We start from the raw sequence: 115,343 nt of genomic DNA, 5'->3' as shown, positions 1-115,343 counted from the left end.
TGCATGAAGAAGGCGGAAGAATTTTCATCCAGCTATGGCATGTAGGCAGAATGTCCCATCCGGACTTTCATGGAGGAAAACTACCCCTCTCTGCCTCTGCGACTAATCCCAACTCCAAGTCATTCACACCGGAAGGATTTAAGGAAACGGTGACTGCCAAAGAGATGTCTTTGGAAGAAATCAAAGAAACCATTCAGGATTTTAAAAACGGTGCAAAAAATGCGATGGAAGCAGGCTTTGACGGTGTGGAAATTCATTCCTCTAATGGGTATCTGCTGCATCAGTTTTTCAACTCCACTTCAAATCATCGGACCGATGCCTACGGGGGAACCATTGAAAACAGAGCCCGAATTTTATTTGAAGTGATCGATGCCATCAAAGAAGTCATGCCGGAAAACCGAATTGGTGTTCGTTTGAATCCTTCCTTGCACGGAGTTTTTGGTATGACCATGAATGAGGAGACTATCCCTACTTTTGATTACATAGTTAACAAACTCAACGGGTACAATTTGGCCTACCTTCATCTTTCGGAGCCTTTCACCGATGTCAGCAAGCTGGAATTTGCGGAGCCGAATATCGCCAAGCGCTATCGCCCGATTTACAAAGGCACTCTGGTAATCAATAGTGCTTTTGACCAGGAAAAAGGCAATCAGATCATCGAAGAAGGATTGGCAGATGCTGTGGCATTTGGCAAACCCTTCATTTCTAATCCGGACTTACCTGAGCGTTTTGCTTCCCATGCTCCTTTGGCAGACTGGGATCAAGACACCTTCTACACTCCCGGAGAAAAAGGATACACAGATTATCCCAAATTGGAACAAGAAAAAGTTGGATAATCACCCAAGCAGAGGTTGCCTAAGCGCAACCTCTTTTTTTTACCTTTAAGCCATGTGTCTAGTAGCTATAGCCTGGAAAGTCCACCCGAACTTTCCTTTACTTATTTCAGCCAACCGGGATGAGTTTTTTGACCGCCCTACGTCTTCCCTTCATCAATGGGAAGAGGGCTGGTATGCTGGCAAAGATTTAAGAGGAGGCGGGACTTGGATGGGGTTTCATCCGAATGGAAAATGGGCCTTATTGACAAATTACAGAGATTTTCCCCAGAAAAATGAAGCTCGCATCAGCCGGGGAAAGCTCGTCACGGATTTTCTTCACTCCCCTCTGTCCCCCGAAAACTACCTGGATCAGGTTTGGGAAAAAAGGGAACTTTTTGATGGATTCAATCTACTCACTGCTGAAGGAGACCGGCTTTATTATGTGAGCAATTATGGGAAAGGACCCCAAGAAATCCTACCGGGAATTCATGGGCTAAGCAACGGGCTAATCAACGACCCTTGGCCAAAGACTGAATTGGCCAAAAAACAGCTCATGGCTGTACTTCCTGACCCAAATCCGGAAATCCTGCTAGATATCCTCAAATCCGAAGAAAAATACCCTTGGGAACTATTACCCGAAACAGGAGTTCCGAAAGAAATGGAAGAAAGCCTTTCGGCACAGCTGATCCGGATGCCTCCAAATTACGGTACGGTCTCTGCTACTGCCGTATTAAGAGACCCAAAGGGCTATACCCAATTGAAAGAACGTCGTTTTGCCTGGGACTTACACCAATTCAGCGAAACAATGGTACAATTCTAACCAAATACCCAATGCAAACTATCAACGACCTGATCATCATCGGAGGAGGACCAATTGGCTTGGCCTGCGGAATAGAGGCCCAAAAAGCAGGATTGAATTACCTGATTCTGGAGAAAGGGGCGCTTTGCAACTCGATCTACAACTATCCGGTGAATATGACTTTTTTCTCCACCTCCGATCGACTCGAGATGGCAGGAATTCCCTTTATGTCGGTGGGGGCAAAACCTACCCGAACAGAGGCCTTGGAATATTATCGCCGGATTTACTTTCATTTTCAGCTGAAAGTCAATCTTTACGAGGGGGTAGAGACTCTGAAAAAAGAAGGATCAAACTTCCACATTTTGACTTCAAAAGGATCCTATCTCACCCGAAAGATCGTTTTGGCCACAGGATTTTATGACCTGCCCAATCTGATGAATGTGCCGGGAGAAGACCTGCCCAAAGTGCTTCACTATTATAAAGAGCCCTGGCCGTTTATTGGTCAAAAAGTACTGGTAGTCGGTGGGGCCAACTCAGCAGTAGATGCAGCTTTAGAATGCTGGAGAAAAGGGGCTGAAGTGAGTATGGTCCTGTTGGGAGATGAGGTAGATGATAATGTGAAATACTGGGTGCGACCGGATATCATGAACCGCATCAAGGAGGGTTCAATCAAAGCCTTTACCAACTCAAAAGTCAAGGAAATAAAGACGGATGAAGTGATCATTTCCACACCTCAAGGGGAGGAAAGGATTGCCAATAATTGGGTACTAGCCATGACCGGTTACAAACCCAACTTTAGCCTTTTGGATCAGTTGGGGGTAGAATTAAGCTTGGATGAAAAGAGGCAGCCCTGCTACGATCAAGCCAATCAGGAGTCCAATGTGCCCGGGGTATATCTGGCAGGGGTAGTTTGCGGAGGCCTGAATACACGGGAGTTTTTTATAGAAAACAGTATCTCACATGCAGAAGCCATTGTAAAGGACATTGTGTACAAAAGCACCTAAACTATTGCAAATAGGATAATTGAAACTTGCAAATTCAATTAATATGTGTAAATTTAATGGAGATCAATTCTAAAGCTATGAGCCAGACTTGGAAGATTCGATTTTCAGACGCAGAGCCTGAAGAAATTGAAGTCGGGAACAGTCCCTACCATTTTTTTCAGAGCTCACCTTCGAGAGTCAGTGATCCCGCAGAATCTTACGGGGCTGTCTTGGATTTCCATGAGACAGGGCGGTTTTTCGATTTCTTGGACTTTACTACTCATGACATTGCCGAGGTAATGGAGATAGATCCAAGCACCCTTTTCCGCTGGAAAAAGGAAGACCGAAAGCTCAGCAGGGCACTTACCAAAAATCTCTTGGAGATAGATCAGATCATTGCCAAAGGGGTAAGGATTTACGGGACTGAAGAGCTTTTTTCCCAGTGGCTTCAGACTCCCAATGCTGGTCTAGGCAATCAAAAACCTGCTTATCTCCTTAAAAACCCCTACCAAATCACCCTTGTAGATCAGGCTTTGGAGGCGATATCCTGGGGTAATATCCTCTGATGAGGTACTTTCGACTGATCGAAAACCTACCCGGGAGAAACTCTCTCGGCTATGGATTGGGACCGGGCCGATGGAATCCTTTTGGTACTCCGATGATTTATGCCTGTTCGGTTTCAGCCTTGAATTTTTTGGAACTGCTCAGTATCAAGGGGCCCATAGTCACTCAAAGCCATTGGAAGCTAGTTCTGATTGAAATTACCGGAAGCATACCTGATCTAGATCCTGAGACTTTGGCTCCCGATTGGAAAAACAGACCCTATCCGAGAAGTACTCAGGAATTCGGAGGAAAATGGGCGAAAAGCATGCTCTCTCTTTCCTTGAAGATTCCTTCTCGCCGTTTGCCTTTAAGCAGCTATCCCGACGAACATAATCTCTTGATCAATCCACTCCATCCTGACTTTTCATCTCGAGTCACGGTCTTCGGGGAATGGGATGTAAGTTTTGAAGTCAATCAGTAGAAACGGAAAAACCGATTGCTTATCGCGTCCGGGTTGGAAAATGGTAAAGTTGGAAGGCTAGGATGTCAAAGGATGGTTAGAGTTCCATAAAATCCCGGAAACCCAAAATCATAGCTCTGGAATCTTTTCCCTAGACAAACCAATTGGAAAAAGAAGTGAGAAAACAGAAGACAAGGGAGCGAAAACGAAAAAGCCCTTCGGTAAGGAAGGGCCTTTTTGGAACCATCAGAAATCTTAGGATTTGATGCTGTAGTTAGGTGCTTCACGGGTGACGCTCACGTCATGCGGGTGCGATTCCTTCACCCCTGCAGCAGTGATTTTCACGAATTTCCCATTTTTCTGTAGGTCCTCGATGGTTTTGGTCCCGCAGTACCCCATTCCAGCCTGCAATCCTCCTACCAACTGATACAACACTTCAGAAACCAGTCCTTTGTAAGGCACACGGCCTACAATACCTTCAGGTACAAGCTTTTTGATATTGTCCTCTGCATCCTGGAAATAGCGGTCTTTAGACCCGGATTCCATGGCTTCCAAAGAACCCATGCCCCGATAGGATTTGAATTTTCTACCTTCAAAAATGATCATCTCTCCGGGAGCTTCTTCGGTGCCGGCAAGCAAGGAACCGATCATTATCGAGCTTCCTCCTGCTGCGACGGCTTTGACCAAATCTCCGGAATAACGAATTCCTCCATCGGCAATGACCGGTACTCCCCGATCTTTGAGTGCTTCCGCGCATTCAAAAACCGCAGAAAGCTGAGGAACCCCCACCCCGGCAATCACCCGTGTAGTACAAATTGAGCCTGGACCTACACCGACTTTGACCGCATCGGCACCTGCGTCCGCCAAGGCAATGGCTGCTTCCGGAGTAGCAATATTGCCCACAATGACTTCAAGATCCGGAAAAGCTGCTTTAATTTTTTTACATGTATCGATTACTCCCTTACTATGTCCATGGGCTGTATCAATAGAAACCACATCTACTCCAGCGCTTCTTAGCGCCTCTACTCGCTCCACGATATCGGCAGTCACTCCGACAGCAGCACCCACTCGAAGCCGGCCATACTCGTCTTTGCAGGCATTGGGCTTATCTTTTCTCTTGAGAATATCTTTATATGTGATCAGCCCGGTCAGCTTATAGTCCTCATCTACGATGGGTAGCTTTTCTATTTTATACTCCTGGAGAATCTCCTCAGCTTGTTCCAAAGAAATCCCAGACTTGGCGGTAATCAGATTTTCACTGGTCATGATCTCCCGAATCAGTCGGTTTGGATCTTTGATGAATCGAAGGTCACGATTGGTGATGATTCCCTTCAGGACTTTGTGCTCATCTACCACTGGAATCCCACCAATATGAAACTCGCGCATGATGGACTCGGCATCTCTCACTCTGGAGTTGATATCCAAGGTAATCGGATCGAGAATCATGCCTGCCTGACTTCTCTTTACCTTTCGGACTTGAGCAGCCTGCTTTTCGATGGACATGTTTTTATGGATAAAACCCAATCCGCCTTCCAAGGCAATGGCAATAGCCAACTCTGCCTCAGTTACGGTATCCATCGCAGCTGAAACGAGGGGGATGTTTAATCGGATTTTTTTTGTTAGCCAGGTGGAAGTATTGGTGTCTCTGGGGAGAACTTCGGAATAACCTGGGACGAGAAGCACATCATCGTAGGTGAGGGCTTCGTAAAGGAACTTCGAGGAGTTTGGATTCATGGCAAATATCGGTTATAGGTAACCCTATTTGCCCGTCAAAGGTACAAACAAAAACCATTGCAGCGCTAGCCAAAAACAAAAATTAATGTGGATTCCCGGCTTTTTATAAAGCTTAAATAAAAGAAGCTTTGGAAAATAGGCCTTTACCCTATTCCCAAACCCTTGCCCAAAAGAGCCAATACCAGAAAAAAAAGACAAAACAGAAAGTAAAGAATTGCTATCCCCAGGATAGGAATTGGTCTTTCCCGGAATACAAACCATCCGATCAGGGGTAAAATTTGTAAGGCATGAATACCCAGAAAGTGAAAAACCCGCAAATCCCCGTAGTTCAAAGCCCAACCCAAAAGAGGAATTCCTTCCTGACCATCGGCTGCGCCAACAGTATGCTGATGTAAGCTCACCATCAGAAACCCTTGATATCCTGCGATCAAAAAAATCAGCAATCCCAGCCTCAAACCCCATAAATAGCCTTGGGGAAGGTGTTTTGCATTCCAAAGCTTGATCAAAACCCAAATCACCACCAACGAATTGGCTGTAATTGCCAACCCCATCAGCCCAAAAAGAGCTCCATCCAATGAGGTATCATTATTGAAATGGGATATTTTTCCCTGAGAGGCCTGATAGGTAATTATGATTAACTCAATCAGCATCAAGGTCCAGGTGAGCCAGGAAATTTTTTCTACCCAGCGAGAATCTTTTACCTCTTCCATAATCCAACCCATAGTCCAAAAATAAATGGCAATAGACAGGAAGAATTTGGCAGGCTTCATCCACACGGACTGACCTAAAAGTTCACGGGGATCAACAAGAGGAAGAAAGAGTAGAAAAGCACCAAGAAGGAGACACAAAGCTCCAGATTTGGCCAAGAGGCCATTTCTCCGACTAAGCTCAGTGTACCAGGTTCTCCACATAAGGTTCCTGAGGAAACTTTCTCATGTAAAAAGCGCGGATAATCACATATAGCAAAAGACCTGTAGGCCCCATCATAAAGGTCAGCAATAGACAGGGAAGCAGGACCCATCGATTGATCGTCCGGCGGTCAGCATCATGACAGATCCACATTCCGACAAAAAGATCAAAGACCAAATAATGAATCCAGCCTGCTAAAACAGCTTCATCGTTGGAAAAAAGGAGCTTGACATTGGCCAGAGAATCAAAACCCCCTTGCGGCTCTTGGCCCAAGCCTTTCAGGATGAAGTATAGATAAATCAAAGCCAAAACGGGGAAGACAAACGAAAACAAGGCCCGATAAACCCATCTTTTTTGGTAAAGGACGAATAAAAAAACCCAACAGATAAAAGCTACTGAGTTGGCAAAAGAAAAAATCAGCTCCAGGTTCATAACTTAAAATTTGATTAAAATTAAAAAATAAAGACCTGAATTATAAAGGAATAGGGGAAATATTTGTGAGAGGAAAAGGAAGTCCGATGCCGGATGTCCGTTGCCCGGTGAGTTGGAAGAGGTGAGTTGGAAAGTGGTAAAGTTGTAAGATTAAAGTTTAGAAGGATATTTGAATCTGTTGCAAATCAAGTTATCCAAAATCGTAAATCGCAAATAAGGGGATATTGTCAGATGGTGGATGCAAAGAACAAATCACTTCCTCTGCAATCGGGCAATGTAAAACCCATCGAATCCGCTTTCTTGAGCCAAGACCTTTTTGTCCTCAATCAGCTCAAAATCTTTTCCTGCTTCACTTTGGAGAAACTGCTTGACCTGCTCTTCATTTTCAGACGGAAGGATGCTACAAGTTGCGTAGACCATCTGTCCTCCACTTTTTAGCATGGAGGGATAGGTCTGAAGAATCTCCTGCTGGGTTTGACGCACTTTTTCTATGGACTCCGGAGAAAGCTTCCATTTGGTGTCCGGGTTTCTTCTCAGGACTCCCAAACCCGAACAAGGCACATCCAAAAGCAGTCGGTCAGCCGATTCCTTAAGTCGCTTGATGGTTTTCGTTCCTTCGATGAGTTTGGGTTCAAAAATAGTCACTCCGTTTCTCCTTGCCCGCAACTTGGCCTGCTGTAGCTTCCACTCTTCCACATCCATAGAAATGACCTTACCCTTGTTTTCCATCAGGGCAGCCAGATGCAGGGACTTCCCCCCTGCTCCGGCGCAGGCATCAACCACCCGCATTCCCGGTTCTACAGCCAAGGCATCGGCTACCAGTTGGGAACTGGCATCCTGAACCTCAAAAAGTCCTTCTTTGAAGGCTGAATTTCTGAAGACATTTTGTCTTTTTTCCAGAATCAATGCATCTGGATATCCCTTGATCATGTAGGTATCTATCCCATCTTCAGCTAGACGATTTCTCAACTTTTCCCTGGAAATCTTCAGGGTATTGACCCGAAGGACCACTTCAGCCTCTTCATTGAGTGCATGGATTTCCGCATCCCATTTCTCTCCGAGCTCCTCTTTCCCCAAGTCTTGGAGCCAATCCGGAATCGACTCCAATAGAGCTGGATTACTTAGCGACTCGTATTTTTCTTTGATTTTTGCGGGATTGAGCTTTTCAAATTCCTCCCAGGGTGGAAGTTCATTTCCCTGCATCAGCCAATAAGTTCCAAACAAATCCCAATACCCCTTGGAAGGACTCAAATAGTTGATCAGCCTCCACCAGCGTACCATCTCATAGGTCGTTTCTGCAATAAACGAGCGGTCTCTTGCCCCCCATTTGGGATTGGACTTGAGCGTTCTCTCGATTACTTTATCTGCATATTGACCTTCTTCAAAAATCGCTTCCAGTGCGGTATGCACTCCCCGGATGGTATTGTTGTGTAACTTCATGACTGAAAATTGTTAGGCAAAGGTACAAGGAAAAATTTTGATGCTGGGGTTTGTGATCTTTTCTCCGAAAAAGCATTTTAACTTTGGCTATGCCTATCTCCTATCTGGACTTTTCCCGTAAACTTGCCGCTCAACTCCAACTCTACCCGGAGTCTGAGGCTCTAAATCTGGTGGATTGGTTATTGGAGTATCATTTTGGATTGAAAAAGGTGGATTTTTTGAAATTCATGGAAGAAAAGGATTTACCGGAAGCCTTTTGGCAGGACTTTGAAAAACTTCAATCCGGCGTGCCAATTCAATACATTCTTGGAAAGGCTCCATTTTACGGAAGGGATTTTTTGGTCACTCCAGATACACTTATCCCTAGAAATGAGACCGAAGAGCTTGTCTACCTGATCAAAAGCCAAAATCCTCAAAGCGGACTGCGGATTCTAGATGTCGGAACCGGAACGGGTTGTATTCCGATTACTCTCTCTTTGGAGATGAAGGCCCCAGAAGTCTATGGGGTGGACATTTCCAAAGAAGCCCTACAAATCGCTGAGAAAAATCGGGACTTGCTTCATGCCAAGGTAAGTTTTTCCCAGATCGACATTCTCAACCAAACGCCTGACCTGAGAGATCTAGACATGATTGTGTCCAATCCGCCTTATGTGCCGCTTTGGGATAAGGAAGAGATGCACCTAAATGTAGTGGATCACGAGCCTCATTTGGCCTTATTTGTGCCGGATTCGGACCCGCTTATTTTTTATCGGGTCATCGGCGAAAAGGGCAAAAACCTGCTCAAAAAAGGGGGGCGTTTATATTTTGAAATCTATGAAAAAGCTGCTGAGGAGATCCAGAGTCTTTTGGAAAAACAAGGATATGACCGAGTAACTATCCATAAAGACCTTAATGGAAAAGACAGGATGCTATCTGCTGTCAAACCTTAAATTCAAAAAAAACTTCGTAGACATGAATAATAAACTAGCTCAGGACTTGGGTCTTCTGCTTGTTCGGCTTCTTACCGGAGGGATGATGCTGACCCACGGCATTCCGAAAATCGGCCGACTGCTTGGAGACGGGCCGGTTCGCTTTGCGGATCCTTTTGGTTTGGGACCCGAAATCAGCCTATCCATGGCTATTTTTGCCGAAGTGATTTGTTCAACACTGATTATTCTGGGTTTCAAAACCCGCTGGGCGACGATTCCATTGATGATTACTATGCTTGTGGCGGCATTTTATGCCCATTGGGATGATCCCTTCGGCAAAAAAGAATTACCTCTCCTTTACTTTGCCGCATTTTTGGGACTTCTGCTTAGCGGGGGAGGAAAATTTTCGTTGGATGGGATAAAAAGAAAATAAAAAAGCCGATCATTTCTGATCGGCTTCGTAGTAGCGGGAACAGGACTATTATAAATCATTGATTTACAGTATCTTATTAACCATGGAGGACAAATAAGGGGACAGACTCATTTTGGCGGAAAAAATTTAAATCCATTTGAATTTATTTTAATCTTGCTCTCAAATTCATTCCAAAACTAAGATTTATGAGGCATTCTAAAGGCTTGAATCTTGGAAGATTTTTTCTTTTTGTTGTTTAGGGCTGAAAACCTAAAGACTTCTGTTGGGCATTTGCCGGAATCAAACAATCTAATTTTGAATGTTCCGTCGGTTAGCCAAATTTCAGGCATTGGAAATTTAACTTATTTGAATTATTTCAAATTTCAATCCTCGAACAATTCGTATGGTACGAGAGGTACGAAGTGTACGAACTGTACGAGTTAAGCATTTTTCTTTTTGCTGTTTAAAGGGCTTTCACTGAGATCTCTAAATCCTAAATTTAACTAGGTGATATTTGAGTTTTTTTTCAGAAATGCATCATTGACTAAAAAAAAGTTCAATAAAGAAATGATTTCTAATTTCAATTAAATTTCAATCATTCCTGAACCTATTCTCCATTAATTTCTCCCGGAAAGAGCCTCCAAAGGTATAGCCAAGTGTCAGCATGACCGCTCTGGTGTCCAACTTAAAGACACGGCTAAAATCAAAGTTGTCGTCCGAAGTAATAAACCCATATTCCTGAGTATCGAAGATATCCGTGACAGTAAGTCCTAGCCTACCTTTACCCTTCCAAATATTCTGCTGGAAGCCCAAGTCAATAAAATACACGGCCACAGATTCTCCTTGAGGAATGGCAGTGGGAGAGGTATAATTCGCAATAAGCTGAAGCTTGCTAGTTGGAGACAGCGAGAAATTATTGATCAACTTTGAGTACCAGCTCGTTTGCTGCACCAACAACTCAACAGTGGACTCATTTTCCTCAATAAGTTGCTCAAATGCGGAGAAACTGAAATTCAAATTCCAAAATGGAAAAGGCGAATAGGTAGCGATTAGTTCTGCACCATAAGTCCTTGCATTTCCAAAATTCATAGGCTGTGTAAAAGCTACTCCATTTTCGTCCAGGGTAGTAAAGGGAAATATGGCGTTATTCCTAATCCGGTAAAAGCTGCTCAGCGATAGCGAAAGCCGACTGATGTTGTAGTCGTAAGTTAGATCCATCGAATGGATTAATTCCGGTTTCAGGTAGGGATTACCTGAGCGCTGATTCAGGGAATCTGTGATATCAGTAAATGGGCTGAGCTGCCCCAATCCGGGACGATTGATCCGTCGGCCGTAGCTCAGTTTTAAGGAATTCTGCTTCGGTGTAAAAAAACTTATGCTGGCGGATGGAAAAAGGTTAAAATAGTCATTTCGGAAATCAGTGGATCCATCGGGGGTCTCCCCTGTATTCCAAACCTGCTCCGCCCTAAGGCCTACATTGTACTTCCATCGTGCTTGCTGTTCGGAGCCGATAAATCCTGAATACTGAGCATAAACAGCATGAATCTGTTCATTGAAAATGAAAATATTGGTATTCAACGAATCAATTACAAACTCACCATTTTCCTGGTTTGCTCTTTCATAATCGGCATTGAGGTATCGGATGATTCCTTTGTATCCGGTTTCTAACAGGCCCTTACTCCCAAGAGGCTGGATGTAATCTCCTCCCAGGTTAAACAGGTTGGTTTTTTGATACAAGTGGGTGCGCTGCAGGAAAATATCACTTTGCGGATCATCTTGTTCAGATAAGTTTTGTGAAGAGATGTCGGTATTTTCCCGGTCGTTTCCGAAGGTGTTGCTAAGGGTAAAGAGGAGCGATTTTTCAGGATCATCAAAACGTTTGGAATACCGTAGGGAAAAATCCAGGGCACGACTCCTCCTGATCTCATTGGAATGTCGGAGGTTTCGTCCAGAAAAATTCCCCTCTGAGGTTTGGGAGTTATTTGTTAAGGTTTCGCTGTTGTCTTCGCCCGGAAAAGCAAATAATGCTTCCATGCTAAGCGAATTTTTCTCGTTGATCTGATGATCCACGGTCACCTTTGCATTTTGGTAGAAAATCAGCCTTTCATCAAACCTTCGTTGAGTGAGGTAATAGTCATCCGCCAATTCATAATTGATCCGGTCCCCTTTTACGCTTCGCGTTCGGGTGGTGTACCAATTATCATAAGCCAGTCCGAAGTTCCACTTATCTGTTTTGTGATTCAGGAGCGTGGAGAAGTTAAGACGATATCGATCTCCGACTCCGGCGCCTACAGCCAATGCACCATTGGTGCCCTCGTCTTCATTTTTTTTCAGAATGATATTGATGACTCCACCCTCGGCGTCTGCATCGTATTTGGCGGAAGGGTTATTGATAATTTCGATCCGATCGATGCTACTGGCCGGAATCCGATCCAGTTGAGCAGATCGATCAACTCCTGTTATTCCTGAGACCCGACCATTAATGAGTGTCAGCGGACTTTTTCCTCTCAGTGTTATTCCTCCATCTGATCCTACCAGTACACCGGGCATATTTCGAAGCAAATCTGCTGCTGTACCACCAATCTGTGTAAGATTATCAGAGGCACTCACCACAAATCCCTCCTCCGTCTTTTGAATCATTTCCCGCATCGCCGTGACTTCTACCCCACTCAACAGCTGGTCATCTTCCTGCATTTGTATTTCCCCCATATCAATCAAAGAACGGGCTGAGGAAAGTGAAAGAGGAAGTTGCTTTTTCACATAACCCACCATTTGGAAATTCAGCGTGTAACTGGCAAACGGCAGGTTGTTCAACGTGAAATTTCCCAGGCTGTCGGTGATTTCACCGCTAACAATCTGAGATGAATCAGATTCCAGAGTCAGATAGACATTGACAAACTCCACGGCAATAGTACCGCTTTTGACTGTTCCACTGATCGTTCCGGTGCTTTGTGCCCATGAAATGAAACATGCGGCATTCGAAAGAAGGATTGTCAGAACCAGGCGCAGATTGGTGTAGGTCAGATTTACTTTCATTGAATCAAATTATCCAATCTTTTTGGCTGCGCTAAATCGCTCAGCCACATTATCCCAATTGATTATCGGGAAAAGGTTGTCAACAAATTCCGCCCGCCTGTTTCTGTATTTGAGGTAGTACGAATGCTCCCAAACATCGATCACCAAAATCGGAATCACTCCCCACTGCGTCAGTTTTTCATGATTTTCGCATTGCAGCACGGTGAGTTTTCCGGTAGAAGGATGATAGCCCAGAATACCCCAACCGTTTCCGTCTACGCCTTTGGAGGTTTTGGAAATGAGTAATTTGAGTTTATCGTAGGATCCAAAGTCTTTTTCGATCTGCTTGATCAATTCACCTTTCGGATCCGATTTCTGGTTGGTGAGATTCGTCCAAAAAATCGTGTGAAGGATATGAGAAGATAAGTGATAGGATAATTTCTTTGTCCAGTAATCCACCGTTTCCACATTGCTTTCATCGAGGGCTTGCTGAATCATCTGCAAATCCTTATTGGCCGCTTTCACCGCATCCCCATGATGGAAAGTGTAGTGCAAATGCAAAGTTTCCTCATCCATGTGGGGCTCCAGGAAATTTTCATTGTAGGGCAAGGATTGGAGCGCAAAATTACCCTGCGTGTCAGTCAGTTTATCCATTCCGCTCTGTTCGAGGCTGGCAGAGAAAACACTGTTTGAGGGAAGAATTGAGGCTCCTCCGATGATGGCTGTTTTCTTGAGAAAATCTTTTCTGTTCATAATAGTAACTTTAACGTGATCCCGATAAGGGCAGCCACTGCAATAATGAGTGGTTCTTGGAGTTTTTTAAACTTAAATAAAATCGCAATAGTGGCCAATGCAATTAGTAACATCGGCAAATCGGTGATTGTTCTTTTACCCAACACCAACACAGCCCCTGCAATAGCACCAATTGCTGCGGCTGTAACACCATCTACAAAGGCTTTGATCGCGGGATTTTTTCCATACTTCTTGAAATACGGAGCCGGAATAACGGTGAAAAGGTAACAGGGAATGAATGTAGCAAGCGCGGCTACACAGGCCCCGGGAACACCTGCGACCAGATAACCGATAAATCCTACCGTGATCACAACCGGGCCCGGTGTAATCATCGCTACCGCTACCGCATCCAGAAACTGCTGTTCATTCAGCCATTCATATTCCTTGACCACACCCCCGTAAAGAAATGGTATGATAGCCAGTCCGCTCCCAAAAACAAAAGCCCCTGCTTTGGTAAAAAACCATGCGATCTCCCAAAGTTTGGATTCTGTTGCTATCGGCTGAAGCTGCACGAGTATCATAGGAAAAACGCCATTGGCACCTGAATTCAGCCATTTTGGGGGAGCTTTGGCAAACCAAACCGCAATACCTGCCGACAGAATTACCCACAAAATTTCCTCTTCGGTAATAAAAGTAGTCACAGCCAATACTATGAATATCGCCCACAACAACCTGTCACTCCCAATGCTCTTCAGGGTAAGTTTGTAACTGCTCATTGAGATGATGCCGATCACCGCAGCGCCAACTCCGTAAAATACAGCCTGCATCCAAGGAAGACCTCCATAGGATACATAGGCAAAGCCGATCGCCAAAACCATCAAAAACGAAGGCAGCACAAAGGCAATTCCAACCAATGTTGCACCCAGCAAACGGTAATGAACGAATCCCAGATAGATTGAAAGCTGTGCTGCGAGTGGTCCGGGTGCAAGTTGGGAAAGCGCAAGTCCTTCTTTGTAATCATCTTCGCTAATCCATTTTTTCTCTACGACCAGATCGCGGTGCATATAGCCAACCAGAGCCACAGGCCCTCCGAATCCCCAGGTACCCAATTTTAAGAAATAGACGATTAGATCCTTTAAAGTGTAAGTGGGCATTTTTAATCAGATTTTAGGTGACCAGGTATGTTTTTCATCCTGTACAAATCTTGCCCAACTGTAGAGTGCGTCATAGATTTTCATACCCAGAGCAAGCTGTTCGTGATCGTCTTTTATGTTGTAGGAAAGTCCAGCGGAAATGGCCCAGAGTCCGGCCGCCTGTGGAGCAAGTTCAAAACTGTCCGTATCAGCCCCGCGGACAATCAATGCAATCTGATGGATGGCACTATCGGAGAGACCATGCCTTTTAATGATGTAATCAAAAGTGCAGAATTTGCCTTCATGAGAATATTCGGCTCCTGGAATATCATAGGGAATGGCATTCATTTCCTGTGCTTTTTCAAAGACTTGTTCTTTGGGGACGTAGATGAATTCAGCTTCGGGGTCCACAAAATTTTTGATCAGCCAGGGACAGGCGATGCGATCTATTTTCGGGCGTTCGCGAGTGATCCATTTCATATCAATTCCTGATTGTGGTATCTTTTTTTCGCAGGTCAAGAGAATGAAACACAAAAAATCGGATCGCATGGGTCATCATATAATCCGTGCCTGAGGCCTCTTGCTGGTAGACGTTCATGTAACCCACCTGAGCATTCAGATGTGAGCTAAATTGATACCCTACCCCGGTAAAAAATCTATTCTGATCAAAGGTATTATAGGTAATTCGATCTCCGAAATTGAGAAACAGCTCATTCGTAACAGCTGCGAAAGGAGTTTTCGCTTTCATCTCAGTCCCTTTCAGCGGGATGAAAAAAGAGAAATTATAACGCACTCTGAAGGTATAGTTGTACCCTTCATTTTTCACGTCATTGAGGATTCGTTCATTAAAGCGTTGCTCTAACCTCAGCCATTGGAGGGTTGAAAGGCCGGTGTATTTCTGGTTCCACCAGATTTGCTGCCATGCCCGATGTTCTGTACGGGTTGTGCTTAATCCCTCAGGAGGAAAATGTTTGGCAAGAACATATCCTGCATTGACCCGCAGGTTGTCTTTGATGAAATAGGTGAGTGCCGGTCGGAACAAAAATTGAAAAGGTCTTCCTACAAAATTGTCTGTCATCCGATAATGCACATCTATCCAAAACCCGAACTTGTCAGTCAGACGGGTCTGATTGAAATACCCAAGCCACAATTGCTCCCGATGATGGAGTTCCTTTTCAGGGATTTGAGGAAAGGCTATCTGAACGAAGTTTAGAATCAAAAAAAGGGTAAATGCCGCTACTTTTCTCATACTCTATTTTTTTAGACAAGAGTACGGATGGCTGGCCAGTCAGTATAGGACAAAATTTACCCGTTTGTACCGATTTTACTTTTTGTCCAAACTTTTTCTGAATTCTGAAGGATTCATACCCGTATTTTTTTTAAAAATTCGGTTGAAGTGGCTTTGATCTGAGAATCCGGTGAGGTATGCGATTTCAGAAAGTGTATGTTTTGGATCATGCAGCAGGACGATTGCTTTTTCTATGCGGAGTTTGCGGATGTAGTCACCAAAAGACAAATCGTCAAAGTACTTGGAAAACTCCCGCGACAAATAACTGGGATGGACATTCAAACTTTCTGAAAGTTCCTTTAAACTCAAGGAGAGATTGGTGTCAATCTGGTCTTGGATTATTTCCTTTAGCTCTTTCGCCCATTCCGGTATTTTGCCGGATTTGTGTTTTAGAAATTTCTTATAAACATCCAGCAACAAATTTTCAATGGGGTTTTGGGTGTGTTTTACATGCTGCAAGTGCTTGGCCCAGCTGTACAGCGCATCATAGATCATCATTCCTTTTTCAAGAAGTACATGATCATCTTTTACATTGTGAGATAAACCTGCGGAAATGGCCCATAGTCCGGAAGACTGGCTGGCAAGATCATGACGATCTGTATCGGCACCGCGAACGATAACTGCCATCACTTTCAAGACAGGATCATCCAACTTATGTTTTTTGATAATGTAGTCGAACGTGCATTCATCGCCATAGTGCGTGTACTCAACTTCAGGCAGGTCAAAAGGAATGGCACCAAGCTCCTTTGATTTTGGAATCACCTCCTCAAATGGGACATAGAAAAACTTTGCCTCCTGGTCTACAAAACGCTTGATCAGCCAAGGACAGGCTATCCTGTCAATCTTGGGGCGCTCACGGGTAATCCATTTCATATCATTTTAATTTTTTCTTTAAGGACCTATGTGGAATCTCGCGGGGTTGATAATCAGACCAGTGTGTGTAGTATCAGACATGCTCAATTTCATTTGATTATAGTTATTTCTCAAAGGCAATTTGAAAATCTCGCATGGATTATCAATATCCCGCTGAGAGACGCTTGAGTCATGCTCGATTTCATCTGATTATATTTTCCTTTTTTAGTACAAGGAGGATTGATGGAAGTGGATTTAAAAAGACCTTTAAACACAATCTGGTACAGTACTTTTTTCAAGTTCCCCAAAATCGAAAAAAGGCGAGGAGATTTCATCGAAAAGATGAAGAAATCTCACTCGCCAAGACAAAAAGGCTTATGCTTGATGGATTTGGTAATCAAGCTTTCTTCCTGTACTAACTCTTATAATTCTCAGTGCGATTTGCCAATTCGTAAACGCAAGGGATCACCACCAGATTTAGAATTGTAGCCGAGATCAATCCTCCCAAAATCACAACGGCCATCGGACTTTGGATTTCATTGCCGGGTTCGTCCCCATTCATTACGAGAGGTATCAATGCCAATCCCGTAGTAAAGGCAGTCATCAGGATCGGATTGAGCCGGTCCAAAGCTCCTATTTTCAAGAGCTCCAAACCCTTGAACCCTTCTTTTCTCAGGTCTTCGTATCGGGAAACCAACAGGATTCCGTTACGGGTAGCGATACCAAACAAACTGATAAAACCAATCGTCGCGGCAATGCTGATGATTCCGGAGGTAAAATACAGGATCAAAATCCCTCCGATCAAAGCCAAAGGCAGGTTGATCAAGACGATGGCTGAAAGCTTGGTGTCCTGAAACTCAAAATACAAGAGCAGGAAAATTACCAAAAGCGCAAGGACAGCAGTCAAAAGAAGCATTTGCGAAGCCTTTGCTTCACTTTCAAACTGCCCGTCATACCCCACCCGATAGCCTTCCGGAAGCTGGATTTGTGTGGCTATCACTTCCTGAATATCATTGACCACGCCTCGGAGGTCACGATTTTGGACATTGGCTGCGATCACGATATGCCGTTGGACATTTTCCCGACTTACTGAATTGGCACTGCTGACAGAAGAGACTGTCGCCAGTTGATTCAGGGGCAATTGTCCTCCTTCAGGAAGTTGGATCAGCGCACGCTGGATCGCATCCATCCCATTTCGGGAATCCTTTTGGTACCGGACTACGAGGTCAAAATAATATTGCCCTTCGTAAATCTCCCCGGCTTTTTCTCCGGCAAAAGCGATATCCACTTGGCTCATCAATTCCCCGACAGTCATCCCATAGGCTGCAAGCAGTTGTCTTTTGGGAGTAATTCGGATTTGAGGAACTTCGATTTGCTGATCTACCGCTACGTCCGCGATGCCGGCTATCGGGCGGATTTGGGTTTCGATGTTTTTACCGATTTCGAAGAGTTTCGGAAGATCATTTCCAAACACTTTGATGGCAATGTTTGCCCGTGTGCCGGAAAGCATGTGGTCAATTCGGTGGGCAATGGGCTGTCCCAGCGTAATGTTGATTCCGGGAACCATGCTCAGTTTGGTTCGAACTTCTTCGAAAAACTCTTCCTTAGTTTTCCCATCCAGCGTGAACGGCACATCAATTTCGGCGGCATTGACACCCTGCGCATGCTCGTCCAATTCGGCACGACCGGTTCTCCGGGTCACTACCTCTACCTCCGGCATTTCCAGAAGCAGGGTCTCGATCATTTTCCCCGCTTTATTGCTTTCCTCCAGTGACATCCCCGGAACTCCGACTGCGGAAATCACCAGTGAGCCTTCGTTGAACTCCGGCAAGAAACTTCTACCCAATTGAGAAAACAGCACCAAACTCAAAATAAAAGCTCCAACGGTCAATCCCAGAATCAATTTTGGGAAGGCAAGCGCTTTTTCAAGGACTTGGGCATAGTGCTTCCGAAGCCATCGCTCTACCTTGGTGCCTTCGGCCTGCTTCAGGAGTACTTTATCATCCTTCAGCAGGAAAGAACACAGGACAGGCGTGAGCGTCACGGCCACAACCAACGAAGTCAAAATCGATGTGACAAAGGCAATCCCAAGCGGCTGAAGCAGTCTTCCTTCCATTCCGCTGAGAAAGAAAAGTGGCACAAACGACACGATGATGATCAGCGTGGCAATGATGATGGAGCTTCTGATTTCCATCGAGGCATCTTTGACGATTTGTAGTATCGGAAGGCGCTCGGCTAAGGGTTTTCGGATGTTTTCCCTCAATCGCTTGAATACGTTTTCCACGTCAATAATTGCATCGTCCACCAAGGCACCAATCGCGATAGCCATCCCGCCTAAGCTCATGGTATTGATCGTGTAGCCCAAGAGTTGAAGAACGATGATCGTCACCAGCAGGGAAATGGGGATAGCTAAGAGCGAAATCAGCGTGGTCCGCCAGTTCATCAAAAAGATAAACAGGACCAAGATCACGAAGAACGCTCCCTCCAGCAAAGTTCGGTTGAGGTTGGAGATGGACGCTTCGATGAAATCAGACTGACGGAAAATATGGCTTTGGATTTCCACTCCTTTCGGTAAAGAGGTTTTCAGATCCTCCACTGCGGAATCCAACCGTTCGGTCAGTTCCAGGGTGTTGACTTCGGGCTGTTTTGAAATGGTCATAATCACTGCCGGTTCTGCATTGAGCGAGCCATCGCCGATTTTATCCGCCGCGCCGATTTTCACTTCAGCAACATCTCCAATTGTGATGGTTTGCCCATTGACTTGTTTCAAAACCGCTTCCTCAAGCTGATCTACCGAATAGGCTCGCCCGTTCCCTTTGATCAGGTATTGGTTGCCATATTCATTCAGAAAACCGCCGGGAGCGTTTTGGTTGCTTTCTTTTACTTTTTCAAAAAGCTCCTCCAATCCGATTCCGTAGTATTTCAGCTTCTCGGGATTGGCCAAAACCTGATACTGCTTGTAGTCTCCTCCGATCACCACCACATTGGCAATTCCCCCAATGGATTTGATCCGTGGACGAATGGTCCAATCTGCCAGGGTTCTCAACTCCATCGGCGAAAGGCTGTCCGAACGAATTCCCAAGAGCATGATTTCCCCCATGATCGAGGATATCGGTGCCATGGTAGGTGTTCCAACTCCCTCCGGTAGCACTTCCTGTACCATCGGAATCCGCTCACTGACGATCTGTCGGGCACGGTAAATGTCTGTTCCCCATTCAAATTCTACCCAAACGATGGAAATCCCTGAAGCAGATGAAGAGCGGATTCTCCGCACATTGGGAGAGCCGTTGAGGGCCGTTTCCAATTGATAAGTGACCAGCTTCTCTACCTCTTCGGATTCCATTCCATGGGCTTCCGTGAGGATAGTCACCGTAGGAGCTGTCAAATCCGGGAACACATCCACATTCATCGTACGGGCCAAATAAAGTCCCAAACCACTCAGTAAAGCCGCCGCCAACAAAACCATCAGGCGGTTTTGCAGGGAGATTGATAAAATCTTGTTTAGCATGACTGAGATGGGTTAATGCGCATGACCATGTGCGGGTGCCTGACCTGACATGGAAGCCATTTTCACCTGGTATGCACCTTGGGTTACGACTACTTCTCCGGATTTCAAACCTGTCAAGACCTCCACTTCAGACCCGTTTTTCTTATCTATTTGGATATTCCTGCGCTCAAAACTTTCTCCTGAAAGCTGCACAATGACCGCATATTGTCCATAATCCTCCAGCAAGGCGGCCACAGGAATTACAGTTCTTAGGATTGGATTTCCCACCGCTAATTGTGCTTCTGTAAAGCTGCCCTCAGGCATTTCCACCCCTTCATTCACCTCGGCAAAAACAGAAAGCAGAGGCTGATCCGATTCCACTTCCTTACCGACAGAAAGGATCTTCCCTCCCTTAGCTTTCAGGCTGGACCAGTTTCCCGGACTTGTTTGATAGAAGACATCCTGAAGCTGCTGAAGTTGTCCGAAATACGCAGGGCTTACTCGCACTTCGAGCAAACTGCTCTTGTGGCTTGTGACCGTAAATAGGGCTGTTCCTTGGCTCACATATGCTCCGTTTTGAGCTTGGATGGATTTGATATACCCATCTATCGGAGAAACGATCTGTTTACCCGAGCCGGTAAATCCACTGCTGAGAGTTTCATAATTGGCTTTGGCAATCAGGTACCGCTGCTCCACCCGCTCAAACTCTGCTTTTGGGGTGATTTTAGCCTCGAACAGTTCCTTTTTTCGTGTATATTCCGACTGAGCCTGCTCAAACTCGGCTTTGGCTTTTTGGATTTCTGTAGTCAGGTTATCCGTGGTCAGACCTTCCCCACTGACAGTCATCAAGACTTGTCCCTTTCGGACGGGGCTTCCTTCTGTAAGCATTCCTTTGGCAAAAGACACCCGGCCATTTGCCGGAGCTACGGAGGTGAGGTAATCCGATGGCGCTACCTTCCAGATTCCGGAAGTCGGAATGACTTCATGGATTTCTTTTTCCACCACGGGTGCTGTCTGAAAGTCCATTCTCCATGCTTGTTCCTTGAGAAAGGAAATTGCATTTGGGCTTTCTACAGCCGCAGGGATAGTTTGAATTGCTTCCTCCACATTGGCAAATACCTGAATCGTCCCAACTTCTATTCGATCTGAATAGGCTGGAGTCTTCAAGTCAAAAACCAACAGGTAGGTTCCTGCTTCTTTGGGCTGCAAAGTTGGAGCAAAAATCCCCGGTGAAGAAGGGCTTTCCACCGTATTTCGGATACCTTTTCCATCTTTGATCAAGCTGACTGTGACAGAGCCCTCTCTCACGGGCTGATGCCGATCCAATACGGTAAAATGTGCAGCAAATCGGCTGGCTTGTCCCACTACCAAAGCAGGGAACTCAACAAAAAGCTCCGTCTGCTCGGTCCATATTGTGTAATTTAGGGAAATGCTTCCCTCCTCACCTTGGCTTTGGGTTTGATCCGCTGTGGGCTGACATGCCAAAACCAAGGGTAATATCATCATCGCATATATCAATCGCATACTTCCTGATTTTTAGTGATCGGTGTGAGTTTCCCCATCTTCATGGGTATGAGTAGCAGTTGTATCGGCTTCTTCTACCTTGAATTCCTCCTGTGGAGTAGCTTCTTGGGTTTGGCCCTCTTCTACATGCTCTCCGTTAGGTCCGTGTTCGTGACCATGTTCTTCAGTTGATTTCTTGCCACAGGCCAGGGCAAGTACTAGTGTTGATGCGATAAGGATTCTTGAAATTTTCATAATGTCGTTGTTTAGAGTGTTTTTAGAGTTGATGTTTGAGTAATGAAGTATGTGATTGATATAATTGATGTTGCATTTCCAGGAAGGTGTCAAATGCCTGTCTGTAAAACTGGATTTCCTGAAAGTATTGAAGAAAGGACAACTCCCCTAATCGGTAAGCCTGAAGAAGCAGTTCTTCTGAATCCAGTGCGGTCAAGGTACCCTGATACTCGGTGAATTTTGTAGTCAGGAGCAAGTAGTTTCTGAATTCCCGATCGAATTGATCCCTAGCCAGATTGATTTTGGACTGGGTGTTTTGAGTCTGGAAATCGACTTGGTATCGTGCGGCTTTCACTTTTCCCCGACTACCCCAAAGCGGAATAGAAACACCTCCGTAGATCCCAGAATAGTAAGAACCCATGACCCCTTGTCGGTTGAATCCTGCTGCCAGGTTGGGTAAAACCTTATTCTTTTCCAACTGAAGGTTTTGCTGGGCAATCAATTCTTCCTGCTGGATTTGAAGGATTTGGGGTTCAGCTTTCAGCTTTTCCACCCAGATGCTGTCCGGATCTGTCAAAGATGCAAAGACCGGATATTCCTTGGGAAAAGCAGTGATAGGCTTTCCGCCGTTGAGGTTCTCTAGCTGGGATTTTAGGTTTTGAAGCTGATTGTCGAGTTGCTGCACGGCAAACTGCTGTTGCAGCCAAGCCACTTTGGCTTTGTTGAGCTCCAGGATGCCCACTTCTTCCTTTTGGAAAAGTTGACTCACTTGGTCGAAAACCGTTTTGGCTTGCTCGGTCCGGAATTTAAAGACCTCCTGCTTTTTGGAAGTCAGAACTATTTCCAGCGCAAGAGCCTGGGCAGAAAGAAGAATCTCCTGCCTGCGGGATTTGTAACCGAGTTCATACTGGTTGATCTGTTGGCTGATCAGACTTTTTCTGGAGCCATAGACAGTCGGGAACTCAAATGACTGCGTAATTTGGTATTCGGTGTAGTCGCCTGAATTATGGTCACCGAAAGGCAGGTAAAAGACTCCTACTTCCGGATTGGGCAAGTTGTTACCGGACCGCAGTTCAAATCTTTTCCCCTCCAAGGAGGTGGAAAGTGCCTGGAGTTCCAAGTTGTTTTGTTCGACTTGTTGTAACAGTTCTTCCATGCTGGTCTGGGAAAATCCCTGCCAGCAAAACAGAAACATACAACCTGCGAACAGGATGTGTTTTAACATGTGATGTTGTTTTTGGCTAAAACATGAAAGAAAAGCGCATGCGTATGCGCCGAAGTGTGAAGGATTCTTCCTTCACCAGTTTAGCCAAGAGCAGGGGGACCCCTTAAGGAATTACAGGTAAAAAATGGGGATTCGAGGCTTGGCCCACGTTGAGTCTTGAGCGACTTGGTCTCTAGTCCCGGAGGGCTGAGTACTTCCGTGAATGACAAAACAGCCACCTCAGCCAACTTCCGTTGATCTTCTTTGATCAGGTCGGATTTTTCGTGGCTTACCGTGATGGTCTGTGGTAAATGGTTGGAGTGGGTGTGGTTTTGAAAAAACAGGTCCACCAGGGACTTTTGCTCCGTATCATCCGCATCGTGGTCACCAGAATGATCATGTGAGTGGCTGGCCTTCGCCCCGTGGTGAGTATGTTCCTCGTGCTCGTGATGAACGTGCGGGAAAGCCGTATGCATCAGCATCATCCAGAGGATGAGTAGCATGGCGTTGGCTTTTATGGAAAGGGCGAGTCTCACGTGGATGTTTAAAGGACCCTAAAGATAGAGAAGAACGAGTACCTATCAAAAACTTTGGCTTTTAAAGGTTTCCTCTCCTCTTGGCATTTTTAATATTTTTTCTTTCTGGTATTACATTTACAGAGAGAATAGCTCCAAACACCAACCGATAGTTCTTTTATCTTTATTTATGACTTTATGCACACGCTGTGTGCACAATTTGGCACTTCACCTTGATGGGGCTTATCTGCTACCAGCATTTTCATTTCACGACAGACTTTCATTTTTGCGACAATAAATTGTCGTTAAAATAGTTTTACGACAAAATAGAATTATAATTGTCGCAAAACAGATTCTGAATCATGAACAAACAGAATGAGCTTGCTGATATTCTACTTGCTTTGAAGTCTTTTCCTAATGGCGCAAGTCTCGAAGAGTTGAATGAATCACTCTCTACTTCTATAGAAAGACGAACCCTGCAGAGAAGATTAAAGAAATTCAAAGAAGACAACCTCATTTATACCGAAGGCGGGTCACATGCTACCCGATATTTTTTTAAGGATACAGCTGCTTCTCAATCCAAGATTGCAACAACCAACGACTCTTCAATGAGTCTGCCTCTTTCACCAGAAGGGAAAGACGTTTGGGCCTTGGTCTCCCGTCCTGAATCGCAAAGAAAACCTGTCGGTTACGAACGGGATTTTTTGGAAAATTACCGTCCCAATATCGACAGCTACCTTAGTAAAGAAGAAAAACAAAAACTGGCAGAATTGGGAAAAACAAGGAATGAAGAACAACCGGCTGGAACATATGCCAGAGAAATTTTGAATCGATTGTTGATCGACCTTTCCTGGAACTCAAGTAGACTGGAAGGCAACACCTATTCCCTGTTGGATACGGAGTTGCTTATCCATAACGGAAAAACCCCTGCGAACAAATCTCCGATGGAAACGCAGATGATTCTCAACCATAAAGAAGCGATCGAGTTTTTAGTGGAATCGTCTGATGAGGTAGGCTTCAATCACTATACTTTTCTCAATCTACATGCTTTACTTTCAAACAACCTGTTGCCTAATCCCGCTGCATCCGGTAGGCTTAGATCATTTGGCGTAGGTATTACCAATTCAGTATTTACTCCTTTAGGTATTCCACAACTAATTGAAGAATCCTTTGACCTAATCCTGGAAAAGGCAAGCCAAATCCAAAATCCATTTGAGCAGGCTTTTTTTGTACTGGTTCAATTGCCCTATCTCCAACCATTTGATGATGTTAATAAACGAGTATCCAGATTGGCTGCCAATATTCCGTTAAACAGACACAACCTTGCTCCACTTTCATTTATGGATGTGCCGGAAGAAAGCTATGTCAAAGGAATGCTTGGCATCTATGAATTAAACCATATCGAATTATTCAAGGATGTTTTTTTGTGGGCCTATGAGCGGTCAGCCTTAAGGTATGCGGCCATTCGCCAATCCCTTGGGGAGCCGGATCCTTTCCGCTTAAAATACCGAGAGGAAATACGAGCGATCATCAGCCAAATCGTAAGCAATGTAATGGCTAAAGAAGCTGCATCGGAAGCAATAAAATTTGAAGTCAAAAAATTACCAGAACCAGATCGATCAAGATTCACCGAGGTAGTAGAAACCGAACTTCTAGGGTTACATGAAGGGAACTTTGTCCGGTATCGAATAAAACCCTCTGAGTTTTCTGCTTGGAAAAAGACATGGGATTCTTAAAATAGGATTTGAAGGCCGCTATAAACCAAACATTTATATAAAAACATCTTTACTTATTTAAACAAAAAACAGAACGACTTTGATTCAAAACCGTAAGTATTAAGATGAATTTCAAAGAATAAGACTATGTGGCCGACAATCAAATTTTTAGGAACTATTTTTATCAGCTTCATCGCCATGATCGGAGCATTGGGTGCCGATAATCCATTCCCGCTTTTCGCAGTCGCTTGGGGGATCTGGATCATTTATCTCCTAAGCTTACGGGCAAAAAGAGAAAAGGAACTAGATAGAGAGCGTCTTATCCGGGATATTTTAGATAAACTCGAGAGGTAAATCTAAACAAATCCATAAGGAGAATTTTTCATCACGGAAAGTCTCAAATATTTATCCCTCTTTCTCTCAATGATCTCAGGCAGTCCTGTAGCTTGATGTCATCTCCCTGATCCAGGAAAGAAATAGCCAACAAACACAATTCCTTCAAGTGTCGCCCAGCTGCCAAGCTCTCGTAGGGTAATTTCAAATGAGTGGCGCAAATCCTCCGTATCTTCATTCGGATCCGCTCTTCCAAGATCACCAACTCTCCTCGAAGCTTCTCCTCTTCTGATGTTAATTTTCTTGACATTTCCTTGTCAACATTTTAAACAGGCGGATTTAGAATTGCAAGAGCAACTTTCTTATTTATGCGAAAAGGCCATAAACGGCTGGAATAAAGAAAATTCTGACTTACTTAAAACTCTTGTCAATTCTCCAGATTCCAGATCCATTTTTCAGCGGCAAGTTTCCAATCTCGAATTTTATCACCGGATTGCGTTCGCCAACAAGTTGATCGATGAAAGAAAAAGAAAATTTCTCCTTCCTCTTTGATAAATCTGTGAGTCAAGAAATACTGTCTAACTTGATTTAGAGTGGGTCTTTTGCGAACTGGGTTTTTCTCTTTTTTTGCTCCATTATTCATGATCTTTTTGATTTAGTGGAGCGATAAACTTCCTTTAAGAATTCCTCTATTATTCAGAAGTACCACCGGAGGTGGTCAATTTTTTTAGAGAAAAAGTCAAAGGGAAAACAAGCAAAAAAAGGGGAATTACTCCTCCCCCTCTTGGTCAATTCCTAGAATGTAGTTTGCTGCTTGGTGGGCCTTTTGGGCTGCATAGATCAGCATTTTGGGGTCATCTTGGAGTGGCTTCAACCATCCTTTGAGGTACGCCAAGGAGTTTTTGAAATTTGCATCTTTGATCCCTGCAAAAGCATTCAAATAACTGGCTCCCATTTCGGCAATCAATTCCTCTTTGGAATATTCCACCGAACCAAAGCCTACCAAAGCGGGTCTTTCAGAAAATCTTCCTAATCTGCTACCGTGGCCGGTAGAGTGAATCATTTCATGAAAAAGAACGGAATAATATTGCTCGTCTCCTTTGAAGGATTCCCTTGCAGGCATGTTGATTAAGTCCCTTGAGGGGCTGTAGTAAGCATCATTTCCCTCGTGAAGAATAGCCGGGCAAGTTTGGAAACCTGAAATAATGGACTCGCAAACTTCAATCGGAGAAAAAACTTTCCCTTCCTCTTCATTGAAAGAAAAATCAATTCCTTCAATTTGATCAACATTGAAAACGGTCCAGATAAATGGGGTGAATTTTCGTCCAAAGATATCTTGGTCCTGTCCATCCTCGTTGGTGGTTTGCCCTTTTACAAACTTGGAGATTTTCCAAAATACCACCTTTGAACCCTTTTCATCCTTCTTGACATTTCCGCCAAGCTGTTTAGCCTGTTTGAAGGTCAGAAAATAAGGTTTCGAGAATTTCTTGTGGATGGTCACCCAAGCAAGCCAAAGTGCATTAAAGCCCAAGTAAGGACGGTTTGAAGCATAATTTTTAGGTGCATTTTGAGGACTCCAAACCTGTTCCCAAGTAAGGTTTTCATTTTCGATTCCGGCAATGATCTCTTTTGTAACGGATTCTGCTAATTCATTGAAATTTTCCCAAGCTTTCATAATAGTGATGTTTTAAGGTTTGTCAAAAAATGCAGTTCGCTGATCCCATGTACCTGAGAGCCGATGCCCTGAAACCCCATGATATCCAAGGATATTAGGAAGTTCGACCCGACATTTAACCCAAGATTTCCCCGCTCATTGGGGTCAGATTTTGGGAAGTGAAGGGCGATATGTAGGCGCGAAGTGACATTTTTTTTAATCCACTGGTATTGAGGTTCTGACCGACATGCAACCCACAGAGGGCGGTTCTGCATAGGGCAAAAGGCTGGGTGAAAAAACTGGGAGGCAGTCCGTAGGAGACCCTGTTTTTTAGCTCAGGGCGAAGCGTACTTTTGACTAGTGCAGGTTCGCACTCAACCTTTGCATTGGCGTGTCATGTCCTCACATACCGAGGCATTGGGCAGGAAAAAATGGAACGGAGAGGTTACCGCTCGGAACGGACAGAAAATCCCCCTGTGAGCGGAAGGAAAATCGAAAAAGGCTTGCCCCCGTAAAGGAGGCTAGGGGCAGTGTTCCCCGAAACGGCCTTTCCGAGTCCTAGGCTTGCCGGGACTTGGGAAAAGGCAAAGTGTAGGGGAACTTTGCCCGTGGGGAGTGAAAGCCCTATTCCAGAGTGAAGAGACGAAAGCTGTCATTTGCAAAATGGTGCTGAAGGATCAAACTAGGGAAGTGGGCGAAACGGGGAAAATTGCTTTGTGCTTGCAACAGTTATTCATTCAACTTAGAAAAGAAGCCTCAAAAAAAAGGACGAAGGGAAAATCCAAAAGTGGAAGGGGAATAAAGCAATATTTATTTTTTTATATAAATATGCTTTTACACTTTTACTTAACCCATTTTTTTATTTTGCTGTATTTTACTTAAGCACAGATCACTATATTACAATAGCTTAATCAGCTAAAGACCTACCTCATGAGAAATAAGGAAAGTAAACCCGAAGACAGCTCAGTGAAGTCTTCCAAAAAAATTAAACCTTATCCAATTCTTGACGAGCAAGAAATAATTCCGTTGACTACCGGCAAGAATAAAATAAGCTACGATAGCGTAAAAAAAGGAACCTATAGATTTCCTTCATCTGCGAAAGAGTAATACCCTTCGCTGGTAACGATAATATGATCCAGTATCGGAAGGTCAAGCAATTTTCCAACCTCGACCAGCCTCCGAGTTAATTTTTCGTCTTGTGCACTGGGCCGGAGATTACCACTGGGATGGTTATGTGCCAAGATAATCGAAGCTGAATTGGCTTTTAGTGCGGCTGCAAAAACCAACTTTGGGTCTACCACTGTGCCGGAAATTCCTCCTCTCGAAATTTCTACTACACCCAGAACTTTATTCCCGCTGTTGAGGAGGATGATTTTAAAGGACTCATAAAACTCAATCGTATCCTCAGCCCATACCTCCTTGAAAATTTGATAAGCACATCGAGAACTGCTCACTTTTGGAGCATTTTGGATGTCAGTATTAGGCTTGTAAACCAATTGGATTTCTGCAACTACGGGAAGAGTTTTTGACGTGATCATGATAAAAAGAGTTAGGAGTTAGAAATTAATTATGGTGCTACTCCTAGCTTTTGAGCGATCAAGGCCAATTGGAAACGGAATAAATGAAGGGTAACGGGCAGGCGGTGTTTATGCCGTAGTCTATTGGGCGCTTCAGAAGTGAAAAGGCTACCTTTCCGCCATGGTTAGTAAAAACTCTGTGTATTGGCTTTTAACTCAAAAGGAGGATTGAGCTATTGTGTTAAGGAATGGACTTCCTAAGTTTCAGCTGAGCAGCGGCAAGTTCAACACCTCCATCTAAGGCCAGTAATTTGTTATCAAATTGGACTGTTTTTGCAGAAGTAAGATATCTTTTATAGATTCAGTTGATTCTGTAAAGCATTACATTTAATTGTTTAGCCTAAAGTATTGCAAGTATAGAACTTGTTTAGAAGAATTAATTTTAGCTCCTCATGTACATTTCCAAAATTTTAATCGAAGGATTTAGAAATTTTCCCAAAAACACAATTGAATTTAACGACGGTGTAAATGTTATTATCGGGCACAACAACGCCGGTAAAACCAGTCTCCTTCGAGCAATTGGACTGATCATCGACCAAAATGCAAGTCGAAGGTTGGAAATTGATGATTTTTCAAAGTCCACGACATTACCAGAACTTCTTTCTTCGCCACCTGCTATTTCAATAAGTATGTTCATCGATCAGTCAGAAGACGAGGATCTAACGGGAGATGACCTAGTGACCGTTGCTGATTGGCTAGTACAACTTCAGGAACCCTATCAGGCGAGATTGACCTATACCTTTTTCCTACCCTCCGAACGGCATGCTGAATATAAAAGTGCACTTGCTGGCTGTGTTGATAAGTCGCAGGCTTGGCAAACGATCAAACATGAGTTCCTAAGGTTTTATGTAAGCAAAATTTATGGAGGAGATCCTTCACTTTCTCTGCCTGCGGATAGCATGAATCTTCAGAAGTTCGATTTTCAGTTTCTCAATGCTATTCGTGATGTTGAAAGAGATATGTTTACTGGGAAAAACTCCATGCTTAGGGATGTACTGGATTTTTTCATTGATTATGACATCAAATCTGCTGATGATTCGTTAAAGAATTCTGCGATAAAGCAGTCTGAAATTAAAGCTCTGAAAAAGGATTTCAGTGTTAAAGCTGAAGGGCTAATCAGCGAACTGCAAGCACGTATGGAAGCAGGAAAAGAACACATTCTTTCCTATGCCACAAAAACAGGCGCTACATTTAATAATGCTGAGCCGGATTTTGACGGCAGCATTTCAGAGGTTGAATTGTATTCGGCGCTGAAACTTATCATTGGATATTCCGCTCTTGACATCAAAATTCCGGCAACCCATAACGGACTTGGTTATAACAATCTAATTTTCATGTCTCTGTTGCTGGCTAAAATGCAAGTTAATGCCGATGGTAATTATCTGGGAAGCAATGCCAAGATATTTCCAGTGCTCGCAATCGAAGAACCCGAAGCACATCTGCACCCTTCGATGCAATATAAATTCCTGAAGTTCCTAAAGGATAACAAAAATCAGCGTAAGGTCCGTCAGATCTTCATAACAACGCATTCTACGCAAATAACTTCTGCGGTTTCACTTGATGAGATTATATGTCTGCACAATGAGAAAGGGATCATTAGTGTAGGCTATCCTGGCAAATCATTTCCGAATACTACTCATGGGAAAACCGCCAAAGCCTATGTTCAGAGGTTTTTAGATGCTACAAGATCTGATATGTTGTTCGCCCAACGGATCATCATGGTAGAGGGTTTGGCAGAGGAGTTGTTGCTTCCAACATTAGCTAGGTGCTATGGAAAGAATTTAGAGGACGATCATATCGCAATCATACCCGTGGGTGGCCGTTTTTTTGACTATTTCCTGTATATGTTTGATTCAACACAACCTAATACCATGCATAAAATGGTTGCTTGTTTGAAAGATCGTGATCCAGAACGCAAAATTAAATCAGGGCGGTCATTTATTTCCTGCTATCCTTTTGAGTACGGCCTTGATCCCGTAAATTATGTTTACCAAGATCACTTAATAGCAAAGAAAACTACCTACGCAAGTCATCCAAACATTCGCTTTTTTGGTCAAGACCATGAAAAAGGAAAAACTTTTGAATATGAGCTTTGCCTTGAAAATATGGATAATGACATATTAATCACAGATTCAATTAAAAACCGGGAGGAATTGAAAGAACTCCTGAAGTTGTATCAAAATGGAGGCTCCATCGATGATATGATCGCAGAAATGCGAACAAGTAATCCCAATTCGGAAATTGGTATTTCGATAAAGGCACAAACTACTTCTGGATGGACTGATCTAGATAAAAAAAAGGCGATAGTTGCCTCAAGATATCTGAATTCTGTAGGAAAGGGAGAAAATGCACTTGAACTGGCCAATGCATTGGAACTTAATCTAACGTTACCAACTATGGCCCCAGTAGGAACTATTGCCGGAGCAACAATTAGCTTGCAAAAGCCCTTTAACGTTCCGCAATACATTAAGGATACTTTTGATTGGATATGCCTGTAATTGCGATTAGCTCAGATGATCTGATTCAGATCGAGCAGCACTTTAAAGTAAGCGCAGGACCTGGAGCAGGCAAGACCCATTGGCTGGTAAACCACATTGCTCATATACTCAGGGAATCCAAACGCCTTGGCTCGTATAGAAAAATCGCTTGTATCACATATACTAATATTGCCGTAGAAACTATATCCAAGCGACTAAACTCAACAGCTGACCGGGTTGAGGTATCCACTATTCACGGATTCATTTATCATAATATTTTGAAGCCTTATTTGTCATTTATCGCTCATGAATACGGTTTTGATATAAGAAAGATGGATGGTCACGATGATCACTTCGTTTCCCGTGCAAAATTGAAAGAATGGATCGATGCCCATCCCAATTTAAGCAAGTTGAAACATCCTTTTACCCGCAATCAATTACTAAGGCTACCTGCTAATCTAGACTCATTAAAGAGCTGGATGCAATCCATACATTATACCTTTAACGGCAGTGATGTGGAAATAGCCGTTGACAATAAAAGGGCATTCCTTGCAGGTGCAAGTTCGGGTATTAATAAAGCCACCATGGACAAATTATCTGTTGATTTGATAGGATATAAGAAGCTTTATTGGGTGAAGGGACGTTTACACCATGACGATGTTTTATTTTTCGGTTATAAATTATTGATTAAGTATCCGTTCATTCTTAAAGTGTTACGGGCTAGATTTCCATATTTCGTTATCGATGAATTTCAGGACACAAGCCCTATTCAAACAGCCATAATCAAGCTTCTTGCTGCTGAAGAAACGATAGTTGGTGTAATTGGAGACAAGGCACAATCTATTTTTAGTTTTCAGGGCGCTTCTCCTGCAGATTTTTCAAGTTTTACACTACCTAATCAAAATAATTATGAAATCAATGATAACCGACGTTCTACTAATAGGATTGTAGATGTTCTTAATACTGTTCGTACAGACATCAGACAGAAGCCCTCCAGAGCCGTTCCGGGTGACAAGCCTTCCATTCTAGTTGGCACTAGAAAAAATGCGTTTGCTCATGTAAAAAGCCAATGTGGGAACGAGCCAATCATTACCCTTTCCCGTGATAATGTTATGGCTAGGTCAATGATGAAAGAATATAACTCGGCAATTCCTGCCAGAAATCTACTATCTGATTTGTTTGATAAGGATAATTCAAAACGTGCAAATACTGTCGTCAGATGTATGAAAGCAGTGGACTTAGGGTTACAGAATCGTTTTAAGGAAGCAATCCGAGAATTAGAGCGTGTTGTGGTAGAACCTAACAGAGAATTGAGAAGGAAAAAAGCCTTCCAGCATCTCTCTATTCTTCTATCCCAATATCAACTATTCAAGAGCGCACCTTTATATGATTTCTATACGCTCATAAAGACACATATTGATCCTGGCCTGACAAAACTAGCTAACGGTAACATTAAAAATTTTTATGAAAACGTATCATTTGACCAAGTAATCCTATTTATAGATACGAATGTTGAAAATCCGGAAAGCAAAACAATACATGCAGCAAAGGGCGATGAATTCAACAATGTCCTCGTTGTGTTTACTAAAGACAAAGAAATAAACTGCTTAATTACTCCAGATCTTACACAAGAGGAGCATCGTGTCAAGTATGTTGCGTTCAGTAGGGCAAAATCACGTCTTTTTATTAGTGTAGAAAACCTAGATAAAGCCACTGCCCATAAGCTTAACCCTCTATTCGAGATCATCAATGTGTAATTTCACTCATTCTTTTGTACCATCCACACTTGACACCTAATTTCATGGGATTTTCACAATAAAAGAAATGACATTCTAAATCTTGAAAAAAGTACTAGTGAACTTATTTTATAATCAATTGGAAGTGATAATTCCAAAAGTGAAATTGTCACTAGCAACAATTAGAAGCTTTTCTTCGAGAGCTTCTTTAAAGGCAAGAGGCGTTTCAACTTTATTCAGAAGGTTTTCAACCTGTAAACTTTCCAATTGATCATGAACACCATCAGAACAGATAAAGATTAAGTCTGTATCTGGTTTAAATGAACTAGAATGGATTTCAGCTTGAGAGTTTTCAAGATTGCCTTGAATAGAGCGAGTAACTACATGTCTAAACTTTGATAGCTGAGTTCCTTCTGTAATTGATCCGCTTTCAATAAGTTTATTTACTAAACTGTGAGGCAGAGATTCAAAGAGTAATTTCTTGTTTCTGAAATGTAGAATTTTAACATCGCCTATCCAGAAATAGATGATGTAAGTTTCTTTAATAATTATTCCACCTATAGTCGCACCCATTCCCATTTGCAATCCATTCTTGCGCTGCCTAATTGCCAGATTAGATTTGTTGATTGCCTTTTGGATGTGATAGGCATCAATAGTTTTGATAGTTGACAAATAAGCCAGAATATTTTCACTAACCAGTTTAGACGCAATTTCCCCATATTCATAACCTCCCATTCCATCTATTACAGAGAAAAGATAGGTACCATCAAAAGAGGTATACTCAAGGATTAGATCCTGATTAGTCTCTCTCTTTCCGGCATGAGATAATGCTATTGAATTCATTTTTGGCCTGTTGCAGTAATAGTTGCTCCACCATGCTTTGTTACTCTAGGGCGTGTGGAAATCTTCATTGGCTTTAATGAAATTCCTTTTTCAGTTGCCTTAGTTGCCCATAAAAAACCTTCCCCTGGTGTGAGGGAACTCATATCAGCAGGAGTCAGAGAAGATAATTGAGTTACCGATTTCTGAATATGCTTCAACCATTGAGGACTGTTGAATTTATGAAGAAGTACAATAGAACTAAGTTCAATAATTTCATTAGGTAGACTTGGTGGATCTTGACTGGCAATCATTATGCTTACTCCTTTGTGTCGCATTTCTCGAATAGCAGTCACGATGTTTCCAGTCAAGTCCTTGTTGTCCATGTATTTGTGTGCCTCATCAAATACAATAAACTTATTGAAATGAGCTCCATTTACATTTTTAACCGCTGAGAAGATGTTAAGCATAATGACGAATAGCCCAAGGGCTTCATCTTTTACGATAAATTCATCACGTAAATCTACTATTATCAATCTCCCAGGCTTCAAGGTGTCTCGCAAAGTAAATTTGTCATCAATGTACTCGCTTGCGAAACTCAACTTCTGCCTTACTAAAGCTTTTTGGGTATTAGAAAGTAATTGAGATTCTTCAACGCTTTGACTTATTCCCTCGATAGATAAATCTCTGCGCAGTTCTTTCATAATGGATTTCAACTGCTTGATGTAAGTTGAGTCATTACCAATTGCTCCAAGTAGGAACATCCAATCCTGCACGTTCAATTCTTTAGAATTGAAAGCTATTGGTTTTACCTCCAGTGAAGGATATTCCGAACGTCTTTCTTCAATTTTGTCCTTAGGGGTAAGGATTATTACATCTTCAACACTTCCAGGTTTAGCGCCGTATCTTTCTTCCAGCTTCCTTAACTCTGCCTCCTTATCATTTGGAAGCTTCATTGACGTGAATTCTGGCTCATAGTCCATACTTTCACTGTAATGAAAGATTACACCTGCCAAAGGGAACGGGAGTTTATTGATCTCGTTAAATTGCTTCAATACCATTTCTGATATTGTTCCTATAGTGTAGCTTTTTCCCCCTCCCTGGACACCAAATAGACTTATTGTATTGGTTTCGCTTAAATCAATGGCGATTTTCTTTCCATTAATGCTTTCTCCCAATATGCCGTACTGATCACTTCCTGAGTTTTTACCTATAAGTATATCGTAATTCGGAGGAATAACATTTTGTTGATCTGAAATTGAGTTAGGTCCAGAATTTTCTGCCTCATCCTGGCTATGAAGTGGATTAAATGGGCTAACCGGAATATCTTCAAGAGCCTCTTCCAAAGAACTATCGATTATTCCATTTTCATCATCTTGATCTACAGCTTCTGTTATTTGTTTGTCTTCTGCCGCCTGACTTTCAGGCTCCTTAGGCTTTAGCTTCTGAATAAAGGGCATTAGCTTGGTATTAAATCCAACTGCTTCACCTAATTCACGGTCTAATTCCAAATCCTCAAGTCTTTTTGTATTTAAATCCGAATCCGGATCAAGAATCTGGTCAATTAAATTACCTCCGAAAGTGAAAAAGGTAAGATCATGATCTATAGATTCCTTGAAGTGTTTCTTTGTTGAAGAGAAATTAAAAATGATTCCAAGCTGCTTGAATGACAGCTTAAAACCTGTATTCAAGGTCTGTAAAAATGAATGATAACTCGCATAAGCATTTTCACTCAGATACTCATACCTATAGGCTCTTTCAATGTAAAAGCTTAATAAAGACTTTAACTCTTTATTCTTAATCTCTCGATCTAAGCGATCAAAAGACAAATAATATTCTGGATCAAAATGAAGACGCAATGCCAACAAAGTGTTTTCAATTTGTTCTCTCATTTTGATTTTCAAATCATCAGATTCAGCCGCCCCAATACTTTTTCGGCATTTTATCTCGATGATGGTAATTTGAACTTCTCTGTTGTCAGGGTTTATTGAAACAAGGAGGTTATCCGCCCGGCTCTTGCTTTCAGTAGGCAAGTTTTCAAAAAGATTATGATGAAGGTCTATCGGAATAAGGAATGATTCTTCAAGCAATCCTTTTTTCTCCAAGACTCTTTTTGTAAAGGCTGATCCAATAACCTCAAATGCTTTATTTTTTGAAGAGTTAAGCTGAAGAACCAGAGAACTGGATACCGCTCTTAAGTCTTCTAATAGGATTTTGACCTTTTTTTTATCTCTTGGATTGTGAATATCAATATTGAATTCTTCAAAGTGTGGTCCCAAAAGTCCTAGGATTTCAGAGGTCGGTCTTGTAGTTAGATAAGATGAGATCCCAGTTACCTCTTCTCCAGGAACATAATCAAGAAGGAAAGGAATTTTCCCATCCTTGGAGGGCTGATCAAATACTTGAGGGCCAAGATTCTTGTCAAATGTTATTACCCAATCTGAGTAATCATGCAAATGGGTTAGCAGAACCTTATCCTTATCATTAAGAGTGAGCTGGGTAGAAGGAATTTTTTCAGTGAACTTAACAGCTAATGCCCCTGCAATGAAGGTTTGTAAATTGGCAAATAAATCAACACCAATATTTCCGGATCCGGAGTAATCAGGCAGTATTTTATTACCCTCAAGGTATCTATTCCACTTGATTTCATTGACTGAGTCGTTTACGGCAATCGTGGGTGACACTATTAATCCATTCAAAAAGAAATTTCTTTCCTTTCTAAAAGGCTCAATTAGTTCAACCGTTACTGGGAATGGACTTATTAGAAAGCTCAAATGAGCAGAAAATTGTGCGGGTGATTTGAGGTAATCCGAGATGCTGTTGATGGAAAACCTCATTTTAGGAAATAACCTGTTTGCAGAGGGTTGGGAAAATGCTTCTGCTTCTTCTGAAATATTAGATTCAGGATTGATTAAGGTCTTGAGTGCTTCTCCATGCTCAATAATTTTATCATCTCCTTTGAATATTCTTACTTCATATTTAATGTTTTGAAAACTATTTTCCTTTTCTAATTCAACCAACGAATCTGCAAATACGCCTGCATCACCAGCATTGAAAAGGTTTATTATTAGCTTATCGGTATATGGGTGCTGAACAAGGTAGTTTTTGAAATGTCTTACAATCAAATTTTGACTTACCTCAGTTTCAACATAGTTTTCTTTTGTGATATTGAATAACTGTCGAAAATAATGTTTCATCTGTCGAGAAACTGAGGTCATTCCGTTTTTTGATTCCTCGGTTAATACATTCAGATAAAGCCCCCATCCATACGCCAGCTCACCAGAATAATGAAAAGCTTTATAAGTACCTGGTTCCACCAACACCAATGGATTATTTTCAGGTGATAGATGCCCTTCAAAGAGATTTGAGAGTCCTTTGAACCATGAGTCTTTATATCCTGAATAGTCATTGGTCTTTTTTTCCCATTCAGTGAATACATCTACTAACTGAACCCACCAAGCTAAGCGAAGTGGATGTAATGGGGAGATTAAAAACGCTTCTGCTGGTTTACCATCAGGCAACTTGGTTTTAACTTTTACTAAATCCAGCAATTGAACTTCGACCATCAAATCCTGAATATGGGATTTTTCATTGGCCCCTATTTCTACCTCTAAAATTTGCTTTTGGAGAAGGGATGTCCATTCACTGATCTTTTTTACATAAATGCGAATTAGGTCAGAGAAATTAAAAATATCTGCTGTTTCCAGAACGCCATCTTCATTTTCATTCGAATGTTTAATTCTTTTGAAAATTTCAGCTCTAAGCTTAAGGATATCCTCGGGCACAATTGAATTAACCTCACTTACTGAAAAGTTGATTTTCTCAAAACCTAGAGCTAAAGAGTTACTTCTTAAGGAAGTTTTTATATACCCAAAATAATCCCTGTTTTTTAAAAAGGTTTCTTCAATGAGTCTAAGCTTAGATGACAGATTAACTTGATAATTATGCTTGTCTGAATAATTGATGTGAAAAGTTGAAGTGTGTTTTATTGATTCAGTGATCCATTTATTTGAAGTTTCAGAGGGCACCGGAGTCTCCGGCTCCATGCCTGATTTCAATTTCTCAATTCGGAATCTGAAGAATGCCTGTAGGACATTATTCAGTTTATCCTTACGCTGATTTTCCTCTCGCTCGGGATTCTCTTCAACTAAATAATCGAAGTCATCAGTATCACAGGTCAGTTTAAAGTCAAACGAGCTTTTTAAAATACTACTGTCCTTGGCTTTAGCTTCTTCCCATGCAGACTGAATTTTTTGTTCTTTGAAGTCATCATTTGTGTTTAAAATATTACCATGCTCATCTTCAGCCCAAATCTTAAAGAAATAAGATCCTTCCTCAATAACATTTGGATTTAGATCAACTGATATATCCCGGTAAGGTCTGATGGATGTAGTGTTTTTGACTTTTCTAAGTACTTGAATTTCCTCACCAGCCCCCCCATTTACTGCCATCAGTATTATTTTGAAATAGGCAAGACCAGGAATATCTTTAGGGTTTTGACTCAAGGTGATTCGCACCCTTACCTTAGAGGTTGTATTTTCTTTTGCTTTAAGAACCAACTTTCCTTCATCTACTGAGAAATCCGAAGATTTAATCTCTCCTGCAAAAAGTTTGATTTGAGAAAAATCAAGATCAGGAATTTGCCAATTCGCAAAGTTCAGAGTGGGATACTTGTCAAAAATGATACGACAAATCTCAGAAGCACTTTTAGCACTTGACTCGGCCTTTATAAAATCTACCAAATCCTTTTGAAGGGAATTTGGCTCTAGTGGGAGTTCTCCTATTCGATCATATAGAGGTTTGAAAAATGAGCTAAGAAGACCAATACTTTCTGAATTAAATTTTAGTCTTGATCTAATTTTATCATCATTTTCAAGTAGGGCAGAGTCTGGAATCAAATCAAGCAAATAAAGCTGTTCGCCAATAGACTCTTTTGAGTATCCCTTTTCTTCAAGAGAAAGAAGGTAATTTATAACGTTTACCTCGTCAACTTTATTGAAATTCAAATAACCAAGAATTTCATTTTTGATTAAAGCTGAAAACTCAGATGGTATATCTTTTATTAATTGATCTTTTAATTTCTGCTCAATCCCTTCTAAACTTATTTCTTTGAAAGTTGCATTGCCATAAGAGTCTTCAGCAGATGTTCTGCTATTAGAAGGAATCAGGACTAAAAGAGGAGCATCTTGTTTATTCCTCAATTCAATGAGCTTTGTGGCAGTTATGAATCTTTTATCATTCGAAAAGTCATCACTTACAATGAAAGTATTGACATTCTGGTATTTCTTTTGAATTAGATCCCAAAGGAACTCAAGTTCCGAAAGCCCTAGTCCCGTGATCTTCATACAATGTCCTGGTATGGCTTTGCTCAGATCCTCATGATACAATTCCAGTGTTAGGTCAATGATCCTTTGATAATATTTACTTATTTGAATGGTATTGTGCATTCTACTTAGTATTTAATTCGTAACGTGGCCTTATTCTTTGAAGGATATAAGCATCACTGAGATCGTTGTAAAATCCAATCTGTCTCAGCTTCAATTTGAAAGCCTCTACATTCTCCTTAAATGCAAGGTGTGTATTGACGTCTGCGGAGTTAAATCGATTTTCGGACAAGCCATTAATGATGAGTCCATATCGATCACGAATACTTTTGATGAGCTCTTCAATAGAAAGAGTTCTTGTATGAAAATCGGACCCATCGGATTCAAGAACCAAAATCTGGACTAATGTTTCAAGAAGTCTAGTGCCTAAAACAAAGCGCCTTGGGTGTTTTCTGCTTCTTCCCTGGGCTAAAAATCCTCTTTCATTGTTTTTCTGTGAAAGATTATCAAAGAGCTGGATATGAAAACGGAATTGATAATTCCCTCTAGCTTTTAAAATCAATTCAATGTATTTGTCAAAATAGGTGTCTTCAAATTTGACCATATCATGAATCAAACCTTTATCTTCCTCATCAAGAGTGCTGTAAAGATTATCCCATTGTGTTTCGAAGTATATCTCAAAATCCTTAGTCTTGCCTTTTAAGAGGTTCAGTGCTTTACTAAGATTATTCGAATTTGATTTGTCAAGTTTTAGTTTTCTCAAAGCAGCATTGATCTGGAATGTAGCCTTGATATAGTCATAGATGTTGTTACTAAATGCCTCAACATCTTGTGTTGAAATTCGCGCTACTTTACTTTCAAAGTTATCGGTAACATCTACCACAATATTCCAATCCGCTCTTGCGGCATCTGTTCCTTCTTCCACCATCCGGGGTAGGGTATGGACTAGTTTCTGGATATAGATTGAAAGGTGAAAGGATGTTATTGTCTTGAGGTAGTCTATTAAGACATTCCTAGGTATCAATTGTTTATAAACTAAGAGCCGCCTTACGTCGTCACAAAATAGTTCTGCCTGTTCCAAGAGTAGTGGTTGGATTTGGTTTAGGCTGGAACTGCTTTCTAGGAAGCCAGGCTTAACATTTTTGATGATGTGCAATAATCCCAAACTGTCCACATCTAAATCATTGCCGGTGTTTATTTTACTCGTTGTTTGATCCCATCCCTCCATTAAAAAACTTTTCAGGTCTTCTCGTATGGTAGGTTTAGCGCTAAGCATCAAATAAACTTGATCAGCGGTATTATAGTCCCGAGTATTCGCTGCGTTTCGAACCCGGTAACTTTCTAGGTGTATTGGCCTTAAGGAGGATATTTTCTCTTTATCAAGGTTTCCCCTATAAACCATATTGACCAGATTACTGCGCAACCATAATTCAGCAGCTTCAGGATTTTCATTGAAGCCTTTAATTGAACCCTCTTCCTCCAATTTGGAAAAGACTTTTTTCAAGGTTTCTAAGCTTATGAGTGCGTTATTATCAGATCGCGCACGCTGCCTCGGTCTAATGCCATTATGCTTAAGAAGCATATAAAGATTTACCAAGGTATTATCAATATTCACAGCTTTGGCATCAGCAGTGAAAATCAATTCATTACGAAAGAGGCTCTCGTCTTTATTCAGTTTCAACGCCATAGCTATACTACCATTTTTTCTATGTAAAGCCGGCTCTGTCCGTCTTTACTGATTCTATAAAAGTCTAAATTATCGCTGTTAGTTACCACCACCTCTTTATAGGTTAGGTTTTCCAGTAGATTTTTGAATATGATCAATTCAATGAACTTACCCCTTAGATCATTGAGGGATGGACTAAACCCTTGTTGAATGAAATACAACATCTCATAAAGATCAAGTGAAATGGTCAGCTTAATGTGCTTTTGGCCTTTGTGCCGGAAAGTCAAGCTATCTGGTTCGTATTCTAGGTATTTTACCAAGTGGTCAGTTCGATTAACAAATAGCTCAAAGTCGTTGAGATCAAATAACCTAAAAGACTTACTGTATGGATCTCGAATATCAGTTGACGCTAGTACTAAATGGTCTTTGTCAATGCCCGGATTGTCACAGCCCTCATTTAGTGAGATTGCCCTAGAGATACTTGCTTTGGTATTTGATCCTTCATCTCCATTTGTTAAGACCTTTGTGAATTTGAAAACAGAGTGGTATGGCAGTCGAAGCAGATAGGAGGGAAATTTGTATTTATCTGTCTCGGAGGTTTCAGACACATAGCCATTATCAACAGAGAGGAGCTCTGACTTACCTTCAAAATATTGGTGCCTTATAAATACCTTTTGAATTGCCCGTATTCTCTTCAAAAGGGATGGGTTTTGCTCATGGGCTGGTACCCAAATCTTATTTCTGTTAAATTCTTCGATCAGGGAATACTCTCGTTCAGAGAATTCAAAATAATCACCAGACTTATGCTGACCAAAAAACAGGTCCCTGTCTTTATCTGGAATAGCCACTTCCCCTATATCAGTTTCCCTTAACAGCTTAATTAAGCGATCTTGGTTTCCTGAATCATTAGAAGAAGGATTTGTGATATTGAAGAAATAAAATTGCCAATAGCTTTCTGGCTGATTTTCGCTTTGAATCAACAATTGTTCAATATCTGAACATTCATAGTCTCTGGTGAGTGTGAATGAGATGAATGAACGCAAATCCCGCATGGTGATATGAAGTTCACGCTTTAGGCTGGCTGTTCTTAACAACCATTCCATACGAGTGATTATCTCCTCTCCCGAAGCCGAATCATTAAAGGAATCAACATTATACTTGATGAAGCATCTACTAGCGAGAGGGCAAGTTTCGCATTTCGCCCAAAGACTTTTCTGAGTCAGTGATTTAATCTGACTTCTAAAAAGGCTAGACCCCTGATCATCCCGAGCCGAAACTGATCGCAAATTTAGATTGATAATCATTAAGCCGGGAGGAAGCTCATGATGGCCCTCATTATAGAAGTAGTTTTCTATCGTGTCATGAAGCTTTTTGTGCTTATTTGTCGACTTTAAAAACTCTACTAATCGGCCTTCATTAATTGCGATTATTCGTCCTTCTTTTGCTTCATTATAATTCGATAGGCTGGCAAAAGGCTCAAAGAATTTTTCTAATACTTCATTATTGACTCGTTGATCTTCGTCCTGAGATCCATCATAATTACTTTCAAACTGAAGGCCATTGATTTTAAACCTTGCCCCATTCTTATGGTCATGACCGATAAGGTCTTTTACTGAATCATCATGCTCAATGCGTTTGATGAAAGCTGTTTTGCCATCACCAGCATTACCGGTAATAATCAAAAGCTTGTATTTACTATCAAGAATGTCCGGTAATAGTTTTTTGTCCAGCTTGGAAGGTGTGTAAGTCAACTTGTCGAACTCACTAATTTTCTCACTTGCACGTGTACCAAAATTCCCTCCCTTGGATTGACTGTATAAGGAATTGATGTATTTGACGAAATTACTACTTCCCTCTTTGGCTTCTACTTTTGGATTTTCAGTTTTGGTTTCTTGCAAAATCCCATCTTCCCCGATTGCCAGTAACGCGTCTAGCATTTGTTGGGAATTAGGAAATCGATCTGCTTTTCGTGGATTTATAGCCTTACTTAGAAATTCTCCAAATGCTTTCGAAATCCTTGGCTCAAATTCTTTAGGATTGACAGGATCAATACTCAGAACTGGCATTTTTTTGGGTGTCCAAGGATACTGCTTACAGGTCAATTCATAAAGTGTAATACCCAAGGCGAAAGTGTCTGCCGATTTATCCCAATTTACCTTATACCCATCCGTAATAAGGTCTGGAGCTAAGTATGGGTTTGTACCAACAAAATCCTGATTGTCATCTACGAAGGAGGCTACGTTGAAATCAATGAGGACAAATCGTTTCTCCTTATCCCAAATGATGTTTTGAGGTTTAATATCACGGTGTAGGATAGGTTTATCCAAGCTCTGCATGGAAACCAAGGCACTGAGAATGTCTCTTGCTATTTGATAAACCCGATAAATTGGAAGTTTTGCATCGGTCTTGGTGTAAGAGCTGAGATTTTCCCCTTCCAGGTACTCCATCAAGGTATAAAAATGTCCATTTGGAGTCTCTCCATTCCATGCAAATTTGACAATGTTTGGATGGTTTAATTCTATCAAAGCATTGTACTCATCTATTACCGAATTGGCGTTTACACTTTCATGGAAAAGCTTCAAGGCATAATACTTCCCTTGTAGTTGGTGCTTAACTTTGAAAACTCTGGAATAACCGCCCTTTCCTAGAATTTGATGAATTACGAAATCCCCAATTTTATCCCCAACCTTTAATTCCTGGTGATCAGATGCAAGAACTGCGCTTATACTGGAGCTCTGCTTTGAAAGAACTTCACTGTCATTTTCCTTAAGTGCATTTTCTAAAAATTTTTCAACTTCCTCAATGGACTCCATTCGTTTAAGGTCGTCTGTGAGAATGGTCTTTAGCGAAAGTTCATCTAGCCATTTGGGCAGTGCTTTGTTGATATAAGTAGGAAGTTTATTAAGTGGAAGTTTACCTCCCATTTTATCGAGGTCATAGGGAGACTTAAAGGGTTCCTCACCAACGAAAAGCCAGTAAATCAGTACCCCAAGAGAATAAATATCCGAGGCTCGTGAGGCATCACCAACAGTTAACTCCAATGGATGGTAAGGTGTCGCATTTGATTCAGTAATGGTGGCCATCACTGTATAGCCTTGGTGATTGTGGTCTGAAAAGTAGGATTTCCCGAAATTACCCAGATAAGCATATCCACTGCTCATGTAAATGTTTTCTGGATTAATATCTCGATGATAAACGTTTTCCTTATGAGCCTCTTTCAAAGCTGCCATAACATTACGTATTATTCCCACCTTTTCTTGAAAGATAAAAGTTTTGGATCTAGCCTCTGCTCTCAGGGAGTTTTCATCTAAAAAGTCTGAGATTTCATAGAAAAGATGGTTTTCCTCATCAATTTTGAATTCTACATTTAGAATAAAGGGTTTGGCTTTGATTTTATGAAGAGCCTTGTATTGATTTTTTATTTTTTCCTCGTGGGTGAGCAATTCGGGTTGAGAAAGTCCTGCAACTTGAAGCGAATACTCTTTAACTCTTTTGCGGATAGAGGATGTGACGCCTTTAGGCTTAACTAGGTATTCAGTGTAGTTGGGTTCTTGCTGGAGTATTTCTATGATTTCATATCCTTCTACCTCACGCTTTTCGCTAGGTGATTTTTTGCTTTGGCTACCGTCAAGAAATTTTACAATATCCTTGTAGATGTCAACGATGTCATTTTCTTCTTTGCCGACTTGACTTGGATCGGTTAAATAATTAATCAGTTTCTCATTTAGTTGAAAAGTAAGCTTGGCTGATTCCTGCCAAAGGGAAGGTGTGTAAGTGTTGGGATAGGATAGGGTAACCATATTCTGAATCCATGCCCTTGCCCAAGAGGGTTCATTTTCCTTCAATTTAGAGGCTAAAATTGCTGTTTTTTGCCTTCCCGTTTTTAAAGGATTTGGTCTTTGCTTATCGTTGACATACCAATAATTATCATCTCCTTCGATGCGTCCTTTCCAGTCCTTATTTTCTACATTGTAGATGGCATGAGGAGTTACTATCAATAAATCATATTCCCAATATTGCGTCCTGTTGTTTCGGGGATTGGTAGATGCGATCTCCACATTTGGCACTAAATAAAAGCTATCCGGTAGCTTAACCTCCAAGTAATCCAGCAATCGCTTTTCTCCGGTATTTACAACCGAATCGAAATAGGGGGGTACTATGATTTTTGCCATGATTCAATTTCTCGTTCTACCAATTCGATTGCCTTGTTCTCAGCATTCAATGCTTCAAAAAGCATAGTGTAAGCTTTTTTAACTTGTTCATCGATTTTTAGCATTTCTTCCTTCTCAATGATTGGAACAGGAATATTTTTAAGTAGCTCATGGATTGGGCGACAGAGCTTTGTTCCTGATTGGGTTTTCCTGATAAATCTGAATCCGTAATCAGAAGAGAGCCAAGCATAGAGATAACCGGAAGGAACTTTGCTATTCGTTTTCATCCGAATGAACTCACCAGAAATCAATTGACCTTCCAATTCTTCGTTAGCAAATATGGTTCTGCAAAAAGTTTCTCCTTCTCCTAGTGTGCCAACACCGGCAATTAAGACTTCACCATATTCAACCAGCTTATCAGACTTAACATAGATCTTTGCGAGCATCTTACCTTGCTTTCTAAGATTGAAAATATCTGACTGATTAATTAACCTTATTGAATTAGGAGATTCAAGCTCAAACCTCTTAAATGAACCACTTGAAAAAAATTTGTTTTCATCAAGACAGTCTTGTAATTCCAAAAAAATTGATTGACGTACTCTATTTTCTAGCCGTTCAACTTTCTTAGAATAATTAAAAGCATTAATAGTGAATGAAGTAATTTCTGACCTTTTTCGCACAAATGATGTCGGCCTTCTATCCGCTTTGTGATTTCCAAAATGTTCAAATTCTGAATAGTCTATTTCAGGCAGACTTGTTTGATTCAATACCTGATTCGTTGCGGAAATAAGTTCGCCCTTTGCCTTTTCTCTTAGGTTTGATGATTTCGAAATTAGATCGTCAATCGTTTTTTGCAAGTCATTGGGAAAGATAGGGATAGGTAAATTTTCAATGTGATGAGGTTCTATGTGCTTTACAACTCCACCATATCCAGACTGAGTGAGCAAACCGTATCCATATTTTGAAGCTAGGTAAGCGTACAGAACTCCTTTTAAAATTTGATTTTCTTTGGGTTTTAAACGAACCAAATCATCTGTTCCAATAATGCCTTCGTGTGTTTTATTGGTTAGTAATATATTCCCTAATGTCCCTGAACGGGAAATCAAGATCCAACCGGGGTGAAGCTTAAGAGTCTCTAGATGGGGAGAATATTTTTTAGATACATGCTTTGGGTTTAAAATGCTAGTTTTAAGCAAGTCGGAAGCTGAATAAAACTCTAAGCTTCCATTTCCTGGTGAAACATACACTCTTTTGTGAATGTCACCTTTAAATAATTCCGAAACCTCATTTTTCAGGTCAGTAATAGTATAAGGGCAAAATTTATCTAGTAATCTCTTTGTAACGACTCCCTCACTCAAATGAAATGGCGAATCTAATCTAAGGTCAGATTCCTCTAGCCAAGAGTTTTTAATTTTTATAGCTCTCATTTTCCCGTTTCATATATAAAATTTAGATAGGATTCAGCAATTCTTGGTAAGTCATCATCCAATTGCTTTAACTTTTCTCGTCTAGTTTTTACATCTAAAGAGCCATCTTTTTTGTGGATCACATATTTAGTCATCGAATCAAAAAGAATTTCTGCCCCATCTTCATCACGGACATATATTGGATTTCCTCTTCGGTCTTTTCCTAGCTTTTCTGCTATGGCCATAAAAATTTCGTAATCTTCAGCACTATCCTGAGCGAGCTGTCTTTCAATCTCTGTTTTCCGCTGTAAAAAGAGTAAAGAAGCCTGAACACCTACTTGAGGTAAGAAAGCTTCTACTGCGAGGTCAACTGATGCGAGGATTTTGAATTTGTCCAATATCCATTCTCTAACAGGAAGCATATTTGGGTTTCCCAAGATCCCGTCTGGCAGTACTATAGCTACCTTACCGCCTGGCTTTAGGAAGTTGTAGCACGCTTCAATGAATAGCACTTCAGGAGCGTCACTGTATCTAGAAAGTAAATATTGACTGGCGATTTCAGGCTCGACCTTCACTTTTGCTCCAAATGGGGGGTTAGTAAAAATGATATCGAATTTTCCACGTGCATCATTTCCATAACGATTTTCCATGTCATTTAGAGCAGAGAGACTTTTGTCAATAGCATTATGAATTTTTTCAAAATCCTCGGCATGGTCCCAATTAGGATAGCCTAAAGAATTAATATGAAAGATATTGGCGTGACCATCTCCGGCCATCACCATGTTCATTCTTGCTGCCTTCTTCAGATCAGGATCAAAGTCAAATCCGAAAATACATCGCTCAGCATATTCTTTGACTCGCTCGTTCACTTCCAATGAGTTGAACTTCTCCGCTAGAAGTGGCCCATCTAAGTCTGGGTACATCTCGGAAGCAACCTGCTTCCTCACATGATCCAATACCATCACCAAAAAGCCACCCGATCCACAGGCAGGATCCAATACTCGATCATTCTCGGTCGGATTCATCATCTCCACCATTGCTTTGATGATGTTTCTGGGAGTGAAAAACTGACCTGCTTCTTGTTTGAGGGTATTACTTACAATGGTCTCGTAAGCCAATCCCTTCACATCCACTGAGGCATCTAGGAAGGAGTATTTTGAAAGTTCTCCAGCAATAAAGGCCAATCCTTTATCTGTAAGTCCTATAGACTCATTTCCATCAAAAACTTCTGAGAAAATTTCGTCACTTTTCAATTCTTCAAAAAGCCCCTTGATTCGTTTGGCAACTGCCTTTCGTCCTTCTTCCGTGTTCTGTTCTTTTACTCCAACCCAAAACTTTCTTCGGTAGCTTTCCTCGGAGGCTATAAACCTGCGTTTCTCGTCATATAGCTTGCAGAAGATTAGATTTAGCAATTGCCAAAAAGCATCTTTTTTACGGCCTTCATTGCCATAGATGTAATCATGGGAACGCTTGAAAACCTTGATTAAAGAGTCATTGGCAGGCTTCTTACTAGAAGATCGATCTGCCCGATCAAGATCGTCCAGAGTTTCTCCTTCGCCGGGGAAGTCAGATAGATCCACAAACTCATAATCAAAGCCCATGGCATCATCTTCCTTTTGTAAATAATGGTAACTGGAACCATTTGCCCAAAGACCAAACTCACAACTTTCCACAGCCCCCATCGCATTCTCTAGGGTAGGCTTTACACCTTTCTTTTTGTCAGTGTCCTTAACCTTGTCATCTTGAACCACACAGATACGAATGATAAAATCCTGCTTATGTGGCTTCCCCTTTTCAAATACTACCAATTCAACCTTTTGCTTTTTTGGCTTTCCTGTATCGGGATCCGTGTAAAGGATCGTAAAATCCCGCTCCATATCTTCGAGGTCAAAACCGTATTCTTCATTGAGCATCAGGATAACTGATTGCAGGTTACTTTCTTGAGCCTTTACCTTTTTTATTTCACCCGTTAGGATACACACTAGTTGGTTATCCTCTAATACTACATCCTCATCTTCAATCACTTCTGTGGACATTACTCAATTGATTTTAAAAGTTCATTAATCTCTTTTCGCTTATCTCTTCTTGCTGCATAGCGCAACAGCTTACTTTTATTCACATTGTATTTAGCGAAGGCATTTTCATAAAGCTGGTGGATTTCTATTCCAAAAGGCCGCAAAAACTGTTCGTACTCAAACCATGCATTAACTAGAATACCTTCAATACTTGGAAAATGATAATCCCCTACGTGAACAATTGGAGTCTCAGAAATCAAAGCCGTCAAGATGACTGCCGCCTCCTGAGGGAGGATATATCTATTAATAATTTCTTTATCTGGTTGGATATAGACCGGCTTACTAGATGATTTGAGATCCTCAAACAATGAGTCCATATCTTCTTTACGCAAGCCAATAAAAATCCAATGTTTAGAGAGCTCTACTCCTGCAATTTCTTTTAGCAAATCAGTATCCCACACAACTAACTTGCCTGTGTAAACCGCTTTAATCTTATTGTATGTCCTTTTTGCTTTCAGGCTGAGTTCTGGAGAAAATTCAGGTTTATATTTAAAGGTGTAAATCCCTCTTCCTTTCTGAAAGAGAAGTTTCTCTTTCTTTAATTGATTAAGCCTCCAAGCAAGTGTATGATCAGAGACACCTGGGAAATATTCTTGAAGAGCATTTGTCACCTCGCTAGTCGTAAACTCTTGTTTACCAGAGAAATAAATCTCCAATTTATTTGCCAATTCGGTGTTTTTCATATCTAGATTACCAAATATAAAAATGTTCGTAAAAAAACAAAACTTTGGCAAGTAAAAATATTTTTTGCCAAAATATTGAGCATTGAAATTAAAAGGCAGAAAGGGGATAAAAAGAAAAAATAGAGGAGATATTTCGGATATATAGCATCACTAGGCTAAGCCCTTGCTTTCTGGCCTGTTAAAAGCTTTACACAGGTATAAAAAACATGATGGATCAAGAAGACATAAAAAAAGCCCAAAAGGGCTTTTTACAAGATTCTTCTGAATCAGACTCCTTGACGGAGACATAGACGGTGTGGGTTTTTCCCGTACTGATCAGATTCTTTGAGCTTAGCCACATTGAACTTGACGTAGGTTTCACCTTCGTATTCGAAGCTGTGATTTTGGAGTTCGGCCAAGTTGAGGCTTACTTCTACAATTTCTAGTTTTCGACTCCAACTTCTTAAATAATTGATTTTAAATTAGTTAATTGAACTTTTTGAATTTACAGATTATGAAACCTATTCATTTTTCTCATCTACCAACATAAGTTTGATTTCTGGAAAAACTACTGGACCAAAAATTTTTGTTAACTGAGGTATATCGCTAGCTCTAGATTCAATGTGTGACTTTAATGCACCCATGGTTCGGAATGCTAAAATTTTGTTTTTATGATCAGTTGTATGAGTTCCATTTACAATATCGATTAATTTTTGCTGAGCTTCAGAGGATAGACCGATCGCTTTATGGGTATATAAAAATTCCTTTCCCTTAAATTTTTGATAACCATTACTTATCTCATCAATCTTTGGCTCCGGAATCACATAGTTACCTATTTGATCAACGGCCAAATGATCAGTCCATTTATCCTGGGTAAAGAACTCCAAGGAATCTTTGAAAAGTGAGGAAACCTTGTCATTGAAAGACACCACAAGCTCTCTCTTTGCTCTAGTCATAGCTACATAGAGTTTTGAAATATCTCTGAACCATTCTTCCTTAGGCTGATCTGGATTAGGAATAATTCCATCATTACAATTGATGATGATCATTCGATCAAATTCAAAACCCTTCGTATTATCCAAATCGGATAAGAAAATCGAGTTCATACCTAAATCCATTTTACCATCTAGCACAGGGAGATTTAGTGCTAACCCGATGGATAGTATATCATAGTAAGAATATCCACAAATGGCAATGCATCCTTTTTCATTTTTCTTTTCATCCAAAATACTTTTGAGGTACTCCAAGGAAAAATTAAAACCATTAGAAAGCTTAGAGGTCTGCCGTAAAAACGGCCGTGGAGAAGAAAAATTCGCGAACTCTGGATTTAGAATTTCAAAATCTCCTGAGGAATACGAAGAAAAGTCAGTGTTCTTTTTAAAAACATCGTAGGCAGCGGCAAGGATCTCTCTACTATTACGGTAATTCTTAGTAATCTTAAGATAATTCTGGCCCGCAATTTTGATACCTGCCTGAGTGATTTTATGGTGCTTGGTATGAACTATTTGAGCGATGTCGCCACTTAGGAAAAGATCATTTTCTCTCTCTTTACATAACTTCCTGATTACCATTAATTCAATTGTTCCAAAATCTTGCATTTCATCCACCAATATTGATCGATAGTCAGCCTTGATCTTTTCCATATGTTGAAGTATTGACTGAGATAGGCCTAAGTAGTCAGTCACACCAACAAATCGCATGTAATCTTCCCACCCGGCTAAACCATTTAAAATATCCTCTCTGCTTTCTTTCACTAGGGGTATATGCCGGCCCTCACGCTCTACCTCGAGGTACTTAAAACGTTCTTCCTTTGAGAAGGCACTTCGTACCCAATCAAACTCCTGTTTGATATAGGACTGAGGATAAATCCCCCGACTCAGCAGAGATTTATGGAGGTTGAAAAGAATTTCGGCATCAGGATTATTATTCTTGCATTGATAGTATTCCTCCCACTCGTCCTCAATTGAATCATTGTGCTTATGGACAAAATCATCATAGATTTTCTTCTCCATTTCACTTTCAGCGTTTTCAATTAAAAATGTCCGGCAAAACTCCCAATATGAGGTAACTCTAATTTGAGTTCCTAATTGACCTTTGTCTGGCTGGCAGTCCAATAGTAAATCCACCAAGTTTTTGATTAGACTTGCCAAAGATCTATTAAGCGTCAAAACCAAGATCTTCTCTCCTGGATACTTTTTTGCCAGTCTAACTGCACGTTTGACAATTATCGCTGTTTTACCTGATCCGCTGACCCCGAGTAATCTAGCTGGACCTGAAAAATCCATTTCTACTACTTGCCTTTGAGCTGGATGCATAAACAGCATCCATTCGTGCCAACTCTTATTATCCATTAAGATCTGAAGATCCTCAGGTTCCATATCGTCAAATCTCAGATACTCATCGTTCGATTTGATGTTCTCCAATACTACCTCATCTACAACTTCCAATGCTTTGATTTCATCCTTATAAAAGAGGATTCTATTCTTCGCATTGTCTACATCCCCTGCTCTCAATTGAATAAAGGTATCAAACAATAATTCCGATCTTTTCTGGTCTAAAACCAATTCACACGTTTCCAAAATTTCATCTTCCTCGACTAGGGAATCAAAATTTTCAAACATCTTTTTCAACTTATTCGGAAGTCCTTCAAATAAAACACTCAAATACGAATCACCAAGTCTTTTGACCAATGCCCCGTTAGAATAATCCGAATCATTATAAATTCTAGTTTCTGGAGTTGAAAGATCTTCAGAAACATAAACTGGTTTCAGTTCTCCATTTTCATCGATCCCGATAGTCAATCCCTTGTGTCCATTTAGCCATGATTCACATTCTTCATGATCACCTAAAAAAACAATTAAGCAAGCATTATCCCTTTGGATAGTAATCAGCCGACAAAACCCGTTCAAATCATACTTAACGGCATTTTTGATCCTTGATTCTCCATGGTTGGTTGTATTTAGCCCATTTAAAGGGTTTTCTGCCTTTAAGGTTATATCACCAAAAACTCTCTTTACTGTCTCTGCTGCTCTTTGGTAGTGACCACCTCTCCTCATCAACCCCGCCAACTGTGATTTTACCTGCTTATCAATTATAAAATCCATTTTAAATCAGCTTAGGACTTATTTATTGGTTCATTTAATGTTCTAAAATAATGAAATTATTTAGTTGTAAAAGAATGGACTCTGGACCAAAGAAAACTAGGAGATACTAATGGACATTTTAGCAATAATCTAGGTCTGCTAGAATTGACAATTAAGCAACTTAGTTTTCGCTTTGGGAGTCTGTCTTCATATAATTTTCTAGACAACGTTAAAGCCAATTTTAAACCTTAAAACAAAAAAGCCCTTTCGGGCTTTTTTTATGATTTTTCTGAATCAGCTTCCTTGACGGAGACATAGACGGTGTGGGTTTTGCCATACTGATCAGGTTCTTTGAGCTTAGCCACATTGAACTTGACGTAGGTTTCTCCTTCGTATTCGAAGCTGTGATTTTGGAGTTCAGCCAAGTTGAGGCTTACTTCTACAATGTCCATGTTTTCGACTTGCTTTCCTTTACCGATGTACTTTTTTGAAAATGCCATGATATTTTGGTTTTAGTTAAAATTTATGCAGGTCATTTAGGAGGGCAGAGAAGGTGAAGAAAAATTAGAATTTAAAAACTGGGAGGCAGTCCGTAGGAAACCTCGTTTTTTGAAAATTCTGCTGAAAGCCCCAATTTTTTGAAACTGAAAGGCCATCCGACCTTTGTGCATACAATTGGGATAAAACCGGTATCTGGTATTGAATTACATCGGGCGCAAAAGAAAAAATGCTTACTGAGGTCAATCAAAAAAGAATGAATTAGAAAAGGGTATCCCAAAAACACTATCAACTAGGTTCCAGATCAACCATGAGCACAGGAAATAAACAGCTATTAAGAAAACTGGCAAACAGTGCCATTAAGTTTAACCCATCCCGGTAAGAAAGCAAATCAATTTGCTAGCTTGGCACAAACCCAAGAGGCCTCAGCAACTTTTTCCCCATTCGAATAAGCAATTCCAGTCTGCTTTATTAAACGGTCACTTACTCTTAAATTATTAATTACGTATTTTACCTTTACGTCATAATTAACCCCTTTGTAAAAACGGACTTCTTGAAGACTTACTAAAGCAAAAAAACCATTGGTTAAACCCAATATTTTTATTCCTGCTCCCCCACATTGTGCCATAGATTCTATTAAAATCATTCCCGGAATAAAACCAGATTCAGGAAAGCTCCCTTTTAAAAATCCGTCTCCAATCGATCTAAATGTTTTAAACCCAACTATTTCTTCGATAGATGTGCTTTCAATTGAATCAACAAACAGAAATGGGTAACGGTGTGGAATTAGTGATTCTATCTGATTCTCCATTTTGTTGTGTATTACACTGATTTACATTTTTAAGTAAGATAATGATTTTGAAAGGAAAGACACCTTTTAATGGCCGTCTAAAAATAAAATTCCTATTCAATCGAAATCTCCTCCGCCAGCGGAACCGAAGTTTCACCAGGAACCGACGCTTCATAATCGTATTGGCGGTAAACTTCCCCATCCGCAAAAACACTGACTGTTGCAGAAAGTGGCTGAAAAGCATCGTCAGTATCCCCTCCCAAATGAATAGCATTGAAAACCATTCCCAAGCTGTGAATTGGGGCTGAGGATGAAACTGAAATCGTTGGAGCTTCAGGTTCAAAGGAAAGCGTGTAGGTATTACCCTGCTCGACCACCTGAGTCCAGTCAAGCCGGGCTGGCTGATCCAAAACGGGAGCTACAAAAGTGGACGTCCCTCTTAGCATACTGTGTACCGAGAAGGTCACCAAATAGTCAGTGTAGTCACCCTCCATTTCCACTTTTACGGTTACGGATTTTTCAACAAGCTTTGGAGCCTCATCCTCTGAAGAACAGCTAAAAGAAAAAATAGCCAAAGCGAACAATAGTATATAATTCAATTTTCTCATGGTATAAATTGGTTTAGTTTGAAAATTCAGTTTAAAACATTGGAGACAGAATCAAAGGATTAAAATGGTACGGTGGCTCTCCTCTCACCGATCGATTTCTTGTGTTGGTATAGGTGAAACGAACAATTCTTTAAAAGCTGTGTCATAAAACCTGATTTTCTTGGTCTCCGGATCAGCCTCGATGACAACGGACTGTCCATTTTCCAGAGTTGCATTTGCCGCATTTCCCCTTCTTATGTTGGAAATAAGGGCTTCCTTTTCCTGCTGACTGTCAAGCTCTTTGATGGGATACTTCCTCAATTCAGTTTCCAGATGGAATCCATGATCTGGATAGAACTTTTTGTAGTAGAAATTCCCCTGCTCATTCAGCTTTTCAAAATCCAGTTTGATCCAGATGGACTCAATCCTTTCTCCTGAGACTTCCTTCACCTGACCGACTTCGCTCGGAGCCAATACCGCGTTATCCACTTGCCTGTTTAGGATGGCTTTTTTATGGATAGAAGCCCCTCTGAGCAGATTGTAGGCCTCTTTTGCAGTTACATCATTTCCCTTTCCAAAAGGGAATACGTTCTGTATTCGATCGTTCAGAGTAACCCTTAACTGGTCAAGAAAGTAGAAATTAGAACTTGGTGTTTTTGAAAAGCTTAACTCATAATTCACCTTGTCTTTTCCTTGATTCCCGTCTTTTGGGAAGGCATCAAATTCCGATGAAACCCCAATTTTGAACTGCTCCAACCGCTGAGAAATCTTAGCTTCCAAAGCAGCACTCAAGGAATTTCCAAAGCCCAGGTATTTCAGATTTTTCTTAAGGAGTTCGAGATTATTGTTTTCCATTAATTGAGTGACAAGCGAATAAATATAGCAAAACCATATTAATTGAGCTCATTCCAATTGAGCTGATTCAGGTGATAAAACGATTCTACACCTTTCTGTTTAGGCTTGAAAGTTCGAACGGTCTGCACGATCCCCTGTGAAATACAGTAGGTTCGGAGAGAGAAGTTGAACAGTGATTCGGTTGATTCCCTATTCGTTTTTTGGCATTTTACTTTAACCAGATCCTTGGCTAATCGATACCTACAAGCCCGATCATGAATCAGGTCCTGAATTTTACAATCCATAATTCTTCCCAAAATCGAGTTGCTGAATACGGTATTGACTTTAGCCTTTTTGGGAATTTCCAGAAAAGCCTGACCCAATAAGCCCTGTTCAAACTTTGCCCCAACGACCAAAAAACCTGTTTCATCAAATGAAATCCTTGATTTGAACTGATTTGCGAAATAGATCAGGGAAGCATAGGAATCAGATACAAAAACCGAACGGACATTTCCGGACATATTAAGAACAGAAACCCCAAAGGCAGCTTGCTTAAGCCGATGTAAGCTCAGGATTTCACAGTCCACCTGTTTCCCATTTAGATCGAAGAAGTCAAAGGTTATTCTTCCATATCGATCCTGGGAGGCAAACTTGGCAAAGAGGCGCTGGATGTCTTTTTCTACCCCCTTGTAGGTCAGTATATCAAATGTCCCGGTCGAAGTCATTATCTCTTTGTTCGATGGCTCTTCTTGGATTTCTTCCCTCTTCGGTATCTATGCTGTTTAGACCTTTGATTTTTTGGATATTAAAATCTTGTCTGACTGACTTTGGAAGTGATTGATCTGCCGAAATCTTGGAATATTCCTCCTTGATGTTATTCAAATCTCTCACCGCATCCAGGTCTTTTGGATTTCGGGAAATCCTGCGTTCCACCTGTTTCTGAACTTCTTTGATGGCCTGAAGATACCCCTCACTGTAAGCCTTTTCCTCCTGACTTTTCTTCCCTATCATCCTGTTAATACCAGTCAGTAAGAGGTAGGACATCCCCCCATCTAATAGAACGGAGACCACCAATCCTGTTTTGTTGGATCGAATGCCTTTAGGGGAAGATGGTGACAGCTGAAGCTCTGTACCATCTGCCAATTGGACAGCCTCTCCTTCTTTATAGTTTTTCTTTTGCTGAGGATTGAGTTCAAATCCATTGACCGATTGAGGGGCTTTGATATCTCTGGGATTGTAGGAAAGAAACTGCTTGGTGCGCTCATCGTACTCTATGATTTCAGATTGGATATTGCCCTCCTTATCCACGTAGCTTTTCTTGATATTGGCCAATTCCTTTTTGACAAGTTGGGTCCGCTCTTCCTCATTCAAATTAGAATGCCTATTTGGTTCCCTGTAAACAGGATCAATTCTCAGTGCCGGGTTCCCATCTTCACCCCTTACAATGGAGAGCCTTGCTGGCAATCTATCGATCTGAAAATCCTTTCCTTTCAAGTCCTTTAGCTCCACGATATCAGTCATTCCACCGTTTTTCAAGGCGTTGACCTCTTTATCAGGGATGGTGAACTTCCCATCTTTGACTACGCCAAAAATCTCCAAGTCCTTCATCGGTAATCCGTTTTGATTCTTCATAATGCTTCAATTATTGGTTTGACAAATAAGTAATTACATGCTCCTTGGTTCTGAGCTTGGCTATCAATTGGATAAAGAGGACTGGATTGACATATTCCTTTCCCTTTTTGATAGTCAGATGAAGGTGATCTCCGGTTGCTTTTCCCGAACTACCCGAAATCCCCAGCACGGTTCCCGGCAATACCTCTTCCGATTCTGAAACCCAGATTTGGGAAAGATGCCCGTAAATCGATTCATAGCTCCCATGTCGGACTTTGACAAAATTTCCCAAAAGAGAGTCACTCCCAACGCTCAGAATCTGGCCGTGCAGCATCGAATAAACCATGGATCGGTTGGTCTTTAAATCGATACCTCGATGGAATTTCCCTTCTCCCGAAATGGGATCTGATCGGTAGCCATAATTGGATGTCAAGAAAATCTCATCCAAGGGAAGAGAGGCAAGTAATAAAGCTGGCTCATTTGGGGAGTGAATTTCTTGAGCCACCAAGGGCTTCAGGTCAATTCCCTCAGGCTTGGAATCGGATTCAATCTTTTTCACCACTTGAACAGAAGGACGTTCTTTTTGAAATTCAAAGGAATTGAATTGAGGAAATGCCTGCCCTGAGACAAAAAGAAGAAGTATGGTGCCTAGATTCCTATTCATGAGTTTTCCGCTTAGTCAATTGTTGCCATTTCTCGGTGTTGCTCGATGATCTCGGTTACCTGCCGATGGATCTTTTCAAAATGCTTGGTGAGGACCTCTTCCTTTTTGCCTTTGAAATCATAGAATTTTGGAGTGGTTCGGTAGGAGTTTTCTTCTTGTCTGATCTCCTTCATATCTAGGTTGACCCGACAATGGACGTTGGAAGTTTTGTACTTCCCATCGAATTCGGTTCCTTCAGTTGCGATTATCCCAGCAATTTCCCCCGTATGCATGGAAGCAATCTTTCCTGCAGGAATAAGCGGATCATATCTCTCATTGTAAGAAATCGAGGTTTTATCCCGGTCAATGGACACACTTTGTCCAAGCTGCTTTCGCTTTCCAAACATCATTTCCAGCCAGGATAAGGTATCCTTATGGCGAACAGAACCGCAAAGCACATTACCGATCACCGAAGTCATTGTTGAAGCGGTTTCCTTACCCTGCAATTGGTTAAGCTGAGGGAGTTCCTGAAGGCCTAGCAGCACTGCTACCTTATTGCTCCGGGCAGTGGAAATCAGGTTTTCAATTTTATGGATATAAAAAGTTGGTGCTTCATCCGCTATCAAGGCAGTAGGAAGATTGCCCTTGGTATTGATCAATCTTGTCAGCCTATTGATGATCACGGAATAGCAAGTTCCGGTGATACTTTGGGTTTCTGTACTGTTGGCGAGGACCAGAATGGATGGAGAATTCGGGTCAGAAATCTTGAGGTCAAAATCATCCCCACTGAATACCCATGCTGTTTCTTTGGTATTCAATCTGGACAGGAAAATCTTCAAGGTACCCACCTGACCTTCCAACTGCTTGTAAACCTTTTTTTCAAAGGCACTGCGAAAAGGTGATACCATCGACCGCAGCTCGGGGTATTTGGTCAGGCAGTTAAAAATATCCTCGTAGTCTCGGTTTAGAAAATCCAGAACATGGGCGAAAGTGGAATACTTGCCTTCTTCATACCTGGACACAAAAAAGATACAGGCAGAAAGGAAGTTGATCGCCGACTGCTCGAAAAACTTGTCTGCTCCTCCCGTGGAATCGGATTTCTGAAGGGATTGAAAAATTGCTTCGGCTGTTTCTGAAGCATTGGCTACGGTCTTCAAGTACCTTCGGTTGATGGGATTGATTCTCCGGGAATATTCCACATCATCCAAATTGATCACATGGAATTTGAGGTTTGGGTTTTTCTTTTTGTCCTGAGTCTTTAAATAGTGGAAATAGGCAATCTGTGCCAGATCGGGAAACTTGAAGTCATACAGGCACATCGTGAATCCCTTGCCAATCATCTGACGGATAAAGGGATTGATCACTCCAAATGACTTGCCCGAACCGGGTGTCCCGATCACAAAAGTTCCTCTGAATGGATTCACCAGATTGATCCATCCTTTACGGACTTTGCCTCGGAAGTAGAACTTCATGGGAATATTGACGGAGTAGGGATTTTCTATCTTTTTCGTATCCTGCATGAAGGACTCCCCCTCAATATTCCACTCATCCTTCCCCAATCCGGATTTGATCATTTTGGACACATTGTCCAAAGAGGTATGAATCAGAACTGCTCCCAGGAATAAGCTTAAGCTGTACCCAAGCTTTTCGATTGAAGTAAAGTCCATCACGATAAAGGAATCTTCCAGGGTGTGGATATAGATCGAACCAAAGAAAAGTGTCAATCCAATGGCTAAAGGAATGACGATCTGATTAATAGGATTGAGGTCCAGATTTTTTCTGGAAGCTGTGCCAATGGCAGAAAGACAGATGGCTACCAAAATGGCAAGCTTTCCAAACAGGATATTACTATAAATCTTTAGGTTAAGCAGTTTGGTGAAAATCGGAGAAAAAAGAGCTCCTGTCTGATCCAATGCCAAAAACTGTGGGGCATAGACAAACATTAGAATATCCAGGAACACCATCAGGTACACAATGAACTGAAAAGTGCTGTGAAGGCTCTTTAATTCTCTCTTCTCATTCATAGCGTATCAGCTTCTAAGAGATCCGAGTACTTCACCTGAAGGGTCAGTGTCCTTCCGCTGATTTGGGTTTCGGCCAATTCGATGGTAAATACCTTCGAATTGGGGAAGGTGATTTTTTTGAAGGCATAGATATTCCGGTATTTCTTTTCAAAAGAGCCCGGAGTAAAAAGCTGGTATTCGGGTTCAATCTCGATGGATTGAACATTGGTTGCCTTGGTAATTTTTTTATCCTCAATCTTGAATCTCAGCTGCTCCAGATCAAATTTGAGATTGGTCTTGTTCTTAAAGGAAATGTCCAGGAAGATATAGTCGCCAACCGTGTAGATGTTGTTGACCTCGCCCGTGACCCCAAAATCAGTTTTTCGGACAATGCTTTTCTTGTTTTTCTCCTTGAAAGCTTCGATCGAAAAATACCGAAGCTCCTGATCACTCATGGGGATCTCTCCAACTTCCAAGGGCTTGGTATTGATTGGAAGAATTTCGACTTGGGTTTTAATCTGGCGAAAGTCATGCGCATACCATAAATCGTATTGAGCGATAAACTTTTGCCCGATGATAGTAATCACTCCCAAGGACTTGTTGTAAACGTTCAGGGCAGATACGCTGTCACGGACGGCTTTGAGGCGAAAAACATTTTCAAGAGGAATATCCCCGATCATCTTATTGGTCGAAATATCGACGTACTGAATAGGCTCAGGAGACAGAAAATGCAAAGAGATTCCCTCGTCTATGTAAATCCTCGGAAGCTCTGTTTTCAGCAGGGTTCCGTTTTGCTGGGCATTTACCGAAAAGGAAACTGCCCATAATAGGAGTGTGATGGTTCTAATGTTCATGGTTTATCAGTTTTGGTTTTGGATCATTTTCCCGTTTTCCTGAAGCTCGTTGGCATCAATCAAATAGACTGAGGTTCCATACTTGATATTGGCCTTGTTCTTTTTGATGGTTTTGGAAACTGCCTGGGAAGTCGAGGTAAACATTCTTTGGAGGGCGGACATATAGAGTTGGCTCATCTGATCTGAATTGGGCTGCATCGTCAGATTCATTCCCCCGGTGGTATTGCCACCGAGTTCTTTGGAAAACTCCCTGAAGGCGCTTGCCGGGACATAAAGGCCTTCCATCCCATCCACATCATAAATAGAGAGTTTGATGGGGTAGATTTTATCACCCAACATCACCGAAGAAATAGTCAGCTTCACCCGTTGAGCTTCATACCCGGAAATGAGTGCATAGAGGTAGGTGCCTTTGCTCACAATCGCGTTTCCAATCAGGATATTATCCAAAAGCCGGATTCTTAATCTCGCTCCAAGCGTACCGTTTTGGATATTCTGGTCAATGATCGCCTCAATGAATTTTCCCTTTTTTTCGCGAGTGACTGTATTAAAAAGGGTAGCTGCGCTGCTTGACTTTTCGACCCGATAAACCTCACGTTCTGGCTCGCTCTGCTGTGACTCAGCGATTTTTTCTTTTTGCTGTAGTTCTTTGTAAGCGGGATCATTGGCTTTGGTGATGGAGTCTATCACCACCATTTGTGCCCTGAAGAGTTCCATGGGATCTTCGTACTTTTTAGCAGGAACCTGTGTTTTATTCCCCTCCAATTGCTGAATGGCTTTCAACAATTCTTCATCTTCCTTGGAAAAGCTCTGCTGTCTTGGCGTTCTGGAAGTCACGGGAGGAACCGCTTGGGAACCGTTCTTTTGATCCGAGTAAAAGCCTGAGCTTTTCAGGGCATTGTCAATGGAGTCCAGCAGCCTTTTTTCTTCCTCGTTGTACAGGGTTTTGATCTGACTGGATTCTTCGATTTCCAGTTCCAATCCTTTGATGGCGGTGTATCCATCGGTTGCCCTTCGGTAAGTTTCCCTCGAAGCATCCAGCTTGGAATCAATGGGCTGGTTTTGGATCTTTTCGGAAACGGTTCCTACCTGAGATTGGATTCCGCTTATTCCCTGAACTTCCTCCGTGGGCTGTTCCTTGCTGAATGACTTATAGCCGTAAAAGAGCAAGCATAAAAACGGGAGCATGATTATCGGCAGAATGTATTTGGGTTGTTTGAAGTCAATGTTCATCTTCTTTGGCTTGTTTGTGAAAGTATTGCAATTGCTCAATTGCCTTTTCTAGGTAGATAGAATCAGATTTGGAAATTGAATCCTGAGAAATAATCCGCTCGATCTCAGCCTTGAGCTCTGTCATCTTTGCGGCTCTTAGGGTCAAATCCTGTAAGGCCGAAAATTCACCTGCCATCCCATCAGGTAAGGCCTTTAGGTCTTTTTTGAAACCATGAGCCTGAGTGGGCGCTTCTGGCTTAAGAACATAAAAGGTCAAAATGAAAGAAGCCAAAATCAGTAGGATCATGGAGCAGAATATGATCTTTGCATGACGATCCAGGAATGATTTCATCTTGGCATCCACTGATTCGAGATGAGGAGACAACTCCTTTTTCATTTCCTGGAACAGCGTGGTATCTCTTTCCTCAGAAGGTGTTTTTCGAAACATTGGACAGGTCTTTATTTTCTATGGTTTTCCAATTCGTGATCAATACTCCATGACTGTTATTCTCACTTCTTGGGATATCGATCAATTCACCCTCGGTGATAATGGATCGGGTAATGGTGGCGCTTCTACGGTCAATCTTTTGCTTTCCGTAATACCGGAATCTGTTTTGGTCCAGAATGATGGAGTCCGTCTGAATGGAAAGCACAGAACTGGATGACAGAATGGAATTGAAATAGCCCTTTTCCTTCAGGTTATTGTATTGACCCACCCCGGTCTCGTCCACAAAATACATGGCCCTTTTCATCTGATACTCGATGTGCTTATCATCAGGAGTAAGGTTGAAAAAGAGGCTATGGAATAGATCCACAGCAGCTTTGTACTCAGCAGGCCTATTCAATTGCATATTGGTCTGCTTGGCCAAAATGGGAATATCATTATCCAGTATATAAATGGACTGCCTTGCATTAGCCACCTGCTGATAAGCGTAGGCCGATACAAATCCGCAGATGATGATGGAAGAAATAAGGCTTCCCAAGGAAATAACTGTTGCCAATCTGATTTTTGACTCAATGTTTTGAATAATCATGCTTAGATGAGTTTAACTCTGGAAATTGATTTTGTGGCGGAAGAACCCATCCTTCCGGCGGTGGTGGCTGCTGAGGAGATTCCCGAAGTGGAAATGATCCAAGTGGAAATGGAGGGTACAGTGGTGATGGCAATAGCACTGACAAAAAATGCTACGATGACGAGTCCAAAACTGAGAAAGCCATTCCCAGCCAGCCAAGCCATCTTTTCCAATCGGTCTGCGCCTCCTCCTGTGGAGAGAAGGTATTCGTACTTATCGATCTCTACTTCCAGTGCATATTGCTGAAGTCTTCCGGTGATATACAGGATCAAATAGGCTACCCCTACATAGAGATTGACGGAGACAAATCGTGCTATCCAGGTAGTGAAAGCATCACGAAAAGCCGGAAGAATACTTGCGACAACCGAAAATGGCCCAAGGATGACCAACACCGTGGAATAGATGATTTGCAGCATGAAGATGACATACACACAGACCCTCAGAATCCAAATTGCCACCAGCTCGATGATTTGGGTAGCCAGTAGTTGAAGGCTGGTCTGCATTCGAATTCTCATTTGCACAATCGGACCAAGAACCTGATCTGAGAAAAATCCTTTGACCCCATCCACGATCACCGTTCCCAAATCCTTATCTGATTCTTGGGCCTGTTCCGATGCCATCTCGGTCACGGCCTGGTATTCGACCAACTGATCCGCCATTTCGATCATGTATGCCGCCCGATCCAACCGAAGACCATTATTGATGTCGTTTTGGCTTCCGAAGAGAGCCTCGGTTTTGGCAGCGATCAAGTCAGTGGGAAAGGCAATGATTTGACAGAAAATAGGCCACCACATCAATAGAATGACCAAAGTAAAAGGTCTTAGGAGAGGCATGATTTCAAGTTTTTTGTCCCCCGCCATCATTTCGTAGCACTTCAGACTGAAAAAAATCAGCATGAAAATGCAGGCTAAGGTCTGGGCATCTCTAATAAATGGATCGGAATGGGCAAAGCCATAATCCCTCATTTCCTCAAAGAAAGTCATCACCCCTCTGTCATAAATACTGTTCCCCTGGAGGTAACTGATAGTCTCCTTGTACTGGTCATGATTGACCGATTGGGCAAATCCGGAGATGGATAAGCCAAGGGAAATAGATAGTCCCGTGATCAGCTTCTTCATTTTAGGACTTGGGTTTGGTTGGCGATTTTTTTAGCTCGATCCTCCTCATTGGTGGGATTTGAAAAAATGATTTCTCCGTTGGCTTTTCGCTGATTTAGTTTTCGGAAGGCAAGCATATTGGAAGACATGTCCAGTTTGTATTGCCACTTTTTAAGGACATCCCGCATTTCCAGCATGATCCTGTGATACATCAGGATTCGCTGACCTCTTTCCATATCCAGCGTCTTGGCAAATTCATATCGCTCGGAAAGTGATGCCATGTTGTTGAGATACCACTGATAGGCTCCATGGTCGTTCATGTAAGAAACTATCTCCGGAGAAACACCCAGAAAAGCAGCGGATTCCGGATCTTCCAATGGTCTGAGTTCCTTTTTATAATAGAGCTGGTAAAGAGGATCGGTAGCTGAAAGAGCTCCGGAGATGCGGGCCATTTCTGCATTTGCCAAGTTTCTGACAGTATCCGAGTGCTGCTTGTAGTGGTTTGAAGAAATCTGCATGGCAGCAGCCAAACCCAGTCGCTGGGTCTGTTCTCCATGAGAGGATAATGGCCTTCTGTCCAAATCCGGGTAGTTTGGATGCAAGCCCCAGGTAGCATACCAAATAGGATTGGTGGGAATCCCAAGAAACCTATTGGGCTCCGGGAAAAATTGGTCCTCGTCCCATTGCTTAAAGACCATCCGCTCTTGTTGGGCTACAATAGCTTTATCGTGAATTGGGGTCTGTCCGTAGCTGTGGAAACAAACAGTGAAGAGGATCAAAAATGAGAGAATGAGCTTCATCGTGTTAGCATTTTCTGTTTGATGATGATTTCATTGATCAATCCCAAATCCTGATTGATGTAGGATTGATAGGGGTTCAGGGATCGGATGATCCCATTGGTCTTTGCCCAGTAGATGCTGTTTTTGGCCGCCAAGACCAAGGCCAGAATTATTTGCAATTCCTTTTGGACTGAGTTAAGTAGCTCGTCTCTGACATTGTAATTCATTAAGAGGTTATCGCCTTCTTTGAGAATCAGGGAAGAAACCTCCGTAACCAATTTGAGACTTCTGGCTTTAGCCTGTCCGGTGTACTCCTCGACAAAAAGAAAAAGGATGGGATTTCCTTTCGCCAATTGGAAAGCCTCAGAAGAAAGTGTGCTGATATCCGATACAGTTTCAGCCATCATTTTGACCTGAATGGCATCCTTGAATCCCTCATTGATCTGGGTCAGAGAACGGACTATCATCGTCTGAACCATGGCCAGACTGGAAGAATTGAGAAGAATGTCATCGGTATTCTGCCGGATCACATCCAAGGATTGGTGGTAGCCAATCTCGCTGGCATTTCTGACCGCAGCATTGGCATTGACGATCGCAAAGTGATTACGGTCAAAGACAACCGTCTGGGAAAAGGCTTGAATTGTTCCCAAAAACAGAACTAAGAAAAGTAGAGCTTTCATAATCCCAGGATTTTGGCGTTTTGAATAATTTCTTCCACTAAAGCCATCTCCGTGGCCACATAGGCTAGGTATGGATTGACTCCCCGCTTTCTTTGAATATGGTTTTGAAGGGATTTTGAAACCGTGTAAGAAAGCCCGTTAATCTCCCTCAACTCATCGATGATATGCTGGAAAAGAATTCTCCTTTCCGATACCTTCATTTGGTTGACTTCTCCAATACTTGCCGAAAGGCCAACCAGGTAGCTCAAAAGCGAATAGGATCTTTGGACAAAAATCTTTTCTGTCTCGACTGCAAAAAGTACTAGCTCCGGATTTTGGCTACAGTAGAAAAGGATTTGCTGCTGATTGTCAATGATAGAGTTAACCAAGGGTTCGGCTGTGGCCCCGATCCCAAACGCATCTATGACAATGGAGAGTTTGGCAAAGCGCTCCTGAACAACCCGGTATTTTTCTTTGACCGAATTGACCAGATTTTTATTAACCTCTTCATTGACAGCATTCCTTCCTTGAGTCGCTTTTGCTTCCTTCTGAAGGTTGTATTCCGATTTAGACTCTTCAACCAGCTGATGGAGAAGCGCAATATTTACCTGGGCAGCACCCTGTCCGAGATATGCAAAGAATACGAATATGGAGAGCCAAAAAAGTTTCATCATTGAAGGGTTTTGGCTTTTCTGGCGATGTCCTGAGCAAGTTGGATATCTACATTGATATACCCCTGAAATGGATTCAATGCCCTTACGAATCCTTTCATCTGAGCAAAATACATGGCCCGATACATGCCATAGGTGTAGGATCTAAGGATGACCATTTCAGTCAAAATCTGATTGATCAGCTTGGATCTTTCTCCTGCATCCATGAGGTTATTTTCCCCTCCCTTCAGCACAAAGGAACTGACCTCCAAGGCTAAGGAAGTCGCTCTTTGTTGGAATAGGACTGCATTCCGTTCGGCAAAAAGAAGCAATGCCGGGTTTTCTCCCGCCAGGTTCACCACCTCATTGAGGTCACTCGATATCCCCGTGGCAATTCTTGCTATTTCCTGAACATTGGAAAGATTGGTCAAGATGGAACTGACCTCGGAGAGGCCCCTGTAAATTTTATCCTGCATCGAATTGACGATGGTCAGATTTCCCGTGATAGCAAGTTGGCCTCGTTCAATCAAAGTCAAGCGTTCGTTGGTCGCATTCAGCTGAGAATTGATCACTGCCGAATGTGCTGCCGTCGCACCGGCTACAGCGGGATCCACATAAACAGCTTGTCCGAAAGCGGATCCGGAAAGAAGGAGAAAAAGGAATAATAGCAGGTAGTTCATAAAGTTTGGGGTTAAAAAGTGGGGGCTAAAGATTCTCTTAGAGGTGAGCCTTGTTTGTTCACCTCACTGAAAAAAGAATGAAGGGCATGTCCCGAGGAGGTATAATCCTCGACAAAAGCATCTAGTCCTTTTTGATACCCTCCAAAGGCTTTGATATAAATCTCGATGGCGGATTTTTCAGGCTTTTCAGTGGTGTAGGTCAGGTATTGGTGCAAGGAGACTTCTACTCCATACACTTCGCCTGTAGCTCCTCGTCTGATATAGACCTCCTTGAATCTGCCCCTTCCTTCCTGATTGTCGAGTTGATTGATGGTGAAAATCTTTTTTCGCTCATTCTCATTGATAGAAAGCAGAGAGGCGATCTGAGAATAATTGTCCTTGAACTTGGTCTGATCCAAAAGGCAAATCGTATCGGAATTATTGATGATACTGTCTTTGACTACGGCATTTCCGATGATGTCCCCAAGCTCCTGAGTCACCACAATGGCCTCTCCCCAGAATTTCCGGACTGTTTTGTAGAGATACAAAATATAGCCTGCCATGAGAGGGGAGGCAATTGCCTTCCAGGCTTCCTCGATGATGAGGGCTTTCCGGTATTTGGTCCGGAATCTCATTTTCTGGATGAATACATCCATGATGATGAGCGTGACAATCGGGAAAAGTACTTTGTGCTCTTTGATACTGTCAATTTCAAAGACCACGAATGATTCGGTAAACAAGGATTGGTCTACCTCTTCATTGAGCAGGTTTTCAAATTCCCCTCCCTTGTAGAATTTCTTGAGCACAAACCGAAATTCATCGAGCTCAAATCCGATGCTTTCCCGCTCCTTGATTTGGGGGATTTTTTCAAGAGCGAATTCATAAAAGGTATTGAAGCATAGCCGGTCAATTTTTCCTTCTTGGGAAAAGAAAGAGGAATAGTAGGCTGAAATGGTACTGGAAATCACATCTGCTTCTACCTGTGAAACTGTCCCCTCGGCAGTTTTCCAAAGCAGTGATACCAGGGTCAGCAGATAGTCCTTTTTCTCAATGTTGTATTCTTCCTCAGTGATTGAAAAAGGATTGGTGGTTATTGGATTTTCTTCGGTATAGGTGATGTATTTCCCCTTATAGTATTGGCACAAACCTGAGTAGGAATGGCCAGTATCCACAATGACGACATCCATTAGCCACTTGGGATCCGACCGCTTGTTCCACATGCAATACTGCTCGATCAGGGCATTCATGAAAAATGATTTGCCTGAACCCGAAGGCCCCAACACGAATTTGTTTCGGTTATTGATCCGATTGGTTTGCATCGGCAAATCAGCCGGATCGATCTTTAGAGGTATTCCCTGCCTGTCCGTAAACCGGATCTGAAAACCGCTTTTTTCATCTTTGTTCAGAGTCTCCTTGAGGAAAAAACACAAGGCAGCATCTGAGGTGGTCAGAAAGTAATCGTAAACTTTGAGCTCTGCCGTGTTGCAGGGAAGGAGCGTCCTGAAAAGCTCAAGCTGATTGTAGGAATTCTTATTGGCAACTATTCCCTGTTGGAAAAGAGATGATTCCACATAATTGCAGGCTCCCTGAATATTTTCCTTCATGGCAGAAACCACCACATTGAAATGGCAATTGACCAAAAGCTGGTTGTGTCTGGCCACATCGTCCAAAAGCCTATCGATGTCTTCGACACATATAGTATTGGCGGGATCCGGAATTCCGGAATGCCGCTTTCTTTTCAATTCAAGTTTGGTCAGTGTGGATCTTTGCTCAATGATTTCAATGACCTGATTGTAAACGATAGTCTGGAACAGCGGCACCTCGAAGAGAAACGCCATATTATCCACCGGGAAGCCTTTCAGGCTGTCCTTATCATTTCGCTCCAAATGGGTTTTGACATGCTCGGGAAGTTCAACCTTGTCGGTATCTACCAGCGTAATTGACCGAAAGGCCCTTTCTCCGCTTTCCACCTGAGTTTCTTCTGAAAGAAGATTGTCAAGTACAATCTTCTCTTCGTGAAAATTCATGCTGAGAATCCGTTTCACATAGCGGTCTGTTTCAAGAGCTGAAAGCGCTTCCGCCTTTATTCCCGCACGTTCAAAAAGGTCTGTTACTTTTCCGAGTGTCTGGACAAAGTCAATCACTGACTTTTGATTGTATCTGCCTTTTGCCCGTTTGGTAATGACCAAAAATGTCTTCAGAGAAGTGTACTGTCGTCCATGAAAATGGTCATCATACTTCTGTTGCAGGTATTCTTTGGAGTATGTCTCGCAATAGGTTTTGCGGGAAAAAATATCCTGTTTCTGAATCAGATGTCCTTCACCCAGGATCTTGATGAGATTGGTGTACAGTTGATGAAAAGAATCATATTTAGCCGAATCTGCTGAAAATTGTAAAACAGGATTGTCCAGTTTCAATATCACTCCGAAATCTCCCTTCAGATTAAACAGGCAATGAAACCCATTGATCTGATCTTCAATCCCCAAGTAGGGCAGCTTAAATTCATTCCTTTTTTTCCTGAACATGATTACTTCGATTTTAAAGAGGTGGCGATTTGAAATATTCCCACATACCTTGTTTTGCTGTGCAATCCTTTTTTCTGTTGTTGAGAGGTGATGAATAGACCGGCTGCGATTACCGAAATGGTAATTATTCCGCCTAACACCATACTGGTCAGGCTTCCAATAAGTCCTCCCAAAACCACTCCGATCACCAGGGAAGCGACTCCCCATCCGATGTATTTCCCTTGAAAACCCCGATAAATAAGAGGCTTTTGAAGCCCCTTATAAATCGGAAATTGCTTAGCCATTAGACACCGAAAAACGCCTTGATGATGACACTCACCAATACCAAGAAGAGACAGGAACCGCCCCAGCCCATCAATTCTTTATTGATATCCTGATCGCCGGAATTCCATTTGATGTAGACCCTCACGCCTCCAATGAGACCGACTACAGCTCCTATCACCAGGCAAAGACTTGCCACTGGATCTACATAAGCGAGAAGAGATGATTCGGCAGCTGTAATTCCCTGTACCCCTTGGGCTCTGGCCGATAGGGTTGCAATCGTAAGAATCAATGCACTTGCGATCCGTTTTTTAGTTCTGTTGAACATGACTTTTGTGTTTTAGTGAGAAATAAATGAGTGCTATTTTTGGGTGGGAGTCATGGAGTTCAGGTAAGTGGAACTGCATATAATCCGCTGAGAAAAAAGCCGATAGTGGATAAGAAAATACAGGCACCAAACCAACTGATCACCTGAACATCGATATGATGTCTTCCCAGTTGCCAGTTGTTGTAAACCCGCAGGCCTCCAAGCAATCCCGTGACTGCTCCGATTGCAAATGAGAGTCTGGACAGAGCGACATAGAAACTCTCCATATCCGACTCTACCTCTTGAAATTTTGCCACACCGGGAGGAGATTGGGCATAAGTTTCCATTCCCGACAAAAAGAAAAAGAGGGAAAGCAAACCGCCAATGAATAGGAACTGATTCGTCTTCATATGAACACCACCTTCTTTTTCATTTCAATACTTCCTTCCTTGGCGAGTACAAAAAGAGAGTTCAGGGTGGTCACTCCTCCGGTGGATTTGAATGGGCTGGGTTCGTTGATCTCAAATTCAATTTCTTCCGAGTCCTCATCACAGTTGGCCCATTCTTCCTTTGGCGGATCCAAAACGGGTGGTTTCTTGGTAGGCACCACCAAGGGCTCGTTATCTTCGATGACGGTTGGGCTTTCATCAAACTCGTTTAGGTCTGTCTGAAAGGTGTACGCACTCCCTTGTTGCACTTTGGAAAGGCGGGGTCTCCTCAGTACATCGAAAATGACATTGACTGCATAGTAGACCACATAGAAAAGGGATAGGTAGAGAAAGAAGTCTGTCCAGTTCATGGTGCTATAGTTTTTGAATTGATTGCTTGATTTCGTTGACCAGCTCAGGATTGTTCTCCAAAAAATCCCAGCATAGAAAATTCACAAAGGAGGTCACGTCGACCCCAAACGTGGGACTGAGAAGCTTCAGGACTTCCTCTGTCCGGGAATCCATTCGGATCAGCCTTTTGTAATTCCCATTGACCTCAAATTTTTTAATGGACTCCAAGAGGTCGTGGATATTGGGATTTAGGGTTCTTGAAGAGGCTTTTTGCGCAGGTTCCTTTGCTGGTTTTACCTTTTCGGGTTTAGCTTCAATTTCCCCACGAACCCCTTTCACCAGCTTGCTTATGTAGTCTCCGTTTGCCATTCGAGGTCTTGGTCTATATGGTCATCAAATAGTTTATTGAAAATGGGATCCAGGATCGGGGTAAGTGACTCAGGGGTGTAGGAAGTAGTCAGTCTCTGAAAATCAATCCGGTCTGAAATCGGAGTAGTCAATTCTCCAAACTGACTGAGTGCCTGATTAACACTTTCCAAAGTCTCGTATTTGACCGAAGACTTGACCCTGTTGGGAACCAGGATAATCCGGCTGGATGGGTTCAGCTTTTTGACCACGTAGCAAAATTCAAATGTGCTGGTGACGCTGTATTCGTCATAGAAAAAGGGACAAATGATCAATTCGGAACCCTTGAAAACCTGCACCAGATTATCATCGTCCATCTTCCCGGCAAGGTCAATCACGGTGAGCGTCTTAGGCTCCTGAGCTGCCCTTTTATGGATGGACTTGAATCCGGGAATAGATGAAAGCTCTACCTCATACAGCTTCTCGTTTTCCAATTGGTCTGAATTGAGATGCTTGTTGTACAGGGATTGCTGAAAGTCCATGTCAAAGACTTTCACCTTCCTTTTTCTTTTTTGGACCGCAAAATTCGAAAAGAGCACAGCCAGTGTACTTTTTCCAACTCCCCCTTTTTGGTTTGCGAATAGAATGATCATAGCCGTTTTTTTATCTCGTGATTTCATTGTCCCCCTTTCGCTTTTTATTTCTCTTCCTTCCGTGGGCCGCTTCATCGTCGACATCATCCGCAATGCTGAGTACCGGTACCAGATCAAAAGTGTCAGAAGTCGGCACCTCTCTGGTAGATCCGATTTCACTGAAGTACTCTCTTAATGCCAGTTGCTGTTCGGGTGAAAGAATGTCTTTGGCCGCTAATTCACCCTGGGATGTTTTCAGGTAAGCGTTGCCTTCCTTCTGTTCAATTTCCAAGGAGTGGTGCTCTAGGCCGTGGCGAACGGAGGAAAAATCATTGAGTGCAGATTGGAGTTTCACCTTCGCACTGATCGGATCAAGAGTCTTTGGTTGGCTGGATTTCTCAGCTCGATAGGATTTGTTTTCCCCTTCTTGTGCAAAGAATCGCTGAAGTGGGAATACCTCACTGCCTTTAAAAATGATCTTGTGGGTATGGTCAATCAGGGTATAGCCATAGGGAGTTTTTGCATCCTTCCCATGAAATACCAACTGAACTCCAAATTTGTCCTTGATAAAATCTCCGAGGTCAGAGCGGTACCCAATATGATTTTTCTTTTTGCCGTCAGGCGTAGGTTCAAACAGGGCAACAGGATTGGTGCTGTAAACCTTGGAATACCTGTCCAAAATTGCCTTCAGCTGTTTCACCCTAGGCTTATCCAGTTGAAAGGACGCTGTCTTTTGGGCCAGTTCTGACAGGGGAAGCTTGCCTTGCACCGAACCGTATTTGATCAGTTCCAGAACATCTTCCTTCTCTCTTACCTTGAATCCCAAGTTTTCAAGAATCAAGAGACCTTGGGCTTTTGTGCTGAAGTTGAATTCTCTGAGCTTACCAACAGCATTGGCAGCTTCTAGCTTCGGGTTCAGTCTCATAATTTCATTGATCGCTTCCTGTGCCCTCAGCTTCTCAAATGAATCATTGATCTTTTTTCCGTCCTTATCGATTCTGGACGAGACTATGTGGACATGATTATTGGCAGTATCCTTATGGAAGACAATCAGAAAAGGGTTGTTGCCATACCCCATTTTATCTATCCACTCATGAGCAATATCCGTCAGTTCCTCTTTGGAGTATTCCCTTCCTTTGCAGCTGATCATCGCATGGAACTGCTTGTCTTTGACAATGCTGTTCCGGTTGGAATGGGCAATCAGAAAGTTTTTGACCTCATTCGGACCTACATCTTTGGTGTCTTGTAGGTATCCAAAATTCCGGAGCCTCGTGAGCTCTCCTTTCTCATTCTGGGTTTTGTTCGTGTTGTAGGTCACCCCATTGAATGAACTGGTGCTGGAAAGAATTTTTACTCTCATTTGATTGCCCGGTAGATCTGTTTCAAAAACTTATTCATACAATCGCGGTACTCCAGATGCTTTGACATCTGGATGGTATGACTCAGAAAAATCTCCGGGGAAATTTTGTCCCGATAGGTATTCGCGTGCTTGGCCAGCTGATTGATATTATTGTTCACTCTGGCCTGTTCTGCAACCACCTTATCGATGGCGTTTAGGATGCCTTTGGTGTCAATGATTTTGCTCCCCTCGCTACTCAATTTCATTCGTATCAATTGACTCAATGACACCCCCAGGGACTTACTTTCCTCTTTCAATCGGGTATAATCATCCGGCTTTAACCTGACAGATACCCATGAGAGAATTTCTCTTTTATCCTTCATGGCGACATGTTGATGGAAGCAAAGAATCGGATTCCCCAAGTGGAAAAAAATACCCAGAACTGCGTAAAAGGAATAATTAGGTATATCTGCGTATATAGATTTCTCTATACGCAGATATACTTAGTCGGAGGTTTTGTACCCGAAAAACGTGATTAGGAGTAGGAATTCAGGGCGTTGATCAACTCAACCCTGTTTTTGCTGCCCGCCTTTTTGTAAATGGCTTGCAGGTGTTTGTTGACTGTTTTTTCAGAAATAAAAAGTACGTCTGCAATTTCTTTGCTGGTGAGTCCCTGAGCGGCCTTTTCAGCAACCTCGCATTCTCTTTTGGTCAATCCCAGTTCGGCGCAACGCTGTCCAAAAAAATCACTGGAATCGACCGGCTGTCTCTGGTCAATATCCTTGAGCTTTTCAAAAACCTTCCTGTTTTCGAAGATCATATTTCGGATAAACAGGAACGTGATTACCACAAACCCCAGGTTAGTCACCATCACTTCTACAAACTGGGACGTATCGAAATAGCTAAAAATCGGAAGGAAGACCCAAGGACACATGGCGGCATAGCTCAAGATGGCATCCAGGCTGAGTTGGCTTTCTCTATACTTTTTTCGGATGAAGAGAAATATCAGGATATCCATATATATGGCGTACAGGACAGGAATAGCCATGCCGTACCAAATGACATTGGGGAGGTCATTCGACAATGGGAGGAGAAATCCAAAAGCAATCAGGAATGGGGCAATGAAGAAAATCCAAACCCCCTTCTTTGCATGCCATTCCAAATCATGGAGGCCGAATACCTTGAAGAAATAGAATGGGAAATAAGAGCCCATGGTGAATCCGGTTCCGTAGGCTAGGTTAATCTGTAGATTGATATCTATGGGAAGATTGGGATCTGGAAAAAGGCCTCCGGCTATGTTATACAAAATCAATAGGCCCAACAGGATCAGGTAATATCTCCGGGTCTTGTCCGCTGGATTCTGGAGATAAAAGACCAGCTGAGGAATAAAGAAAAGAATCTCGCAAACGACAAAAATGAATGTCGCCAAGTGCATTTCGGTGCCGAATACGGTCATGGTTAATCCTTTCTATAGAAGTAAAATGGGAAGCCAAACTGAACAGAAGAAGAATAAACTGAGAAGCCAAAACTCTCATACCATTTGAAATTGCGCTCTGTGGAAGTCTCCAAGCAAATAGGAAGACTCTTTTCTTTTGCCAGGGATAGGACGGATTTTAAAAGTTTGGACCCTTCACCTTTACCTTGGAACTTAGGATCTACTCCTATAAACCACACATAGAGAAAGGGCTCTTTGGGTTGGACTGATTCAATGGCAGACTCTCTTTGCAATACCTTTGAGATTCTGGATAGACCAATTCCTTGAAGTGCAAGCTTGAGATCCCAAATCCAGAGCTTGAAAGGCTTTCTCTTTCGGTCGGAATATTTGATCAGCACACAGGAATTTCCGGAGTTTGAAACGAACACATCACCGTTTTCCAAACAGTTTTCCAGACTGTATTCCATCAACACTTCCCTTCCTTTCGGTGATTTACCTACGACAAAATCAACCGACTTATTCCCTTCAAAAGAGTTCACTAAAATGTTAATGATTTTTTCTCGATCCTGTTCAATGAATTTTCTCATGGTTCAGTTAGTTAAAATTTTACCGAGTTGCGAGGTTAAATTCCTCCATTTTGGATGATTCCGAGAGGGATCATCAGAATGGCAAGTTTGGTATTTGTGGAAAAAAATTCGGAAGAATTTTGTGTCACAAATACACAACTTGCAAGGAACACGCAAAAGGTTCCTCAACACTCTTTATCATCTTCACATGCTAAAAAAAGCACTGATTTTTCTTCAACGTTTCCTTGATCCGCTTATTGATCGAGCCCCAGAGAAGATAAATTAATTTCTATTCGAGGATTTATTTAAATCTGAATTCCCAATTCGAACTTGGATAGAAATCATCGAGATGGAATAGCCATAATATCCCTGTATCTGTATACTCTTATATATAGATATCCATATATATAGATATATTGAAAAACAATTTTTGCCTTCCAAAATACATTTGAGAGTATATATTTGTCAGAAACAATACTAAGAATCCGGCAAAAAGGGAGAAGGACTAATCCAAACTTAGCTCTAACCTCTTGAGCATTAGGGAATCAGGATCAAGGAAGTCAATGAATGGTCAGATCCCGAAAGTCATCTCCTAAAAAGGAGTTGAAAAGATCTTAGGACTACTCCTTTTGAATATGCCCAGATATAAAAATATATGGTTTTGCTATATTTTGGAAAAAATCTGTCAGTTAAAATACCCTAATAAGCCCATATGACTGAAAATCAACGCTTAAAAATCTTTAGGAAGTTTCTGAAAGCAACACAGGAAGACTTTGGATCTTCGTTGGGCTTGACCCAGGCGGGATATTCAGATATAGAGCGTGGGAAAAATAGCGTTTCAGGAAAAATCAAGATCCTCCTCAAAAGAGAGCATAATCTCAATCTGAAATGGTTGGAAACCGGAGAAGGAGAAATGTTTGCCGCTACCATTGAGGATTATGAGTTGGATGCCGATAAACTGGGAAATGACCAGGTATTCTTTGAACGCCTTCAATCTGAAATCGAAAGACTTCATTCAGAGATTAATCGATTGACAGCTGAAAACACCAAGTACCTTGAACTGGTAAATGCCAAGAATCAAATTATTGAGAGTCTTGAGGCAAAAAGCAGAAAAAGGTAAATACATTTTTATATAAATACTTTTTTACGGAAATACATTTTCATATCTTTAGTTAAACCAACTGAGTTATGAAGACTATCTCCATCATGAACCACAAAGGAGGAACGGGTAAAACCACCTCCTCCATAAACATAGGTGCAGGTCTAGCAAGGAAAGGCCACAAGGTGCTTTTGGTAGATATTGACTCCCAAGCCAACCTGACTGAGGGATTGGGAATAGGAGAGGCTGAGGTTTCCGTTTACGACTCCATCAGAGAAAATAAAAAATTACCCATTCTCAATATTTCCGAAAATCTGGATTTGGTTCCGGCTTCGATTGACCTACTTGGTGCTGAGATGGAGATTGTGTCCAAGATCGGCAGAGAACAAATCCTAACTAAACTACTCAAACCAATCCGGGCAGAGTATGACTACATCATCATCGACTGCCCTCCATCGGTAGGCCTTCTAACGGTAAATGCAATGGTGGCAAGTGATACCATCCTGCTTCCTCTTCAAGGTGAATACTTTGCTTACAAAGGAGTTGATCGATTACTGGGGATCGTCAAGGAGGTTCGGGAAAACCTCAATGACTCCTTGGACATCGGTGGGGTATTTATCACTCAAATCAATCCCAATCGAATACTGACTAAAACGATTGTGGAGAAACTGACAGAAGATCTCCAGGAAAAAGTGTTTGATACTAAAATCCGGATCAACGTCGCCTTGGCCGAAGCTCAGCTTCAGGGACAGAGTATATTTGACTATGCTCCGGAATCCAATGGTGCCAAGGACTACGAAAAATTGGTGGATGAAATCCTAAGCAAATTAAACTAAGACCAAAATGGCTAAGAAGCTAAACGACCCAAGCAAGGGAAATAAAAATCTGGGAACTCAACAAAGAGGCCTCGGCATGCTGATTAATTCAGAACCGGAAACACAGCAAAAAGAAAAAACATCTAGCAAAGAATTCGACACCGAAGATGTCAAGATCTACTCGCTCCGGATTCCCACAGCCATGTTTGACAAGCTAAAGTATGAAATCGGGAGAGAGACCAAGGCTTCAATGAGAGATATGATTTTGAAGGCGGTAAAGGAGTATTATGGGATTTAGGGAAATGGTATTCATTTATTAAATGATAAATTCAAAAACTCGGAATGAAGTGTAAAAAATGAGACCCTTTTTAATAGTTCTTATTTAAATAGTTTATCAAAAAATGGATTATGTCTATTTTTTGAAAACTCTAAAAGCTTTCTAAATGTCATAACCTCAATATGCATATTGGTTTCTGGTTCAATTTTGAAATAAGTACCAAAAGGTGTCATTTTCCAACCTTTATCAGCGTTGTAAGTAGCTAATGGGTCTGGAATGAAATCCATGATAATGTATCCAAATTTAGGCGTTGTCTTTTTTATTAAAACCTGATTTCCTTTATAGTTCTTTTTAATAGGGGAATACAAAAATTCTTCAAAGTATGGTTCAACTAACTCTGAAAACTGCCATCTGTAATCATTCAAATTTTTTTGATGTGCAGTATCACCTGGTCGCTTAAATTCAAAAATCACCATGGAATTTACCTCGCCACTGCTTTTATCACCGAAACTTATAGGGTTATTAAACATCTGAGGGTTATCTAACAATATCAAATCCAATTCTTTTCGACTTTTTATTTGAGAATATGAGGTAATTGCTTTATCAGAGGCAATAAATTTATATGTTATAAATCTTTCATCTAGTATCCATAGGTTGTGATTTTCATAATCCAATTCGTTACTTGTTAAACCAAGAGGAAAAATGATATTATGGACATCTTCTTCCAGTTTGTATTGCCCATTTTCGTCTGCATCTAAAAATTTTTCAAAAAGTTCTAATATTGCCTTCCTTCGTGTCATGTAATCAGCTAAACTATCAACGTCATAAGCCGTTTTTGCTTTCAAATCAGCTATTATGCTGTCAATTGCTTCAGCACTGACCTGTTTCCCTTCAATGAACTTTTCAATATTATGTTCAACATTCTTACGAGCAGTAAATGCTATTTTATAAAGGTGCTCTTCTAGCTTATCTTCTGGAAGATTTGGAGGTATAGTTTCTAAAATATTATCATTCTTCAAAAAGCTATGGTATCTCCTAGCCTTAGTAATTATGTATTCCTTTACCTCATTTACACTTTTTTCCTTCGCTTCCTTAACTTGAGTTTGATACTCATTTTCTAGAATATCTGAAACTTTCTCTTCAATATCTTGAAATGTAATTATTTCAGAATTATTAAATAGTAGGTTTTCTTTTTCCTTTGGAACGTTGAATCCATTTCGAGTTTTAAAAACTTTATTATCTAAGTATTCAGAAACTAGATAAATGTCAAAAAAATAGCTTACTCCATTAAGAAGAATTGGATAAGTAAATATGCTATTTACATTCTTAAGATTCCGTCCGCCACCAACTGTTCTTGAATTTGCACAATAATACAAATAATTGTTTTTTCTGTTCCCTTCCTTTTGAGTTTTGGTAATATAAAGTTTGAAAAAGTTTTTGTTTATTTGAAATGTTCTTTCCTTTTCTTTTGAAACTTTTTCAAATAGTTCATTTACAACTTCGGCTGTATTGGATCCCTCATCAAGGATTTCAATTCTAGGCAATGTCCCACTCAGGTAGTAGATTAGACAATGCTGCATTATCGCTTCGGCTACTTGATTAATTGATAGTGCTGACTTTTCAAGAATGCTTGGGTTATTGCAATTCTTTATTTCAACAACAGTCTTGAAATCGCCTGTCTCAAGTTCCGTTAATGCGATAGGCTCGATTTCATTTTCAGAGGTAAACCTAAACTCACGCAAAAACCATTGCCCATTTTCAATGTATCTACTTTTAACATAGTATTCATCAAAAGCTGCAAGTACAGTGAATCTTCCAATTCCCTTACAACCGAAATCTTTGTTGATTTGAGAAAAGGGAGTTTCAAATGAGCGATAGTTTTTTGATGTAAACCCAACGCCATTATCTATTACTTTGAAGGAAGAAATTGTCTTTATTTTTTCAAAATTAAGATTTTGAGGAAAATCACCTCTCTCGATTTGAATTTGAATCTTCTTTTCTTCACTCGGCTTTTCGGATTGTTGAAGACTAATAACAGAATTGACCACACATTCCAAAAGAGGAAGGAGTACATCGTCTGATGTTAGATCAACTTGTTCTACAATATTTCTTACTGGTACAATCATTTCTTTCTGGTCGAATGATTCCTTGAATCTCCATAGCTCGAATTGGCTACCCAAATATTCTGTGGGTCATCTAAGTACGGAACTGATTTTTCGGATTATTTTGCTTTCAAATTAAGCAATTGGGTGATTTGATCAAGGCCCTAAACCATATTTAAGTTGGAAACTGACAAAAAGTGACTTTAAAATTTTGCAATCCTGACTTCTTCGCCTTTGAAATCAAGTAGAACAGAAAAAATGGAAGGCCAAAGCTCCCCTTCATGTGAAAAGGAAAAGTTTTCATCTGAATTCAAATAGAGTGATTACGGATTGATAAATCTTACTTTTGAATACCTGTCCTGCCTTTTAACCCTCATCTGGAGATCATTCCAACCAAAAACTCATTTAGATCCTCAGAACCAGAATATTGACACCTTTTATCTGATACTTGCGTATTGACCATCAAAATGTTCTTGACCTCTGAAAACTTCATTTCAAGGCTAGTCATCAACTTTCGCATTTTATCTCTACATCCCCTCAAAGATTTCAAATCCCAATCGGTTGTTAATCCTGCTTCTAGGCAGTATTGGTAAAACTGGGCCACCTTTATGAATTCATTAGTGTAGGCTTCTCCGGTTGAATCATTGTCTAGGTAAAGTTCTACTTTTTGCCTTTCTTTCAAAATATCCAAAATCAACCGAAGACTCAGATTCGCTGTGCTGTTCAAGATGATTGCTTTAAAATCTGTATCACCGGAAAGCTTCAAATAGCTCAGAAAGTCAAACCAGCCTTCAAAAAATTTAATGCTGGCAGGTGTACCTAGAATCTGAATTGAAACACCTCCTCCTAGGATATTTCCTTTGAAAATTGAGGATCGCAGTACCCATCCTCCTGATTCATTTGGGAAGCCAATGGCGAAATATCGCTTTCCTTTATTCCGCCAATGAACCTCCTTGGCGAAGGGCTTGATGTCTTCTAGTTCTAGTCCTCTTCCTCGAATGTAGTTTACCAAAGCATCATGTGAGATTTCGGAAACTTTCTCTACCACTATCTTTTGCCTTTCCTCCGAGGTTCTTTTCTGGATAATCTTTTTGACTGGAAAGGCCCCAGATAGGCGCTCTACAGATTCCAAAAAGGTTTTGTTTTCAAATACCTGTACAGCCCGGAAGATATCGCCTCCTAATCCTGCAGCATGGTCATACCACACGTTAGATCTATCGTCCACTGCAATGGATCCCGTTCTCTGCTCGAAAAAGCCAAAGAAGTGTTCTTTGCCTTGGACTCCTTCATACTTGAGGCATCCTGATTTTACCAATCCATGGAAATAGTCTAATACCGAAAATTCTTGCTTGATCCGTGCAGCCTTTTGTTTGATTTCTGAGTAGTTCAAATTTTTTTACATTTTTATATAAAGACATCTATACATAAATAATACATCTTCCTGATTTATAGGACCGTTATCTTTTCTTTTGTCGTGAATTGTCGGAGTACCTGCAAAAAGAAAAAGAAGGGGTAGAAGCTGGTTGAATTCGTACGAATCGTACTGCTCGTACCCCTCGTACAGTTCGTACCCCTCGTACTTTAGCGTTTTAGGATTGAGGTTCTTCGTCTACCTCAATTTGCTTGAGCCATTTCCTAACCGCTCCTTCTGATACACCCAGCTCTTGGGCTATTTTCACATTGGAATGACCCTCATTTTTGAGTTCCAAGGCTTTATTTCTCAATTGAGATTTATCGACCGGATTTAATTGCTTCAAATGATCCGACTCTTTTCCAAAGTGGAGAAACTTGAACGAGCTGAAATTTGAGTCTTTGCCGATTTTACAGACTAGGACATTTTCAGAAGGGTATTTAAAAGCACCATACCTTACTTTGATCTGCTTCAGGTATTTAATGGATGGGTCTCTTTGACTTTCACCCACTGCGAAACATGAATCGATGAGGTTAATGAAGCTCTTACTCCCTTGGATATCATTTCTACTAATAGGGGCAAAGAGGTTTCTTTTAGGAGTATGGGCAATCAGCAAGATTGACCATCCATGAATCTTCTTCAGATTGTTAAGCCTGATTAAAAATGGAGTGGTATTCCTTGCCTTCTCATTGTCAGAAATCACACATGAAAGGTTGTCGATCACCAGGATTTTGGCCCCGGACTTAGAAGCTTGGATCTCTATCTCTTTAAAAAGGAAGCTTTCATATTCTTCGAAGGTTTCATCAAATCCATAGGGATTGATTTCGGCTCTTAGGAAAAGGTCACTGAATTCGAAATGATCATATAACTCGTCCTTTTCTCGGTCATATTGAGCATACCGCATTTCAAATTGCTTTGAGGTCAATTCCAGGTCAAAATAGATCACCTTGGAAGGCTTAAGCTCCATTTCCAACCCAAGTGTGGGAATACCTTTGGACACACTATCAATGATCTGGACAGCTAAGAGGGATTTACCCTGATTGGTGTCTGCAAAGAGAATGCACAGCTCTTCTTCATACCAAAATTGCCCGAAAATCTTCTTTGGAATGGGTCTGCCTTTGGCTTCGTCCATCCATTCGTTGGCTGATTTGATGATTAGAAATTCACCGGAATAGTGATTGTTTGAGTTTGTATTTTCAATTGATGGGATCATGATTTTGACAATAAGATTTGGTCTAGCATTTTGGAGTAAATGCTACATTTCATTTTTAGGAAAACTTTAAGAATTAGACTGAAAGAAAATCAGCCAGCAGCCGGTAAGTGGCGTAGAGAATTGTAAGGACTGAAAAAGTCGAAAGAGCTGCCTGACCTAGGTTGACAATGATCAAAAGATTGTCCATCTTAGTGCATGTTTTTAATTTTCTGAGGGTTAAAAGCAATCTAAGGAACTGCCATTGAGCATTTTCAACAAAGGAAAGGACGAACATCCTTTCCTTTTTTAGTTCTCAAACTCTCCTGCAAAAAATCTATCCACTTCTCTTTGGTGAATAAATCGTCGCTTGCCTCGGTACATAGAGCGAAACTCCTGTCCCTTAGATTCAGAAACTGATTCCATTTTTGAAATGGAATAGTGGGACTTTACTCCTGTGGCTTCCATAAATTCCTGAAGAGATAACCATTCATCTTTTACAGACTTATTGGCTGGATGAATGCTTGAGATTTTTTCTTCCAGACTTCGGAATTTTTCCTCTAGCCATTTTTGGCTAACAGCTGAAAACGGAATAAAAGTGTCTTGATTCATTGTGATTTGAGTTTGATTTACTCAAATATAGAGAAAAAATATAAAATCGGTCACTAGTGACCGATTTTTAAATTAATATTTTTACATACCCTCAATCGAGGTCTTTATTCCGCAAAACTTAAAGTACTGAACTGTTGCAATCGAATTGGCCAGAGAAAACCTGAATTATCTAAAGTAGGTTACTTTGAGATTTCGATCGTTTTTAAAAAGCCTAAAACTTCCATCAAAAACCCATCTGGGTTTTCAAAATGAACATTGTGACCAGTATTCTCAAAAATCCTATGCGTCACTAATTTGCTATGCTGAATTTTTAATTTCTCATTTTCACTTTCGAACGGAAAAATATCGACATCATGTACGGGATCTAAAATCAAGATTGGAACATCTAAATTTCTAAAAATCACGAGAGGTTCCATTTGTGCCATGGATCTAGCAAATAAAGGGACCTGAGAAGAATTCTTGATATTTTCAACAAACTGATCAATTGTTGAGATGTGGAATAACTCTTCAAGTCCGGCTCCAATCGTCCAAAACCCATCTTTATCCTGGGTGATCCAGGCTAACAATTCAAACTGAGTCCCAGCATCTGTTACATCAACGTATTCTTTAAAGCACTCGAATTCAGAATTAAATCTTCCGTACTCAACGCGGTCCTCAAATAGCTTTCCGGCAAAATCAAAAAGTTCTTCGTCCTCAAGTGCGTGATAAAAGGTGTTTGTTCCAACTGATCCTCCATCCTCAAGAATAAGCCCATGAACTCTTTCAGGGTAAGCATCATAAACGGCAGATGCGATATATCCACCTCTTGACCACCCACCAATTACGGCTTTCTCTATACCTTTTTGATCCATCAGGTCGATAACATCATCTGCAACGTGATATAGAGATACTTCATGACTAGGAATTGGAGTTAAACCATGACCATAATAATCAATGGCAATTAGGTAATATCCCTGTTTAGAAATTCTTTCTGCCAATTCCTTTATTTCATATGAATTAGTGAAACTTCCATGTATCCAAATCAATGGTAAATCAGCGGGATTTCCCCAAGACAAGTAATGCATTTTTACATTCCTCGTTTCGATGAAATTACCATGAGTCAATTCATATTTTTCAATTTCAGCTCGGGCCAGTTCATACCTTTTTAAAAAATCATTAGCCCCTTCATCCTGACCAAAGGATTGGGTACTTATCAATATGGAGAATACCCACAATATAATCCAGATGAAAAACTCACTTTTACACATCAAAAATCAATATTATCTATTCTATAATCCTTAAGAAACCTTTTTATCAAAATCCACTGATATTGGGTTCAATCTCTGGAAGTGCTTCATTTCAGTATCAAATTTTTCATCTAGCCATGTTTTCAATCCTGAAAGCTTCTGATTATCATTGAGGCTGACCATCCTAAATTGAAGCCGATTCACTTCCGGCCAATTCAATGATTTATAGATCTTAAAGAAATCGAAAACTTGCTTCACTTCATCCAAATCCATTATTCTACGGAAAAGCCCCAAATCAAGATGCTGTATCCCAGACAAGAATTTGGTGGGCCCAGCTGCATCAAGTAAGTCGATCAAGTCTTGATTGATTTCAGCTAGAATTCCCCTCATTGCCTTATCCTCAAAAATCTGATCGAAATAATCTAGTACCTTTTCTAAAGATGCATTCTCATAGTGCTCATTGACAACCATGGAAGGAGTAAACTCCACGTTCAATACATCTTCAAAGTAGTCCCGAAGCAACTCAATATGCTTAACCTCTGCCTCAATAATGGCACTAACATCCGGGCTTAAATAACTTAAAATGGAAGGATCTCCACCATTTTGATTTACATACCTTATGCCTAGCCTTGAAGCAAATTTGGTTTTGACATTCTTATACCTCACCATTACATACAAAGGAAAACTGGATGCCGATTTTCCAATCTTTTCTAATTCCTTGGCGTGATAATGCTTGATCGCAAGCTTTGTTTTCTTTTGCATGTCTATCTCTGAATGAAAGAAAGAATCCTTCGGTAAGTCTCCACCGTCTTCCTTTCGGTGTAGTATTTCTTTAGAACTGATCCTGGGGAATGTCCAAATATCATTCTAATATCATTATCATCCATCCCCAATCGATCTGTCCACGTTCCGAAAGTCTTTCTTCCCACCTTATTGGAGAGTACATCCGGAAACTTGATTTTTTCCGCTAGTACCTTCAGATGTTGATTAAACTTTTGCTCTGAAATAGCCACTTCTCTAGGAAACAGGTATTCTTCACCCTCCTGAAAGTATTTCTTGACAATCTTTTTGGCGGTATCATTTAAAGGAATCCAAAACTCTTCCCCATTCTTCTTTCGCTCTCCTTGAAGTACTAGATGTTCAGGATTTTCTCCTAGCAGGTTCCAATCAAAACCATTTTCGGACTTAATCCCAATCAAATCATTATAATACAGGGCTGTATTGCATAGCAATAAGAAAAGGTCTCTGGTAACTTCCAGCCTTCTTTCCTCCGGGGTGAACTTCAAGTTCTGAAGCAATTCATATTGCTTATCATTCACATAGATGATCTTGTCAGGTCGTTTTGTCGAATTAATGTCCAATCTTTCAAAAATCCCTTTTTTAAATGGGACACTGTATTGATCGCAATACTCCCTGTAAATCACCTTAAGACGGTCTACATATTTAGCAACAGTGGTATCCGAATTTATCTTTGTGGAATCGCTGCGTAAAAAATCTATCAACCCCAGTATGTAGGATTCATCGATATCAGCCATCATGGCTTGACTTCGATAACTATCCACCAGATTTTTCAAAGTCACATAGACCTTCTTGGTACCCTCTTCTTTTTTGGAGGTTGAGCCAAACTTTAATGAGTATTCTATATAGGACGAAATCTTATCACTTGCCCCAGGGGCTACATTCCCATTGACACCTTTGATTCTTTTACCCTGATGTTTCACCAGGTAGATAGCTTTCAGCTTCTCGGCAGTCAAGATTTCGCCACGCTTAGAAAAATCATGAATGATTTCTTTGAGATGGTGAATTTCACGGGCAATTAATCGATTATGGGAGTCGGCATAATTATACTGACTATTCACCCATTTGAGAGCTTTTCCAGACCAGGCATTCTTGGGGATCTTTTCAAGATTGAGATTGATGTAATGTCGCCCCTTTCGATTAATGCATAAATAAATCGTTTCACCTTCAGAGGATTTCTTGCCCTTCGGATTCAGAACCGCAGAAATTTTGAAATCTATCATGGTTCAAAATACCAATAAAAATCAAGGGGGACAAAAAAGCGGACAATTAGGGGGACAAAAAGGGGGACAAAATCATTCGAATTTGTCAGAATCAAATAGATTCGAAATAGTTCTAAATGCCTGAAAAACAAAAAACTCTGAATAATTTTTACATTATTCAGAGTCTAGAAGTAGCGGGAACAGGACTCGAACCTGTGACCTTCGGGTTATGAGCCCGACGAGCTACCAACTGCTCCATCCCGCGATATTGTGATGCAAAGGTAAGGACTATCTCTCAAAAATCAAGTACCTTTGCAAAAAATTCTTGGAAAATGAATCCCCAATCCCACAAAGCAGGATTTGTCAATATCATCGGTAAACCCAATGTAGGCAAGTCTACACTCATGAATATCCTTGTGGGTGAGCGGCTTTCCATCATCTCTTCCAAAGCTCAAACCACCCGTCACCGAATCGTCGGAATCACAAATACAGAAGATTACCAGATCGTGTTTTCTGACACACCGGGAATGCTGAAGCCCAAATATGAGCTACACAAAAGCATGATGGGCTTTGTCAATCTCTCACTGGAAGATGCCGATGTCATTCTCTTCGTCACCGACCTTTACGAAACTGAAGAAGAAATCGAGGAGGTCATTCAGCGTATCAATCAATCCGGAATCCCAGTCCTTTTGGTCATCAACAAAATTGATTTGGCCAAAGAAGGACAGCTGGAAGAAGTCACCTCCTATTGGACCCAAAGGGTAAAAGCAGACGTGGTAATCCCCATTTCGGCAAAGGAAAACTTCAATACAGAAAAAATCCTTCAGGAAATTCTAGACAAACTCCCCGTTCATCCCCCATTTTATGACAAGGAGGAACTAACTGACCGCCCGGAGCGGTTCTTTGCCTCCGAGATCATTCGTGAAAAGATCTTCACCAATTACAAAAAGGAAATCCCATACAGCACCGAAGTCGGTATTGAGGATTTTCATGAGGAAGAAGCGATCATCCGGATTCGGGCTACTATTTTCTGCGAAAGAAACAGCCAAAAAGGAATCCTGATCGGAGACAAGGGTAAAATGCTGAAGAAAGTTGGCACAGAAGCCCGGGAAGATTTGGAGAAGTTTTTCGGAAAAAAAGTCTTCCTCGAGACCTTTGTCAAGGTGGAGCAGGACTGGAGAAAAAACAAATTAAAACTTAAAAAATTCGGGTACGACACCCTTTAATCATGGCAAATATTGTAGCAATAGTAGGAAGACCAAACGTAGGAAAATCTACCCTTTTCAATCGTCTGGTAGAAGAAAGAAAAGCCATTGAGGACAACCTGAGCGGAGTCACCCGAGACCGCCACTATGGACATGCCCAATGGTCCGGCAAGTTTTTTTCTGTGATCGACACGGGAGGATATGTCACCGGGTCTGAAGACATCTTCGAAGCGGAAATCCGAAAGCAAGTCAAGCTTGCCATCGAGGAAGCCGATGTCATTCTTTTTGTGGTGGACTGCCATGATGGATTGACTGATTTGGATTCAGAGTTTGCCAATGAGCTTCGTGGAACAAAAAAGCCCCTCTACATCGTAGCTAATAAGGCGGACAACTTGGACAAGGCCCTGATGGCCAACGAATTTTATGCCTTAGGGCTTTCAGACTATGAGATTTTCCCTATAGCAGCAGTAAGTGGAAGCGGTACGGGGGAGCTTTTGGATGAAGTGATCACCCACTTTGCCGATGAAGGGGAAGAAGATCCGGATGCAGGAGTACCGAAGATTTCCATTTTGGGAAGACCCAATGTGGGCAAGTCTTCTTTTCTCAATGCCTTACTCGGTCAAGAACGGTCCATTGTCACCGATGAAGCCGGCACGACTCGGGATGCTATCCACACGAGATACAAGTTTTTCGGCAAGGACTTTATCATCACCGATACGGCCGGAATCAGAAAAAAGGGAAAAGTAAAGGAAGACATAGAGTTTTACTCCGTGATGCGCTCGCTTCGCACTTTGGAAGAATCCGATGTGGTCATCGTCATGGTGGATGCTACCCGAGGCCTTGAGGCCCAGGACATCAATCTCATCGGCTTGGCTATCAAAAACAATAAGGGCATCCTGATCATGGTCAACAAGTGGGATTTGATCGAAAAAGATCACAAGACCATGAACAAAATCAAGGAGGATATGATGGAAAGACTGGGAGAGCACAAGTGGATCCCGATCATCTTCACTTCCGTGACCGAAAAGCAGCGAATTTTCCAAGCCATCGAGTTGGCTGTGAAGGTATATGAGAATAAAACCCGCCGGGTTACCACATCCAAGTTGAATGATGTTTTGCTGACGGAAATTGAAAAATATCCTCCCCCAGCATGGAAAGGGAAGTACATCAAAATTAAATATGTGACCCAATTACCCACCAAAAATCCGGTGTTTGCTTTCTTCTGCAACCTGCCTCAATACATCAAAAACCCCTATACCCGCTTCTTGGAGAACCGGATCCGGGAAAATTTTGATTTTGAAGGAGTTCCGGTAAAAATCATTTATAAAAACAAATAAAAATAATTTGGGTGGCACTTGTACAATTGAAAATTTTACTAGTACCTTTGCCTCGTAATTAAGAAAACCATAACAAATGAAAAAAGTATTTGCAATTTTCGCAATCGCTGGTTTGATCGCTACTGCTTCTTGCGGTAACAAAACCACTGAAGAAACTGTTGAAGAAACCGTAGTTGTTGAAGAGACTCCAGTAGTTGAAGAAGCTCCTGCTGTTGACACTGCTGCTGTTGCTGTTGACACTACTGCAGTTCAGTAATCACTGACACACAGAAGAAATTAAAGCCTCAACTGAGTTGGGGCTTTTTTTGTGTCCTTATTTTCACCCATCACCTCCACTAGCGAAAAAAAAGTTTATTGGCCAAAGCCCACCTCCGGAATCACCAAATTCCGGTATTTTTACTTACATGAAGGTCCCTCCTGCCCTGATTTCTATTTTCACCAAGCATCTGCCTCCTACCTCTATTTCTTATTGCGCCTTGCTTTGGGAGGAGATTCCTTTTCACTTTCATGTCAAAGCTCCACGCACATCCAAACTTGGCGATTTCAGATACCGCAAAGACCAAAAAATCCAAACCATCACCCTCAATTCAGACTTAAATCCATACCAGTTTTTACTCACCTTTATCCATGAAGTGGCCCATTTGAGGACTTTTGAAAGATACGGCCCTGTACATGCGCCTCACGGAAAAGAGTGGAAAAAGGAATTTCGGCAACTTTTGGCTCCCATTCTTGTAGACTCGGTATTTCCGAAGGACATCTTAGTCCCTCTGAGACTCCACATGCAGAATCCCTCTGCCAGTTCGGCTAGGGATCTTTTCCTCATGAAAGAAATGAGCAAATACGATAAAAAAATCATGGATTCGGAGGAGACGTTTCTTGCCGACCTACCCGCAGGTCAATCTTTTATCTTGCAGGGAAGAACGTTCACCAAAAAAGAAACGCGGAGAACCCGCGTGATGTGTGAGGAAGTAAGTACGGGGAAAAAGTTCCTCGTTTCCCGATTGGCAAAAGTTATTCCTGCTTGATCTGCCAATCAGTCCCGTTCCTCGCCGATTTGGTTTTCGGGCTGGGAAAAGTCCTTGGGTTGAGGTAGTTCCTGTATGGAATTGATTCCAAAATATTCCATAAACTTCTGAGAAGTCCCATAGAGCAAAGGACGTCCTATCCCTTCGGATTTACCTTTGATTTCGATGAGTTCCTTTTCCAGAAGCTTTTGGATCGAGTAATCGGAATTCACTCCGCGTATCTGCTCCACATCTCCCTTGGTCACGGGCTGCTTGTAGGCTACGATAGAAAGCGTTTCCAATTGGGCAGTCGAAAGCTTTTTCTGGGATTGCTGTCTGAGCAAAATACTGATGGATGTCTGATAGGCCGGCTTGGTCAAAAACTGATATCCACCACCCAAATGCTCCAAAGCAAAGGAAAAATCGTCCTGATTGTATTTTTTTCGCAGGTCATATATAGCCGATTCAACATGGTCTACGGGGATTTCCGCCTCAAACATCTCTCCGAGACATTTGACAATCTCGGAGACTGAAAGGGGTTCGGGAGCACAAAAAATCAGCGCTTCGATATGTCGATGAAGAAATTCCAAGATTTCTTTTGCTACTAGTTGGTCAAAAAACCAGCCTGGATATGGTCAAGGTATTCGATAAGAATTAGCTTTCAGCAGGCAAAATCAACAATCCTTAAACTCAAGGAAGGATCGTTTATTTTTTTGCAAGTTTAGCTTCGATGGAATGCATGGTATGAGGCACTGCTTTGAGTCTTTCTTTAGAAATCAGTTTCCCGGTATCCACGCAGACTCCATAGGTGCCGTTTTTGATCCGAATCAGCGCATTCTCCAAATTGATGATGAATTTTTGCTGCCGGGCGGCAAGTTGACTCATGCTTTCGCGCTCCAGTGTATCCGCTCCGTCTTCAAGGAGTTTGGAGGTAGAAGCAGTGTAGTCAGTTCCACTGTCATTTTTCTTACTCAGGGTCTCTTTGAGAGACACCAATTCTTCCTTGGCCACGGCCAATTTCTGCAAAATGATCTCTTCAAATTCCTTTAGTTCTTCGGGAGAGTATGCTGTTTTTCCTTCCTGACTCATAGCTTCTAGGGTTAAAGGATTGGAAAAATCCAATCGTTGACATGGGTTAATTTCCCTAAAATACGTCGGTCTTCGATATTTCCAAAAAGTAAGACGAGCCAACAATGGATAAATCCATAAAGCCCATTCGGTGAAAATTTTTAACCCTTAACAGTCAATAACTTATAAAAAAATCAGGATAATATGTTGAAAATTTAGGCTACAGCCTGTTCATCTTGCATCAGCTTTTTCAGCCTTTTGGAAAGGCAAGTAAGGTCTACTGAGATGCGAAAGCGCATGGTCAGATAGGATTGAGCTTCCAGTAGCTCTTTTCCTTCTTTGAGGACTATCTTTTCGATGGTTTGAGTGATAAGGTCGCGTTTCATAAAATTCAATCTTTCTGTCTTATTAATATACAGAAAAAATGGTTTTAGGTTACAATTTATGTAGAAAATCAAAGTTTTATCCCTACCACTACCGTCTTTTTGATGATGAGCAGCTCTCCCCCGAGATTATACAATTCAGCCAAAAGCACATAATATCCCGGACGAACTCTGCGTCCTTCGGCATCTGTACCATCCCAAACAAATAATCCTTCCCTTCCCAAGAGTTGATTCTGTCCCAAAGTCTCCACCAATTGACCCCCTGAAGTGTAAATACGGAAGGTCCCAAGCCAGCCAGGTTGATCCAAAAGATAGGAAATGCTAGTAAATGAGGGGCCAAAGCTTCCTTCCGGATCAAAAACCTTGGGATCGATCGTAATCACTGACTCCAAATCCTTGGGCTCGATGTCCTGAGAGTTTCTTCGGCCCGGAGTAGCGTAGTCTTCACCAGCGGAGGCGGATTGCCAGTTTTCAGAGGTCGCCGCTGCCGGAATTTTAGAAATTCTCTCCAAAGAGACCCCTTTTGAGTTGCGAAGAAGAGGATGATGCAAGGAGCTGGAATACCGAAACTCCTCCTCTACTTCACCATCTGGCCGGACCAATACCACAGTGCCTCCTGAGATGGGATAACTGGGCAAGGAAGAAATCTGCAGCATCCTTCCTGAGGCGGACTTGGGATAGGTGATTTTCAGTCGGGTAGAATCCGTGGAAATCGCCAAGTAGTCCTCTGGAGGAAGAAAAAGGCCCCTTTCACCAAAAAACCTCAACTGTGCCACCTGCCCGTCTGAACTTCGATTCCCCAAGGCCCATCCTTCCAGATTGAGATATTTCTGGGTAGTATTTCGAATTTCCACAAACTTGGGATCCCCAGGAAGGGGATCAAAAAGCAATTCATTCAGGATCAGGTCACCTTTTTGAACTTGGGAAGGCCAAACCAAGCTTATCGGCCCCAATTCAGGCAGATCACCTCCTAAGCAGTTTTGTAGTCCGGTGAGACTTATGGAAAGGACAACCCCCTCTTCTATCGGACGATTGAGGTACACTCGAATCTCTTTTCCGGAAATAAGAAAGGCCGAATCGATACCCACTTCAGGAGAAAGTCTCACATTTCCCGGACCAAACACGGATAAAATGGGATAACTCAACTCCATGAAAATCTGCATTGAATCCAAAAAGTACCGTTTGGAAATCATGGGCATTTCTCCTCCAAAATCAGGATCAAACACAGAATTGAGTTCTCCCGGTGTCCCCCGCTGGGGAGATTGGGAAGGAAGCAGAAAATTAGAGTTTCCACAGAGGAAGCTGGGGTTGATGACCTCCAAACTGTATCCTCCTCCAGAAAATTCAGATCCACCCCAAGAAGCCGTAGTGTAGGAAAGCTCATCGACCAGCAATTCTCCAGTTGTTTTTAGGCTGACTTGATCCCCTGAATTTAGTAGGGTCGGCCAAGAACCAATGGCTAAAACCTCTCCGAAAGGCTGAAGCAGACTGGCTTGATTTGCCGGGCCAAGCAAAAGATAACCTCCCGGGGGCATCCAATATTCCGGAAGAATAGCTGAGGTCCTGGAATTGGATATAACTAACCCTCCTAGCCTCCACTCTTTCTCTCTCGGATTAAAAAGCTCGATGTATTCCACGTTGGGCAGATCCTGATCATTTCTTGGAGCCGGCATGAGCTCATTGATCACCAGAGACTTTAATTCGAAAGCAGTAGGATCAAAAAAAGAAAAAGCAACCAGAGTATCCAGAAGGAAATTTCCTTCCAAATCCGGAATTGACCTAACTCCGATTTCATAAGGTCTTCCTTCCTCCAAGGTTTGGGAAAAGTAAAGAATTGCCGTGGAATCGTTGAGCAAACTCACCCGTTCCGGATTTTCTCCCTCCAAGGTGTAGGCTAATGGAATCTGAGCAAAACCGGGATCTACCGGCTCATCAAAGCCTAAAAGAAGTTCGGTAGCCGAATATCCCTTGACCCGATCAACCCCGGGAGGATCAGTATCCACTACAAATTCCCCGAACGCAAAGTCATCCATCAACCAACGTGCAGCACTACCCGAACCCGGACCATATTCGATTTCTAGCTTGAGAAAAAATGCCGTTTCTGACCTCATTTCCTCCGGCAGATCCAAAATATACCTCCGGAATTCCTGATCCTCATTTCCAAATTCATTCTCCTCTCCCAACCTTGTTCTTCCTTCAAACTCCCCGTTGAGACTTTTCCCCCAAGAATAAAAAACCGCCGCCGGACGACTTCCAGTACCGTTTCTAAGAGATCTGGACCAAAATGACACCTTGGGATCGGATAAGCCCTCGGTGGACAACCTAACCCAAAGCACTCCATTGAAGGTACTGATAGGCTGCACCGCCAGGGCACCGCTTCCCTCCCTACCGGCACTGCCGGATCGGAAAATTCTTGCTGAGGTACTGCGAACCTCATTTCCCCACCAACCCGGAAGAAATTCCTCCGGAAAAGACTGAATCTGGAATAGGGACTCAAAATTCTGGGATTGCCCAAAAGCAGTCCAAGTCCAAGCCATATTAAGGACTAGGAAAAATCCCTTCTCGAAAAAAAGATTGGCGAACTTTCTCATAGAAAAATTCCAAAAAATACTTCTTGAATATACAATTAAGTATTCAGTTTTAAAACACTGACTTACCTTTCATAAATAATTCCCTTTAGCTCCTGAAAATGAAGCGACAGTCCTTACTTTTGCAACCCAAAACATTCTAAACCTATACCTAAAATGAAACTGGCTGTAGTAGGCGCTACCGGTCTGGTAGGCTCCGAAATCCTCGAGGTGCTTGACGAGCACAACTTCCCTTATGACGAACTGCTTTTGGTCGCTTCTGAGCGCTCAGTAGGTAAACAGATCGAGTACAAGGGCAAAAAATTCGCCGTAATCGGTCTTGCTGATGCGGTAGCAGCCAAACCCGAAATCGCCATTTTCTCCGCAGGAGGAAGCACCTCCCTGGAATGGGCTCCCAAATTTGCAGAGGCAGGTACTACTGTGATCGACAATTCCTCCGCCTGGAGAATGGATCCTTCCAAAAAACTGGTAGTCCCTGAAATCAATGCCAAGGAACTGACCAAAGAAGATAAAATCATTGCCAACCCCAATTGCTCCACCATCCAGATGGTTTTGGCTTTGGAACCTTTGAGACACAAGTATGGAATCAAGCGAATCGTGGTATCCACTTACCAGTCTGTAACTGGTACCGGTAAGGCCGCTGTGGATCAGATGATGGCTGAAAGAGCAGGCGAAGCCAACCCTCCGATGGTCTATCCACACAAGATCGATATGAACGTACTTCCTCACATTGATGTATTCCAGCCCAACGGATACACCAAGGAGGAAATGAAAATGATCAACGAAACCAAGAAAATCTTCAGTGACAATACCATTCAGGTGACTTCTACCACCGTGAGAATCCCGACTATGGGAGGTCACTCCGAAGCGGTCAATGTGGAGTTCAAGCAGGATTTTGATCTTTCAGAAGTGAGAAGTCTATTGGAAAATGCTCCGGGAATTGTGGTACAGGACGACCCAACCAACTTTGTGTATCCTATGCCGATCACCTCGCACAAGAAAGACGAAGTTTTCGTAGGCCGATTGAGAAGAGATGAATCTCAGCCAAATACCCTAAACATGTGGATCGTAGCAGATAATCTTAGAAAAGGTGCTGCGACCAACGCGGTTCAGATTGCAGAATACTTGTTGGAAAATAAACTCGTCTGATGAATTTCAGCGAGCTCAATAGCGCTGAATTCAGACAATTTGTGCAGGATCATCTCCGGGAAGATCCTGCACTTTTGCTTTTTAAATATCAGGGAAAAGTAGCTTTTGATCTGAAAATGGCTGTGCAGCAGATCTCTGCCCGCCAGAAAATAGCCAAAAAACTCCCCTATTGGGCTGAAAATCTGGACTTGCTTTTTCCAGCGAGTATATCTCTAGAGCAAAGTTCATCAGAAGAGACCGCCCAATTCAAAGCAAAAGGCCTGACCGGAAAAGTGATGATTGACCTGACTGGTGGACTTGGGGTGGATTTCTTTCACCTAAGTCAAGGTTTTAATAAGGGAATTTATTGCGAAAGACTGCCTGAACTTTTTCAAATCGCAAGCCATAATCTTGAACTATTAAATCCTGACAAATTTGAATTTATCGAAGGGAATGGCTTGGAGTTTTTGTCGAAAACTGACCTCGAATTCGATCTTATCTATGCCGATCCAGCCAGGCGTGGAACCGGAAACCAAAAACTTTACCAACTCCAGGACTGCGAGCCGGATGTTATCGGAGCTTGGGACTTGATGAAGTCCAAAAGCAAACAAATCCTTCTCAAAGTTTCGCCCATGCTGGATATTTCTCAAGCTTGGTCCGAACTTCCTGAGATCCATAAAATCACCGTGGTATCCGTTAAGAATGAGGTGAAAGAACTTCTCCTTTTCTGGGAAAAGGGAAATGCATCCAACTCCAAAACAATTGAAGTGGTGGATTTAGGCAGTGATTATCCATCGTTTTCATTTGATCCAAAAGAAGAAGAAAAGGCCATCGCAACTATTGGAGAAGCAGAAAAGTACATAGTCGAACCGCTCAGCGGAATCCTGAAAGCCGGTGCGTTTACCCTTTTTGCGGAGCGCTTTGGATTAAAAAAATTGGAGAAAAACAGCCATCTCTACACGGGGAATGGGATTCCAGAAGAAATTCCGGGCCGTGTCTTCGAAGTGATTCAAGAGATCGCTCCCAAAAAGCAGGAAATCAAAAACCTCTTTCCTTCGGGAAAGGCAAATGTCATCTGCCGAAACTATGTCCAAGGTGCAGAGGAATTAAAAAAGAAACTTGGACTGAAAGATGGAGGAGATGATTACGTAATTGGAACGAAAACGGGAAACGGGTTTAAGATTTTTTGGTGCAAAAGGATTCAGTGAATAATGGGCAGAAGGAAGTGGTAGAGGGAATTAGATGCAAGAAACAAGATTTGAGACCCAAGCCTCTATTGTCAAATGTAAAATCCTCTTACTTCCCAAAGTTTGGACCTTTGGAAAAGATACCTGTCCGGAGCCTGAAGAAATTTCAATAGGCAGATCAAGGGGATGAAGAAAAGGAAATCTTAAAATAGAAATTCAAAACTGCTGTTCTGGACTAGATGGTAGACTTTTTAACAAGGAAAAAGCGATAGAACCAAAAAATCGTGACCCGAACTTCCTGCTATTTATTATAAAAAATGAAGAAGAAAAAATCCGGCTGAATTTGATTTTTTTCAACAAAAAAACGCTCCCGAAGATCAGAAGCGCTTTTGAACGTTTAACCAAATATTTATTTACATCTTTACTTAGTCTGGAAGCCAATTCTCATGATTGTCGAAGCCGGACTGGATAGAGTCATGGTTTTGGCAGATTTCAAATCAGTCAAATCCAATACATCAATCTGGGTACGGGAAGGGCTGAGTACATAGAGATATTTTTCTGAACTGGTCAAAACCGGCGGATTTTCACTCATCAAACGATACATTTCAAACTCGTCTCTGGCTTTTCTGGCGCTGAAATATTCCACAGATGCCACAGGGATTGCAGCCTGAACCACGGTATTCCCGCTTGTTGCATCCAAAACCAAAACTTCATTGGAAGCTCGCTGAACAATCAACTTACTCCCGTCTGCACTGAAGAAGTAGCCTGCCACATCATCTCCGGAATAGACATTTCGCATCGATTTGGCGGCTGGATCGATAGCAAAAATCCCCTTATTTCTGGACCAGCCATAGAAAATAGAATTGTTGTCATGGGCTTTGATCGTACCCATCCAGTTCCCTGATGTGGGTTCTAAAGGAGCCACATTATCGATTCTGAATAACTCATTGTTAGCTCGGGCTACCAAAACGCCAGTTGTCCCACCAAATACAGCAAACTCTCCATTGCTCGCATCCCCATGGATTCCAGACACGTTTACTGCTGCATTTTCAGCCAGAACAGCCTTGTTAGAATCCAATAACTTGATGGTTTGAGGAAGTGCACCCGGGATATCTGGATTTTTAAAAGTGACCGCAAACTTATTCCCGTTTAGCCAAGTAGCCGCTCCATGGTGTACTTCATTTCCCAAATCACCCAATACTACAGGCTGGAAAGATGGGGTCTCCATTGTGGCTTCTCTCGCCCAAGTAATCGAGCCGTCCCCATCATTGAAGATGACAATGTTACCTCTACTTGCAGAATAATGGGTAGGTAGAGGTGCCTCCGCTGTAGCATTTAGCCAACGGATATCATACTCATGTCCATGGTCTTCATGATTGACGATGCCCGTGTCAAAGAACCGAACAATTCCAGAGCTTCGCTCAACTGAGGTAATATATTGGCCGGAAGGGCTGATGTAATTTCTGCTTCCTTCAGCGAATGGGTTGACATTGGGAGTGGACACATTCCCATTGAGCGGGTTCATCATGCTGAATCTTCCTGTGGCGTCCCAGGAAGCGATACGAATCCATTCGCTCTCCTGATTTTCAAAAGTAGGCTGCTCAACAATGGGAGTCTCGTCCTCTTGGCAAGAAAAAACCACAAAGGCAAGTGACAAAATAGATAGTGCTCTTTTTTTCATAGAAAGTCGGTTTAATTATTTCCGGACCAAAGAAAAGCCCCATTTTTAGCATTTGCAATAGTGTTGCAATTATTTTGCAACTTTATTGCAATTTTCTTTAAAAAATTAATCCACACTCCTACCTTTGCTTTTTGAAACAGTGTTGCAAAAGTGAGTTATCAAAAATCAATCAGCCTGTGCTTGGTACTTTTTTGGGTTTTGGGAGCTACAGAAGTCTGGGCCCAATCAGAGATTTCCCTTCGGATAATGGACCAAGCCAATCAGCCCCTATCCGCTCATATATTAGGCTATGCTGCTCAGGAAAGTCCCGTTTGGGTGCTGATAGCAGATGGGGAAGGTCGGGCAACAATTTCCCTAAAGAATTCAATAGAGAAAATAGAAATCACTCATGTTGGTTTTGAAAAAAGAAGCGTCACTATATCCCAAATCAAGCAACTGAATGGGGTCATCCTACTCGTGCCCTCCTCAAAGGATCTGGAAGAGGTAGCAGTCTTGGGCAAAAAAGAAGCTTTGGGAACCCTATCAAGCTCATTATCCACCCTAAAAGTGGATAAAGAAGAATTGCTTAGTCAGCAATCCATCACTTTTGCCGGGGCATTGGAAAATCTCCCGGGAGTCCAGGCTATGAATGTGGGGGTAGGGATCTCGAAGCCCATGATTCGAGGATTGAGCTTCAACAGAATTCTCATCGAAGATTCTGGAATCAAACAAGAAGGGCAGCAATGGGGTGCTGACCATGGACTGGAAATCGACCCACACACCAGCGGAGATGTGGAAATATTCAAGGGACCTGTTTCTTTGATTTTCGGACCGGATGCCCTTGGAGGTGTCGTGAAGATCAATCCTATCCCAGCACCTTTGAAGGAGGGCATTTCAGGTTCTGTTGCTCTCGATGCCCAAAGCAACAGCAGGCTGATTGGCTCCTCATTAAGTCTTCAGGCGAGAAAAGGGAAATATTTTGGACTAGGAACTCTTTCAGTAATGAGTCATGGAGACTATGAAGTTCCGGCAGATCGGTATACCTATGCAGGGTACGTTCTTCCCATTGCCGATCAACGACTCAAAAACACGGCAGGCAGACAACTTAATTTCTCTTTGGCCGGTGGCAAACAATTTTCCAATGGTGAAACCAGACTAACCCTCAGTCGATTCGGACAGGAAGCTGGTATTTTTACCGGAGCAGTGGGTATTCCTACTGCCTACAGCCTTGAAGACGACGGGGATTCCAGAGATATCCAATTTCCTAGACAAATCAATACACACTGGAAACTCATCTCCAATACCCGCTGGACCGTGGCCAAAAAGGAATACCAGCTGGATCTGGGCTATCAGGCTAATCGGAGGCAGGAAGAATCTCTTCCTCATGTGCATGGGGTAGGCCCCACTCCTTCCGGAAATCTCGCTTTGGGCCTTTCTCTGGACACTTACACAGCTAACTTTAGCCTGAAGACATCACTTCTCAATGGGTCTCTCCAAGTAGGCTGGATGAATCAGTTTATGAACAATAACTACGATGGGTTTGAGTTTTTGCTTCCGGCTTACCGGAGTCTTCAATCCGGAATTTATGGAGTTTTGGAATGGTCTCTTTCAGAGAAAATCAGCTGGAATATTGGGGCTCGTGTAGATGCTCAACAATTGAGGATCGACGAACACTTTCAGCCCATTTACGAGCGACTTGTGCCTACGGGAGAGTTTGACCAAAGAAATCCCGATATCAGCTGCAATCCCTTGGCTCCCAGCATCTCTACAGGTTGGATTTGGCAAGTTGATGATTCCCGTCTCGTTAAATTCAACCTAGGCTCAGGCATACGCTTTCCTACGCCTATCGAACTGGCATCCAACGGAATTCATCACGGAAATTTCCGTCATGAAAAAGGAAATTCAAACTTGACTACTGAACGCAGCTGGCAGGCTGATCTCGGATTCAGTCAGGAGTGGAAGGCCTTTTCTGTGGCCATTTCACCTTTTGTATCCATTTACCGAGACTTTATCTATTTGGCCCCAAGTGGCCGATTCTCCCCTCTTCCCGGCTCCAGTATGCTATGGGAATACCGCCAAGACAATGCCTTGTTTGCAGGAGGTGAAATCCAACTCAGCTACCTTAGCCCTTGGAATCTAAAAACCTCACTGAGTGGGGAATACGTCTGGAACCAAAACACGGAAACCAAGCTTCCTATTCCACTCACTCCTCCTGCCTCGATTTTAGCGAGTTTGGATTATCCATTTCAGGAGTTTTCCACTGTTTTCTCTCGCCTCACTATAAGTATGGATTTTCGGAAAATATTCGACCAAAACCGGGTAGCCCGTAATGAGCAAGCAACTCCGGGCTATTTCCTGATAGATTGGAGAATGGACAGCACGATCCAAGTTGGGCAAAGAGCCCTTTCGCTCACTCTCAGCGTTCGAAACCTCGGCAATATCCGCTATCTGAATCATCTGAGTCGATATCGCCTGATCAATATTCCTGAGCCCGGAAGAAATATCGCTCTTTCCCTCAGAGTCCCCTTAAATTAAACCAACAAAATATATGACACGCAGAAAAATCAACCTACTTACTATTGTCTTTCTTGGATTAGCGACCGTTAGTTCCTGCACCGATTCAGGAGAGCCTCAGGATCTCCAAGCTCCTCAAATCAGCCCTGTCTCCGGAAGTTCAAGTATCAGTCCGGCAGCAGGTCAGATTTTTTCTGACACTGAGACCGGGGTAAATGTCTCCTTTCAGGTAGCAGACCCGCAGGGAGTCCAAGAAATCCTATTGGATATTCACGGAGGTTTTGACGGGCACTCCCACGGAAGGCTACTGAACAGCTTTGAGCGGCTGAATGTGCGAAAAATCTTCCACTCGGCCTCATCAGACTCCCGGCTCATCATCGAATCCGGAAGTCCTGAAGTAAGAATTGATCCATATCGGGTAATTTGGGAAGGACAGAACTCTGAAATTCAAGGAAATGTATTGGCAGGGCCCTACCACATTACCATTTCGGCTACAGATGTCAACGGCAATCAAACCAGTTTTGGAGACGGGTCCAACTACCACACTACTTTTTACATTCAACGACCCTATGCCCCTGCCATTGAGCTGACTGGAGGGCCTAACTCCATCTCTGCACAAGCTGGAGCCCCTTTGTTAATGGATGGATTTATTCAGACCACGACGCATCCCTTGAGCACTCCTTTGAAATTTATCTGGATGCGACTGACCAATCAGGATAGATTTGACGAACAAGAAGGCGGGGGTGCCCAAGTGCGTGTTTTTGGAGAGCAACTTTATGGTGAATCCAGCTGGAGGAACCTCAAAGGCAATCCCCTCCCTTCCAGCGAAAGTATTAATCTCCGGACCTTGGCAGAGAATCAGACTATCACGGTCCCCACAGGACAAAATCAATTGATTCTCATCATCTGGGCAGAAGATATGGCTGGAAATGTAACAAGAATAGCCATTCCGGTGCGGGTGAATTAATCCAATTTTACTTAATAAAGAAGGAAGCCAATGAACCTGGCTTCCTTTTATAGACAGCTGATTTGGGGAAATTTGGTTGAAAAATGCGAGGAATTACTCCTTCACTTCCTCATAATCCACGTATTCTCCGCCTTCAATATCTTTTTTTCGCTTTTCCAACTCCTCTTTGGGGATGTAATCCACGTTTACAGAATCTTTTGGGCGGGAGGCTCGCTGCTGGGCCCGCTGCTGTTCCATTGCTGCTTCATTCACCTGCTTGGCAAATTGAGCCAGTTTGGAGCGAAGAAAATAACGGATCAGTTGGCCAAGAAGCCATCCTACACCTAAAATTATGATCAGAAATTTTACCAAAACACGTTCCTTTTAATAGTTGAATCCACATTGTCAAAGGTGGGTCTAAACTTGGAAGATTTACAAACTTCGGGTCAAATCCCCCTACCCCCCTTGAGAAGGGGGAATTGCCCAAATTCCACTTTTTAGCCTAAATTCAGAAAGGTTACCTTCTCAAAGAACCAAATTTCAGCTTTTTGAATTCGGCCTTCTTATTTTCTACCTGCTCAAATAGATATTACGCTCTGAGTAGATTTTGAGGAAATAATCATCCATCAAGTCGTCGATAAAGTAGATCGCTTCCCCGGTAGATTTCATTTCAGGTCCCAGTTCCTTATTGACATTCGGGAATTTGTGGAAGGAGAAAACAGGCTCCTTGATCGCATAACCCTTTTTCACAGGCTTAAAGGTGAAATCAGTTACCTTTTTCTCTCCCAACATCACCTTTACGGCATAGTTGACATAAGGTTCCTGATAGGCCTTACAGATAAAGGGAACAGTACGTGAGGCTCTTGGGTTCGCTTCGATGACGTAAACCTTGTCATTCTTGATTGCAAACTGGATATTGATCAGTCCGACAGTCTTCAGGGCCAAGGCGATTTTCTCAGTGTACGTCTCGATCTGACGGATCACAAGGTCGCCCAAATTATAGGGAGGGAGCACGGCATAGGAGTCTCCGGAGTGGATTCCTGCAGGCTCGATGTGCTGCATTATCCCGATGATATAGACATTTTCTCCGTCACAGATCGCATCCGCTTCGGCCTCAATAGCTCCTTCGAGGAAGTGATCGAGAAGAATCTCATTATTTGGAATGTCGCGAAGGACATTGACCACATGCTCTTCGAGTTCCTTTTCGTTGATCACGATCTTCATCCCCTGCCCTCCTAGGACGTAGCTTGGACGAACAAGGAGCGGGAAGCCGATCGTTTTGCAAAGCTCAAGGGCTTCGTCTGTATTGTGAATGGTGCCAAACTCAGGATAAGGCACGTTGTTTTCTTTCAAAAGGGTGGAGAACAACCCTCTGTCTTCTGCCAAATCCAAGGCCTCGAAGCTGGTTCCGATGATTTTGATGCCGTATTTGGAAAGCTTTTCGGCCAGTTTCAAAGCGGTTTGACCTCCCAGCTGTACGATGACACCTTCCGGCTTTTCGTGAAGGATGATCTCATAAATATGCTCCCAGAAAACCGGCTCAAAATAGAGCTTATCTGCCACATCCGGGTCGGTAGAGACCGTCTCCGGATTACAGTTGATCATAATGGTCTCGTATCCGCACTCCTTGGCTGCCAAAACCCCGTGCACGCAGGAATAGTCAAATTCAATCCCCTGCCCTACGCGGTTTGGACCAGAACCCAAGACCACCACTTTCTTTTTGGCTGACCGCTCGGATTCATTTTCTTCTCCAAAAGAGGAGTAGTAGTAAGGTGTTTGCGCCTCAAATTCGGCCGCGCAGGTATCTACCAACTTATAGACCCGCTTGATTCCCATCTCGTGATAGCGCTTGTTGAATACATCGCTTTCCAAGCAATCCAGCAGGTGCGCGATCTGACGGTCTGCATAGCCTTTTTTCTTGGCTTTGTCCATCACTTCGTAAGGGATGTTTTCAATCGTGTACTTCTCGATTTCGGCTTCTATATGCATGAGCTCCTCGATTTGCTTGAGGAACCATTTGTCAATTTTGGTCAGGTCCTGAATCGTGCGGAAGGAAATGCCCAGTTTGAAGGCGTCGTATACATGGAACAATCGGTTCCAACTTGGATTGGCCAAAGAATACAGGATTTGTGCTTGGTCTTTGAGTTCTTTGCCATCGGCACCCAGACCATTTCTCTTGATTTCCAAAGACTGACAGGCCTTTTGAAGGGCTTCCTGGAAGTTTCTACCGATGCCCATCACTTCTCCTACCGCCTTCATGGAAAGACCCAATCGGCGGTCAGAACCTTTAAACTTATCAAAGTTCCACCGAGGGATCTTCACGATTACATAGTCAATAGATGGCTCAAAGTAGGCGGAAGTAGTTCCGGTGATGGAGTTGGACAGTTCGTCCAAGTTGTAGCCGATAGCCAGCTTGGCTGCTACTTTGGCGATAGGATATCCGGTGGCTTTGGAGGCCAAAGCAGAAGATCGGGACACCCTAGGGTTGATCTCGATGCCAATGATCTCCGAATTATCAGGACTTACAGCAAACTGCACGTTACATCCCCCTGCAAAATTGCCGATGCTATTCATCATCGTGATCGCATAGTTTCGCATGCGCTGATAGACCGTATCCGGAAGGGTCATGGCAGGTGCTACCGTGATGGAATCTCCTGTATGCACACCCATGGGATCAAAGTTTTCGATGGAACAGATCACAATCATGTTCCCTATATTGTCCCGCATGACTTCTAGTTCGTATTCTTTCCAGCCGAGGATGCTTTGTTCGATCAGTACTTCATGGACAGGAGAGGCCTGAAGACCGGCTGCGAGGAGCTTTTCGAAATCTTCTGCTTTTTCCACAAAAGCTCCTCCTGCGCCACCGAGTGTGTAGGAAGCTCTGATGATCAAAGGAAAGCCGATTTCCTGAGCAATTTCCTTTCCTTGCAGCATGGAAGTAGCAGTATCGCCTTTGCACACCCCCACTCCGATTTTTTCCATCAGGGCTTTGAATTTCTCCCTGTTTTCGGCCGTATCGATTGCATCGATATCCACACCGATCATGCGTACGTTGGCGTTTTTCCAGATTCCTGCTTTGTCGCAGTCAATGGCCAAATTCAGGGCTGTTTGTCCTCCCATGGTCGGCAATACGGCGTCAATGTCCGGATGCTCAGCGAGGATTTTTCGGATGGATTTCTTTTCCAGTGGGAGCAAGTACACGTGGTCTGCTGTCACCGGATCAGTCATGATGGTCGCCGGATTGGAATTGATCAGGGTGACTTTGATGCCTTCTTCCCTGAGAGAGCGGGAAGCCTGAGAGCCGGAGTAGTCAAACTCGCAAGCTTGACCGATGACGATGGGACCTGAACCGATAAGGAGAACGTGCTTGATGCTACTGTCTTTAGGCATTAGAGAGGAGGGTTGAAGAAAATTTTACTTAAGTCCAAATTGGGGCAAAATTAGAAAAATTATCCGAAGGGGGAAGGGAAAAGGCGGGAAGTTTGGAGGATGGGGAGAAAGGAGGTCTGGATGAGGGAAGCTTGAAGACCGAAGACGGGAGACAGAAGCGGGAAGGTTAAAAACAAAGTCGCGTTCTTTCGCTACCAAAGGCTAACTATCTCAAACAACGATTGAAGATCAAATCGGAGTCGTAAATCGTAATTCGTAAATGGAAGAACGAAGAATGATTGTCCGATAACCGAAGTCCCAAGTTGGAAATCTGGGTAAAAATTTATCCGTGTACGATATTGAAATTCCTATTTTCGCCCAATGAACTGGAATGATTTGGATTTTTTCCCTGTCATGGGAGAAAAGCTTACTGCCGAAAATACCCTTAGACTTGATTTCACTGCCCATAATCAAGCTTTGGAGGCTGTAAATCTTAGCGATACTCAGGAATTTGACCAATTTGTATTTGCTCAGCTGAAAAGCGCGGGAAAAAAGTACGGAATCGGAGGCTATCTGGAGAAAAGGTCAATTTACCGCCGAAGTGGTGTTTTTGCCACAGAGTCGGCCGAATTCCGAAATATCCATCTGGGAGTCGATGTTTGGACGGCAGCCGGAGCACGGATTTTTGCACCCTTAGCGGGAAAGGTCCACAGCTTTCAGGACAATACAGGCTTTGGAAACTACGGACCAACCATCATTTTGGAGCATGAGGTTGAGGGAAAACCTCTTTTTAGCCTTTATGGACATTTGGCCCTTCAGGATCTGCAGGGGTTGGAAGTGGGAAAAGCTTATCAAGCCGGAGAGTTACTTTGCCATGTGGGTCCTTTCCCCGAAAATGGCGACTGGCCACCTCACCTACACTTTCAGCTGATGTGGGATTTAGGTGAAAACTGGGGTGATTATCCCGGAGTGGCTGCGGAGAAGGATTTGGAGTACTATCGGGAAAATTGCCCGGATCCGAATTTGATTCTGGGTTGTAAAATCCTAAACTCCATCTAAAAAATCACTTCCTCGGATGAAACTCCGTCAGCACCTGCCGGAGGTAATCACGATCCAAGTGAGTGTAAATCTCAGTAGTCGTGATGCTTTCGTGTCCCAGCATTTCCTGCACGGCCCGTAAGTCCGCCCCTCCTTCGATCAAATGGGTGGCAAAGGAATGCCGAAAAGTATGGGGACTGATGTTTTTTTGGATCCCGGCCTGCTCTGCGGTCTTTTTGATGATTAGAAAAATCATCACTCGGGTGAGTTTCTGACCACGTCGGTTGAGAAATACATATTCCTCGTTTCCTTTAGCAGGAATCTGATGCACACGGACTTCCTCCTGATAGATTTTCAAATACTTCAAGGCATCTTTCCCGATCGGAACAAGACGCTCTTTATTTCCTTTTCCCACCACTCTCAAAAATCCCGCATCGGCATATACCTGACTTTTCTTGAGTTCGACCAGCTCACTGACGCGGAGTCCTGAGCTGTAGAGCATTTCCAGCATGGCCCTGTTGCGGTGGCCTTCAGGTTCTCCGAGCGGAATGGCCTCCAGCAACTGCTCAATCTCGGGATAGCTCAGCGTATCGGGAAGCTTGCGACCCAGCTTAGGAGCTTCGAGAAGCTGGGCGGGATCTTCCTTGATCCGATCCTCGTACATCAGGAAGCGGTAGAACGCTTTGATCCCGGAGATAATCCTGGCTTGTGTATGGGCAGATATCTCTAAGGCCGCCAAGGCATTGATAAAGCGACGGAGATGTTCCAGTTCGAGATCCAGGGGGCTTTTTTGGGGAAACTCCTTTTCTGCAAAATCCGCCAACTTCTCCACATCCGCCGTATAAGCTACGATGGAATTTTCACTCAGGGATCGCTCCAGCTTGAGGTAATGGCGGAATTGGCGAATTAGCGTTGGCCACATTTTTTTCTAAAGATGTAAAGTGGAAGTGTTATAAAGTGGTAAAGTTGGGCCAACCTTACCACCTTTTACTTTTTCAAAAGTACCGATTAAAGGTTTTTAAAAAAGTAGATTTACCACATAGACACATAAGTCCGCATAGTTTTTCAGGTAGAGCTTCCCTATGTTTTCTATGTGACTATGTGGTTTTTATCCTACTCATCTTTCCAACTTTTTTCAAAGTATGTCATATAATTCCCTGCGATTTCCGATTAAGTAGTGTACATGAACCGATCACAGCTTGAAACTTTTCTGCAACAGCACCACCGGGAGGCTTTTCTTTGGGCCCGACAGTGCTACGGATTTGACGGAGAGCTGGCCAAGGATGTGATGCAGCAAGTGTACCTGAAGGTCTTGGAAGGCAAGGCAAAAATGAAGAGTGAAGCCCAACCCAAAACCTGGCTTTTTTCGGTCATTCGCTTCACGGCGATGGACGAACTCCGAAGCAAAGGAAAGTGGCAGGAAGTAGAGATTGAGGAAAATATGGCCTGGGAGGTAGCACTCGAAGAATCCGAAAGTCACGAAGACCTGATTCGCCGACTTCCCAAGATGCAGCAGGAAGTCTTGCTGATGGTCTTTTACCACGATATGACCCTAGAGGAAGCAGCCAAGGTCCTCCAACTGCATATCGGAACCGTTCGCACCCACTACGACCGGGGCAAAAGGAAATTGAAAGAATGGATTGAGATCCGAAAAACCTTTGAAGTTTAATTAGGAACTCTCCTTGTCTAATTGATTAAAAAATAAACCACAAAAAACATCTGTGAAAATCAGTGTCATCTGTGAGAAATATGAATATCAAAAAAGATCCCGAACTAAAAACCTTCTTCCAAGAGCTCCGAAAGCAGGATGAGCAGCTGGTTATTCCTCCATTCCCTGAGTTGGAGAAAAAAAACCGCATCCTATGGTGGATTCCTGCAGGGATTGCTGCGACACTACTGCTTGGAGCATTCTTTCTCGGGGGAGAAAAAACAGATCCGATCCCTCCGGAGGTATTGATCATCACTTTAGAGGAAGGGCCCGATCAAGAATTGCAGTTTCATATTCAGGAGACCAACGAGATGGATCTTTGGGAGTCCCCTACGGCTTCCCTCCTGACCGAGTATTAACTAAACCAACTATTTCTAAACCTTTAATCTCATGAAAAAACAAATTCTAATTCTTTTCCTTGCCCTATCGGCAGGATTGGTCCAGGCTCAAAAGAGCTATACCTATGTGCAATCACCCACTAGCCCATTAGCCCAAGATATTTTTAAAGGAAAAATCTACACCACCACCAACCTGATGGAAGAGCGTGAGGCAATTGGTCTAACCGAGGCCCAAGTAGCCAAAATCAAAAAGCTTCATGCGGAGAATTCCGGGCAGTTTTCTACCCTCAAATGGGACCTCGACGATGCCACAGCCAAAATGAAAAAGATGCTCGATCAGCCCAAAATCAATGCTTCGGAGGTTTCCCGGCAACTCGATGAAGTCCTAAGGCTGGAAAATCAAATGAAGCGGATCCAGATGAGTACGATGGTGGCTATCAAAAATGAACTGACCCCAGAGCAGATCGAAAAGCTGGAGGCTCCGAAGAAATTTTTCATCCAAAACGGAACCACCATTACCGGCGAAAGGCTGTCAGGATATAGCAGTAATTCCTCCAAAGTCATAATCAACGGAACCGGAATATCCACTTCACCCAAAGTGGCTGTCACCGTCAATGGCTCCAGAGATCAACCCCTTTACTATATCGATACCAAATCCGGAATCAAAAAAGTAGCTTCCTTTGAAGACATCGACCCCAAAAACATAGAAAGTGTGACTGTACTCAAAGGAGATCAGGCTATCGAAAAGTATGGGGATGAGGGAAAAAACGGAGTCGTGGTAATCAAATTGAAAGACGGCAAAGAGCAGGAAGTTCCCCTTGAAAATTAAGCAGGCAATTCAATTGGTTAGATTTTTAGCAAAAAGGAAGGCCGAGTGACCTTCCTTTTTCAATTTTTACTTCTTCGAAATTCCTTCCAGGTCTTCCAGCTGTAATAAAATACCAGCCAAAAAATTCCCAGGATAAATGCCAGCAACACGCCTAAAATTAGCAGATAGGCAAAAGATTTCAGATACTCCATAGTTCCTAAAGTTGAAGGATCAAGATAGGATTAAATCTTTAATCCAAAAACCTCCAACTCGCCTTATGATTTTTATCCAAGGGTTTGCCGGTCACTTTTGCTCTCAGGATTTCGATGGGCATGGCGTTTTGAGTCATAATCAAATCGTGAAATTCTTTCTCAGGCATTTTACCGGACTCTACCATTTCTTTTCTCAGGGAATAGATCTCCAAGGCTCCGATCATGTAGGCAATCTGATACAAGGGGCCGTAATTTCCTTCAAAGGATCGCCTGACTTCCGCCTCGGCATTGGCTCGCTCGTGACCGACTTTGTCCACCAGCAGATCGATGCATTGCTGTGGGGTCATTTTTCCTAAATGATAATTCAAGGAGAAAATAATCCGCGCACAGCGGTGCATTCTCCAGAAGAGCATCCCTACTTTGTCTTTGGCATCCCGAGGGAAGTTGCGGTCCCAAAGCACAAACTCCCAGTACAGCGCCCATCCTTCGGTCCAAAACGGGGTACCAAACATCCTCCGATGGGTCATGTGCCGCTGATTCATAAACTGCTGCAAGTGGTGTCCCGGGATGAGTTCGTGCTGCACGGTAGCTCTGGAAAAATGGGGATTATTGCCCCGCATGGACATCATCTTGTCTTCATGGCTCATCTCAGAGGTCGGATAGGAAATCTGTATGACTTCGCCCCCTAGGAAAAATGGGCTCACCCGCTGCCTTTCGGCGGAGATCATGGTCGTTCTCCAGGTCTCTTTGGCTAGGGGCGGCACAGTCAGCCAGTCGTTTTTCTCCATCAAATCAATCGCCTCTTCTCCCAATCGTACCACTTCCTCCGGCCAGGCACCGGCAGGGAGGTAAGTTTCCTTGACCATTTCCAAGGCCGCCTTCCAGTCATTGCCAAAGCCCAATTCATTCGAAGCCTTGAGCATCTCTTTTTCACACCAGGCAAACTGCTTCTCCGCCTCAGCGATCAGTTCCTCGGGAGAATAGGCGATCATCTCAAATCCCAATTGTTTCTCCAAAGCTTCTCTTCCAATCGGCTTTCCTATAATGCCGCTTCCGTCGTCCTTTACTGAATTCGTGTAGTGCTCCCGCAAAGCCTTAGCATAGGCCTTCATGCTGGCATCAAGTTTTTTCCAAGGTTCAGGCATCCACCAGGTAAAGGCCGGATCGTAGTCATAGTAAAAGTCATAGGCTTCCTTGGTCACCCGGTTTAGACTTTCCACGGCAGAGGCCGCCAAATCAGCCGTTTGCCAGGAGGTATATTTGGAGGCAGCGGGCAAAGCTTTGAGTTGGGCATCCACAGCTTTGGCAACTTGGTTCCAAGAGGCAGCAAGGGCTTGGGAATCCGGCTGCTTGGCTCGACGACGGGCCACTACAAAGTCTTCTAAGGGCTTCCCAAAAGCGAGCACGGATTTGATTTGCTCGAAATCCCTACGATCCAGATCCAGAACAGCCAAGGCCTCCTCCAGATAGTTACGAAAAAGAACATAGTCGATTTTCCCATCCTCGGAAAGCGCCTCATAATTTTGAGCCTGTAGCGTTCGTAAATACTCTTGATTGAACTGCTCCATTCGGGTAAAATACTCCTCCGAGAGCCGATTGGTGTAGAGGCGGGAAAGCGCCCCCCGGTCGGCTTGATAGGCGGTGATCAAATTGACCAGCTCGGTGGCATTTGCCCAGAGGGAGGACAAAAGGAGGAAAACGAGAAGCACTGTTTTTTTCATGGGGTGGTTTTTCTTGTTCGGGCATTCAGTCTTCCTAAACTTAACCGATTCTGGCTTTTGAAAAAACCACATTATTCTCAGTGGCAGAATGGGTCTTCAAAAGTTAAGATTTACCAAAAAGGTAGATAGCCTTTCTTGAAATACTTGACTATTCACTATTATTTCATTGGGAAAAAATGAAATGATCCCTTTTCCATTGCGCTGGCATGAAGTTTTGATTTCCAAATCGGAGTGTTGGGGCCATCGCTCGAATTTTTTTCGTTTTTTACCCCGGGTTTCACCCGGGGCTATTGACAGTTTAACCCCTTCGGGGTTAGTAAACAACCAAAAAATCTTTAATCAAAACCTAAACACATACCCACCGGCATCTTTGAAGGAATTGGCTTTGCGGGTGGAGTCGGGAGCATTGGCCTTAAGGTAGTTTTCCCAAGGGCCGGGGTTTTTGAGGTCGATCTGTACTTCCACGAGCTTTTCCGGAGAAAAAGTATTCATTCCTCTCAGTCCATCCACAAGGCCTAAGTAGCTGTTATTGGTCATTTTATACACTTTCGCCCAGCCTTGATCGGCGCTTTTGGTAAGGCCCAAGTTTTCCAGGACAAAATTCTCTGCAGGAAGCATGTCTTGGTAATACAACCAAGTAACGGTACCCAGGAAAGAAAATCCAGTTCCCAAAGTGGTGGTCATAGGACTCAATTCCTGCAGTTGGGGCATCAAAACCTCATTTTCCGGATGTTGGAAAAAAGTCTCAAATTCCAGCAGATATCCTTCCGGATCGACAGCCACAAAGCCATCATGAGGTCCGCCGGGTTTGATTTTGAGGGTGTATTTGATCTCTACCTTTTCCTTCTGAAGGTGATCATACCAAGTCTGCAAATCATCGGTCAATAGTGCCAAAGCCACCGATTTGGGTTCCAGACCGGAATAGCCCGAGCCTTCCAAGGCATTAAGGACCAAAAAGGAATCCCCCACAAGCTGGAGAACAACCAGATTTTCTTTTTCCTCCACCACTTTCAATCCCAGTTTTTGGGTATAAAATACCTTTGCCCGCTCCAAATCCCTGTAGTACCAATGAAGATAGGATCCCTGGATCCCAAAATCCTCCAAATCCCTAAACCCGGTATTCTCTGCCAATAATTCATTAATGTAGGCCACGGGATAGCCCAAAAGTCTTCCAAATCTCCGGCTGAGTTCCCTCCTTTTGGCACCGGTGTAGCTTCCATCGGCCTTTAGGGATTCAATTTCGGATTTCAGATCTTGATATGCCTTTCCTGATGGTTCTTTGAAAAAAAGAATTACCTCTAGGTCTTTTACCACTTGGGCTGGGAATAAATCGGTTTCAATCAGTTCAGATTCCCTCAAAAAAGAAACCCCATATTTCCCGCTGATTCGCTCCACTTCCGGCATAAACAGGTCCATTTCAGCCTTACTTAGTGGTGGACTGATGGCTATGGGTTTGACTCCCGCTTTGACCATTTCGGCAAAGGACTCGATCTGACCGGACTCTTTGGAAAACTCCCGCTCCGCACAGGAAAACAGGAAAATCAGTGGTAACAGGAAGGAAAGGTTCAGCTTTTTCATTTTTGGATCTAGAGAAAATGTGTTTCGAAGTAGAGGAATTTTTCCCTTTCTCCCGCAACCAACCTTAGAAAATCTTCATCTAGAGGTCATGGGCTTCGATTATCATTATTTAAGAAATGCCTTTAAAATCAAATGCTTAACTTGAACTTCACTGAATATTGTTTTGAATAATTGGAACAAGTGCGAAATAAAGTTTTGAACCATTCATTTTCTTAACCCCCCAATCTATGGAATTGATCATTAATCAGCTCTCAAAAACCTATGCCAATGGAGTCAAAGCCCTCAACGAGGTCTCCCTGACTATCCCTCAGGGTATGTTTGGACTCCTTGGTCCCAATGGTGCCGGCAAGTCTACCCTCATGCGAACCATCGCGACGCTGCAGGATGCCGACTCCGGAAGTATTTCACTTGATGGAATCGACGTATTGAAAGAAAAGCAAGCGGTCAGGGAAAGGCTGGGCTATTTGCCTCAGGACTTTGGACTTTATCCCAGGATCAATGCTGAGACCATGCTGGACCACATTGCCCAAATGAAGGGAATAGGTAATAAAGCAGAAAGAAAAGAAGTAGTAGCCTCGCTATTGCAAAAAGTCAACCTCTTCAAAGACCGAAAAAAGGGACTCGGTACTTATTCCGGAGGGATGCGGCAGCGATTTGGAATTGCTCAAGCATTGGTTGGAAACCCCTCTTTGATCATAGTGGATGAGCCTACTGCGGGCTTGGATCCTTCGGAAAGAAACCGATTTTACAATCTCCTCTCAGAAATCGGAGAAAACACCATCGTCATTCTCTCAACACACATCGTGGAAGATGTGAATACGCTTTGCTCCAACATGGCTATCATCTGCATGGGAGAAGTATTGATGCAGGGCAAACCCAAGGATGGGTTGGAAATGGTGAAGGGCAAAATCTTCCAAAAATCCATTGACAAGTCGGATCTCGATACTTATAGAAAAGAATATCAAGTGATTTCCACCAAGCTGATTTCAGGTAGACTAAGCCTGAGAATCGAAAGCGAGGGCAATCCTGGCAACGGATTCGAGGCTGCCCCAGCAGATTTGGAGGATGTATATTTCAGCTTTATTTCCAAGAAAGTCGATCCAATCACCATCTAATCTGGAATCATGTTCAAGGATATCTTTCTCTTCGAATTGAAATACAGGCTAAGCCGACCGGCGACCTGGATTTACCTTGCGCTTTTGGTGGTGGTTCCGATGCTTTTGATCGGATTTGGAAATACGCCTGCAGGATCCGAAAAAGTCTACCACAACTCCCCGATTGTCATTGCCAATTTGTTGGTTTTGGTATCCCTTTTTGGGATTTTGATTGCTTCTGCCATCATGGGAGTGCCCCTGTATCGGGATTTGGAGCACAAGACGGGCACTTTTCTATTCAGCTACCCGATCAGCAAGTTTGGCTATTTCATGGGCCGGTTTTGGGGTTCCTTCGTGATCTTGCTTTTCATCTCTTTAGGGGCCTTGATCGGTGTATATCTGGGGAGTTTGTTGGGACCGCTTTTCGGAACGGATGCAGAGCGCTATGGACCCAATCTCCTGATCAATTACCTCCACCCTTGGTTGACTTTGGTCGTACCCAACCTTTGGCTTGCAGGATCTTTGTTTTTTGCCCTGATTATTTTCACCCGGAATATCCGGTCTATTTATTCCGGAGGGATTGTGATTTTCATCGGGTACCTTTTGGCCAATTTTTTATCTCAGGATATCGAAAACAAGGATTTGGTGCAGCTCATCGATCCTTTTGGCCTGAATTCCTTCAACTTGCAGACCCGGTATCTTACTCCATTTGAGCAAAATACCTTTTTGCTCTCTGTGACCGGCAATCTTCTTTGGAATAGAATTATTTGGGTGCTTGTGGGATTAGCCTTCTTTTTGGCTTCCTATTTCCGCTTTGATTTCACCTATTTCTTCCAAACCTCCCAGAAAAAGTCAGTGCAGAAAAATGAGCCGCAGGAGGCCCCTAGCGGCATTTTCAAAAAAGTTCTTCCTGATTTTTCCTCAGGCTATCAATGGAATAGCCTGCTCACGCTGACCAAGATCGAGATGCAAAATGTACTCAAGGATGTCTATTTCCGGAGCATTTTGCTGGGCGGGATGATTTTCCTGGTTTTGGACTTCTGGATCGGCAATTCGATCTACAGCGTGCCCAATTTACCCTCAACCTCCTTTCTGATGGAATATAAAGGGTACGATTACAATCTGTTTGTATTTATCATCATCGTCTTTTTCACAGGAGAAGCGCTCCACCGGGACCGCAGCACAGGGTATTCGGTGATCAACGATACCTTTCCTGTAAAGGATGGCGTGGTGGTCGCCTCCAAGTTTTTGGGGATGGCTTTGATTTCTTTGGTTTTGGCCTCTTTACCGATTGTGGTGGGATTGATTGTGCAGACGCTGAAAGGATTTTATAAGTATGACCTATCCGTATATCTGGTAGACAGCTACCTGATCACCTTTCCGGATTATATCCAAATGGTGATGCTGGTATTTGCTGTTCATTTGGTCGTGAACAATAAGTTTGCTGGGCATGCCGCTGCGATTGGAATTTGGCTGGTCATGATCATTCTCCAAAGCTTTGCCAGCTACAACTTCAACCTCTTTTTCTTCAGCTACAAGCCCAGCTACACCTGGAGCGATATGAATGGCTTGGGGCATTTCGCTGAGCCCCTGGTTTGGTTCAATATGTACTGGACAGCTTGGGGAGTCTTTTTAGTCCTGTTTTTCAGTATTTTCTTCAGTAGAGGAGCGGAAAACTCCTGGAAAAGCCGCTGGAATACCGCCAAAGGGCGGATGAAAAATTCTTCTACCAAGATTTCTTTCGCCTTTCTGGTGATTGCACTATTGTGTGGTACTTACATCTACCAAACCGTGGTCTATGAAAATGGCTACCTGACCTCCGAAGAAGGCAAACTGAGAAGTGTGGCTTATGAAAAACAGCTCAAGAAATACGAGCGTATCCCTCAGCCCAAGATCACCAAGATCAAAATCAATGCTGACCTCTATCCTATGGAGCGAAGAGCGGAATTCCTGGTAGAAGTAGAAATGGTAAATAAAACCGATTCTCCGATTGACTCCATTCATTTCAACAGTATAGACCTGACCAGCTTTAAAATAATCCATCAAGGTGACACTTTGCCTCATCGCTTCCCTTTGACCTATGAGCCGAGGAAATTCCAGATTTTCGGAAAGAATCCTGAAAGGGAGTGGTATCAGATTACTGCCTTGCCTAAGCCAATGATGCCGGGTGATACGCTGAATTTCACCATCGTCAGCAACAAGGCTTATGAAGGATTCCCCAACTCAGGCTATGGACGGGAGATTGTCTATAATGGTACCTTCTTTTCCGGAGGTATCCCTGAAATCGGCTATAATGCCAATGCGGAACTATCGAGTGATGAGGACCGCAAAAAGTACGACCTCCCCGCCAAACCTGAAGACCTTCCTGAACACAGCGATCCTTACGGACAATCCACTTTGCTGTTCGCAGATGACGCAGACTTGATCCAGTTTGAGGCAGTGGTGAGTACCATCCCTTCCCAAATTGCTGTTGCCCCGGGCTACCTTCAGCGGGAGTGGGAAGAAAATGGGCGCCGGTATTTCCACTACATTCAGGACACGCCTATTCAGGCTTTCTTCACCTTTGTGTCCGCTGACTACGAAGTACTCAAGGCTGCAGGATCACTTCCCGATGGGCAGGAGGTCAATATTGAGATCTTCCATCATCCCTCCCATACCTATAATCTGGACCGCTTTTTGGCGGCTTATCAGGATGGGTTGACTTACTTCTCAGAGACCTACGGCGATTTCCAGTTTCGTCAGATGCGACTTCTGGAGTTTCCTCGCTATGCGGGTTTTGCCCAATCTTTTCCCAATACGGTTCCCTTCTCGGAAAGCTTCGGTTGGGTGGCGGACTTCAAGGACCCAGACGACTTTGACTATGTCTACTATGTCACTGCCCACGAACTTGCCCATCAGTGGTGGGGACATCAGATCACGCCTAACTATACCCGGGGCTCCAACTTGATTTCGGAGGCCTTGGCAGAATTTTCCGCTTTGATCCTGACGGAAAGAAGGTATGGAAAAGACAATATGAAGCGATTCCTCAAGGAAGAATTGGACAACTACCTCTCAGGCAGATCCAATGAAAGCAAAAAGGAAAACACCTTCATCAACACCAACAGGGCTTATCAGTGGTACTACAAGGGAAGTTTGATTCTCTATGGCCTTCGGGATCTGATCGGAGCTGAGGCCATGGATTCAGCCCTTTATGCGTTCAATCAGGAATTTGGACTGAGAGAGGCTCCGCCTTTCCCGGGAAGCTATGATCTCTACCGCCATTTGGACCAAGCCACTCCCGACAGCTTAAAGTATTATCTGGACGATACCTGGAACAAAATCACGCTTTATGACAACAAGGCCGAAAAGGCGGTGGCCAAAAAAGTAGCCGAGGGAGAGTATGAAATCACACTGGATATTCGCTCCCAAAAGCTCTATGCGGATGAAACGGGAAAAGAATCCAATGCGGAATATGAAGCCGACTACATTGATGTAGGTGTCTTCGCAGCTGAAGATAAAGACGAAAATGGCCGAAC

At 42.5% G+C, this 115,343-nt stretch carries 99 protein-coding genes and 1 tRNA gene (2 of these 100 cut by a window edge); 28 read left to right on the top strand and 72 right to left on the bottom strand.

All coding sequences use genetic code 11. The annotated features are described in order from the left end of the window. The 5 genes from AAA943_RS03625 to AAA943_RS03605 form a co-directional block, all read left to right on the top strand. Window positions 1–836, top strand: partial view of an alkene reductase gene (locus tag AAA943_RS03625; RefSeq protein WP_338222892.1) — the 3' portion only. The gene continues 274 nt to the left of window position 1, outside the view; 836 of the gene's 1,110 nt are visible here — the last part of the coding sequence; its start codon lies off the left edge, out of view; it ends in the stop codon at window positions 834–836. A gap of 52 nt (window positions 837–888) precedes the next feature. After that, complete coding sequence (locus tag AAA943_RS03620) at window positions 889–1,635, top strand: NRDE family protein (RefSeq protein ID WP_338222891.1); 747 nt, start codon at window positions 889–891, stop codon at window positions 1,633–1,635. An 11-nt stretch (window positions 1,636–1,646) separates the two neighbouring features. Beyond that, window positions 1,647–2,618 (top strand): YpdA family putative bacillithiol disulfide reductase, encoded by a 972-nt coding sequence (locus AAA943_RS03615; protein WP_338222890.1) that lies wholly within the window; start codon window positions 1,647–1,649, stop codon window positions 2,616–2,618. Window positions 2,619–2,695: 77 nt separating this feature from the next. Then, on the top strand, window positions 2,696–3,163 hold the full coding sequence (locus tag AAA943_RS03610) for an antitoxin Xre/MbcA/ParS toxin-binding domain-containing protein (RefSeq protein WP_338222889.1): 468 nt from the start codon (window positions 2,696–2,698) through the stop codon (window positions 3,161–3,163). Further along, entirely contained in the window at window positions 3,163–3,621 is a 459-nt protein-coding gene (locus AAA943_RS03605; RefSeq protein WP_338222888.1) for an RES family NAD+ phosphorylase, read from the top strand. Before AAA943_RS03610 ends, AAA943_RS03605 begins: the two co-directional genes overlap by 1 nt. A gap of 234 nt (window positions 3,622–3,855) precedes the next feature. Here AAA943_RS03605 and guaB read toward each other — a convergent pair whose 3' ends face one another. The 4 genes from guaB to AAA943_RS03585 all read right to left on the bottom strand — a co-directional run bounded on the left by guaB (window position 3,856) and on the right by AAA943_RS03585 (window position 8,115). Beyond that, window positions 3,856–5,334: an IMP dehydrogenase gene (guaB, locus tag AAA943_RS03600; RefSeq protein ID WP_338222887.1), complete on the bottom strand. Its 1,479-nt coding sequence runs from the start codon at window positions 5,332–5,334 to the stop codon at window positions 3,856–3,858. A 143-nt stretch (window positions 5,335–5,477) separates the two neighbouring features. Next, the gene (locus AAA943_RS03595; RefSeq protein ID WP_338222886.1) at window positions 5,478–6,245 is read right to left on the bottom strand and encodes a hypothetical protein; all 768 of its coding nucleotides are present in this window, start codon (window positions 6,243–6,245) and stop codon (window positions 5,478–5,480) included. Then, on the bottom strand, window positions 6,223–6,675 hold the full coding sequence (locus AAA943_RS03590; RefSeq protein WP_338222885.1) for an ABA4-like family protein: 453 nt from the start codon (window positions 6,673–6,675) through the stop codon (window positions 6,223–6,225). The genes AAA943_RS03595 and AAA943_RS03590 overlap by 23 nt, the downstream gene beginning before the upstream one ends. A 252-nt stretch (window positions 6,676–6,927) precedes the next feature. Beyond that, window positions 6,928–8,115: an RsmB/NOP family class I SAM-dependent RNA methyltransferase gene (locus tag AAA943_RS03585; protein WP_338222884.1), complete on the bottom strand. Its 1,188-nt coding sequence runs from the start codon at window positions 8,113–8,115 to the stop codon at window positions 6,928–6,930. An 89-nt stretch (window positions 8,116–8,204) separates the two neighbouring features. Between AAA943_RS03585 and prmC the strand changes: the two genes are divergently transcribed. Then, window positions 8,205–9,044 carry a peptide chain release factor N(5)-glutamine methyltransferase gene (gene prmC / locus AAA943_RS03580; RefSeq protein ID WP_338222883.1) on the top strand — a complete coding sequence of 280 codons (840 nt, stop codon included), beginning with the start codon at window positions 8,205–8,207 and terminating at the stop codon, window positions 9,042–9,044. 22 nt (window positions 9,045–9,066) lie between these two features. Then, window positions 9,067–9,456 (top strand): DoxX family protein, encoded by a 390-nt coding sequence (locus tag AAA943_RS03575; protein WP_338222882.1) that lies wholly within the window; start codon window positions 9,067–9,069, stop codon window positions 9,454–9,456. Window positions 9,457–10,026: 570 nt separating this feature from the next. Here AAA943_RS03575 and AAA943_RS03570 read toward each other — a convergent pair. The 11 genes from AAA943_RS03570 to AAA943_RS03520 form a co-directional block, all read right to left on the bottom strand. Beyond that, a complete protein-coding gene (locus AAA943_RS03570) occupies window positions 10,027–12,471 on the bottom strand; it encodes a TonB-dependent receptor (protein WP_338222881.1) in 2,445 nt (814 codons plus the stop codon). Between the two features lie 9 nt (window positions 12,472–12,480). Then, a complete protein-coding gene (locus tag AAA943_RS03565) occupies window positions 12,481–13,203 on the bottom strand; it encodes a superoxide dismutase (protein WP_338222880.1) in 723 nt (240 codons plus the stop codon). After that, window positions 13,200–14,336, bottom strand: coding sequence for a chromate transporter (locus tag AAA943_RS03560; protein ID WP_338222879.1), 1,137 nt, complete (start codon window positions 14,334–14,336; stop codon window positions 13,200–13,202). Before AAA943_RS03560 ends, AAA943_RS03565 begins: the two co-directional genes overlap by 4 nt. A 6-nt stretch (window positions 14,337–14,342) precedes the next feature. Next, a complete protein-coding gene (locus AAA943_RS03555) occupies window positions 14,343–14,795 on the bottom strand; it encodes a chromate resistance protein ChrB domain-containing protein (RefSeq protein WP_338222878.1) in 453 nt (150 codons plus the stop codon). A 1-nt stretch (window position 14,796) separates the two neighbouring features. Then, window positions 14,797–15,564 carry a DUF2490 domain-containing protein gene (locus tag AAA943_RS03550; protein ID WP_338222877.1) on the bottom strand — a complete coding sequence of 256 codons (768 nt, stop codon included), beginning with the start codon at window positions 15,562–15,564 and terminating at the stop codon, window positions 14,797–14,799. A gap of 75 nt (window positions 15,565–15,639) precedes the next feature. After that, complete coding sequence (locus tag AAA943_RS03545) at window positions 15,640–16,476, bottom strand: chromate resistance protein ChrB domain-containing protein (RefSeq protein ID WP_338222876.1); 837 nt, start codon at window positions 16,474–16,476, stop codon at window positions 15,640–15,642. A 394-nt stretch (window positions 16,477–16,870) separates the two neighbouring features. Next, window positions 16,871–19,963, bottom strand: coding sequence for an efflux RND transporter permease subunit (locus AAA943_RS03540; RefSeq protein ID WP_338222875.1), 3,093 nt, complete (start codon window positions 19,961–19,963; stop codon window positions 16,871–16,873). A 12-nt stretch (window positions 19,964–19,975) separates the two neighbouring features. Continuing rightward, window positions 19,976–21,466 carry an efflux RND transporter periplasmic adaptor subunit gene (locus tag AAA943_RS03535; RefSeq protein ID WP_338222874.1) on the bottom strand — a complete coding sequence of 497 codons (1,491 nt, stop codon included), beginning with the start codon at window positions 21,464–21,466 and terminating at the stop codon, window positions 19,976–19,978. A 12-nt stretch (window positions 21,467–21,478) separates the two neighbouring features. Then, complete coding sequence (locus AAA943_RS03530) at window positions 21,479–21,700, bottom strand: hypothetical protein (RefSeq protein WP_338222873.1); 222 nt, start codon at window positions 21,698–21,700, stop codon at window positions 21,479–21,481. A 22-nt stretch (window positions 21,701–21,722) separates the two neighbouring features. Further along, entirely contained in the window at window positions 21,723–22,904 is a 1,182-nt protein-coding gene (locus AAA943_RS03525; RefSeq protein WP_338222872.1) for a TolC family protein, read from the bottom strand. A gap of 80 nt (window positions 22,905–22,984) precedes the next feature. Then, on the bottom strand, window positions 22,985–23,386 hold the full coding sequence (locus AAA943_RS03520) for a hypothetical protein (protein WP_338222871.1): 402 nt from the start codon (window positions 23,384–23,386) through the stop codon (window positions 22,985–22,987). Between the two features lie 374 nt (window positions 23,387–23,760). Here AAA943_RS03520 and AAA943_RS03515 point away from each other — a divergent pair, with 374 nt between their 5' ends. Continuing rightward, a complete protein-coding gene (locus AAA943_RS03515) occupies window positions 23,761–25,134 on the top strand; it encodes a Fic family protein (RefSeq protein WP_338222870.1) in 1,374 nt (457 codons plus the stop codon). A 126-nt stretch (window positions 25,135–25,260) separates the two neighbouring features. Beyond that, entirely contained in the window at window positions 25,261–25,467 is a 207-nt protein-coding gene (locus AAA943_RS03510) for a hypothetical protein (RefSeq protein ID WP_338222869.1), read from the top strand. A 43-nt stretch (window positions 25,468–25,510) separates the two neighbouring features. On the opposite strand, the gene AAA943_RS03505 is transcribed toward AAA943_RS03510, so the two are convergent. The 3 genes from AAA943_RS03505 to AAA943_RS03495 form a co-directional block, all read right to left on the bottom strand. Next, entirely contained in the window at window positions 25,511–25,756 is a 246-nt protein-coding gene (locus tag AAA943_RS03505) for a hypothetical protein (RefSeq protein WP_338222868.1), read from the bottom strand. A 459-nt stretch (window positions 25,757–26,215) separates the two neighbouring features. Then, the gene (locus tag AAA943_RS03500) at window positions 26,216–27,121 is read right to left on the bottom strand and encodes an ArdC family protein (protein WP_338222867.1); all 906 of its coding nucleotides are present in this window, start codon (window positions 27,119–27,121) and stop codon (window positions 26,216–26,218) included. A 1,055-nt stretch (window positions 27,122–28,176) separates the two neighbouring features. After that, window positions 28,177–28,638 carry a JAB domain-containing protein gene (locus tag AAA943_RS03495; RefSeq protein WP_338222866.1) on the bottom strand — a complete coding sequence of 154 codons (462 nt, stop codon included), beginning with the start codon at window positions 28,636–28,638 and terminating at the stop codon, window positions 28,177–28,179. Window positions 28,639–29,069: 431 nt separating this feature from the next. On the opposite strand from AAA943_RS03495, the gene AAA943_RS03490 reads away from it, so the two are divergent. Further along, a complete protein-coding gene (locus tag AAA943_RS03490; RefSeq protein ID WP_338222865.1) occupies window positions 29,070–31,175 on the top strand; it encodes an ATP-dependent nuclease in 2,106 nt (701 codons plus the stop codon). Then, window positions 31,166–32,911, top strand: coding sequence for a UvrD-helicase domain-containing protein (locus AAA943_RS03485; RefSeq protein WP_338222864.1), 1,746 nt, complete (start codon window positions 31,166–31,168; stop codon window positions 32,909–32,911). The genes AAA943_RS03490 and AAA943_RS03485 overlap by 10 nt, the downstream gene beginning before the upstream one ends. 114 nt (window positions 32,912–33,025) lie before the next feature. Here the strand turns inward: AAA943_RS03485 and AAA943_RS03480 are convergent, their stop codons facing one another. The 36 genes from AAA943_RS03480 to AAA943_RS03305 all read right to left on the bottom strand — a co-directional run bounded on the left by AAA943_RS03480 (window position 33,026) and on the right by AAA943_RS03305 (window position 74,232). Continuing rightward, window positions 33,026–33,733 (bottom strand): PP2C family protein-serine/threonine phosphatase, encoded by a 708-nt coding sequence (locus AAA943_RS03480; RefSeq protein ID WP_338222863.1) that lies wholly within the window; start codon window positions 33,731–33,733, stop codon window positions 33,026–33,028. Then, entirely contained in the window at window positions 33,730–39,156 is a 5,427-nt protein-coding gene (gene mads8, locus AAA943_RS03475) for a methylation-associated defense system ATP-binding protein MAD8 (RefSeq protein WP_338222862.1), read from the bottom strand. Before mads8 ends, AAA943_RS03480 begins: the two co-directional genes overlap by 4 nt. Before the next feature lies 1 nt (window position 39,157). Continuing rightward, entirely contained in the window at window positions 39,158–40,720 is a 1,563-nt protein-coding gene (gene mads7 / locus AAA943_RS03470) for a methylation-associated defense system protein MAD7 (protein WP_338222861.1), read from the bottom strand. A 2-nt stretch (window positions 40,721–40,722) separates the two neighbouring features. After that, the gene (gene mads6 / locus AAA943_RS03465) at window positions 40,723–44,871 is read right to left on the bottom strand and encodes a methylation-associated defense system protein kinase MAD6 (RefSeq protein ID WP_338222860.1); all 4,149 of its coding nucleotides are present in this window, start codon (window positions 44,869–44,871) and stop codon (window positions 40,723–40,725) included. Continuing rightward, a complete protein-coding gene (gene mads5 / locus AAA943_RS03460) occupies window positions 44,856–46,277 on the bottom strand; it encodes a methylation-associated defense system restriction endonuclease subunit S MAD5 (protein ID WP_338222859.1) in 1,422 nt (473 codons plus the stop codon). The genes mads6 and mads5 overlap by 16 nt, the downstream gene beginning before the upstream one ends. Next, complete coding sequence (gene mads2, locus AAA943_RS03455) at window positions 46,274–48,292, bottom strand: methylation-associated defense system DNA methyltransferase MAD2 (protein ID WP_338222858.1); 2,019 nt, start codon at window positions 48,290–48,292, stop codon at window positions 46,274–46,276. Before mads2 ends, mads5 begins: the two co-directional genes overlap by 4 nt. Continuing rightward, entirely contained in the window at window positions 48,292–49,014 is a 723-nt protein-coding gene (locus tag AAA943_RS03450) for a DUF6577 family protein (RefSeq protein WP_338222857.1), read from the bottom strand. Before AAA943_RS03450 ends, mads2 begins: the two co-directional genes overlap by 1 nt. 500 nt (window positions 49,015–49,514) lie before the next feature. Then, window positions 49,515–52,097, bottom strand: coding sequence for a UvrD-helicase domain-containing protein (locus tag AAA943_RS03445; protein ID WP_338222856.1), 2,583 nt, complete (start codon window positions 52,095–52,097; stop codon window positions 49,515–49,517). A 257-nt stretch (window positions 52,098–52,354) separates the two neighbouring features. Next, the gene (locus tag AAA943_RS03440; RefSeq protein WP_338222855.1) at window positions 52,355–52,576 is read right to left on the bottom strand and encodes a hypothetical protein; all 222 of its coding nucleotides are present in this window, start codon (window positions 52,574–52,576) and stop codon (window positions 52,355–52,357) included. Between the two features lie 389 nt (window positions 52,577–52,965). After that, window positions 52,966–53,385: a 3-hydroxyacyl-ACP dehydratase FabZ family protein gene (locus AAA943_RS03435; protein WP_338222854.1), complete on the bottom strand. Its 420-nt coding sequence runs from the start codon at window positions 53,383–53,385 to the stop codon at window positions 52,966–52,968. A gap of 92 nt (window positions 53,386–53,477) precedes the next feature. Continuing rightward, the gene (locus AAA943_RS03430; protein WP_338222853.1) at window positions 53,478–53,972 is read right to left on the bottom strand and encodes a hypothetical protein; all 495 of its coding nucleotides are present in this window, start codon (window positions 53,970–53,972) and stop codon (window positions 53,478–53,480) included. 84 nt (window positions 53,973–54,056) lie between these two features. Next, entirely contained in the window at window positions 54,057–54,806 is a 750-nt protein-coding gene (locus AAA943_RS03425; protein ID WP_338222852.1) for a hypothetical protein, read from the bottom strand. Window positions 54,807–54,844: 38 nt separating this feature from the next. Beyond that, window positions 54,845–55,510 (bottom strand): hypothetical protein, encoded by a 666-nt coding sequence (locus AAA943_RS03420; RefSeq protein ID WP_338222851.1) that lies wholly within the window; start codon window positions 55,508–55,510, stop codon window positions 54,845–54,847. Next, window positions 55,488–56,417, bottom strand: a complete 930-nt coding sequence (locus AAA943_RS03415; RefSeq protein WP_338222850.1) for a DUF4099 domain-containing protein — start codon at window positions 56,415–56,417, stop codon at window positions 55,488–55,490. Before AAA943_RS03415 ends, AAA943_RS03420 begins: the two co-directional genes overlap by 23 nt. Window positions 56,418–56,427: 10 nt before the next feature. Further along, window positions 56,428–57,060: a M23 family metallopeptidase gene (locus AAA943_RS03410; protein WP_338222849.1), complete on the bottom strand. Its 633-nt coding sequence runs from the start codon at window positions 57,058–57,060 to the stop codon at window positions 56,428–56,430. An 11-nt stretch (window positions 57,061–57,071) separates the two neighbouring features. After that, complete coding sequence (locus AAA943_RS03405) at window positions 57,072–59,063, bottom strand: type IV secretory system conjugative DNA transfer family protein (protein WP_338222848.1); 1,992 nt, start codon at window positions 59,061–59,063, stop codon at window positions 57,072–57,074. After that, the gene (gene traN / locus AAA943_RS03400; RefSeq protein WP_338222847.1) at window positions 59,060–59,896 is read right to left on the bottom strand and encodes a conjugative transposon protein TraN; all 837 of its coding nucleotides are present in this window, start codon (window positions 59,894–59,896) and stop codon (window positions 59,060–59,062) included. The genes AAA943_RS03405 and traN overlap by 4 nt, the downstream gene beginning before the upstream one ends. Window positions 59,897–59,902: 6 nt before the next feature. Beyond that, on the bottom strand, window positions 59,903–61,126 hold the full coding sequence (gene traM, locus AAA943_RS03395; protein WP_338222846.1) for a conjugative transposon protein TraM: 1,224 nt from the start codon (window positions 61,124–61,126) through the stop codon (window positions 59,903–59,905). Further along, complete coding sequence (locus AAA943_RS03390; protein ID WP_338222845.1) at window positions 61,116–61,553, bottom strand: hypothetical protein; 438 nt, start codon at window positions 61,551–61,553, stop codon at window positions 61,116–61,118. The genes traM and AAA943_RS03390 overlap by 11 nt, the downstream gene beginning before the upstream one ends. Then, window positions 61,531–62,139: a conjugative transposon protein TraK gene (gene traK, locus AAA943_RS03385; protein ID WP_338222844.1), complete on the bottom strand. Its 609-nt coding sequence runs from the start codon at window positions 62,137–62,139 to the stop codon at window positions 61,531–61,533. Before traK ends, AAA943_RS03390 begins: the two co-directional genes overlap by 23 nt. 2 nt (window positions 62,140–62,141) lie before the next feature. Further along, entirely contained in the window at window positions 62,142–63,296 is a 1,155-nt protein-coding gene (locus AAA943_RS03380) for a TraJ family protein (protein ID WP_338222843.1), read from the bottom strand. Beyond that, window positions 63,293–64,075, bottom strand: a complete 783-nt coding sequence (locus AAA943_RS03375) for a hypothetical protein (RefSeq protein ID WP_338222842.1) — start codon at window positions 64,073–64,075, stop codon at window positions 63,293–63,295. Before AAA943_RS03375 ends, AAA943_RS03380 begins: the two co-directional genes overlap by 4 nt. After that, a complete protein-coding gene (locus AAA943_RS03370; protein ID WP_338222841.1) occupies window positions 64,072–64,734 on the bottom strand; it encodes a hypothetical protein in 663 nt (220 codons plus the stop codon). The genes AAA943_RS03375 and AAA943_RS03370 overlap by 4 nt, the downstream gene beginning before the upstream one ends. After that, complete coding sequence (locus AAA943_RS03365; protein WP_338222840.1) at window positions 64,731–65,384, bottom strand: hypothetical protein; 654 nt, start codon at window positions 65,382–65,384, stop codon at window positions 64,731–64,733. Before AAA943_RS03365 ends, AAA943_RS03370 begins: the two co-directional genes overlap by 4 nt. Then, window positions 65,384–66,043: a hypothetical protein gene (locus AAA943_RS03360; RefSeq protein ID WP_338222839.1), complete on the bottom strand. Its 660-nt coding sequence runs from the start codon at window positions 66,041–66,043 to the stop codon at window positions 65,384–65,386. The genes AAA943_RS03365 and AAA943_RS03360 overlap by 1 nt, the downstream gene beginning before the upstream one ends. Window positions 66,044–66,054: 11 nt before the next feature. After that, window positions 66,055–68,547 carry a TraG family conjugative transposon ATPase gene (locus tag AAA943_RS03355; RefSeq protein WP_338222838.1) on the bottom strand — a complete coding sequence of 831 codons (2,493 nt, stop codon included), beginning with the start codon at window positions 68,545–68,547 and terminating at the stop codon, window positions 66,055–66,057. Window positions 68,548–68,549: 2 nt separating this feature from the next. Then, window positions 68,550–68,831, bottom strand: a complete 282-nt coding sequence (locus AAA943_RS03350; RefSeq protein ID WP_338222837.1) for a DUF4133 domain-containing protein — start codon at window positions 68,829–68,831, stop codon at window positions 68,550–68,552. Then, complete coding sequence (locus AAA943_RS03345) at window positions 68,831–69,136, bottom strand: DUF4134 domain-containing protein (RefSeq protein ID WP_338222836.1); 306 nt, start codon at window positions 69,134–69,136, stop codon at window positions 68,831–68,833. Before AAA943_RS03345 ends, AAA943_RS03350 begins: the two co-directional genes overlap by 1 nt. 59 nt (window positions 69,137–69,195) lie before the next feature. Continuing rightward, window positions 69,196–69,525, bottom strand: coding sequence for a DUF4134 family protein (locus AAA943_RS03340; RefSeq protein WP_338222835.1), 330 nt, complete (start codon window positions 69,523–69,525; stop codon window positions 69,196–69,198). Further along, window positions 69,522–69,914, bottom strand: coding sequence for a hypothetical protein (locus AAA943_RS03335; protein WP_338222834.1), 393 nt, complete (start codon window positions 69,912–69,914; stop codon window positions 69,522–69,524). Before AAA943_RS03335 ends, AAA943_RS03340 begins: the two co-directional genes overlap by 4 nt. A gap of 4 nt (window positions 69,915–69,918) precedes the next feature. After that, window positions 69,919–70,263: a hypothetical protein gene (locus tag AAA943_RS03330; protein WP_338222833.1), complete on the bottom strand. Its 345-nt coding sequence runs from the start codon at window positions 70,261–70,263 to the stop codon at window positions 69,919–69,921. Further along, window positions 70,242–70,892, bottom strand: a complete 651-nt coding sequence (locus tag AAA943_RS03325; RefSeq protein ID WP_338222832.1) for a ParA family protein — start codon at window positions 70,890–70,892, stop codon at window positions 70,242–70,244. Before AAA943_RS03325 ends, AAA943_RS03330 begins: the two co-directional genes overlap by 22 nt. 10 nt (window positions 70,893–70,902) lie before the next feature. Beyond that, entirely contained in the window at window positions 70,903–72,231 is a 1,329-nt protein-coding gene (locus AAA943_RS03320) for a relaxase/mobilization nuclease domain-containing protein (RefSeq protein ID WP_338222831.1), read from the bottom strand. After that, entirely contained in the window at window positions 72,228–72,593 is a 366-nt protein-coding gene (locus AAA943_RS03315; protein WP_338222830.1) for a plasmid mobilization protein, read from the bottom strand. The genes AAA943_RS03320 and AAA943_RS03315 overlap by 4 nt, the downstream gene beginning before the upstream one ends. Before the next feature lie 152 nt (window positions 72,594–72,745). Further along, window positions 72,746–73,666, bottom strand: a complete 921-nt coding sequence (locus tag AAA943_RS03310; protein ID WP_338222829.1) for a helix-turn-helix domain-containing protein — start codon at window positions 73,664–73,666, stop codon at window positions 72,746–72,748. A gap of 2 nt (window positions 73,667–73,668) precedes the next feature. Beyond that, window positions 73,669–74,232: a GNAT family N-acetyltransferase gene (locus AAA943_RS03305; RefSeq protein WP_338222828.1), complete on the bottom strand. Its 564-nt coding sequence runs from the start codon at window positions 74,230–74,232 to the stop codon at window positions 73,669–73,671. A gap of 691 nt (window positions 74,233–74,923) precedes the next feature. Between AAA943_RS03305 and AAA943_RS03300 the strand changes: the two genes are divergently transcribed. From AAA943_RS03300 to AAA943_RS03290, 3 genes are all read left to right on the top strand, one after another. Beyond that, window positions 74,924–75,331 (top strand): helix-turn-helix domain-containing protein, encoded by a 408-nt coding sequence (locus AAA943_RS03300; protein WP_338222827.1) that lies wholly within the window; start codon window positions 74,924–74,926, stop codon window positions 75,329–75,331. Window positions 75,332–75,399: 68 nt separating this feature from the next. After that, window positions 75,400–76,146, top strand: coding sequence for a ParA family protein (locus AAA943_RS03295; RefSeq protein ID WP_338222826.1), 747 nt, complete (start codon window positions 75,400–75,402; stop codon window positions 76,144–76,146). A gap of 7 nt (window positions 76,147–76,153) precedes the next feature. Further along, a complete protein-coding gene (locus tag AAA943_RS03290) occupies window positions 76,154–76,423 on the top strand; it encodes a hypothetical protein (RefSeq protein WP_338222825.1) in 270 nt (89 codons plus the stop codon). A gap of 80 nt (window positions 76,424–76,503) precedes the next feature. Here the strand turns inward: AAA943_RS03290 and AAA943_RS03285 are convergent, their stop codons facing one another. From AAA943_RS03285 to AAA943_RS03250, 8 genes are all read right to left on the bottom strand, one after another. Then, complete coding sequence (locus tag AAA943_RS03285) at window positions 76,504–78,528, bottom strand: hypothetical protein (RefSeq protein ID WP_338222824.1); 2,025 nt, start codon at window positions 78,526–78,528, stop codon at window positions 76,504–76,506. A 349-nt stretch (window positions 78,529–78,877) separates the two neighbouring features. Beyond that, on the bottom strand, window positions 78,878–79,894 hold the full coding sequence (locus tag AAA943_RS03280) for a toprim domain-containing protein (protein WP_338222823.1): 1,017 nt from the start codon (window positions 79,892–79,894) through the stop codon (window positions 78,878–78,880). A 199-nt stretch (window positions 79,895–80,093) separates the two neighbouring features. Further along, complete coding sequence (locus tag AAA943_RS03275) at window positions 80,094–81,128, bottom strand: AAA family ATPase (RefSeq protein ID WP_338222822.1); 1,035 nt, start codon at window positions 81,126–81,128, stop codon at window positions 80,094–80,096. 285 nt (window positions 81,129–81,413) lie between these two features. After that, entirely contained in the window at window positions 81,414–81,716 is a 303-nt protein-coding gene (locus AAA943_RS03270; protein WP_287936192.1) for a hypothetical protein, read from the bottom strand. Between the two features lie 179 nt (window positions 81,717–81,895). Continuing rightward, complete coding sequence (locus tag AAA943_RS03265; RefSeq protein WP_338222821.1) at window positions 81,896–82,963, bottom strand: alpha/beta fold hydrolase; 1,068 nt, start codon at window positions 82,961–82,963, stop codon at window positions 81,896–81,898. A gap of 30 nt (window positions 82,964–82,993) precedes the next feature. After that, window positions 82,994–83,704 (bottom strand): hypothetical protein, encoded by a 711-nt coding sequence (locus AAA943_RS03260; RefSeq protein ID WP_338222820.1) that lies wholly within the window; start codon window positions 83,702–83,704, stop codon window positions 82,994–82,996. Between the two features lie 2 nt (window positions 83,705–83,706). After that, entirely contained in the window at window positions 83,707–84,963 is a 1,257-nt protein-coding gene (locus AAA943_RS03255; protein WP_338222819.1) for a tyrosine-type recombinase/integrase, read from the bottom strand. 171 nt (window positions 84,964–85,134) lie between these two features. Further along, a tRNA-Met gene (locus tag AAA943_RS03250) sits at window positions 85,135–85,207 on the bottom strand. Between the two features lie 67 nt (window positions 85,208–85,274). Here AAA943_RS03250 and era point away from each other — a divergent pair. From era to AAA943_RS03230, 4 genes are all read left to right on the top strand, one after another. Next, window positions 85,275–86,168, top strand: a complete 894-nt coding sequence (gene era, locus AAA943_RS03245) for a GTPase Era (RefSeq protein WP_338222818.1) — start codon at window positions 85,275–85,277, stop codon at window positions 86,166–86,168. 2 nt (window positions 86,169–86,170) lie between these two features. Then, window positions 86,171–87,484 (top strand): ribosome biogenesis GTPase Der, encoded by a 1,314-nt coding sequence (der, locus tag AAA943_RS03240; RefSeq protein ID WP_338222817.1) that lies wholly within the window; start codon window positions 86,171–86,173, stop codon window positions 87,482–87,484. A gap of 76 nt (window positions 87,485–87,560) precedes the next feature. Beyond that, window positions 87,561–87,740 (top strand): PG1828 family lipoprotein, encoded by a 180-nt coding sequence (locus AAA943_RS03235; protein WP_338222816.1) that lies wholly within the window; start codon window positions 87,561–87,563, stop codon window positions 87,738–87,740. 148 nt (window positions 87,741–87,888) lie between these two features. Continuing rightward, window positions 87,889–88,509: a SprT-like domain-containing protein gene (locus AAA943_RS03230; protein ID WP_338222815.1), complete on the top strand. Its 621-nt coding sequence runs from the start codon at window positions 87,889–87,891 to the stop codon at window positions 88,507–88,509. 8 nt (window positions 88,510–88,517) lie between these two features. Here the strand turns inward: AAA943_RS03230 and scpB are convergent, their stop codons facing one another. The 4 genes from scpB to AAA943_RS03210 all read right to left on the bottom strand — a co-directional run bounded on the left by scpB (window position 88,518) and on the right by AAA943_RS03210 (window position 92,476). Then, entirely contained in the window at window positions 88,518–89,078 is a 561-nt protein-coding gene (scpB, locus tag AAA943_RS03225; protein ID WP_338221130.1) for an SMC-Scp complex subunit ScpB, read from the bottom strand. Window positions 89,079–89,193: 115 nt separating this feature from the next. After that, window positions 89,194–89,577, bottom strand: coding sequence for a TraR/DksA family transcriptional regulator (locus tag AAA943_RS03220; protein ID WP_338221131.1), 384 nt, complete (start codon window positions 89,575–89,577; stop codon window positions 89,194–89,196). A gap of 194 nt (window positions 89,578–89,771) precedes the next feature. Further along, window positions 89,772–89,942 (bottom strand): hypothetical protein, encoded by a 171-nt coding sequence (locus AAA943_RS03215; protein WP_338222814.1) that lies wholly within the window; start codon window positions 89,940–89,942, stop codon window positions 89,772–89,774. 68 nt (window positions 89,943–90,010) lie between these two features. Beyond that, window positions 90,011–92,476, bottom strand: a complete 2,466-nt coding sequence (locus AAA943_RS03210; protein WP_338222813.1) for a lamin tail domain-containing protein — start codon at window positions 92,474–92,476, stop codon at window positions 90,011–90,013. 207 nt (window positions 92,477–92,683) lie between these two features. Between AAA943_RS03210 and AAA943_RS03205 the strand changes: the two genes are divergently transcribed. After that, window positions 92,684–93,676, top strand: a complete 993-nt coding sequence (locus AAA943_RS03205) for an aspartate-semialdehyde dehydrogenase (RefSeq protein ID WP_338222812.1) — start codon at window positions 92,684–92,686, stop codon at window positions 93,674–93,676. Continuing rightward, entirely contained in the window at window positions 93,676–94,863 is a 1,188-nt protein-coding gene (locus AAA943_RS03200) for a class I SAM-dependent methyltransferase (protein WP_338222811.1), read from the top strand. Before AAA943_RS03205 ends, AAA943_RS03200 begins: the two co-directional genes overlap by 1 nt. A 400-nt stretch (window positions 94,864–95,263) precedes the next feature. Here the strand turns inward: AAA943_RS03200 and AAA943_RS03195 are convergent, their stop codons facing one another. Next, window positions 95,264–96,523, bottom strand: coding sequence for a YncE family protein (locus AAA943_RS03195; RefSeq protein WP_338222810.1), 1,260 nt, complete (start codon window positions 96,521–96,523; stop codon window positions 95,264–95,266). 180 nt (window positions 96,524–96,703) lie between these two features. On the opposite strand from AAA943_RS03195, the gene AAA943_RS03190 reads away from it, so the two are divergent. Together AAA943_RS03190 and AAA943_RS03185 are read left to right on the top strand one after the other, a co-directional pair. Further along, window positions 96,704–99,037, top strand: a complete 2,334-nt coding sequence (locus AAA943_RS03190) for a TonB-dependent receptor (RefSeq protein WP_338222809.1) — start codon at window positions 96,704–96,706, stop codon at window positions 99,035–99,037. A 13-nt stretch (window positions 99,038–99,050) separates the two neighbouring features. Then, the gene (locus AAA943_RS03185) at window positions 99,051–99,983 is read left to right on the top strand and encodes a DUF4625 domain-containing protein (RefSeq protein ID WP_338222807.1); all 933 of its coding nucleotides are present in this window, start codon (window positions 99,051–99,053) and stop codon (window positions 99,981–99,983) included. Between the two features lie 93 nt (window positions 99,984–100,076). Here AAA943_RS03185 and AAA943_RS03180 read toward each other — a convergent pair whose 3' ends face one another. Together AAA943_RS03180 and carB are read right to left on the bottom strand one after the other, a co-directional pair. Further along, on the bottom strand, window positions 100,077–100,334 hold the full coding sequence (locus tag AAA943_RS03180; protein WP_338222806.1) for a DUF4834 family protein: 258 nt from the start codon (window positions 100,332–100,334) through the stop codon (window positions 100,077–100,079). A gap of 198 nt (window positions 100,335–100,532) precedes the next feature. Continuing rightward, complete coding sequence (carB, locus tag AAA943_RS03175) at window positions 100,533–103,352, bottom strand: carbamoyl-phosphate synthase large subunit (RefSeq protein ID WP_338222805.1); 2,820 nt, start codon at window positions 103,350–103,352, stop codon at window positions 100,533–100,535. A 360-nt stretch (window positions 103,353–103,712) separates the two neighbouring features. On the opposite strand from carB, the gene AAA943_RS03170 reads away from it, so the two are divergent. After that, on the top strand, window positions 103,713–104,390 hold the full coding sequence (locus AAA943_RS03170) for a peptidoglycan DD-metalloendopeptidase family protein (protein ID WP_338222804.1): 678 nt from the start codon (window positions 103,713–103,715) through the stop codon (window positions 104,388–104,390). Window positions 104,391–104,394: 4 nt separating this feature from the next. Here the strand turns inward: AAA943_RS03170 and xerD are convergent, their stop codons facing one another. After that, a complete protein-coding gene (gene xerD, locus AAA943_RS03165) occupies window positions 104,395–105,291 on the bottom strand; it encodes a site-specific tyrosine recombinase XerD (RefSeq protein WP_338222803.1) in 897 nt (298 codons plus the stop codon). 261 nt (window positions 105,292–105,552) lie between these two features. Between xerD and AAA943_RS03160 the strand changes: the two genes are divergently transcribed. The 3 genes from AAA943_RS03160 to AAA943_RS03150 all read left to right on the top strand — a co-directional run bounded on the left by AAA943_RS03160 (window position 105,553) and on the right by AAA943_RS03150 (window position 107,244). Continuing rightward, window positions 105,553–106,038 carry an RNA polymerase sigma factor gene (locus AAA943_RS03160; protein WP_338222802.1) on the top strand — a complete coding sequence of 162 codons (486 nt, stop codon included), beginning with the start codon at window positions 105,553–105,555 and terminating at the stop codon, window positions 106,036–106,038. Window positions 106,039–106,118: 80 nt separating this feature from the next. Then, window positions 106,119–106,436, top strand: coding sequence for a hypothetical protein (locus AAA943_RS03155; protein WP_338222801.1), 318 nt, complete (start codon window positions 106,119–106,121; stop codon window positions 106,434–106,436). Between the two features lie 31 nt (window positions 106,437–106,467). Next, window positions 106,468–107,244, top strand: a complete 777-nt coding sequence (locus tag AAA943_RS03150) for a Spy/CpxP family protein refolding chaperone (protein ID WP_338222800.1) — start codon at window positions 106,468–106,470, stop codon at window positions 107,242–107,244. A gap of 229 nt (window positions 107,245–107,473) precedes the next feature. Here the strand turns inward: AAA943_RS03150 and AAA943_RS03145 are convergent, their stop codons facing one another. Both AAA943_RS03145 and AAA943_RS03140 read right to left on the bottom strand, forming a co-directional pair. Next, window positions 107,474–109,156 carry a DUF885 family protein gene (locus AAA943_RS03145; RefSeq protein ID WP_338222799.1) on the bottom strand — a complete coding sequence of 561 codons (1,683 nt, stop codon included), beginning with the start codon at window positions 109,154–109,156 and terminating at the stop codon, window positions 107,474–107,476. 339 nt (window positions 109,157–109,495) lie between these two features. Then, a complete protein-coding gene (locus AAA943_RS03140; RefSeq protein WP_338222798.1) occupies window positions 109,496–110,734 on the bottom strand; it encodes a VOC family protein in 1,239 nt (412 codons plus the stop codon). Window positions 110,735–110,961: 227 nt separating this feature from the next. Between AAA943_RS03140 and AAA943_RS03135 the strand changes: the two genes are divergently transcribed. Next, a complete protein-coding gene (locus AAA943_RS03135; RefSeq protein ID WP_338222797.1) occupies window positions 110,962–111,849 on the top strand; it encodes an ABC transporter ATP-binding protein in 888 nt (295 codons plus the stop codon). A 9-nt stretch (window positions 111,850–111,858) separates the two neighbouring features. Then, window positions 111,859–115,343: the 5' portion of an ABC transporter permease/M1 family aminopeptidase gene (locus AAA943_RS03130; protein WP_338222796.1), read on the top strand. Its footprint extends 163 nt past the window's final position; only the first 3,485 of its 3,648 coding nucleotides appear in the window; its start codon is at window positions 111,859–111,861; its stop codon lies beyond the right edge, outside the window.

Source organism: Algoriphagus confluentis (assembly GCF_036245625.1).
Lineage (GTDB): Bacteria > Bacteroidota > Bacteroidia > Cytophagales > Cyclobacteriaceae > Algoriphagus > Algoriphagus confluentis.
Note: the sequence above shows the minus strand (reverse complement) of the source record. Positions and strands in the feature narration are given on the sequence as shown.

Excerpts from the sequence above, each read along its gene's own strand:
- AAA943_RS03620 (WP_338222891.1), top strand. The coding sequence starts at position 889 with ATGTGTCTAGTAGCTATAGCCTGGAAAGTCCACCCGAACTTTCCTTTA.
- AAA943_RS03615 (WP_338222890.1), top strand. The coding sequence starts at position 1,647 with ATGCAAACTATCAACGACCTGATCATCATCGGAGGAGGACCAATTGGC.
- AAA943_RS03610 (WP_338222889.1), top strand. The coding sequence starts at position 2,696 with ATGAGCCAGACTTGGAAGATTCGATTTTCAGACGCAGAGCCTGAAGAA.
- AAA943_RS03605 (WP_338222888.1), top strand. The coding sequence starts at position 3,163 with ATGAGGTACTTTCGACTGATCGAAAACCTACCCGGGAGAAACTCTCTC.
- guaB (WP_338222887.1), bottom strand. The coding sequence starts at position 5,334 with ATGAATCCAAACTCCTCGAAGTTCCTTTACGAAGCCCTCACCTACGAT.
- AAA943_RS03595 (WP_338222886.1), bottom strand. The coding sequence starts at position 6,245 with ATGTGGAGAACCTGGTACACTGAGCTTAGTCGGAGAAATGGCCTCTTG.
- AAA943_RS03590 (WP_338222885.1), bottom strand. The coding sequence starts at position 6,675 with ATGAACCTGGAGCTGATTTTTTCTTTTGCCAACTCAGTAGCTTTTATC.
- AAA943_RS03585 (WP_338222884.1), bottom strand. The coding sequence starts at position 8,115 with ATGAAGTTACACAACAATACCATCCGGGGAGTGCATACCGCACTGGAA.
- prmC (WP_338222883.1), top strand. The coding sequence starts at position 8,205 with ATGCCTATCTCCTATCTGGACTTTTCCCGTAAACTTGCCGCTCAACTC.
- AAA943_RS03575 (WP_338222882.1), top strand. The coding sequence starts at position 9,067 with ATGAATAATAAACTAGCTCAGGACTTGGGTCTTCTGCTTGTTCGGCTT.
- AAA943_RS03570 (WP_338222881.1), bottom strand. The coding sequence starts at position 12,471 with ATGAAAGTAAATCTGACCTACACCAATCTGCGCCTGGTTCTGACAATC.
- AAA943_RS03565 (WP_338222880.1), bottom strand. The coding sequence starts at position 13,203 with ATGAACAGAAAAGATTTTCTCAAGAAAACAGCCATCATCGGAGGAGCC.
- AAA943_RS03560 (WP_338222879.1), bottom strand. The coding sequence starts at position 14,336 with ATGCCCACTTACACTTTAAAGGATCTAATCGTCTATTTCTTAAAATTG.
- AAA943_RS03555 (WP_338222878.1), bottom strand. The coding sequence starts at position 14,795 with ATGAAATGGATCACTCGCGAACGCCCGAAAATAGATCGCATCGCCTGT.
- AAA943_RS03550 (WP_338222877.1), bottom strand. The coding sequence starts at position 15,564 with ATGAGAAAAGTAGCGGCATTTACCCTTTTTTTGATTCTAAACTTCGTT.
- AAA943_RS03545 (WP_338222876.1), bottom strand. The coding sequence starts at position 16,476 with ATGAAATGGATTACCCGTGAGCGCCCCAAGATTGACAGGATAGCCTGT.
- AAA943_RS03540 (WP_338222875.1), bottom strand. The coding sequence starts at position 19,963 with ATGCTAAACAAGATTTTATCAATCTCCCTGCAAAACCGCCTGATGGTT.
- AAA943_RS03535 (WP_338222874.1), bottom strand. The coding sequence starts at position 21,466 with ATGCGATTGATATATGCGATGATGATATTACCCTTGGTTTTGGCATGT.
- AAA943_RS03530 (WP_338222873.1), bottom strand. The coding sequence starts at position 21,700 with ATGAAAATTTCAAGAATCCTTATCGCATCAACACTAGTACTTGCCCTG.
- AAA943_RS03525 (WP_338222872.1), bottom strand. The coding sequence starts at position 22,904 with ATGTTAAAACACATCCTGTTCGCAGGTTGTATGTTTCTGTTTTGCTGG.
- AAA943_RS03520 (WP_338222871.1), bottom strand. The coding sequence starts at position 23,386 with ATGCTACTCATCCTCTGGATGATGCTGATGCATACGGCTTTCCCGCAC.
- AAA943_RS03515 (WP_338222870.1), top strand. The coding sequence starts at position 23,761 with ATGAACAAACAGAATGAGCTTGCTGATATTCTACTTGCTTTGAAGTCT.
- AAA943_RS03510 (WP_338222869.1), top strand. The coding sequence starts at position 25,261 with ATGTGGCCGACAATCAAATTTTTAGGAACTATTTTTATCAGCTTCATC.
- AAA943_RS03505 (WP_338222868.1), bottom strand. The coding sequence starts at position 25,756 with ATGTCAAGAAAATTAACATCAGAAGAGGAGAAGCTTCGAGGAGAGTTG.
- AAA943_RS03500 (WP_338222867.1), bottom strand. The coding sequence starts at position 27,121 with ATGAAAGCTTGGGAAAATTTCAATGAATTAGCAGAATCCGTTACAAAA.
- AAA943_RS03495 (WP_338222866.1), bottom strand. The coding sequence starts at position 28,638 with ATGATCACGTCAAAAACTCTTCCCGTAGTTGCAGAAATCCAATTGGTT.
- AAA943_RS03490 (WP_338222865.1), top strand. The coding sequence starts at position 29,070 with ATGTACATTTCCAAAATTTTAATCGAAGGATTTAGAAATTTTCCCAAA.
- AAA943_RS03485 (WP_338222864.1), top strand. The coding sequence starts at position 31,166 with ATGCCTGTAATTGCGATTAGCTCAGATGATCTGATTCAGATCGAGCAG.
- AAA943_RS03480 (WP_338222863.1), bottom strand. The coding sequence starts at position 33,733 with ATGAATTCAATAGCATTATCTCATGCCGGAAAGAGAGAGACTAATCAG.
- mads8 (WP_338222862.1), bottom strand. The coding sequence starts at position 39,156 with ATGCACAATACCATTCAAATAAGTAAATATTATCAAAGGATCATTGAC.
- mads7 (WP_338222861.1), bottom strand. The coding sequence starts at position 40,720 with ATGGCGTTGAAACTGAATAAAGACGAGAGCCTCTTTCGTAATGAATTG.
- mads6 (WP_338222860.1), bottom strand. The coding sequence starts at position 44,871 with ATGGCAAAAATCATAGTACCCCCCTATTTCGATTCGGTTGTAAATACC.
- mads5 (WP_338222859.1), bottom strand. The coding sequence starts at position 46,277 with ATGAGAGCTATAAAAATTAAAAACTCTTGGCTAGAGGAATCTGACCTT.
- mads2 (WP_338222858.1), bottom strand. The coding sequence starts at position 48,292 with ATGTCCACAGAAGTGATTGAAGATGAGGATGTAGTATTAGAGGATAAC.
- AAA943_RS03450 (WP_338222857.1), bottom strand. The coding sequence starts at position 49,014 with ATGAAAAACACCGAATTGGCAAATAAATTGGAGATTTATTTCTCTGGT.
- AAA943_RS03445 (WP_338222856.1), bottom strand. The coding sequence starts at position 52,097 with ATGGATTTTATAATTGATAAGCAGGTAAAATCACAGTTGGCGGGGTTG.
- AAA943_RS03440 (WP_338222855.1), bottom strand. The coding sequence starts at position 52,576 with ATGGCATTTTCAAAAAAGTACATCGGTAAAGGAAAGCAAGTCGAAAAC.
- AAA943_RS03435 (WP_338222854.1), bottom strand. The coding sequence starts at position 53,385 with ATGGAGAATCAGATAGAATCACTAATTCCACACCGTTACCCATTTCTG.
- AAA943_RS03430 (WP_338222853.1), bottom strand. The coding sequence starts at position 53,972 with ATGAGAAAATTGAATTATATACTATTGTTCGCTTTGGCTATTTTTTCT.
- AAA943_RS03425 (WP_338222852.1), bottom strand. The coding sequence starts at position 54,806 with ATGGAAAACAATAATCTCGAACTCCTTAAGAAAAATCTGAAATACCTG.
- AAA943_RS03420 (WP_338222851.1), bottom strand. The coding sequence starts at position 55,510 with ATGACTTCGACCGGGACATTTGATATACTGACCTACAAGGGGGTAGAA.
- AAA943_RS03415 (WP_338222850.1), bottom strand. The coding sequence starts at position 56,417 with ATGAAGAATCAAAACGGATTACCGATGAAGGACTTGGAGATTTTTGGC.
- AAA943_RS03410 (WP_338222849.1), bottom strand. The coding sequence starts at position 57,060 with ATGAATAGGAATCTAGGCACCATACTTCTTCTTTTTGTCTCAGGGCAG.
- AAA943_RS03405 (WP_338222848.1), bottom strand. The coding sequence starts at position 59,063 with ATGAATGAGAAGAGAGAATTAAAGAGCCTTCACAGCACTTTTCAGTTC.
- traN (WP_338222847.1), bottom strand. The coding sequence starts at position 59,896 with ATGAACATTAGAACCATCACACTCCTATTATGGGCAGTTTCCTTTTCG.
- traM (WP_338222846.1), bottom strand. The coding sequence starts at position 61,126 with ATGAACATTGACTTCAAACAACCCAAATACATTCTGCCGATAATCATG.
- AAA943_RS03390 (WP_338222845.1), bottom strand. The coding sequence starts at position 61,553 with ATGTTTCGAAAAACACCTTCTGAGGAAAGAGATACCACGCTGTTCCAG.
- traK (WP_338222844.1), bottom strand. The coding sequence starts at position 62,139 with ATGATTATTCAAAACATTGAGTCAAAAATCAGATTGGCAACAGTTATT.
- AAA943_RS03380 (WP_338222843.1), bottom strand. The coding sequence starts at position 63,296 with ATGAAGAAGCTGATCACGGGACTATCTATTTCCCTTGGCTTATCCATC.
- AAA943_RS03375 (WP_338222842.1), bottom strand. The coding sequence starts at position 64,075 with ATGAAGCTCATTCTCTCATTTTTGATCCTCTTCACTGTTTGTTTCCAC.
- AAA943_RS03370 (WP_338222841.1), bottom strand. The coding sequence starts at position 64,734 with ATGAAAGCTCTACTTTTCTTAGTTCTGTTTTTGGGAACAATTCAAGCC.
- AAA943_RS03365 (WP_338222840.1), bottom strand. The coding sequence starts at position 65,384 with ATGAAACTTTTTTGGCTCTCCATATTCGTATTCTTTGCATATCTCGGA.
- AAA943_RS03360 (WP_338222839.1), bottom strand. The coding sequence starts at position 66,043 with ATGAACTACCTGCTATTATTCCTTTTTCTCCTTCTTTCCGGATCCGCT.
- AAA943_RS03355 (WP_338222838.1), bottom strand. The coding sequence starts at position 68,547 with ATGTTCAGGAAAAAAAGGAATGAATTTAAGCTGCCCTACTTGGGGATT.
- AAA943_RS03350 (WP_338222837.1), bottom strand. The coding sequence starts at position 68,831 with ATGGCTAAGCAATTTCCGATTTATAAGGGGCTTCAAAAGCCTCTTATT.
- AAA943_RS03345 (WP_338222836.1), bottom strand. The coding sequence starts at position 69,136 with ATGTTCAACAGAACTAAAAAACGGATCGCAAGTGCATTGATTCTTACG.
- AAA943_RS03340 (WP_338222835.1), bottom strand. The coding sequence starts at position 69,525 with ATGAAGACGAATCAGTTCCTATTCATTGGCGGTTTGCTTTCCCTCTTT.
- AAA943_RS03335 (WP_338222834.1), bottom strand. The coding sequence starts at position 69,914 with ATGAACTGGACAGACTTCTTTCTCTACCTATCCCTTTTCTATGTGGTC.
- AAA943_RS03330 (WP_338222833.1), bottom strand. The coding sequence starts at position 70,263 with ATGGCAAACGGAGACTACATAAGCAAGCTGGTGAAAGGGGTTCGTGGG.
- AAA943_RS03325 (WP_338222832.1), bottom strand. The coding sequence starts at position 70,892 with ATGATCATTCTATTCGCAAACCAAAAAGGGGGAGTTGGAAAAAGTACA.
- AAA943_RS03320 (WP_338222831.1), bottom strand. The coding sequence starts at position 72,231 with ATGAGAGTAAAAATTCTTTCCAGCACCAGTTCATTCAATGGGGTGACC.
- AAA943_RS03315 (WP_338222830.1), bottom strand. The coding sequence starts at position 72,593 with ATGAAGGATAAAAGAGAAATTCTCTCATGGGTATCTGTCAGGTTAAAG.
- AAA943_RS03310 (WP_338222829.1), bottom strand. The coding sequence starts at position 73,666 with ATGACCGTATTCGGCACCGAAATGCACTTGGCGACATTCATTTTTGTC.
- AAA943_RS03305 (WP_338222828.1), bottom strand. The coding sequence starts at position 74,232 with ATGAGAAAATTCATTGAACAGGATCGAGAAAAAATCATTAACATTTTA.
- AAA943_RS03300 (WP_338222827.1), top strand. The coding sequence starts at position 74,924 with ATGACTGAAAATCAACGCTTAAAAATCTTTAGGAAGTTTCTGAAAGCA.
- AAA943_RS03295 (WP_338222826.1), top strand. The coding sequence starts at position 75,400 with ATGAAGACTATCTCCATCATGAACCACAAAGGAGGAACGGGTAAAACC.
- AAA943_RS03290 (WP_338222825.1), top strand. The coding sequence starts at position 76,154 with ATGGCTAAGAAGCTAAACGACCCAAGCAAGGGAAATAAAAATCTGGGA.
- AAA943_RS03285 (WP_338222824.1), bottom strand. The coding sequence starts at position 78,528 with ATGATTGTACCAGTAAGAAATATTGTAGAACAAGTTGATCTAACATCA.
- AAA943_RS03275 (WP_338222822.1), bottom strand. The coding sequence starts at position 81,128 with ATGATCCCATCAATTGAAAATACAAACTCAAACAATCACTATTCCGGT.
- AAA943_RS03270 (WP_287936192.1), bottom strand. The coding sequence starts at position 81,716 with ATGAATCAAGACACTTTTATTCCGTTTTCAGCTGTTAGCCAAAAATGG.
- AAA943_RS03265 (WP_338222821.1), bottom strand. The coding sequence starts at position 82,963 with ATGTGTAAAAGTGAGTTTTTCATCTGGATTATATTGTGGGTATTCTCC.
- AAA943_RS03260 (WP_338222820.1), bottom strand. The coding sequence starts at position 83,704 with ATGCAAAAGAAAACAAAGCTTGCGATCAAGCATTATCACGCCAAGGAA.
- AAA943_RS03255 (WP_338222819.1), bottom strand. The coding sequence starts at position 84,963 with ATGATAGATTTCAAAATTTCTGCGGTTCTGAATCCGAAGGGCAAGAAA.
- era (WP_338222818.1), top strand. The coding sequence starts at position 85,275 with ATGAATCCCCAATCCCACAAAGCAGGATTTGTCAATATCATCGGTAAA.
- der (WP_338222817.1), top strand. The coding sequence starts at position 86,171 with ATGGCAAATATTGTAGCAATAGTAGGAAGACCAAACGTAGGAAAATCT.
- AAA943_RS03235 (WP_338222816.1), top strand. The coding sequence starts at position 87,561 with ATGAAAAAAGTATTTGCAATTTTCGCAATCGCTGGTTTGATCGCTACT.
- AAA943_RS03230 (WP_338222815.1), top strand. The coding sequence starts at position 87,889 with ATGAAGGTCCCTCCTGCCCTGATTTCTATTTTCACCAAGCATCTGCCT.
- AAA943_RS03220 (WP_338221131.1), bottom strand. The coding sequence starts at position 89,577 with ATGAGTCAGGAAGGAAAAACAGCATACTCTCCCGAAGAACTAAAGGAA.
- AAA943_RS03215 (WP_338222814.1), bottom strand. The coding sequence starts at position 89,942 with ATGAAACGCGACCTTATCACTCAAACCATCGAAAAGATAGTCCTCAAA.
- AAA943_RS03210 (WP_338222813.1), bottom strand. The coding sequence starts at position 92,476 with ATGGCTTGGACTTGGACTGCTTTTGGGCAATCCCAGAATTTTGAGTCC.
- AAA943_RS03205 (WP_338222812.1), top strand. The coding sequence starts at position 92,684 with ATGAAACTGGCTGTAGTAGGCGCTACCGGTCTGGTAGGCTCCGAAATC.
- AAA943_RS03200 (WP_338222811.1), top strand. The coding sequence starts at position 93,676 with ATGAATTTCAGCGAGCTCAATAGCGCTGAATTCAGACAATTTGTGCAG.
- AAA943_RS03195 (WP_338222810.1), bottom strand. The coding sequence starts at position 96,523 with ATGAAAAAAAGAGCACTATCTATTTTGTCACTTGCCTTTGTGGTTTTT.
- AAA943_RS03185 (WP_338222807.1), top strand. The coding sequence starts at position 99,051 with ATGACACGCAGAAAAATCAACCTACTTACTATTGTCTTTCTTGGATTA.
- carB (WP_338222805.1), bottom strand. The coding sequence starts at position 103,352 with ATGCCTAAAGACAGTAGCATCAAGCACGTTCTCCTTATCGGTTCAGGT.
- AAA943_RS03170 (WP_338222804.1), top strand. The coding sequence starts at position 103,713 with ATGAACTGGAATGATTTGGATTTTTTCCCTGTCATGGGAGAAAAGCTT.
- xerD (WP_338222803.1), bottom strand. The coding sequence starts at position 105,291 with ATGTGGCCAACGCTAATTCGCCAATTCCGCCATTACCTCAAGCTGGAG.
- AAA943_RS03160 (WP_338222802.1), top strand. The coding sequence starts at position 105,553 with ATGAACCGATCACAGCTTGAAACTTTTCTGCAACAGCACCACCGGGAG.
- AAA943_RS03155 (WP_338222801.1), top strand. The coding sequence starts at position 106,119 with ATGAATATCAAAAAAGATCCCGAACTAAAAACCTTCTTCCAAGAGCTC.
- AAA943_RS03150 (WP_338222800.1), top strand. The coding sequence starts at position 106,468 with ATGAAAAAACAAATTCTAATTCTTTTCCTTGCCCTATCGGCAGGATTG.
- AAA943_RS03145 (WP_338222799.1), bottom strand. The coding sequence starts at position 109,156 with ATGAAAAAAACAGTGCTTCTCGTTTTCCTCCTTTTGTCCTCCCTCTGG.
- AAA943_RS03140 (WP_338222798.1), bottom strand. The coding sequence starts at position 110,734 with ATGAAAAAGCTGAACCTTTCCTTCCTGTTACCACTGATTTTCCTGTTT.
- AAA943_RS03135 (WP_338222797.1), top strand. The coding sequence starts at position 110,962 with ATGGAATTGATCATTAATCAGCTCTCAAAAACCTATGCCAATGGAGTC.